82 protein-coding genes, 2 pseudogenes and 4 riboswitches are annotated in these 82,012 nt (G+C 50.5%); of the genes and pseudogenes, 45 read left to right on the forward strand and 39 right to left on the reverse strand.

Annotation, left to right across the window (positions count from 1 at the left end):
- Positions 1-271: 271 nt before the first annotated feature.
- The 16 genes from BM299_RS10970 (at position 272) to BM299_RS19980 (ending at position 14,931) form a co-directional block, all read left to right on the forward strand.
- Entirely contained in the window at positions 272-868 is a 597-nt protein-coding gene (locus BM299_RS10970) for an SPASM domain-containing protein (RefSeq protein WP_114340123.1), read from the forward strand.
- Positions 869-1,025: 157 nt separating this feature from the next.
- Positions 1,026-1,304, forward strand: coding sequence for a hypothetical protein (locus tag BM299_RS10975; protein ID WP_245779736.1), 279 nt, complete (start codon positions 1,026-1,028; stop codon positions 1,302-1,304).
- Entirely contained in the window at positions 1,273-1,962 is a 690-nt protein-coding gene (locus tag BM299_RS10980) for a hypothetical protein (RefSeq protein WP_092483959.1), read from the forward strand. Before BM299_RS10975 ends, BM299_RS10980 begins: the two co-directional genes overlap by 32 nt.
- A 61-nt stretch (positions 1,963-2,023) precedes the next feature.
- Positions 2,024-3,400, forward strand: coding sequence for an FAD-binding oxidoreductase (locus BM299_RS10985; protein WP_092483962.1), 1,377 nt, complete (start codon positions 2,024-2,026; stop codon positions 3,398-3,400).
- A 2-nt stretch (positions 3,401-3,402) separates the two neighbouring features.
- The gene (locus BM299_RS10990) at positions 3,403-4,650 is read left to right on the forward strand and encodes a (Fe-S)-binding protein (RefSeq protein WP_092483965.1); all 1,248 of its coding nucleotides are present in this window, start codon (positions 3,403-3,405) and stop codon (positions 4,648-4,650) included.
- Between the two features lie 346 nt (positions 4,651-4,996).
- A complete protein-coding gene (locus tag BM299_RS10995; RefSeq protein ID WP_092483968.1) occupies positions 4,997-5,989 on the forward strand; it encodes a dipeptidase in 993 nt (330 codons plus the stop codon).
- 45 nt (positions 5,990-6,034) lie between these two features.
- The gene (locus BM299_RS11000) at positions 6,035-7,612 is read left to right on the forward strand and encodes an ABC transporter substrate-binding protein (protein ID WP_092483970.1); all 1,578 of its coding nucleotides are present in this window, start codon (positions 6,035-6,037) and stop codon (positions 7,610-7,612) included.
- 18 nt (positions 7,613-7,630) lie between these two features.
- Complete coding sequence (locus BM299_RS11005; RefSeq protein ID WP_092483973.1) at positions 7,631-8,635, forward strand: ABC transporter permease; 1,005 nt, start codon at positions 7,631-7,633, stop codon at positions 8,633-8,635.
- 19 nt (positions 8,636-8,654) lie between these two features.
- The gene (locus BM299_RS11010) at positions 8,655-9,530 is read left to right on the forward strand and encodes an ABC transporter permease (RefSeq protein WP_092484167.1); all 876 of its coding nucleotides are present in this window, start codon (positions 8,655-8,657) and stop codon (positions 9,528-9,530) included.
- Between the two features lie 12 nt (positions 9,531-9,542).
- Positions 9,543-10,502 carry an ABC transporter ATP-binding protein gene (locus BM299_RS11015; protein WP_092483976.1) on the forward strand — a complete coding sequence of 320 codons (960 nt, stop codon included), beginning with the start codon at positions 9,543-9,545 and terminating at the stop codon, positions 10,500-10,502.
- Positions 10,502-11,266, forward strand: a complete 765-nt coding sequence (locus tag BM299_RS11020) for an ATP-binding cassette domain-containing protein (RefSeq protein WP_092483979.1) — start codon at positions 10,502-10,504, stop codon at positions 11,264-11,266. The genes BM299_RS11015 and BM299_RS11020 overlap by 1 nt, the downstream gene beginning before the upstream one ends.
- A 91-nt stretch (positions 11,267-11,357) precedes the next feature.
- Positions 11,358-11,897: a helix-turn-helix domain-containing protein gene (locus tag BM299_RS11025; RefSeq protein ID WP_092483982.1), complete on the forward strand. Its 540-nt coding sequence runs from the start codon at positions 11,358-11,360 to the stop codon at positions 11,895-11,897.
- Positions 11,898-12,083: 186 nt separating this feature from the next.
- The gene (alr, locus tag BM299_RS11030) at positions 12,084-13,226 is read left to right on the forward strand and encodes an alanine racemase (protein ID WP_092483985.1); all 1,143 of its coding nucleotides are present in this window, start codon (positions 12,084-12,086) and stop codon (positions 13,224-13,226) included.
- 139 nt (positions 13,227-13,365) lie between these two features.
- The gene (gene ald / locus BM299_RS11035) at positions 13,366-14,499 is read left to right on the forward strand and encodes an alanine dehydrogenase (RefSeq protein ID WP_092483988.1); all 1,134 of its coding nucleotides are present in this window, start codon (positions 13,366-13,368) and stop codon (positions 14,497-14,499) included.
- Between the two features lie 65 nt (positions 14,500-14,564).
- Positions 14,565-14,717, forward strand: a complete 153-nt coding sequence (locus tag BM299_RS19830; RefSeq protein WP_281246370.1) for a hypothetical protein — start codon at positions 14,565-14,567, stop codon at positions 14,715-14,717.
- A 100-nt stretch (positions 14,718-14,817) separates the two neighbouring features.
- A complete protein-coding gene (locus BM299_RS19980) occupies positions 14,818-14,931 on the forward strand; it encodes an alanine racemase (RefSeq protein ID WP_092483991.1) in 114 nt (37 codons plus the stop codon).
- A gap of 225 nt (positions 14,932-15,156) precedes the next feature.
- Here BM299_RS19980 and BM299_RS11045 read toward each other — a convergent pair whose 3' ends face one another.
- From BM299_RS11045 to BM299_RS11055, 3 genes are all read right to left on the reverse strand, one after another.
- Entirely contained in the window at positions 15,157-15,831 is a 675-nt protein-coding gene (locus BM299_RS11045; protein ID WP_092483994.1) for a hypothetical protein, read from the reverse strand.
- 669 nt (positions 15,832-16,500) lie between these two features.
- Entirely contained in the window at positions 16,501-17,055 is a 555-nt protein-coding gene (locus BM299_RS11050; protein WP_245779738.1) for a Uma2 family endonuclease, read from the reverse strand.
- Positions 17,056-17,122: 67 nt separating this feature from the next.
- Complete coding sequence (locus BM299_RS11055) at positions 17,123-17,566, reverse strand: hypothetical protein (protein ID WP_092484000.1); 444 nt, start codon at positions 17,564-17,566, stop codon at positions 17,123-17,125.
- On the opposite strand from BM299_RS11055, the pseudogene BM299_RS11060 reads away from it, so the two are divergent.
- Positions 17,553-17,762, forward strand: a pseudogene (locus BM299_RS11060) (hypothetical protein); the annotation flags it as partial. The gene BM299_RS11055 and the pseudogene BM299_RS11060 overlap by 14 nt on opposite strands.
- On the opposite strand, the gene BM299_RS11065 reads toward BM299_RS11060, so the two are convergent.
- The 11 genes from BM299_RS11065 to malQ all read right to left on the reverse strand — a co-directional run bounded on the left by BM299_RS11065 (position 17,742) and on the right by malQ (position 33,425).
- Positions 17,742-18,305: a CBO0543 family protein gene (locus BM299_RS11065; protein ID WP_092484003.1), complete on the reverse strand. Its 564-nt coding sequence runs from the start codon at positions 18,303-18,305 to the stop codon at positions 17,742-17,744. The pseudogene BM299_RS11060 and the gene BM299_RS11065 overlap by 21 nt on opposite strands.
- A 2-nt stretch (positions 18,306-18,307) precedes the next feature.
- Positions 18,308-19,267 (reverse strand): EamA family transporter RarD, encoded by a 960-nt coding sequence (gene rarD, locus BM299_RS11070; RefSeq protein ID WP_114340125.1) that lies wholly within the window; start codon positions 19,265-19,267, stop codon positions 18,308-18,310.
- A 123-nt stretch (positions 19,268-19,390) separates the two neighbouring features.
- A complete protein-coding gene (locus BM299_RS11075; protein WP_092484009.1) occupies positions 19,391-20,425 on the reverse strand; it encodes an ABC transporter ATP-binding protein in 1,035 nt (344 codons plus the stop codon).
- Between the two features lie 15 nt (positions 20,426-20,440).
- Positions 20,441-21,256: an ABC transporter permease gene (locus tag BM299_RS11080; protein WP_245779739.1), complete on the reverse strand. Its 816-nt coding sequence runs from the start codon at positions 21,254-21,256 to the stop codon at positions 20,441-20,443.
- Between the two features lie 26 nt (positions 21,257-21,282).
- Complete coding sequence (gene modA, locus BM299_RS11085) at positions 21,283-22,080, reverse strand: molybdate ABC transporter substrate-binding protein (RefSeq protein ID WP_092484012.1); 798 nt, start codon at positions 22,078-22,080, stop codon at positions 21,283-21,285.
- A gap of 21 nt (positions 22,081-22,101) precedes the next feature.
- Positions 22,102-22,869, reverse strand: coding sequence for a Rossmann-like domain-containing protein (locus BM299_RS11090; RefSeq protein ID WP_092484015.1), 768 nt, complete (start codon positions 22,867-22,869; stop codon positions 22,102-22,104).
- Positions 22,870-22,970: 101 nt separating this feature from the next.
- Positions 22,971-23,089: riboswitch (molybdenum cofactor riboswitch) on the reverse strand.
- A gap of 51 nt (positions 23,090-23,140) precedes the next feature.
- Positions 23,141-23,270, reverse strand: a riboswitch (molybdenum cofactor riboswitch).
- A gap of 190 nt (positions 23,271-23,460) precedes the next feature.
- Positions 23,461-23,883: a hypothetical protein gene (locus BM299_RS11095; RefSeq protein ID WP_092484018.1), complete on the reverse strand. Its 423-nt coding sequence runs from the start codon at positions 23,881-23,883 to the stop codon at positions 23,461-23,463.
- A gap of 63 nt (positions 23,884-23,946) precedes the next feature.
- Positions 23,947-24,069: riboswitch (molybdenum cofactor riboswitch) on the reverse strand.
- Positions 24,070-24,154: 85 nt separating this feature from the next.
- Positions 24,155-27,028, reverse strand: a complete 2,874-nt coding sequence (gene treY, locus BM299_RS11100) for a malto-oligosyltrehalose synthase (RefSeq protein WP_092484021.1) — start codon at positions 27,026-27,028, stop codon at positions 24,155-24,157.
- A gap of 2 nt (positions 27,029-27,030) precedes the next feature.
- Entirely contained in the window at positions 27,031-29,466 is a 2,436-nt protein-coding gene (locus BM299_RS11105) for a DUF3536 domain-containing protein (protein ID WP_092484024.1), read from the reverse strand.
- Between the two features lie 3 nt (positions 29,467-29,469).
- Positions 29,470-31,317: a malto-oligosyltrehalose trehalohydrolase gene (gene treZ, locus BM299_RS11110; RefSeq protein ID WP_092484027.1), complete on the reverse strand. Its 1,848-nt coding sequence runs from the start codon at positions 31,315-31,317 to the stop codon at positions 29,470-29,472.
- Between the two features lie 62 nt (positions 31,318-31,379).
- On the reverse strand, positions 31,380-33,425 hold the full coding sequence (malQ, locus tag BM299_RS11115; protein WP_092484030.1) for a 4-alpha-glucanotransferase: 2,046 nt from the start codon (positions 33,423-33,425) through the stop codon (positions 31,380-31,382).
- A gap of 279 nt (positions 33,426-33,704) precedes the next feature.
- Here malQ and BM299_RS11120 point away from each other — a divergent pair, with 279 nt between their 5' ends.
- The 8 genes from BM299_RS11120 to BM299_RS11150 all read left to right on the forward strand — a co-directional run bounded on the left by BM299_RS11120 (position 33,705) and on the right by BM299_RS11150 (position 41,912).
- Complete coding sequence (locus tag BM299_RS11120) at positions 33,705-34,946, forward strand: glycosyltransferase (protein ID WP_092484033.1); 1,242 nt, start codon at positions 33,705-33,707, stop codon at positions 34,944-34,946.
- A gap of 71 nt (positions 34,947-35,017) precedes the next feature.
- Positions 35,018-35,206, forward strand: a riboswitch (cobalamin riboswitch).
- Positions 35,207-35,571: 365 nt separating this feature from the next.
- Positions 35,572-36,021, forward strand: coding sequence for a metal-dependent transcriptional regulator (locus BM299_RS11125; RefSeq protein ID WP_092484036.1), 450 nt, complete (start codon positions 35,572-35,574; stop codon positions 36,019-36,021).
- Positions 36,022-36,229: 208 nt separating this feature from the next.
- On the forward strand, positions 36,230-36,484 hold the full coding sequence (locus tag BM299_RS11130; protein WP_092484039.1) for a FeoA family protein: 255 nt from the start codon (positions 36,230-36,232) through the stop codon (positions 36,482-36,484).
- 50 nt (positions 36,485-36,534) lie between these two features.
- A complete protein-coding gene (locus tag BM299_RS19345) occupies positions 36,535-37,314 on the forward strand; it encodes a FeoB small GTPase domain-containing protein (protein WP_165608278.1) in 780 nt (259 codons plus the stop codon).
- Positions 37,311-38,708, forward strand: coding sequence for a nucleoside recognition domain-containing protein (locus BM299_RS19350; protein ID WP_165608279.1), 1,398 nt, complete (start codon positions 37,311-37,313; stop codon positions 38,706-38,708). Before BM299_RS19345 ends, BM299_RS19350 begins: the two co-directional genes overlap by 4 nt.
- Positions 38,709-38,899: 191 nt before the next feature.
- Positions 38,900-39,349: a MerR family transcriptional regulator gene (locus BM299_RS11140; protein ID WP_092484042.1), complete on the forward strand. Its 450-nt coding sequence runs from the start codon at positions 38,900-38,902 to the stop codon at positions 39,347-39,349.
- Positions 39,350-39,429: 80 nt separating this feature from the next.
- Positions 39,430-40,275, forward strand: coding sequence for a zinc metalloprotease HtpX (locus BM299_RS11145; RefSeq protein ID WP_092484045.1), 846 nt, complete (start codon positions 39,430-39,432; stop codon positions 40,273-40,275).
- Positions 40,276-40,493: 218 nt separating this feature from the next.
- A complete protein-coding gene (locus BM299_RS11150) occupies positions 40,494-41,912 on the forward strand; it encodes a vWA domain-containing protein (RefSeq protein ID WP_092484048.1) in 1,419 nt (472 codons plus the stop codon).
- Positions 41,913-41,928: 16 nt separating this feature from the next.
- On the opposite strand, the pseudogene BM299_RS20470 reads toward BM299_RS11150, so the two are convergent.
- A pseudogene (locus BM299_RS20470) lies at positions 41,929-42,291 on the reverse strand (Hsp20/alpha crystallin family protein); the annotation flags it as partial.
- Between the two features lie 148 nt (positions 42,292-42,439).
- Here BM299_RS20470 and BM299_RS11160 point away from each other — a divergent pair.
- From BM299_RS11160 to BM299_RS11175, 4 genes are all read left to right on the forward strand, one after another.
- A complete protein-coding gene (locus tag BM299_RS11160) occupies positions 42,440-42,697 on the forward strand; it encodes a hypothetical protein (RefSeq protein WP_092484054.1) in 258 nt (85 codons plus the stop codon).
- Positions 42,698-42,889: 192 nt separating this feature from the next.
- Positions 42,890-43,147 (forward strand): hypothetical protein, encoded by a 258-nt coding sequence (locus tag BM299_RS11165; protein WP_092484057.1) that lies wholly within the window; start codon positions 42,890-42,892, stop codon positions 43,145-43,147.
- 29 nt (positions 43,148-43,176) lie between these two features.
- Entirely contained in the window at positions 43,177-43,398 is a 222-nt protein-coding gene (locus tag BM299_RS11170) for a hypothetical protein (RefSeq protein ID WP_092484059.1), read from the forward strand.
- A gap of 81 nt (positions 43,399-43,479) precedes the next feature.
- Positions 43,480-44,919 (forward strand): glycosyltransferase, encoded by a 1,440-nt coding sequence (locus BM299_RS11175; RefSeq protein WP_092484062.1) that lies wholly within the window; start codon positions 43,480-43,482, stop codon positions 44,917-44,919.
- 103 nt (positions 44,920-45,022) lie between these two features.
- Here the strand turns inward: BM299_RS11175 and BM299_RS20225 are convergent, their stop codons facing one another.
- Positions 45,023-45,559 (reverse strand): CatB-related O-acetyltransferase, encoded by a 537-nt coding sequence (locus BM299_RS20225; RefSeq protein WP_092484065.1) that lies wholly within the window; start codon positions 45,557-45,559, stop codon positions 45,023-45,025.
- Positions 45,560-45,727: 168 nt separating this feature from the next.
- Between BM299_RS20225 and BM299_RS11185 the strand changes: the two genes are divergently transcribed.
- Entirely contained in the window at positions 45,728-46,198 is a 471-nt protein-coding gene (locus tag BM299_RS11185) for a hypothetical protein (protein ID WP_092484068.1), read from the forward strand.
- 140 nt (positions 46,199-46,338) lie between these two features.
- Here BM299_RS11185 and BM299_RS19355 read toward each other — a convergent pair whose 3' ends face one another.
- The 12 genes from BM299_RS19355 to BM299_RS11240 form a co-directional block, all read right to left on the reverse strand.
- Positions 46,339-46,497, reverse strand: coding sequence for a hypothetical protein (locus tag BM299_RS19355; RefSeq protein WP_165608280.1), 159 nt, complete (start codon positions 46,495-46,497; stop codon positions 46,339-46,341).
- Positions 46,498-46,532: 35 nt separating this feature from the next.
- Complete coding sequence (locus BM299_RS11190) at positions 46,533-46,982, reverse strand: dTDP-4-dehydrorhamnose 3,5-epimerase family protein (protein WP_092484071.1); 450 nt, start codon at positions 46,980-46,982, stop codon at positions 46,533-46,535.
- Positions 46,975-48,549: a lipopolysaccharide biosynthesis protein RfbH gene (rfbH, locus tag BM299_RS11195; RefSeq protein WP_092484074.1), complete on the reverse strand. Its 1,575-nt coding sequence runs from the start codon at positions 48,547-48,549 to the stop codon at positions 46,975-46,977. The genes BM299_RS11190 and rfbH overlap by 8 nt, the downstream gene beginning before the upstream one ends.
- 14 nt (positions 48,550-48,563) lie before the next feature.
- Positions 48,564-49,472, reverse strand: a complete 909-nt coding sequence (locus tag BM299_RS11200; protein WP_245779743.1) for an SDR family oxidoreductase — start codon at positions 49,470-49,472, stop codon at positions 48,564-48,566.
- Positions 49,473-49,600: 128 nt separating this feature from the next.
- A complete protein-coding gene (locus tag BM299_RS11205; protein ID WP_092484080.1) occupies positions 49,601-50,377 on the reverse strand; it encodes a sugar phosphate nucleotidyltransferase in 777 nt (258 codons plus the stop codon).
- 20 nt (positions 50,378-50,397) lie between these two features.
- Positions 50,398-51,441, reverse strand: a complete 1,044-nt coding sequence (locus BM299_RS11210) for a glycosyltransferase family 4 protein (RefSeq protein WP_165608281.1) — start codon at positions 51,439-51,441, stop codon at positions 50,398-50,400.
- A 26-nt stretch (positions 51,442-51,467) separates the two neighbouring features.
- Positions 51,468-52,451 carry a hypothetical protein gene (locus BM299_RS11215; RefSeq protein WP_245779740.1) on the reverse strand — a complete coding sequence of 328 codons (984 nt, stop codon included), beginning with the start codon at positions 52,449-52,451 and terminating at the stop codon, positions 51,468-51,470.
- Between the two features lie 123 nt (positions 52,452-52,574).
- Entirely contained in the window at positions 52,575-53,882 is a 1,308-nt protein-coding gene (locus BM299_RS11220) for a protoporphyrinogen/coproporphyrinogen oxidase (RefSeq protein ID WP_165608282.1), read from the reverse strand.
- 25 nt (positions 53,883-53,907) lie between these two features.
- Complete coding sequence (locus BM299_RS11225) at positions 53,908-54,924, reverse strand: hypothetical protein (protein ID WP_092484089.1); 1,017 nt, start codon at positions 54,922-54,924, stop codon at positions 53,908-53,910.
- Between the two features lie 68 nt (positions 54,925-54,992).
- Entirely contained in the window at positions 54,993-55,979 is a 987-nt protein-coding gene (locus BM299_RS11230) for a hypothetical protein (RefSeq protein WP_245779741.1), read from the reverse strand.
- Positions 55,980-55,990: 11 nt separating this feature from the next.
- The gene (locus BM299_RS11235; protein ID WP_092484092.1) at positions 55,991-56,959 is read right to left on the reverse strand and encodes a GDP-mannose 4,6-dehydratase; all 969 of its coding nucleotides are present in this window, start codon (positions 56,957-56,959) and stop codon (positions 55,991-55,993) included.
- A 23-nt stretch (positions 56,960-56,982) separates the two neighbouring features.
- A complete protein-coding gene (locus BM299_RS11240; protein WP_092484095.1) occupies positions 56,983-58,107 on the reverse strand; it encodes a hypothetical protein in 1,125 nt (374 codons plus the stop codon).
- A 198-nt stretch (positions 58,108-58,305) separates the two neighbouring features.
- On the opposite strand from BM299_RS11240, the gene BM299_RS11245 reads away from it, so the two are divergent.
- Together BM299_RS11245 and BM299_RS11250 are read left to right on the forward strand one after the other, a co-directional pair.
- Complete coding sequence (locus tag BM299_RS11245) at positions 58,306-58,596, forward strand: hypothetical protein (protein WP_092484097.1); 291 nt, start codon at positions 58,306-58,308, stop codon at positions 58,594-58,596.
- A 145-nt stretch (positions 58,597-58,741) separates the two neighbouring features.
- Positions 58,742-59,095 carry a hypothetical protein gene (locus tag BM299_RS11250; RefSeq protein WP_092484100.1) on the forward strand — a complete coding sequence of 118 codons (354 nt, stop codon included), beginning with the start codon at positions 58,742-58,744 and terminating at the stop codon, positions 59,093-59,095.
- A gap of 701 nt (positions 59,096-59,796) precedes the next feature.
- Here BM299_RS11250 and BM299_RS11255 read toward each other — a convergent pair.
- From BM299_RS11255 to BM299_RS11265, 3 genes are all read right to left on the reverse strand, one after another.
- Positions 59,797-60,618, reverse strand: coding sequence for a hypothetical protein (locus BM299_RS11255; RefSeq protein ID WP_092484103.1), 822 nt, complete (start codon positions 60,616-60,618; stop codon positions 59,797-59,799).
- A 452-nt stretch (positions 60,619-61,070) separates the two neighbouring features.
- Entirely contained in the window at positions 61,071-61,628 is a 558-nt protein-coding gene (gene cotE / locus BM299_RS11260) for an outer spore coat protein CotE (protein WP_165608283.1), read from the reverse strand.
- Between the two features lie 155 nt (positions 61,629-61,783).
- On the reverse strand, positions 61,784-62,707 hold the full coding sequence (locus BM299_RS11265) for a hypothetical protein (RefSeq protein ID WP_092484109.1): 924 nt from the start codon (positions 62,705-62,707) through the stop codon (positions 61,784-61,786).
- Between the two features lie 313 nt (positions 62,708-63,020).
- On the opposite strand from BM299_RS11265, the gene BM299_RS19360 reads away from it, so the two are divergent.
- Positions 63,021-63,197 carry a hypothetical protein gene (locus BM299_RS19360; protein WP_165608284.1) on the forward strand — a complete coding sequence of 59 codons (177 nt, stop codon included), beginning with the start codon at positions 63,021-63,023 and terminating at the stop codon, positions 63,195-63,197.
- 97 nt (positions 63,198-63,294) lie between these two features.
- A complete protein-coding gene (locus tag BM299_RS11270; protein WP_092484112.1) occupies positions 63,295-63,513 on the forward strand; it encodes a hypothetical protein in 219 nt (72 codons plus the stop codon).
- Between the two features lie 235 nt (positions 63,514-63,748).
- Here the strand turns inward: BM299_RS11270 and cotE (BM299_RS11275) are convergent, their stop codons facing one another.
- Both cotE (BM299_RS11275) and BM299_RS19365 read right to left on the reverse strand, forming a co-directional pair.
- Positions 63,749-64,276, reverse strand: coding sequence for an outer spore coat protein CotE (cotE, locus tag BM299_RS11275; RefSeq protein WP_092484115.1), 528 nt, complete (start codon positions 64,274-64,276; stop codon positions 63,749-63,751).
- 173 nt (positions 64,277-64,449) lie between these two features.
- The gene (locus tag BM299_RS19365) at positions 64,450-64,623 is read right to left on the reverse strand and encodes a hypothetical protein (RefSeq protein ID WP_165608285.1); all 174 of its coding nucleotides are present in this window, start codon (positions 64,621-64,623) and stop codon (positions 64,450-64,452) included.
- Between the two features lie 216 nt (positions 64,624-64,839).
- Between BM299_RS19365 and BM299_RS11285 the strand changes: the two genes are divergently transcribed.
- The 3 genes from BM299_RS11285 (at position 64,840) to BM299_RS20230 (ending at position 67,161) form a co-directional block, all read left to right on the forward strand.
- The gene (locus tag BM299_RS11285) at positions 64,840-65,514 is read left to right on the forward strand and encodes a response regulator transcription factor (RefSeq protein WP_092484121.1); all 675 of its coding nucleotides are present in this window, start codon (positions 64,840-64,842) and stop codon (positions 65,512-65,514) included.
- The gene (locus tag BM299_RS11290) at positions 65,507-66,895 is read left to right on the forward strand and encodes a sensor histidine kinase (RefSeq protein ID WP_092484124.1); all 1,389 of its coding nucleotides are present in this window, start codon (positions 65,507-65,509) and stop codon (positions 66,893-66,895) included. The genes BM299_RS11285 and BM299_RS11290 overlap by 8 nt, the downstream gene beginning before the upstream one ends.
- Positions 66,896-67,035: 140 nt before the next feature.
- Positions 67,036-67,161, forward strand: a complete 126-nt coding sequence (locus tag BM299_RS20230) for a hypothetical protein (protein WP_281246368.1) — start codon at positions 67,036-67,038, stop codon at positions 67,159-67,161.
- 162 nt (positions 67,162-67,323) lie between these two features.
- On the opposite strand, the gene BM299_RS11295 is transcribed toward BM299_RS20230, so the two are convergent.
- Positions 67,324-68,517 carry a mechanosensitive ion channel family protein gene (locus BM299_RS11295; RefSeq protein WP_092484127.1) on the reverse strand — a complete coding sequence of 398 codons (1,194 nt, stop codon included), beginning with the start codon at positions 68,515-68,517 and terminating at the stop codon, positions 67,324-67,326.
- Between the two features lie 255 nt (positions 68,518-68,772).
- Between BM299_RS11295 and BM299_RS11300 the strand changes: the two genes are divergently transcribed.
- The 4 genes from BM299_RS11300 to BM299_RS11315 are packed head-to-tail and all read left to right on the forward strand — an operon-like array spanning position 68,773 to position 73,367.
- Entirely contained in the window at positions 68,773-70,848 is a 2,076-nt protein-coding gene (locus BM299_RS11300; RefSeq protein ID WP_245779742.1) for a spore germination protein, read from the forward strand.
- Positions 70,845-71,951 (forward strand): GerAB/ArcD/ProY family transporter, encoded by a 1,107-nt coding sequence (locus tag BM299_RS11305; RefSeq protein ID WP_092484130.1) that lies wholly within the window; start codon positions 70,845-70,847, stop codon positions 71,949-71,951. The genes BM299_RS11300 and BM299_RS11305 overlap by 4 nt, the downstream gene beginning before the upstream one ends.
- On the forward strand, positions 71,935-73,173 hold the full coding sequence (locus tag BM299_RS11310) for a Ger(x)C family spore germination protein (protein ID WP_092484133.1): 1,239 nt from the start codon (positions 71,935-71,937) through the stop codon (positions 73,171-73,173). The genes BM299_RS11305 and BM299_RS11310 overlap by 17 nt, the downstream gene beginning before the upstream one ends.
- An 11-nt stretch (positions 73,174-73,184) precedes the next feature.
- Positions 73,185-73,367 carry a hypothetical protein gene (locus tag BM299_RS11315; RefSeq protein WP_092484136.1) on the forward strand — a complete coding sequence of 61 codons (183 nt, stop codon included), beginning with the start codon at positions 73,185-73,187 and terminating at the stop codon, positions 73,365-73,367.
- A 15-nt stretch (positions 73,368-73,382) separates the two neighbouring features.
- Here BM299_RS11315 and BM299_RS11320 read toward each other — a convergent pair whose 3' ends face one another.
- Positions 73,383-73,820: a CBO0543 family protein gene (locus BM299_RS11320; RefSeq protein WP_281246369.1), complete on the reverse strand. Its 438-nt coding sequence runs from the start codon at positions 73,818-73,820 to the stop codon at positions 73,383-73,385.
- Between BM299_RS11320 and BM299_RS11325 the strand changes: the two genes are divergently transcribed.
- Positions 73,787-74,098 (forward strand): hypothetical protein, encoded by a 312-nt coding sequence (locus tag BM299_RS11325; RefSeq protein WP_092484141.1) that lies wholly within the window; start codon positions 73,787-73,789, stop codon positions 74,096-74,098. The genes BM299_RS11320 and BM299_RS11325 overlap by 34 nt on opposite strands.
- Before the next feature lie 96 nt (positions 74,099-74,194).
- Here BM299_RS11325 and BM299_RS11330 read toward each other — a convergent pair whose 3' ends face one another.
- The 4 genes from BM299_RS11330 to BM299_RS11345 form a co-directional block, all read right to left on the reverse strand.
- Complete coding sequence (locus BM299_RS11330; RefSeq protein ID WP_092484144.1) at positions 74,195-74,428, reverse strand: DUF1657 domain-containing protein; 234 nt, start codon at positions 74,426-74,428, stop codon at positions 74,195-74,197.
- Positions 74,429-74,698: 270 nt separating this feature from the next.
- Entirely contained in the window at positions 74,699-75,841 is a 1,143-nt protein-coding gene (locus tag BM299_RS11335) for an acyl-CoA dehydrogenase (protein WP_092484147.1), read from the reverse strand.
- 310 nt (positions 75,842-76,151) lie between these two features.
- Positions 76,152-77,333 carry an acetyl-CoA C-acetyltransferase gene (locus tag BM299_RS11340; RefSeq protein WP_092484149.1) on the reverse strand — a complete coding sequence of 394 codons (1,182 nt, stop codon included), beginning with the start codon at positions 77,331-77,333 and terminating at the stop codon, positions 76,152-76,154.
- 313 nt (positions 77,334-77,646) lie between these two features.
- Positions 77,647-77,859: a biotin/lipoyl-containing protein gene (locus tag BM299_RS11345; RefSeq protein WP_092484152.1), complete on the reverse strand. Its 213-nt coding sequence runs from the start codon at positions 77,857-77,859 to the stop codon at positions 77,647-77,649.
- Between the two features lie 444 nt (positions 77,860-78,303).
- Here BM299_RS11345 and tig point away from each other — a divergent pair, with 444 nt between their 5' ends.
- The 3 genes from tig (at position 78,304) to clpX (ending at position 81,574) form a co-directional block, all read left to right on the forward strand.
- Positions 78,304-79,641 carry a trigger factor gene (tig, locus tag BM299_RS11350; protein WP_092484155.1) on the forward strand — a complete coding sequence of 446 codons (1,338 nt, stop codon included), beginning with the start codon at positions 78,304-78,306 and terminating at the stop codon, positions 79,639-79,641.
- A 75-nt stretch (positions 79,642-79,716) separates the two neighbouring features.
- A complete protein-coding gene (gene clpP / locus BM299_RS11355; RefSeq protein ID WP_092484158.1) occupies positions 79,717-80,310 on the forward strand; it encodes an ATP-dependent Clp endopeptidase proteolytic subunit ClpP in 594 nt (197 codons plus the stop codon).
- A gap of 13 nt (positions 80,311-80,323) precedes the next feature.
- Positions 80,324-81,574, forward strand: a complete 1,251-nt coding sequence (gene clpX / locus BM299_RS11360) for an ATP-dependent Clp protease ATP-binding subunit ClpX (RefSeq protein WP_092484161.1) — start codon at positions 80,324-80,326, stop codon at positions 81,572-81,574.
- The last annotated feature ends 438 nt before the right edge of the window (positions 81,575-82,012 follow it).

Below are 82,012 nucleotides of genomic sequence, written 5' to 3' on the forward strand. Positions count from 1 at the left end.
CTATTTTACCAGATTGAGGGGTGTTTTTGTTGTTAGATTTCAGATTTACCAAGGGTTTGAGGGCATTTTTCTAGTGCGAAAGTTGAATTATTAATATTTTATATAAAATCTGATATTGATTAATATCTGGGTAACCTACTGACAACGAGCTTTAAACTTGGTGTCCTTAAAATAGGTAACAGGCCCAGTATGTCAAGAATTGGCATACTGGGCTTTTGTTTTTTATTAAAACATTCCGAAGCATTAAATAAATAAAAAGGAGGGGTAATAAGTGCAAGCAGCGGTGAAAGTGCTTACACCACAAGAAGAGAGAATAATCAAGGGACAACTTACCGAGGAATTGACCACGGAAGAGGGGAGAAACCAAAGAAAAAGGGTAAACAAATTGCTGGCCAACTTCAGGTCCAGGCCTCCTCGCGTAAATATTGAGAGAGCCCTTCTGTTCACCGAATCCTTTAAAGAAACGGAAAGTATGCCGATGGTGCTCAGATGGGCCAAGGCTATGGAAAATATACTTAATAAAATTAAATTCGTCGAGGACAAGGCAATGGTCGTCAACCACATGGGTTTTGTTTCGCCCTGTTATGCACTGATGCATTCGTACAACTGCTATATATATGGCCGTATTAAGGAAATGTATCCTTTTTACCTGGGTAATGTAACTGAAAAAAAACTGGACCAAATATGGACAGAACCTATTTACATTAACTTTCGGCTGGCCGTTAATAATTTCCATTTTCCATCCTGTACCGATTGCAAGTTCCTGGACGGCTGCTCTTATGTGGATAACAATGACGGTGATTGCTGGGGCAACAGCCCGTCCTGCGCCGAGTGTCTCTGGTCCAGACAGTTGGTTCTCTGCCCGTAAAAGTTATTTAAAAGCTAACAGATATTTAATAAAAAAGCTGTTGACATGAAAGGTGATAGATAATTATTATATAAGCAAGTTATTATGTGTTATTTTTTTGACACAATATATAAATTCATTTTTATATGAATATTATTTGAGAGGGGGGGCTATGAGGTTGGCTAAATGCTGTGACCCCAGCGCACCGAGAGTATATAATATTAAATTGGATACCGGCACGGTGGGCATACTGGGGTTGGACCTTATTATGGCCGAGGTGAGCTTGATGGAGCTGCTTTCTGAAGAGAAAGCTAAGAACGAACTGCTGCAAAGGGCCGCTGCCGGCAATTATATACCCGGTTCAGCCAGAGAAAAGTATGCCGAGGCTTTGTACAGGGAATATATACACAAATTAAAGGAAAAAGATGGACCAGGTTGTCAATTTATTAAAGGGTAAGGCAGAAACAGCCTTCTCCAATGTAATACAATACCTGAACCGGCAGTACACCGATTATTGCGGCAAAGCGGGGCTGGTATTCAAGCCCCTGGAATGGGAGCCCAGGGTTATAACTTACGAGGAACTTTACAACGAGGTAAGGGAACGCCTGGGCGGCCAGTTGGACGTGCGCATCAAGTCACTGGTGGATGACTTGCTGTCCCGTGGGACCGATACCAGGGTCGTGTGCCTGCGGGTGGTGGAAGAGGTAAGAAAACTCAGCCTGGATACCCGGCCCGTGGTGGTGCTCTTTTTCGCGCCGCCCTATTGTCCGCATAACACGGTAAAGGGCGAAACCGCCGCGGAAAGGGAGCTGCTGGAAATAATCAGGGAAGTAGCCGGTGTGGTTACGTCCGCAACGGGAGAAACGCCGGAGAATATGCATGTTGTCGCCGGGTTGTTGGGCGCAAAATACGGTCGCAGCTTAAGCTTTGACGACCTGGTTGGGATGGCGGAACAGTTAATAGCGGACGAAACGGAGTTTAACAGGCGGGCGGGAATACCGTCAACCGCCAACGACCTGCCTGATTTTTTCCGGCACGAGAAAATCGGGCCGGGCAACTTGTGTTTCGACGTTCCCCGGGAAAGGTTGGAGAGATTGTTCAACAAGGAATTTTAGGTGTTGGCCGAGTATTTTACATTAAGATGTGAATATTTAGCGACGGATGGAGAAAACCGGCATGGATAAAGATACGGTAAAAAAAATAAAAAGCGTTGTCGGATCTGAGTATGTCCTGGAATCCCCCGAGGAGAGAATATGCTACTCCTATGACGGTACCGCCCGGCGCGGCATCCCGGCATTGGTTGTTTTGCCCGGTAACGCCCGGGAGGTTGCCGAGATTGTCAGGCTGGCCAATGAAAAGGGTTTTCCCATCTTTCCCCGGGGGGCGGGAACAGGCCTCAGCGGAGGTTCGGTGCCTGCGGAGCAGGGTTTGGCGATGGTGCTTTCCCGGATGAACAGGATCCTGGAGATAAGCCGGGATGACCTGCTGGCCGTGGTGGAACCGGGGGTTGTCACCGGCCGCCTGCACCGGGCGGTGGAAAAGGAAGGCCTGTTTTACCCGCCGGACCCTTCCAGCCTGCAGACATGTACCATCGGGGGAAACGTGGCCGAAAACGCCGGCGGTCCCAGGGCGTTCAAATACGGTGTCACCAGGGACTACGTGCTGGGGTTGGAAGTGGTTACCCCCACCGGCGAGATTATTAATACCGGGGGCAGGACGGTGAAAAACGTCACCGGGTACGACCTTACCGGGTTGTTGACCGGCAGCGAGGGTACCCTGGGCATCATCACCAGGATAACTCTTCGCCTGGTGCCGAAGCCCCGGGCCGTACAAACGGCGTTGGCCGTGTATAACAGGGTGGAGGATGCGGCCAGCACCGTTACTGCCATGATCCGGCGCGGCATTATCCCGGCAACGTTGGAACTGATGGACCGGATCACCATCCGGTGCGTGGAAAATTACCTCAGGCTGGGCCTGCCGATGGACGCCGGCGCCATATTGCTTATCGAGGTGGACGGCTTGCCGGCACAGGTGGCGGAAGAGATGAAACTGGTCGAGGACGCATGCCGGCAAAACAGCTGCCGGGCACTGCAGACAGCCACCGATGCCGCCGAGCGGGAGCGGTTGTGGAAGGCCAGGAGGGCCGTATCCACGGCCATTGTGCAGATTAAGCCCACCAAGATTTCTGAAGACGCCACCGTGCCCAGGAGCAAAATCCCCGAGATGGTGGAAAGGCTGAAATCAATCGGCGAGAAGTACGGCCTGCACCTACCCGTGTTCGGCCACGCCGGGGACGGCAATCTGCACCCCAACATCCTGGTGGACAAAAGGGATCCGGTTGAAATGGAGAAGGCTGAAAAGGCGGTGCAGGAAATTTTCCGGGCGGCGCTGGACCTGGGCGGCACCCTGTCCGGTGAACACGGGGTCGGTTTGCTTAAGAAACCTTATCTGGAGTGGGAAGCCGGGGCCGGGGGCATTGAGTACATGAAGGCTATTAAAAAAGCTGTGGACCCAAGAAACGTGCTAAACCCGGGTAAAATCTTTCAGGTGTGATTATGAAACTGAATGAAACACAGGAACAAATGATAAATCGATGCAGCCGTTGCGGCTCCTGCCAGGCCCACTGCCCGCTTTACCTGGCCACGGGGGTTGAGCCGCTGGTGGCCAGGGGCAAGGTAGAACTGTTGGAGCATCTTATCGAGGGTCGTTTGGAATGGAATGACAAGCTGGCCGAGGTCTTTTCCACCTGCCTGCTCTGCGGCAACTGCGGCGACAATTGTCCCAACCAGGTGCGGGTGGACCACCTTGTCCGCGAGGCCCGCCGGGATCTTGTCGCGGCCAGGGGATTGCCCGTGATAAAGCGGACGGTGTTCCAGCAATTGCTGAAAAATGACGGCCGGCTTAGCGCAGCGGCAAGGTTGGTCTGTTTTTACCAGCGGTCCGGCATACAGAGGCTGGTTAGAGCCGGCAAGGTACTGAATCTGTTGCCCGGCGGCCTGACGGTAAAGGAATCCCTGCTGCCCCGCCTCGCTGCCGGGGAGTTTCGCAAGCTGGTACCCCGGGTTAACCGGGGGAAAAAAAGCACGCTCAGGGTGGCTTACTTTACAGGGTGTATGACCAATTACGTTTTTCACCGGACCGGCCGCAGCGTCTTAAACTTACTGACCGGCAACGGGGTGGAAGTGACCATCCCGGAGCAGGGATGCTGCGGTTTGCCCGCCCTGGCCGCCGGCGATTACGATACCGCGGGGGAACTGGCCCGGCGCAACATCGCCGGCTTTACGCAGAGTGAACCGGACTACATTGTTGTTGACTGCGCCAGCTGCCTGGGGACATTGCTTGAGTACCCAAGGCTTTTCGACGATGGCGGTACATTCGCCCGGGCGGAAGAAAAGGTTATGGATATCTCGCGGTTCCTGGTGGAGGTACTGGATATTAAACTGCCCCCGGCGACCAAGGATGCGGGTATCGTTACCTACCACGACCCCTGCCACCTGAAAAGGACACCCGGCGGCAAGGAGTACCCACGCGCGCTGTTAAAGATGGTGTCCGGACCTCGGTTTGTGGAACTGCCGGCGGATGCCGGGCGATGCTGCGGATCGGCGGGTTCATTCAACCTTGAGCACTATCGCCTTTCCCGGGAGGTTGTGAAGCCCAAAATTAGGGCGCTGGAAGTAATGCAGCCTGATATTATCGCCACAGGATGCCCAGCTTGCATGCTGCACCTGGAGCACGCTATAAAAGATGCATCGCTCCCCGCCAGGGTTGTACACACGGTGGAGTTATTGAATATTTTAACGTAAAGTCTTGCCTTTTTCCTTGGAATGTATTAAAATGCAATATAAATACAAGTAAATATTATCCCAACGGCGGGAAAATATGCTGGGCGCAGGGGCCTTTTGAACAGTAGACGTCAAAAGGCTTTTTTTATTTCCATGTATTTTAATATATTAAGTAAATTATTATTTCTTTACAATATAATGCATAACGATGATATCCAAGAAAAAAGTGTCCGGCATGGGATACCTTTTGAAGTGTTAATACTCTTTTCAGAAAGGTTTTTTTATTAATCGGTGATTCAATATATTAAATTATCTATTAGATTTTTAAAAATATAGAATTTCTTAAGTCTGGATAAAGAGGTATGTTATGCAAGTAATAGATATTCATTCCGACATTATTACTCATATCGTCTCTTTTAGAGAAAAAGGTGAGAATCAAGTTCTGGATAGATATCATTATAAGCGATTAAAGGCTGCAGGAATTACCTGCTTAATCATGGTTTTATGGGTTGAAGGAGAAAAACAAAACAGTGCATTTGAAAGATTTATTCAGTTGTTAGGTGCATTTCAGGCAGATCTTCAAGAGAGCAGCCGGTTCCGTTTGATAAAAGATATAAACGATTTAACAGACCGGCAGGACGGGAAGATATCCATCATTTTAGGATTGGAAGGGTTGCGATTTATGGAACAATGGCCGGTAGCCGGCCTGGACGAGGAAGAACGTATTAATCAAATAATTGCTTTTTTAAACTCTTTATATATTAGACATGCCATTCTGTGTTGGAATGAAATTAACAAGATTTCTTCCGGTACAGGAGCAAAACAGGCTTCGCCTTTAGGACTAAGTTCCTTTGGTAAAAAAGTAATAAAAAGGCTGGAAAAAGAAAAATACATTATTGATTTATCACATCTCGATCAGACTTCTTTTTGGGATGTTATACAAGAAACATCGAAACCCGTCATCTGTAGTCATTCTAATGCCAGGGCACTTTGTGACCATCCAAGAAATCTTACTGATGAACAGATAAAAATAATAGGAGCACGTGGTGGATTAATAGGTATAAATGCCATTCCGGAATTTGTTGACCCGGCTAACCCCAGTTTAGAAAGGTTTATAGATCATATAGATTACATAGCAAATCTTATCGGCATTGAGCATGTTGCTTTCGGATTTGATTTTGTTGATTATTTGGAAACGTTTAAGCATGATCTGGAGGACAGAAAAACAGTTGGACTTGAGTCAGCTATTTGTGTTCCCAAGTTGCTAAAACATCTTCAAAAAAGGGGGTATTTAAAGGAAGAGATAGAGACAATGGCAAGCGGAAATTTTCTAAGATTGGTAAAACAAATATGGTCATAAGCATTCCTGGTTAGTAAACAATTCATTGAGATAGGAGGTAGATTTATGTACAAAAAGTTTATATTTCTAATATTCTCCATGTTTTTGGTTTTAAGCCTTGTTGCTTGTGGTAACAATAATTCTGCAACAGAAAAAGCCGGGGAAATGCAGTTGAAAAATGACTCGGAAACATTAATTGTCGCCATAAGTGCAGATATGGGAACGTTAGATCCCGGGGTTTCCATGGATAACTTGGCATGGAAAATTACGTACCCAACCTATGAAAGATTGGTAGAGTACGATGGTTCTTCCACAAAAGTGATACCCGGGTTGGCTAAAGAGTGGGAAGTTAGTGAAGATGGTTTGACCTGGACATTTTACCTGGAAGAAGGTCATAAATTTGCTGATGGATCAGAAGTGAACGCTGATGCAGTAAAATTTACCTTTGATCGCATATCAGCCCTTGAAAAGGGGCCATCCGAAACTTACGGAGTAATCGAAGAAGTTAAGGTAATAGATCCCTATACAGTAAAATTTACCTTAAAGAATCCTTTTCCTCCCTTTATTTCAACATTGGCAGCCAACTATGGAGGAATTGTAAATCCCAAGGTTATGGAAAAAGAAGAAAACGGTGATAAGGCTCAAAACTATTTATCCAGCCATACAGCGGGCAGCGGACCTTATCAATTGGCGGAGTGGAAGAAAGGGCAATATATTAAACTAACCGTAAACCCACATGTAACAGTGCAACCTTCTTTCAAAAATATATACTTTAAGTTAGTTGCAGATGTTTCAGGAGCAAGATTGCAACTGGAGAAAGGTGAAATTGATATTGCAGAGGGTATTCCGGTAGATCAAATAGTTGAGCTAAAAGGAAAAGAAAACATTACCATTATTCAGGAGCCAAGCTTATTTGTGGATTATATTTATGTTAATTCCACCAAAGGTAATGCTGCCCTTAAAAATCCAAAGGTACGCCAAGCATTAAGTTATGCTGTTGATTATTCGGCGATGACCGATCAGGTTATGCAAGGATTTGCCACCCAGATGAAAGGACCGGTACCTAAAGGATTATGGGGACACGATGAATCCCTGCATCAATATAACTACGATCCGGCCAAAGCCAAGAGTCTGTTGCAAGAAGCAGGAGTAAACAATTTGGAATTAACCCTTCTTTATGCTGACAGATTTCCAAACTGGGAGCAGGAAGCGATAATTGCCCAGGCAAATTTAGCTGAAGTTGGCGTGGATGTAAAATTAAACAAGGTTGCTTATGCAACGATGAGAGAAATGTTGGATAAGGGTGAATTTGATTTGGCCATGGGGGTCTGGAGTCCGGACTTCGGCGATCCGTACATGTTTATGAACTATTGGTTTGATTCTGAAAACCATGGTCTTGCTGGTAACCGGGCTTTTTATGTAAATAGTGAAGTGGATCGGTTGATTCGTCAGGCAGCGAGCATCAATGACCAGGCAGAGCGTGAAAAGCTTTATAAAGAAGCACAGAAAATAGTGGTAGAGGAAGCGCCATATATTTACCTTTACCAGAAAGACTTCATTTTACCAATGAGTAGTAAAATAAAAGGGTTTGTATACAACCCGATGTTAGAAGGGATTTATAACTTGGCAGAAATGTCCAAGTAAAAAAAGGATGGTATAACATTGAAGCGGATTATTGTTAAAAGACTTTCCCTATTGGTTTTGGTTCTGTTTGGGGTCACGCTGATTACGTTCGTGATGTCTCACGTTATTCCCGGTGATCCGGCCAGGATGATGGTGGGACAAAGGGCCTCCGAAGAGACCCTGCAGAAAGTACGGGAAGACTTGGGCCTGGACCAGCCGGTCTGGGCCCAGTACCTCCTTTACATAAGGGGGCTTTTATCCGGAGATTTGGGAACGTCAATTCGAACACAGCAACCCGTCATTTCTGATTTGGCTGCATTTTTTCCTGCAACGTTGGAACTGGCTTTATATGCCTTTATAATTGCTCTTCTTATAGGAATTCCTTTAGGGGTTATCAGCGCAGTGAAACAAAATACCATCTTGGATCATATAGGAAGAGTGTTTTCCATCGGAGGGGTTTCGATTCCTGTATTTTGGAGTGGAATTGTTGCCATTATCATCTTTTATGCTCAGCTGGGCTGGCTACCTGCGTCCGGTCGCCTGTCCATCGGGTTAGAAATAAACAGAACAATTACAGGTCTTTATACAATAGATAGTTTGCTTACGGGAAATTGGAAAATCTTTAAAGATAGTCTATGGCATCTCATTTTACCGGCAATTACTTTATCTTATGTACAACTGGCTACGATTACAAGACAAGTGCGGGCCAGCATGCTTGAGGTGCTGAATCAGGAATATATCCGGACAGCCCGGGCCAACGGGATTGAGGAATGGTATCTCATTATTTTTTATGGGTTGCGGAATGCTCTGAAACCAACGGTAACTGTTGTAGGTCTGTCATTTGGATCACTTTTGGGTGGGGCTGTTGTAACGGAAACTATATTTGCATGGCCCGGAATGGGGAAATACGTGGTAGATTCCATTGCTTTTCTTGACTTCCCATCTATTATGGGATTTACGCTAATTATTGCAATTGGATATGTCATAATTAATCTGATCGTAGACCTTCTTTACATGGTATTGGATCCACAGGTTAGGGAATAGGGGGGGACAAATAATGGAGATGCAAGTTGAAAAACCAGTTTTTGAACCTGTTTCCGTCCAAAGAAAATCATTGTTATGGTATAAACTTCAGAAAAACCCCATGACGCTGGTGGGAATTTTACTGGTTACAGCCCTTACCGTTATTGCGATTTTTGCTCCTTGTATAGCCCCCAGTGACCCTGTAAAAATAAATATTTTGGACCGGTTGGAAGCCCCGTCTGTTAAACATCCGTTTGGTACTGATGAAGTAGGACGCGATATTTTAACGAGGGTTATTTATGGAGCAAGATTATCTCTGGGAGTGGGAATTACTGCAGTCGTTATTGCAGGGCTCATTGGTTCCTCCATCGGTGCTGTTTCCGGCTATTGGGGTGGTACAGTGGATCAGATTATTATGAGAATTATGGATATCATTTTGTCTTTCCCAACCCTGGTACTTGCTATGACTTTAGCGGCAACTCTTGGACCAAACCTGATTAACGCAATGCTGGCAATCGCTGTGGTAAAAATTCCCGTTTACGTGCGGCTGGCCCGCAGTGAAGCATTGTCCGTTCGAGAACGGTTGTACGTTAAAGCGGCGAAAACGTTTGGTTTGCCTGATTGGTATATTATTATCAGGCATATTATTCCGAATACTATTACGCCGGTAATTATTCAGACTACCCTTGACTTGGGGGATGTAATCTTGCTTGTAGCTACTTTGGGTTTCTTAGGTCTCGGGGCACAACCACCGCAACCAGAGTGGGGTACGATGATAAGCACAGGTTTTAAGCATATGATCGATCAATGGTGGTATCCTACTTTCCCGGGCTTGGCGATTTTTTTGGCCGTTGTAGGGTTTAATCTTCTCGGAGACGGGTTAAGAGATATTCTGGATCCAAAATCGGCAAGATAGGGGTAGGGGAACATGTTACTGGATATTAAGCAATTATCGGTATCTTTTCAAACTTTTCAAGGATCAGTTCACGTATTGGACCGGGTGTCCCTATCGGTCGACAGGGGAGAAATTTTGGCCATAGTAGGAGAGTCGGGGTCCGGAAAATCAGTAACCGCGTTATCAATATTAGGGCTTCTGGATAAGAATGCAAAAATTGAACAGGGTAACATTGTGTTTGATGGTACGGATTTAACAAAGCTATCAACCAAAGAGATTCAAAAATATAGGGGCAAACGAATAGGTATGGTCTTTCAGGAACCTATGACAGCTTTACATCCAACCATGAGAATTGGGGATCAGTTGACTAACGTCATCAAGCGTCACCACAAGTTAACGAAAAAAGAATCTCATCCAATTATGTTGGAGATGTTAAAGGATGTACATTTTGAAGAACCGGAACTCATTGCCCAAAAATACCCACATGAATTATCAGGGGGAATGAGGCAAAGAATTGTTATTGCTTTGGCCATGTCGGCCCCTCCTGAATTATTAATTGCAGATGAGCCGACCACTGCTCTTGATGTAACCATTCAGGCAGAAATATTAACTTTAATGAAGGAGTTAACACAAAAATACAATATAGCGGTTATTTTAATTACTCACGACCTTGGGGTTGTTAGAGAAGTAAGCGATAATGTATGTGTAATGTATGCGGGTAAAATTTTAGAAAAAGGTACAACGAAAGAAATATTGGATAACCCAAAACATCCATACACGAACTTGTTATTGCGCGCATTACCTGATCAGGTTAATCCGGGAGAAAGACTACAAGAGATAGAAGGGGAAGTACCTGATTTAAAACAACACCTGCCCGGATGTATTTTTAGTTCGCGCTGTCCGCTCAGTAAAGATGAGTGCTTTATAAAAGCACCACCCCAACTGTCATTGTCTGAAACACAAATGGTTCACTGCTGGGAGGTGAGCCGTTAGTGGAGACTTTATTGCAAATTCAAAATATCAGTAAAGTATTTGGTAATTTTCAGGCTGTGAATAATGTTTCTTTTAAATTAAAAAAAGGAGAAACTTTTGGACTTGTGGGAGAGTCGGGGTCCGGGAAAACAACGATTGCTAATATGATTATTGGTATTCATGCTCCGGCGGATGGGAAAATTAAGTTTCAAAACCAATCATTATGGGAAAGGGGTAAATACAACCGTAAAGAGCATGGCAAAATGCAAATTGTGTTTCAGGATCCCCAATCCTCTCTTGACCCAAGAATGACAGTCAGAAAAATTATAACTGAGCCTCTGTTTATCCTGCCATCAAGTATAAAGAAGTATAAAAGCAAGGAAGAAAATCTGGTGAATTTGATGAAAAGGGTAGGTTTGCAGGAAGAACATTTAGATCGTAATCCCCATGAATTTTCCGGGGGCCAGAGGCAAAGGATCGCAATTGCCAGAGCTTTGATTACCGACCCGGAATTTATATTGTTAGATGAGCCTACTTCTGCCCTTGATGTTTCGGTACAAGCTCAAGTATTGAACCTGTTAAAAGACCTGCAACAAGAGAAGGGATTAACATATCTTTTTATATCCCATAACATGTCTGTTATCCGATATATGTGTAATCGGGTGGGAGTTTTATATAAAGGCAATATAGTAGAAATTGGAACAACAAAAGATATATTTGAATCTCCCAAACATCCATATACAAAAAAATTACTCTCTTCGATTCCGGGGATGCAAAAAAATTAGCAGACTATCGTTGTAAAGTTAAAAAACCATATCTTAAACCATCAGGTGATGATCATCAGACGGCCTGTCATTATCTGGGGGTAATGTGTCAATGAGGTTAAAGGGTGAAAAATTAAGAGAGTTGCGAAAAAGAATGGGATTAACCATTCAAAATTTTGCCAATTTATCGGGGGTAAGCGCCAGTTTAATATCTCAGATTGAAAGGGGGCTTGTCGATCCGACTTTAGGAACTTTCTGGAAGTTGTGTCAGGGTCTTAATGTACCGATCCACACCTTTTTTGAATCAGAATACTCTAAAGTAGTAGTGCGTTCCAATGAGCGAAAGATTATTCAGTTACCAAATTCTAAAATAAAGTATCAACTACTTTCACCAAACCTTCAAGGTGACATTGAGTTTCTTTTAGTGGAAATAGAGCCGGGTGAAAAAGTGGACAATGATTTAATCTCTCATGAAGGTGAAGAGTGTGGATTTGTTATTGCTGGGGAATTGTGTGTTCATTTAGCTGGTGAAACCTATCATCTAAAAGAAGGAGATAGTATTTGCTTTAAAAGCTCGATTCCCCATCGATTTGAAAACTGTGGTTCTATGTTATCACGTTCCATATGGGCCATCACCCCCCCTACGTTTTAAAACATGGCTGCATTAATAAAGATCAAAAAAAATATCAAACTAACTAAATAACACCGTGCGGTGACTGAGGCGCATGGCCTTCTTTATACCTCCGCTGGAACAGGCATTACAAAATACTTAATATAGAATATTTTAACCGGTATTCATATCATACAACTGCAGTATAGTTATGAAGGAGGTTTAATTATGGCGAATAATACCCCGGTATGGTCGGAAATTAACCTTGCTGCAATAGCGCACAATATCAGGCAACTAAAGAATATCACCAGGCCGGATGCCGAATTGATGGCGGTGGTAAAAGCCAACGCTTACGGGCACGGCGCCGGGCAAGTGGCTCGGGTGGCGATGGAAAACGGGGCCACCCGCCTGGGCGTAGCCCGGGTGAGCGAGGGAGAGGCACTGCGCCGGGCGGGTATTGACGCCCCGTTGCTAATTCTGGGTTACACCGTACCGGAGGATTACCCATCCCTGCTGGCCAACGACCTGGCTCAAACGGTTTACAGCCTTGCGGCAGCCCGGGAACTTTCCGCAACAGCTGCCCGGGCCGGTAAAAAGGCTGTGGTACATATCAAGGTGGATACCGGCATGGGTCGCCTCGGTTTTTGTATAGATAAGGAGGCAGTAAAGGAGGCCGTACGGGAGATTACCGCAATAGCCAAATTGCCCCACCTTGAGGTGGAAGGTATCTATACCCACTTTGCCGCTGCGGACAGCCGGGATAAGAGTTATACTATAAAGCAGTGGCGGAAATTCAATGAACTTCTCGAGGCCCTTTCGCGGGAAGGCCTGGCATTTTTATACAGGCACGCCGCCAACAGTGCAGCCCTGATTGACCTGCCCGAAACCCACCTGGATCTGGTTCGGGCCGGAATCGCCATCTACGGGGTGTACCCATCGAACGAGGTACTGACGGAACGCGTATCCCTGAAACCAGCTATGGCAGTAAAAGCCAGAGTGGCGCATGTCAAACGAGTGCCGGCCGGTACTGGGATCAGCTACGGGGTTACCCATATAACGCCCAAGGATACATTGGTGGCCACCATCCCGGCGGGTTACGCCGACGGTTACAGCCGGTTGCTTTCCTCTCGGGGAGAGGTGCTGCTGCGCGGCAGACGGGCGCCGGTGATTGGAAGGGTCTGTATGGATCAGTTTATGGTAGATGTGGGGCATCTCTCCGACGTTGAACCGGGGGAAGAGGTGGTTCTAATGGGTCGGCAGGGCGATGATATGGTAAGCGCTGACGAAATTGCAGGTAAAATCGGTACCATTGCCTACGAGGTGCTCTGCATGGTTAGCGCCCGGGTGCCCCGCTATTATGTATCGGGGTAATAAATTGTTATTGTAGCCTATTTTAAAAATTAACCCGGTTATCTTCAAGGTTACCAGGGAATATTTCAGCAAACATTAGTTTGGCACCGGAACAGACTTAACTCATAAAATAGACCCTAATTTTAAGGAGGTTTTTTCAATGATTATCGGGGTGCCCAAGGAGATTAAGAATAATGAAAACCGTGTAGCTATTACGCCTGCCGGTGTTGAAGCCATGGTAAGGACCGGGCATAATGTGGTGATTGAAACAAATGCCGGTGTGGGCAGCGGTATTTCTGATGAACAATACGTGGCGGCCGGAGCGCAAATATTGCCGGGGCCAAAGGAAGTATTCGATGCTGCGGACATGATTATGAAGGTTAAAGAGCCACTCCCACCTGAATATGAATTGTTTAAGGAATGTCAGTTATTATTTACCTATTTGCACCTGGCCCCCGAACCGGAGCTGACACGGGCCCTTTTAAACAAAAAAGTCATTGGTATTGCCTACGAGACTATCCAGCTGGAAGACGGTTCTTTGCCCCTTCTGACCCCGATGAGTGAAGTGGCCGGCAGGATGTCCATTCAAATTGCCGCTCAAGTCCTGGAAAAACCGCACGGTGGGAAAGGTATTCTCATGGGTGGGGTGCCCGGTGTACTGCCGGCCAAGGTAACCATTGTGGGTGGCGGTGTAGTGGGTACCAACGCCGCTAAGATCGCTGTCGGCATGGGTGCAGAGGTAACAATTCTGGATAATAATCCTAATCGTCTGCGTTATCTCAATGATATCTTCGGAGCCCGCTTAAAGACCCTCATGTCCAACAGTTATAACGTTAAAGACGCCGTTTCTCAAGCTGACGTGGTCATCGGTGCCGTATTGATACCGGGAGCAAAAGCCCCCAAGATAGTCACCGAGGAAATGGTAAAGGCCATGAGCCCCGGTTCGGTTATCGTAGACGTAGCCATTGACCAGGGTGGTTGCGTAGAAACGGTAAACCGGGTTACAACCCACGCCGAACCTACTTTTGTTAAGCATGGTGTGGTGCATTATAGTGTGGCCAACATGCCCGGTGCCGTGGCCAGGACTTCTACCTTTGCCCTGACCAACGTAACCCTGCCCTATGCCATTGCCCTGGCTAATAAAGGTTATATGACGGCTATTCGGGAGGACAAGGCCCTGGCCCGTGGAGTTAACGTAATAGACGGCAAAGTTACCTATAAAGCTGTCGCTGAAGCCCTAAACCTGGAATATACTCCGCTGGAGAAAATTACAGGTAATCCTTTTTTACATTAAACCGGAAAACACCTATTATCAAAAGCCTCTCATGATGAGGGGTTTTTTCATTTTGTTCGGTAATAATCTGTAAGCGGTTCACCGACGAAGCCTACCGGGTTGCCGGTGCCGCAATGGTTTCCAGAGAGGATGCATTTGCCGGTGCTGAAATGATTATCAAAGTAAAAGAACCTTTACTCATATCATACAACTGCAGTATAGTTTTGAAGGAGGTTTAATTATGGCGAATAATATCCCGGTATGGTCGGAAATTAACCTTGCTGCAATAGCGCACAATATCAGGCAACTAAAGATATCACCAGGCCGGATGCCGAATTGATGGCGGTGGTAAAAGCCAACGCTTACGGGCACGGCGCCGGGCAAGTGGCTCGGGTGGCGATGGAAAACGGGGCCCCCGCTATTATGTATCGGGGTAATATATTTATAAGCTAATCATTTTTGCTTTTTCGCATATATCTGTGACTGCCGTAATGCTGATTAATTGGCATAACCCTTTTCGCTGTTTGTCACGGTTTCCTTGATCAGAAACATTTAAGTACCCGGCGACATGTAGATGCCGGGTACTTAAATATAGTCGTTTAAACGGAGGTAAATATCCACCACTTCGTTAATTCTCATCCGCACCAGACCGCTTGATGACGGAGCTGCACAAATAATTTAGCCCAGGTAGGACTCAACTTGCGCTTCGAGCGACTGCATTTCCTCTTCAGTGAGTTCCCGTCCCAGAAAGGCCTGCAATGCTTTGATTGAAGCCCCCAGCGCAATCCTGCGCACATCGGTTTCCTCTTTTTTTGGCTCATTTACAGTCCGGCGTGTTTCGTACCTGGATGAAGGCAGGCCGGCAGGTGAGGGGCTTGAACTCTCTATGTCAGTATGTATCAGGTCAAAAGGGACATCCGGTAAGGCCGAATCATCTTCGATTTGTGCAGCACGTTCACCCCGGGCGGGCCACTGATCACCGCCGGAGTAAACTGCGGGCTCTGTCTCTGTGACAGGCGCCGGTTCATCCGCAACATGGACGGGCTCATGATTAGCTTTATCCAGGGCTTGTTTTTTCAGCCGCTTTTCCCTGGCTTTTTCTTTTTTCCTCAAGTAGCCGGAGAAAGCGCCCGCTATCTCCTCCTCCAACTGCAGCATCTCGAGCTTATGCTGTTCAACAAACACCAGGTTGCGCGATACTTTACCCTCGGCCATTTCAATTAACTCCATCTGGTTGGCCATCAGGGCTTGCAGCGAAGGGGATACCTTAATGGGCACCCTGGCCAGGTCCCTGTCTACCTCGTGCCCGGACGGAGTGATGATTTTTTCCGGTTTACTCTTTTTCTTAACCAATTGAAACACTCCCCATTTATTTGTAAAATCACATATCACAATGTGAACACAAACTTGTCCAGATTTTACCCGGTATAAATAACTAATTTTTTGGCACAGCTAATGACGGAGGTGAAAAACTACTGAAAGAAAACAAGCACGGTTTGAATAGCATAGATATACCCCTGTACCGGAACGTTGAACCGGGATTTATCCCCTTTTATGAAGTGGCCGCCGACCTGGTGGAAATGAAGAATATAAAGCCTGACCGGAAAAACGACTGACCGGCTTTTACGGGAACTGAACCATGTCCGCCCGGTAGGGGGTAATGCAGCGCCTGAAGAGGCGTCAAACCGGACTTAAATCCTTAATTAACTTGCATAATACTTTATCACAACGTGATGAAAATCCTGCTTGAAAAACTGAGGTGAACCAACCATGACACATAAAAAGATAACGATGCACTTCGCACCCAAAACCAGATGGATAAGTTAAAGTGGGAGAATATCACTTTTGCCTCAATTAGGAAAACAATCAATGACCCAATATTCGAAGCAAGATTGAACACTTTAGATGAGGCTTTTACTAGATCGAGGCCGACAAATAAATAAAAGGCTATTACCCGGCGACGGTAATGCGGGTAGCCGATACCAACAACTCAAAATTCCCGGAACGATCCGGGAATTGTTTTTAAAAAACTTCATTTAGATTTACTGACAAACCGGTTAAAAGGGGTGAAACCAGCCGCCGGCGCTCGGAGCGGGCATACAGGAGGGGGAGTTTTTCTTCACCTTCTTCCAGGGAGTACACTTCCACAACCTGTGCCCCCGTATTAACCAGCCACAGTTCCTTAACCCCGTGCCGAGTGTAAAGCTTCTTTTTAATGGTTCGATCCCTTTCCGCCGTAGAGGGAGAGAGGATTTCCACCACCAGGTCCGGAGCGCCCTGGATATTGATGTCAGTAACGATGTGAGAACGCTCCCTGGAAATGAACATGATATCAGGCTGTACCACATCCTGGGGAGATAATACCACATCCAGCGGGGCATAGAGAACTTCCCCGCAATCTTTTTCTATTACAAACTGGCGCAAAATGGCCTCCAGGTTGGCGGCCACTCTTTGGTGAATGACACTGGGCGACGGAACCATGAAGAACTCCCCCCCGATCAGCTCGTAACGCCGGTCTTCCGGCATCAGGCAGTAGTCCTCGTAAGTGAATTTAATATGCGGGTTGACCACGGTCATTTTAATTCACCCCTGACGATATTATACCGTCTTTTTTTTCCAAGTGTCAAATAGGCAGTCCAAAAATTTATAGTCTTTCACCGCAACCCGTGCAACTGGAGCAGCCGGAGCAACCAACCTGTAGAACCGTTTTAAGACCCGGCCTGAACAGGTATTTTTCCCCGTTCTTCCCGGTCAATTCAATTTCGTCGGTGGAAGTCATCAGAGATATCAAGGTTCCTGCTGCGGAAAAGCAAAGGGAATTGGCATCCCCGTTTAAACCTGGGGCCTGGCAATTATAAGCATATAACGTACCCAACGGAGTTTGCACCGGAGTGGGCCGGGCCGGTTCCAGGGTCTTGAACTGTCCCCCGGGGTAAAAAGAAAGCCCGGTACGCACCTCTATGGGACCCAGGGGAGAATCTCTTTTTTTCAGTCGGGCGTAATCAAGGCTGATATCCTGTTTAAGAATATTTAGAATATAGGCAGCCCAAGGCTTGTTGCATGCAGTGGGGCTTAAGGCGGTGGCCATCCTGCTCACCCTCCTGCACCTGGGCATCAAGGGCATCCGTTTGGGCCCGAGCCTGCCGGCCTTTATAACTCCAAACGTGCTGGATGTTCTGGTGAAAAACTTCGATATCAAACCCATTACCACCCCGGACTGGGCATCGTCGCCCTGGTGGTGGCACCGGATTAGTTCGGTAACATCAATACACTTCATTAATTGAGGCTTGTCTTTTTAAAATCTGCATAAGCCATTTCAAAAGGACCGCCATGGCAAAATATATTGGAAAAGAATAATAATAATTCCACTCCAATAACTGATAATAGCCCAACCACTTTAACAGCGGCTCCGAAGCAAAGGCAAATAGGCCGGATATAAAAATATTAGAAAAAATAAATAATCTCCAGGAGCTGAAATACTGATAAACAAGCATATATACTACCGGTATTACTGAAATGTCATATGCGATAAATACATCCAGCAGTGGGACGAACTGATAATGATATTCCCACAAATCGAACTCCACACCTATTGCGTCAAACAACGTTGATAACGTCATAACCATAAGTCCGTAGGTGATAATTTCAAATATTCTGCGGCGATCCACAACTTTCCACCAGGCTAACCATGGTATAACAACCAGGGCTACCAAAATCCACCATTGCCAGGTGAATAGTATGTCGTTCAACCAGGTTTCTCTAAGAGCTACATCGGCATTTTTTTGTAGTTCATGTTCTTTTACAAAAGAAGAGGGGAGTTGTTTCATAATTATGCCGTTTTTTTATCCTCCAAAGTTATTTTTTTGAAGAGCATGGATTCAAGCCTGATAAAAGATTTAGTTTTGGCCAGTGAAAATATAATTAACGCAGTCCAGATAAAAACAAAGGATGAAAGATGAACGCCGGTAAACGGTTCATGATAGATAAAAACGCCTAAAATCAGCATCAGAGTCGGGGCAATATACTGTAAAAATCCAATCACCGATAACGGAAGACGCTTTGCGCCGCCGGCAAACAAGAGCAGCGGAACTGCTGTGATAACACCGGCCCCTATTAAAAGCGACGAGGTTATTGGAGAATCTAAACCAAAGGCTCCATTCCCGTTATTATGTACATATCTTAAAAATATTAATGCAAACGGGGAAATGAACAGGGTTTCCAGTGTAAGTCCGGTTATGGCCCCGGCGTTGACCACTTTTTTAATTAGGCCATATAAACCAAAGCTTATGGCTAATATTAATGCCACCCAGGGAACAGATCCAAAACGCAATGTCATGTTTAACACACCGATCGTGGCCAGGAAAAAGGATACTATTTGCCAGAGTGAGAGTTTTTCTTTTAATACAATAATTCCCAGCAGCACACTTATCAGCGGATTAATGTAATACCCCAGGCTTGATTCAATAACATGATTATTATTTACCGCCCAGATGTAAGTAAACCAGTTTACACTGACCAGCGCGGCAGCCATCATAATACCCAGGAGCTTTTTCGGTTGAACAATGATTTCAAATAGCTCACTGATAAACGCCCTTAGCTTTGCTGTTACAAGTAAAACAAATACCATAAAGAAAAAAGACCATACAATGCGGTGCGCCAGGATTTCCTGGGACGGAACATTGTGGACAAACTTCCAGTAGACCGGTAAAATCCCCCAAAGCACGTATGCGCCTACGGCAGATACAATTCCTGTAACCTGTTCATTTGTTTGTTCAAGCTTCATAGCCATTGCCCCGATCGTGAAAATTAACGAACAAAATAATTGTAGGCCCAATCATTATAAAATGCAATAGCAGCAGGGCGGTATAAAACAATGGAGAAACCCGGCTCTGTATGTGCGCCGGGTTTTCAATTAAATCACGTGTGTGGAAGAACTGTTAAAACCGGCCCATAAATTGTCACCTACAGTGATTGCCGTTTCTTTGACAAACCGGGTGGTGGCAAAACATACCAGAGGGATCCCGATGTCAATGGTTATTTTGGATAGCGCGCCCTGGTTGCTGATATTTAATACTTTCCCGTTAAACTGGTAGTGATAGCACAAATCAAAAGGTTCCTTGGATAAGGCAATATCTTCGGGGGGGACAGCCACCTTTACTTTTCCTTGCTTGCCGGTATTTACAAATATGTCTACGTCCGGGGCTAAAGAAACCTTGTCGTCGTTTACTTGCCCTTCAAAAATATTTTCTATTCCCACAAAGCTGGCTACGAAATCGTTCTGTGGTTTGTAAAAAATTTCCTGCGGCGTTCCCACCTGAATAATTTGACCCTGGTGCATGACTCCAATTTTATCTGCCAGGTACATTGCTTCATTAAAGTCATGGGTTACGTGCAAGGTGGTTGTTTTCAGGGTTTGATGAATTTTTTTCAGTTCCTCCTGGAAATTTTCCTTGGAACGGGGGTCCAGGGCGCTCAAAGGTTCGTCCAGTAAAAGTATTTCCGGAGAAATGATCAAAGCTCTGGCCAGCGCCGTTCTCTGCTGCTCGCCTCCGCTTAGGGTGGAAGGGTGCCGGTTCAGCAAGTGACCGATACCTAGCATGGCAACCAATTCATCTAATTTACTTTTGATTATCTTTTTCGGGAGTTTGCGTATTTGGGCGCCAAAAATGATATTTTCTTTTACCGTTAGATGTGGAAAAAGCGCGTAGTCCTGATAAACAAAGCCTACTTTTCGTTGTTCCGGGGCAAGGGTCGCCAGGTTGCGTTCTTTAAACCGGATGGTGCCCTTATCCGGTCGATACATTCCCGCGATCGTTTCCAGAATTACTGTTTTCCCGGTACCGGTGGGGCCGAGTATGATAAAATATTCTCCTTCCTGTACTTCCAGGTTGATATCTAACAGCTGAAATTCTCCCAATTTTACGGTGACATGTTCCAATCTGAGCAACTTTCAATATCCCCCTTAACTACCCAACCGTGAGTGCTCCAGCTGGTTTCCCCCCAAATATTGAAATATAAATAGAGAAATTACTGAGATCAGTATGAGGATTGTTGCCGCCGCCATGGCCAGTTCGAGATCACCGGTGGACATGTTTAAAAACAATGAAACAGGGAGGGTTTCCGTTTTTAAACGGGTGGCGCCCGCCAGCATAAGGGCTGCGCCGAATTCCCCCAGCGCCCTGGCCCACGTGATCACCACCCCGGCTAAAATACCGTTCTTGGCCAGGGGGAGTGTAACCTGGCAAATGGCTTGGATTCGGTTGCAACCCAGGGTTCGGGCGACAAATTCAATGCGCGGATCGATATTTTCAATTACCGCCTTGAGTACCCGCAGCATATAAGGCACATTGACAAAAAATTGAGCCAGGATAATCCCTTGAACGGTAAACACAAAATTTAGACCGGCATTGATCAAAAAACGTCCGAAATCGGAGTTCCCGAACAGAATCAGCAATGCCACGCCGGATACTATTGGCGGCAAAGCCATGGGGACTTCCAATATTGTATTGACCAGTTTTTTGCCCGGAAATGGCAAACGAACCATACCGTAGGCGACAGGGACGGAAAAAACTATGCACATTAAAGTAGAGATTATCGAGGTGTAAAAGCTCAGCTTTATGGCAAACCGGATCTCTTCAATCAACAGACTCGTTAAAAGATTCGGCAATCCCCTGGTCAATACCATGGAAATAGCCAGGATGATAAATCCGGTCAGTATTGCAATACATAAAGCGATAAAGGCGTTAAATAATATATTGATACTATTTTTGTTTTTCACTATAGTTACACGCCCTTTTCAACTGACTATTCCACCGGCTTAAAACCATGTTTCTGAAAAATCTCTTTTCCTGCAGCGGAAGCCGTAAAATCAACGAATTGCCTGGCCAACTCCATTTGTTGAGAGTTTTTAATTACGCAAACAGGGATAGTTTTAATCATATTTTTTTCTTTGGGAATTTCAATAACCTCTATTTCTTCAGCCGCCAGGGCATTGTCTTCCCAGATTATGGACGCGTCTGCCTGTTTCATGCTCAGGTAAACCACCAGTTCATTAACGGTCGCGGCTTTTGCTACCGTGTTACGGGCCACGGATTCTTTCAGATTGTTTTCTTCCAGCAGTTTTTGAGCCAGTTTGCCGATGGCCGCAGATTTTTCATCAGCTAAAACCACCCGGACATCTTTTTTGCCCAGGTCTGCCAGACTTTTTATATTGGCGGGGTTACCCCGGGGCACGCCGATTACGGGTATATGATAGGCCACATCTTTTTTTTCATCAACCAAACCTTTTTCTTTAGCTAAATCGTAGTAATATAAAGACCCGGGCACATACACATCTCCCTTGCCGCTGAGCTCAATTTGGCTAAGGTTTTGCGCCGATCCTGCATAGGAATAATGTACTTTGACGCCGAATTTTTCTGTGAATAGTTTACCAATTTCGTCCATGGGCTTGCGCAGGCCGGCGCCGCTGTACACCTGCAGGGATCTAGTTTCCGTTTTGACTGCTTTATTGTCATCCTGGCTTGATGTGCTGCTGCCGCAGCCGGTCAGGGCAATAATCATCATCACTGCAATAATAAATATTGAGAGCCGTTTAACCAGCATGGAAATAATACTCCTTTCTAATTAATGTCCGCAGTGGCAGTATTTCTGGCAGCCTGTAAAATACGCTATTCCAGCAACGGTCACCCCGTAAAAAACCACGGGCTTTTCTTTAAGGATGGATTTGTAAGTATTGTTTACCAGGGTGCTGCCGGTAGCAAAAACGATATTACTCCAATTTAGCACTTCCTCCGTGTTATCGACGTGCTCGACCAGCACGCCGTACTTGTACCGGCCGACGTTTTCGGGGTCTAAATCGGTGACCCTGATGGGAAAATGCCGGGCCAGGTTATCTACCATGGCGGGCTGCAAGCCGATGAAAGCGATGCGGGGGCAGGTGGATATCTTTTCAACGTATTTCACCAGGTTACGTGCGCATTCTTCGGGTTCTTCGTTTTTGCAGTGAACGGTGCGGTCAATCCACTTCAAGTGCTTCAACACGGCGTTGATAGTGGCAATAAATATGGCGCGCTCAAAATTGTCGGACAGGCCAAGTTCCAGCACTTCCCGGACAGTGCCGCTGAACTTGCCCGGCATGTCGGTAAAGGCCTGGCCCACACCGTCCAGGAAACGGGCTTCGATCATTACTTCCCGGCCTTTTACCAGGGGAAAATCCTGCCGTTCGGGATTGCCGATGGATTCTTCGGGCGACAGGGTGCGCGCTGATACAATATGTACCTCCCGCTCCAGAAGTCCGTATTCTTCCGATATTTGTCGCAGTTTTTCCTGTAATCTGTCGTAGGTCAGTTCATCAAGCCGGATACTACGGAAATGCTTGTCATTACCGTTCATCAAATTAATACCTCCTTTGTAAATTAATTATTTTTTAAAGTAAAATAAAAAAAACCGGAGAACAAGACTCCGGTTGGTAAAGCACATCAAAAACTGCCCTGCATAAGCAAAAGTAGGCTCCTTTCCAACCGGGAGGCGCACCGGTTTCCCCGTACACCCTGTCGTTCACGGACCATATCTCTAAAGACTTAGGCCCCATGAATCGGAGCATGAAATTAAATTGTAATTTGAAAAAGCCGGCTCTGCGCAAAAAAAAGCAGTAACCGGCCATAAATCAACCGTACCACCTCCTTTCCGCATCGGGAGGCACAGGCGTTTCCCCCTGCACCCTACCGGTCCAAAAACCATAGCCAATATATCTTGAGCGCCTTAGGTTAAAGGACTCGGAGGAAATATTATTATTTGTCGGCAATTTTTTATATAATTCGCCATTAAGTCTTAAGTTCCTGCACATCAACCCCTTTCGATTTTCATTTGCCGTATTTGTTAGGTCCGCATGCAAATGAAATTGAAGACGCGTACAAATTACAAAGGATAGCGGTTTGCTTGGCAGGTCCTGAAGCATTCAAAACATTCTGGAATATAAGGGGCTCACATTTTGTGACATAACGAAGTACGGGTGACATGCTTAACCCTGGTTCTGCCGTGCTTGAGTTTCATATTTCCATACTTGTCACTGATGATGGCATAACCACTTGCCAATACTTTGGGGTCGTTTTTGATTTCGCCCAATATGGCGTTGATTATTTTTTGCCTTACTTTCCGCTCATTTGTTTTGGCCGGGTAAAAAAAAGAAACGGCTGCATATCCGTAAGCATTTCTTTGTTCAACCCTGACCAGCAGTCCGGCATCAGTTAATCTGTCGTAAACCAAGTAAGGATCAAATAGTCTACAATCCAACCCGCCAAATTTTTCACATATATCGTTGAGTATTATTTCCCTTTCGTTATGTATGCCGGTAACCACTCCCGGCCTGAACAAAACAACAAAATTACCCAACTGGCTTTTTTTCACGTCTGCCCCTCCTTGAAAGCAAAAAGCCCTTCATTGCGAAAAAGCAATGAAGGGCATAGTTAACAATGCCTGCCATTCTCTTCTTTCCGCAATGGGAGGCGCACCAGTTTCCCGGTACACCCTACCGGTCCGGCCGCCATGACGTAACCGCCTGCAGGCCTGCCGGACTCGAAGAGTTAGTTTTTCTATAATATACTTTATAAAGAGTACTTTCCGCAATAGTGTTGAACAAATTTACCAGTAAACGGCGAGCCTGTTCATTTGCCGCGGTCTATGCCGGTTCCCCCGCCAGCAGGGCGACGGGGAAGCTTTTAAATACATAGATAAGCGGTATCTTGCCGTCACCGGTGCTAACCGTTTCACCGGTAAGCACATTCCTCCAGGCGCGCGGGGCTTCGTCCGGCAGCGCCAGGGCTTGGTCCCCCCACAGCTCCACCGGTAAAAGGAGCCGTTCCTTGGGCGGTTCATTCAGCAGCGTATCGTCCATTTCCGGCCAATGGCTTTGCAAATGCAGCCGCGCCGGCATGCGGGGCACCGCTACCAGCGCCCAGGTATGGCCGTGCCGCCTGGCAAAGGCGCACACGTGCTCGTATTGCAGGCTGCCGGTCTGCATGGGCAGGTATTCACCGGAAGCGAACAACCGGTGGTGCTCCCGGCGGTAATGCAGTGCCATATAGGTAAGGAACTGCTTTAGCCGTCCGTCTTTCCAGGATTTAAGCAAATCATCCACCAGACCGGGCAGGTCGCCGGCTTCCCGCCGCTGCAGTTCGGCCAGCTGTGCGGCCAGGCTCTTATAATCCACCGGGCGCCGGTTGTCCGGGTCCACCAGGCTGAAATTCCAGCTTTCCATGCCCTGGTAAATGTCGGGTACCCCCGGGGAGGTGATTTTCAGCAGCACCTGTGCCAGCGAACTGATGGCCCCGTAATAGGCGATAATATCCCGGAAGCGTTTGAAATCTTGCAGGAACTCGTTGTTTTGCCCGGGTTCCAGTATGGACAATGCAAAGTTTACCAGAGCATCTTCGTAACCGGTATCCGGTTCAAGCCACCTGGTGTACACCTTGGCCTCCCGGGAGGCTTTAATCAGGAATTCCTTCAGGCGTTCTTTGAAAGAAGACTCTTCATCTTCCGCCAGGGGCCAGGCCCCGACCAGGGTCTGGTAGATGAGCAGTTCCACGTTGTCGTCGGGTACGGGCTGGTCGTCCACCACCTGCTTTTTGTCCCGGTTCCAGCGGCGCCATTTCTCCAGGTGGTTCACCCAGATGGCGGGTATTTCCGACAGTAAGTTGATGCGCGCCCGCACGTCTTCGCTGCGCTTGGTGTCGTGGGTGGATGTAGCGTTCAGGGTGTGGGGCCGGCGCTCCTGCCTGGCCCGGTTGCGCCGGTGAAACTCGTCCACGGCTATCCCCGTGCTGTGGGGCTCGCCGCCCACTTCGTTCAGGGAAATCAACCGGTTGTAAACGTACATGGCGGTGTCTTCCAGCCCCTTGGCCATGATTGGGCCGGTGAACTGCTGCCAGCGCATTACAAAGTCCAGCCAATTGCGCCGCCGGTCTTCCGGCAGCCAGTCCCCGAAATCCAGCAGCAGCACCCGGCGCAGGAAGCCGGCGGCCGGACCGATGGCGCGGTGCCGCTTGACTGCCTCGGCTACGGCCTGTTCAACATAAGCCCGGTCCCGGTCGCTGACTGTGTAGTCGCGGGTGTAGGTCCGGTAAACCGGGAAGCAGGCGGTCACTTCCACCAGCGCCTGTTCCAGTTGGTTGGGGGTGAGGTCGCGGCCGTGCCGGTCCTGTTTGGCCAGTTCCACCAGCTGCCGCGCCAGACTGCGCATCTCGCCGCCGAACAGTTCCGCCATCACCCGGCGCTTCCGGGCGTACTCCACTTTGGTAAAATTGGGCTCGGACCCGCGCAGGCGGGCGTAAACCCGGTCCAGGACAGCGATGCCGGGACTGTTGACGAACAGCTCGTTCAACGTGCGTAAAAAGTCGTAACCGGTGGTGCCGTAAACCGGCCACTCCGTGGGGAGTTCTTCGTCGCCGCTGAGTATTTTCTCCACTACTACATAAAAGCCGGGGTTACCCCCCGCGCCGTTCAGTTGTTCCTGCAACCGGCGCAGGTAGGTCAGGGGGTCGTGCAACCCGTCCACGTGGTCAATGCGCATCCCGGTGACCTGCCCGGCCCGGGCCAATTTCAGCACCAGGGAGTGGGTGGCCGTAAACACTTCTTCATCTTCCATACGCAGCGATACCATGTCGGTGATGTTGAAAAACCGCCGGTAATTAATTTCCTGGTTGGCCACCCGCCAGAAGGCGATACGGTAAGCCTGCCGGGCCAGCAGCCGGTCCAGCAGGTTAAAACTTTGCGGATCTCCCCGGACCCCGTTAAAAATACGCAGATTTTCATTTATGAACGCTTTAATCTCCGGGTAATTGTTATACAGGTCCCGGAGCCTGTCCTTAGCCTCGCGGAAAGCGGCCGCAAAGTCGTTATCCGTGCGGGGGGGGAGGTGCTCCAGCAGATCCAGCAACTGCGCCAGCTGTACCCGGCCCGGGTGGTCAGGACCGAGGTTGGCCGCCAGTTCCTCCGCCCGGTGCTGCAGGATTTCACCATATGTACCGGGGTGGAGCGGGAATTGCTTGTCATTGTATCTGAGCTGGAAGCCGTCAGCAGTGAGAATAAGGGCCAACTCTCCCTTTTCCAGCGCTTCGCCGTAAAAGGAGCTCAGCACGGGCAGCAGCACCTTGCCGGCCAGCCCGGGTTTGCCGGACCGCCAGTTTATATCAAAAAACGATGCGTAGGGCGAATCGGGGCCGAACTGGAGGACGTCCAGCCACCACGGGTTTTCGGTGCCGGCGGCCATGTGGTTGGGCACGATATCCAGTACCAGTCCCATGTCATGCCGCCGCAGGGCTCGGGCCAGGCCGGTGAACATATCCTCGCCGCCCAGCGCGGGGTTCAACTGGGTGGGATCGGTTACGTCGTAACCATGCTCGCTTTCCTGCCTGGCTTTAAGCAGGGGAGAGGCATAAATATCGGTAATGCCCAGGGCATGTAAATAAGGCACCAGGTCCCGGGCGTCGGCAAACCCGAACCGGTGGTTGAACTGAAGCCGGTAGGTGGCTGCGGGAATGCGTTGAGCCGGCATTTTTAGTTCCCCCTTTGCACGCGTAGTTTTTCACCCAGGGAATCAAAGCGGTCGACCCACGCCCGGGCACCCCCGTCTCCCTGCCGCACCTTTTCCCGCAGGCCCGGGTAAACGGCCTGGGCCAGCCGGTAATAGATGTTCTGGGCTTTCCACAGGTCCACTCTGAAAGGCAGCGAGCGGACCAGGTCAATCAATGTGTCAAACTTTTCCAGAATGCTCAGTTCGGTGGGATTGTTAAGGAACCGGACCGCCACCCGCTCCAGGGTTCTTTCCAGGACATACTTAAGGACCGCCTCGTCTAGGTTTACGGCGAAGGTTTTGGCCTCTTGCAGGTAAATTTTAATCTGCTCTATGTCCAGCGCATCGTTCATAAAAGACTGGCGCAACCTGGTATTCAGGTAAAAATCGGCGGCGCATTGCAGGGCGTGGGGCATGGGCATGCCCAGGTCCTTTAAAAACCGCATCAATGAAGCGTTGTGTTCATAAATGGTGCGGTAATCGGCTTCCAGTTGGGCCATGGTGGAATCGAGAATAATGCTTAGTATTTTGCGCTGCTGGTCCCGAAATAGATGTTTGAGCGAGTAAATGACACCCTCTTTGAAGTACAGGTCCAGCAGGCGGATCAGGTCCGGGAGGTCGGCCCGGTTGAAGGCTTCGGATACCCCCTGCACCATTTGCTGGTAAGCCGTCTCGTCGCTGAAGTAGCGGACGCCGCCGCTCACGTTGTGGTGGCCGAAATAAACCACCCCGTAGCTTACGTGCGCCGATTCCCGGGTGATTTGCGAAACGACCTGCGCCTGGCCCACCGCCATTTTCATTTCCCCCGCCATCAGCACCTGTTTGTCCAGCCTTTCCACCGTGTAACAGTAGACTTGGGACTTTTTTCCGAAATGATTGAACAGGGAACTGATGGCATAGTGGGCTCCCACCTTGGGCAAATCCACCATGGCCGGGGTGACAAATCCTTCATAAATATAGGCGCCGTCCCGGTATTTGGGCACATTGCTTTTGGCATGTGCGAGGATATCCAGGAAAGCGGGTTCCAACCGCTTACCAAACAGCTCCTGCCCCAGCTGGATCACCCGCCCGGCGTACTGGAGCACCTGGACGGTTTCAATGCCCGAAATGTCATCAAAAAACCACCCGCAGCTGGTGTACATCAGCATGGCGTGCCGCTGCATTTCCAGCAGTTTCAGGACGGTAACCCGGTCCGCGGGCTCCAGCCGGCGGATGGCATGACTTGCCAGGAACCGGTCCACATTATCCGGGGAACGGTTGAGTATTACGTTAATATATTCGTTTCGCGCCGCCCAGGGGTCTTTGAGGTATTTGCCCGCGTGTTTTTCGTATAACGGGTCCAGGGTATCCCGTAACAGGTCCAGGGACTGCCGCAGCGGGGCCCGCCAGGCCTGGTTCCAATCCGGGTGCATGCCCGTGTGGCAGCCGCAGTCGCCCCGCCACCGGTCTACCCCGTGGGCGCAGCTCCAGGCGGTGTTTTCATGAATTTCCACCTCGTGTGTGGGCGGGTGCATGGCCAGGTACTCGCTGTAATTGGTGAGCCGGGCCAGTTTATGGGATTCAATGTAATCGATGGCGTAAGCCAGCGCCATTTCTCCGTGACGGTGATGGTGGCCGTAAGTTTCGCCGTCGGTGGCGATGTGCACCAACTGCGGCCGGTCGCGGGTGTCGGAAAAGCCCTCCATTAACCGGTGGGCAAATCTTTCCCCGTTGGCAAGCAGGTGCTCAAAGGCCACTGCCTGGGAAATGGGACCGTCGTAAAAAAAGATGCAGATTGTCCGGCCCGAACGGGGCAGGCGCAATTGATAAGCCATGGTGGGGTCGATGCCCCGGGGGCCTGTTTCCTCCCAGTCGCCGCCGCCTATTTTGCGCACCCGCCGGGCCTGGTACTGGGTGAGGATGGTGAAGCGGATGCCCTGCTCGGCCATAATCTCCAGGCTTTCCAGGTCCACGGCGGTTTCCGGCAGCCACATGCCCTCCGGCTTGCGCCCGAAGCGGTGCTCAAAATCCTTGATGCCCCAGAACACCTGGGTGTATTTGTCCCGGCTGCCGGCCAGGGGCATGATCATGTGATTATAGGCCTGGGCCAGGGCCGAACCGTGGCCGGAAAACCTCTGCCGGCTTTCCCGGTCGGCTGCCAGCACGGCCCGGTACACCTCCGGGTCGTTGTCCGCCATCCAATCCAGCAGGGTGGGGCCGAAATTAAAACTTATCTTGGTGTAATTGTTGACTATTTTTTTAATATACCCTTTATCGTTCAGGATGCGCGCGGCGGTATTGGGCGCGTAGCACTCCGCACTGATGCGTTCGTTCCAATCGTGGTAGGGGTGGGCTGAATCCTGCAGCTCAATATCTTCCAGCCACGGGTTTTCCCGGGGCGGCTGGTAAAAATGGCCGTGTATGCATAGATAACGTTCCACCGGTTATTCCTCCTTTTCTCGCCGGAACAAAACGCAGGTCCGGGGGGGTAAAGTAATTTGCACTTCACCTGCGGATTTAATCGAGGCGGGGGCGATGCCGCCGCCGCCCAGCCAGCGTTCTTCCGCAGTATCCAGCAGTTTGTGCCAGCGACCCGCCGGTACGGGCAGGGTAACGCCGGTGTCCTTTTCACTGAAGGAAAAGGCTATGCATACCTCGTCGTCGCCGCTTCGGCGGCGAATGAACAGCACCCGCCCGCCCCCGCAAGGGATCGCTTCCAGGTCATCTTTGCTCAAATTGGCCAGAGCCAGTACCTCCCGGCGCAACCGGATCAATTGCCGGTAAAGCCGGTAGAGGACGCGGTGGTGCCCCTGCCGGCGCAGGTCGTGGTTCAGGCGGGAACGCCGGAAGGTGGCTTCGTCCTGCGGGTCGGGCACCTCTTCTTCCCAGTCAAAGGCGGCAAACTCTTCCCGCCGCCCCTTGCGTACCGCTTCGGCCAGCTCCGGGTCGGTATGGCTGGTGAAATACTGAAAAGGCGCTGTTTCTCCATATTCCTCGCCCATAAACAGCATCGGTATGAAGGGGGAGAGGAATACCGCGCAGGCCGCCAGCTTCAGCCCGGCAAAGGATGTCAGGGTGCTCAGTCGCTCGCCGAAGGCGCGGTTGCCCACCTGATCGTGATTTTGGGCGAATACTACAAACCGGTTGCCGGGGCAGAGCACGGGCGAATTGCCGTGCCGGCGCCGCCGGTGGCGGGAATATTGACCCGTGTAAACGTAGCCCGCGCGGAAAGCCCGGGCCAGGTGTTCCAGGCGGCCGAAGTCTTTATAATAACCGCGCTGCTCACCCGTCAGCAGGGTATGCAGGGAGTGGTGAAAGTCGTCGGCCCATTGGGCGTCCATGCCGTAGCCGCCCATTACCGGCGGGAGGATCACCCGGGCGTCATTCAGGTCGCTTTCGGCGATCACATGCACCCGGCGTCCCAGCAGTTCGCCCTGCCGGTGCACCGCCGCCGCCAGTTCCTGCAGAAATGGTTGGGCCGAGAAATCTTTAATGGCGTGGACGGCGTCCAGCCGGAACCCGTCCATGTGAAATTCCGTCAGCCAGTAGAGGGTGTTTTCGATGAAAAAACGCCGCACCTCGTCGCTGGCCGGGCCGTCAAAATTGAGCAGCGCCCCCCAGGGGCCTTTATACCGGTCGGTGAAATACGGGGCGAAATCCGGCAGGTAGTTGCCTTCGGGCCCCAGGTGGTTGTAGACCACGTCCAGAATTACCGCCAGCCCTTTTTGGTGGCAGGCGTCCACCAACTGTTGCAGCCCCCGGGGGCCGCCGTAGGAGTTCTGTACTGCGTAGGGGTAAACTCCGTCGTAGCCCCAGTTGCGGCTGCCCGGGAACTGGGCCACCGGCATAATCTCGATGGCGGTGACGCCCAATTCGCGCAGTTCATCCAGGTGGGGGATGACGGCTGCAAAAGTCCCTTCGGGGGTGAAGGTGCCCACGTGCAGTTCGTACAGGATCAAATCGTCCTGAGCCGTGCTGCACCAGCAAGCGTCCGTCCAGTTGAAGTCGTGGTTATAAACCACCTGGGAAGGGCCGTGCACTCCTTCGGGCTGATAGCGCGAGGCGGGGTCCGGGCGCTTTTTCTCGCCGTCCAGCACGTAAAAATAACGGCTGCCCGGTTCCACGCCTTCCACCACGCCGTGGTGATAACCCCGCTTTCCCCGGGCCAGCGTCTGTTGCAGCTCCCGTGGAGCCACAATATGTACATCCACCCGGTCGGCCAGGGGGGCCCAGACCATAAACCGGCAGCGCCCCTCACCCAGATATGCAGCGCCCAGACTTACCTCGTTCATGACATACCTCCTTAAGGGGGTCAGACTTTAACTTATTTAAACTAACTGTATTATTCAAATATTTAAATATGTCTCAGTTTATCCACTGACCGGAGCGTATGCAGTACCTCCGGCATCCGGCTGAAAACCTCAAAATCCACTGCCGCTTTGCGCCGCCAGTTGTGTTCGTTTTTCGTACCGGGCATATTCTGCGGTTTTTCCTCCAGCCACAAATCCTCCAGGTTGATCATTACAATACGCGCCCGGCCGGCGGCCAGCTGTTTCAGGCAGCCCCGGAGAACGGTTCCCGTGTTGCCCGCCGGGGCTTTCAGCCGGCCTTTTTTGTGCAGGGCTGACAGTATGCCGGTGCGCCGGGCGGTGTCTTCATTTTGCCATTGTGCCTTGAAGGGGGGCATGTCGTGCGTGTTCAGGGCGGCCAGGGACCTGGCCGGAACGGGGTTGAATCCCCGGCGGGGGACTCGTTTCAGCTCGAAGGGCAGTATATACATCCGGTATATTTTATGCCGGGCCATGGCCGTCCGGACTTCGCCCGGCACAGTGCCCAGGTCCTCGCCCACCAGCAGTGTTTTATGCCGGTGGGACTCCAGGGTTAAAATGGCGTAAAACTCTTCGGCATGATACCGCACGTAAACCCCTTCGCGGGCCGTCAAACCCTTGGGAATCCAGAACAGCCGGTGCAGGCCCATTACGTGGTCCAGTCGCAGGATCCCGGCGTGCCGGAGGTGGTGCCGCAGATACGCGATAAAGTACCGGTAATGCTGTTCCCGTATGCGCTCCGGATGCATGGGGGCGAACTCCCAGTCCTGCCCCGCGGTGTTTAACGGGTCCGGCGGCGCGCCGGAACTGGCATCCATGGCAAAGGCGGCGCGCTCGCGCCATACGTCGTACCCGGCGCTGTGCACCCCCAGCGGCAGGTCCAGGTACAGACCGGCGCCACGTTTTCGGGCCAGCGTTGCCAGGGCCTGAAACTGTTCGGCGGCCAGCCATTGAGCGTACAGGTGGTAGCGCGCGGCCCCGGGGTCGTAGTCCCCTTCCCGGAGTTCGCCGTCCCGCATCCGGTCCGGCCATTCTTGCCAGCCGGCGCGCCGCTGCTCAACCACCGCCCGGAAGCGGGCGTAATCCGGGGCCGCCGGGTTTTCCGCCGCCCAGCGCTCCAGTTCGGTCCGGCGTCCGGGGGCAGCCTCGTAGCAGCAGCGGGCCAGCATTTCCAGTATGCGGCGTTTTACAGCCATCCCCCGGCGGTAATCCACCACGGGCGCGCCCCGCAGGGCTGCGATCTCCGCCTGAAACGCCGGGGAGTTCAACAATTCCCGCGCCTCCGGGCACTGCTGCAGTTCCGGGATGTGGTCCACGGCCAGGTAGAATTCGTTCCAGAATAACCGGCTGGCGGGCGCGTAGGGGCTGGGGTCGAAGGGTTCATCCAAAAAGGCGGCCAGCAGCGGCAGGGTGCCTACCATATCGCCCCCCAGCCCTTGCACCCAACGAAGCAGCAGTTCCAGGTCGGCTATATCGCCGGCCGCCCAACTGCGCCCGGAACGCAGGGCGTAAAGCGGCAGGAAGACCCCCCAGTTCCGGCCGGTTGCCTCCGCCGGGGGCAGGTAAGCCTGTTGCGGCGCGACGATGAGCAGTGTATGATATACAGCGCCCTGTATAGTCAACATGCAGCGGTGGTAGCCCCGGGGCAGGCCGGCGGGCAGGTCAAGCTGTTTGGCCACGTAATCCACGCCCTCCACCGCCGCTGCGCGCACCGCGGGCAGGCGGTCCGGGCACCGGGTCCACTGCCGCGTTTCTCCGTCCTCCAGTTCCAGACGGCAGTCAACCGGAGTTTGCGCCTGGTTTGCGGGCACCCGCAGTTCCACATGAGCGGGCCGACCTTCCCGCACTACGGTCACCGGTTCGCAGCAGCGCCGCCATAATTCCTGCCGGCGTTCCCGCAGTGCGCCGGGCACGTCGTCCATGTTTTCCACCGGCGCCCCCAGGGCCCGGAGCGCGGCCAGCAGCTGGTGCGGCGCGGCCTCCCGGCGCTTTCCCGCGGCATCCCGGTAGCTGGTTTGTATGCCGTACAGCCCGGCCAGCCGGTGCAGCAGCCGGACTTGCGTTTCATGCATGATAAAACCCCCCGGAATAAATTCCCGCAGCCTCCCGGCGCGTGAATGCGCAAGCGCAGCGGTGACCGCAAAAAAAACAAAAGTCGTATGTCAGATTACTGGATATTGTGCGCAATTTTATCGTCTTTAAACAAAACCATCTATAATAGTATTATACTGTCGTCAGGATCCAAACCTGTAAAAAAAAACAATAACCCGTTAATTTTTGCGGCGCTTTTTGCATAAGCTATACATGTTCATTCAATCAGGACGGGCAATGGATTCGAAAGGAGAAACGTTATGTCAGGGGAATACATGATAACCGGCGTAGCCGATTACGAGCCGTACGTCGGTGCGCAAACCATTGAGCGCCTCATAAAAAAGGCCAAAGCGCTGCAGGATCTGCACGTGGTGCATGTAAATTCCACTTATTACGGGGGCGGCGTGGCGGAACTTTTATCTTCGATGACCCTTTTACTTAACAATCTCGGTATTAAAACGGGCTGGCGCATCATCTTCGGTCCCCCGGACTTTTTTCGCATTACCAAGGGTATGCATAACGCCATCCAGGGAGGAGACATCAACTTATCGGACTACGGTAAAAAATTATATGAGATTATAGTATATGAAAATTCAATTCGCATGAGATTGGACCATGACATAGTTGTGATACACGACCCCCAACCTCTGCCGCTGATCAATCACTACCGAAAAAAAGGTCCTTGGATTTGGCGCTGCCATGTGGACCTGTCGAACCCGAACCGGGAACTCTGGGACTACCTGAAAACCTTTATCGAAAAATATGACGCCGTGATTGTCAGCATCAAGGAATACGCCCAGCAGCTAAAAACGCCGCAGTTGTTTTTTATGCCGGCCATTGACCCTTTCGCCACCAAAAACCGGGACCTGGGTGAAGAAATACTTAACGAAAGGCTTAAGCGGTACGATATACCCACCGACCTGCCACTGGTGGTGCAAATATCCCGTTTTGACCGCTGGAAGGACCCGGAGGGAGTAATCAAGGCGTTTAATATAGCCCGCAGGGAAGTGGACTGCACCCTGGTGCTGCTGGGTAATGTGGCCACGGACGACCCGGAAGGCCAGGAGGTTTTTGAATCGATGTTGGAGTACCAGGATGAGCGCATCATTATCCGGTCCGTTGAGGATGCGGCCCTGGTAAACGCCCTTCAGCGGCGCGCCGCGGTGGTGCTGCAAAAATCCATCCGCGAGGGTTTCGGTCTGACGGTCACCGAGGCCATGTGGAAGGGAACGCCGGTGATCGGCGGTAAAGTAGGCGGCATACCCTCGCAAATTCAGGACGGCGTGAACGGTTTTTTGGTAACATCTATTGAGGAAGCGGCGGATCGTATTGTCCGGCTGCTCAAAGATGAGGATTTGCGGCAGCGGATGGGCAGGGAGGCGCGGGAGACGGTGCGCAAAAACTTTTTGCTGATCCGGTTGGTGGAACAGTACCTGGATTTGTTTAGCTCCTTTGAACCTTCTTACCGCTTGAAGAACGGGGTAGGTTACCGGCAGGGATAGAAAAAGCGTGTATTTCGTTTTTTAAAACGATGGGCTGGACATTTTGTTCATTAAATGTTAGTATATTCTTAAATTAAATAAGCTGTTCAGGTTCCCCCGCCTTGCGGGGGGGGGTGAAAAGGGAACCGGGTGCAAATCCCGGGCGGTCCGGCCACTGTGAGTGGGGAGCGGTTCCCGAAATGCCACTGTCTGCGGACGGGAAGGCGGGAAACACGCTGTGAACCACAAGTCAGGAGACCTGCCTGGACGAAAGCATGCAGCCTTCCGCGCAAAGGCCAGGTGCTGTTTGAGGGATAGCGATAGACCCCGTGCCGCAATAAAGCGGCACCATCAGGGAATAAACGCGGGCGGGGACCTCCGGCCTTTTGAAAAAACTATTCCATTAGTCAAAAAGCCCGGCTTTTCAAGAAAAGCCGGGCTTTAAATTTTAAAACCCAATACTCCTTTCACGTTTTGACCGCCCGTCGTCCTTTGGGGTGCCGGGCGGTTTTTTTTACGGTTCTAACCCGTGGCTCGCGAGTAATTTTACAAACTGGCAAAAATATAGCATGTAAATATTATGTTATAAATATTATTTACAAAAAGAGGTGCTGGCAAAGGCCGCTAAAAGGGGGGTAAACCGGGGGTGTTGTCACCGAGCCTGGAAGATTACCTGGAAGAAATTTACCGTTTTTCGTTGCATAACGATGTGGTGCGGGTCAGTGATATAGCGGCTTGCCTGGATGTAACCATGCCTTCAGTTAATAGCGCCATCCGTAAACTGAGCAATGAAAACTACTTGATTTATAAAAGATACAAAGAACTGGTGTTGACGAACAAGGGGCGCCGGGTGGGTAAATTCCTGGTGGAAAGAAACAGTATACTGCAAAAATTTTTGCAGGTAATTAATTCCGCATGCGACGTTAAAGCGGAAGCCGAGGCCATGGAACACTACTTGTCCCTGCCCACCATCAGGTCCATAGAGAGCCTGTTGGATTTTATGGAAAGCAATCGGGATTGTTACAAAAAATTTTTAGAGCACTGCCGGCACCGGCAGGAAAAGGGGCTGGGACTGGTGAACGGGTACAAGGATTAAAGTGAGGGTGCGCTGGTTGATACCGCATCCTCACTTTTATTTTACCGGTATGAATTATAGACAAGCCCGGCGTCAACGCCGGCAGAGGGCTTGTTGCTGAATATTACCAGACGCATGCTGTAACACATGCCGCCGGAGTGTCATATTATTTATTGATTGTTAGTTGCATTTAACATTTTTATCAGTTTGGTTAAGAGGAGGAGCATCTATGGCTGGTAAAACGACTTTAAATAACTTGCCCAGCGGTTCCTTTGCCCTGGTAACCGAAGTTTTGGCCGAGGGTTTGATCCGCCGGAGGCTGCTGGACCTGGGCCTGGTGCCCGGCACCAGGGTGGAGGTTGTGCGCCGCAGTCCGGCGGGCGATCCCACAGCCTTCAATATTCGCGGCGCAATAATTGCCCTGCGTAAGGAAGTGGCCGGCCAAGTTCTGGTCAGTCCCCTGGGGGATGAAGCCGCCGGATAGGAGCCCCGGTCATCCGGGACAATATATTCATTGCAGAGGAGGGTTCAGGGGTGGGCCTGACATATCAGTCAACCGGGAAACTGGCAACCCGGGAGATCTTCAACGTGCCAGCATCTATCAGGCAGCCGGTGGTTGCCCTGGCAGGTAACCCCAATACCGGAAAAAGCACGGTTTTCAACGCTTTGACGGGCCTGCGCCAGCATACGGGCAACTGGCCCGGCAAAACGGTGTTGCAGGCCAAGGGGAGCTATATCCATGACGGCCGCAAGTATACCCTGGTGGACTTGCCGGGGACCTATTCGCTGCTGGCCAATTCCGTGGAAGAGGAAGTGGCCAGGGACTTTATTTGTTTTGCCAGGCCGGATGCCACGGTGACGGTGGTGGATGCCACGTGCCTGGAACGAAATTTAAATCTGGTGCTGCAAGTTATGGAAATTACTGATAAGGTGATTGTCTGTGTTAACCTGATCGACGAAGCACGGCGCAAGAATATCCGGATAGATTCGGACAAATTAAGTGAAAGGCTGGGGGTGCCGGTGGTGACCACGGCGGCGCGCAGCGGTGAAGGGCTGTCGCGTCTGCTGGATGTTATCAGTGACGTGGTGTTTGGCCGGGTGCAGCCAAAACCCAGGCTTGTGCGATATACGCCGGAGGTGGAAGAAGCCATAGCCCGGTTGGAACCCGGGATCAGGGCCCTGGTGGGCGGGGAGATCAACGCCCGCTGGGTGGCCTTGCGCCTGCTGGACGGAGACATCAAGCTGGGGCATTCTCTGGAAATATTTTGTAATAGACGCGAGCCGGTCCGGGCAGCGCGGGAGGTCTTGGTATGAGTACCCGGACCATTTTGGGGGACCTGATGGAAGAGGCCAAGAACATTGTAGGTCCGCGTCAGGATCAGGTGCGGGACAGCGTGGTGAAAAGTATTTTCCAGGCCGCCGAAAATATTGCCGGTGAGGTGGTTAGTTGTTCTTCGCCGGGCCGGGCCAACTGGGATCGGAAAATTGACAATATCATCACCTCGCCCGTCTGGGGATTTCCTTCAATGTTCGGATTGCTGGCGGTGGTTTTCTGGGTGACCTTGTCCGGCGCCAATGTACCGTCAGCTATCCTGGCCGAAGGGCTGTTTTGGATTGAGGACCGGCTGACGGACTTGTTTGCGGCCTTGCACGCCCCCGCCTGGCTGCACGGTTTTTTAGTTCTGGGGGTATACCGGAGCCTGGCCTGGGTGGTGTCGGTAATGCTTCCTCCCATGGCCATTTTCTTCCCCCTGTTTACTTTGTTGGAAGATTCGGGCTATCTACCCCGGGTGGCCTTTAACCTGGACCGTTTTTTCAAAAAAGCCGGCGCCCACGGCAAGCAGGCCCTGACCATGAGCATGGGTTTCGGGTGTAACGCCGCGGGGGTCGTGGCCTGCCGCATTATCGAGTCGCCCCGGGAGCGGCTGATCGCTACGCTGACCAACAATTTTGTGCCCTGCAACGGCAGGTTTCCCACCTTGATCGCTCTGGCCACCATCTTTGTGGGTGGTTCCGTGGCGGTGTTTCCGGGCAGCGCGATGGCCACCCTGGCTGTGGCCGGGTTGGTGGTGTTCGGCATTGCCGTAACTTTGCTGGTATCCTGGGTGCTGTCCCGCACCCTGCTGCGGGGTGAGCCTTCGTCATTCACCCTGGAAATGCCGCCTTACAGAAAGCCGCAGGTAGGCCGGGTTATCGTGCGCTCGGTGCTTGACCGGACCATGTTTGTGCTGGCCCGGGCGGCGGTGGTTGCCGCCCCGGCCGGCGGTTTCATCTGGCTGCTGGCCAACGCCCGCATTGGCGGTACCAGTGCTCTGGCCATCATAGCCGGCTGGTTGGACCCCCTGGCCGGGTGTATGGGGCTGGATGGCTTTATCCTACTGGCCTTTATCCTGGGCCTGCCGGCCAATGAGATTGTCTTGCCCATTCTGATCATGGGTTATGTCTGTGGCGGAGCCATGACTGAACTGAACAGCCTGGCCGACCTGCGCCAACTGCTGGTGGACCGGCACGGTTGGACCTGGCTGACGGCCCTGTGCACCATGCTTTTTTCCCTCTGCCACTGGCCCTGCGGCACAACTCTGTTGACCATTTATAAGGAGCAGCGGAACTGGCGCTGGACGGTTGCCGCCGCCCTGATACCGACCGCAGTGGGTGTTGTGGTATGCATGGTCGTGAATAACCTGGTACGAACACTGGATTGGGTTTAAAACTACTCAATATTTAATAAAAATTTCGTTGAAGCCCGGTATAACATGAAAAAAAGGGGACTGGCTCCTTTTTCGTATTTTGAAAAAGGTGCCTATCCCCTTTGTGTTTTATTTTATTTCTAGCATAACGTTTTACTGTACAGTTTGCAGGTTTCCGGTTATAATAGAGGTGAGGTGGTAGCATTGGGGAGTTGAGGAAGTACAAAATAGGTCAAATAGCCAAAAAAGCGGGGGTGAGCAAAAGAACCATAGATTATTACACCAATCTGGGCTTATTAAAGCCCATCCGGTCGGAAAACAATTACCGGTACTATACCGAAGAATCCCTCGTACGCCTGCATATCATTGAAGGCATGAAGGCGAACCGGTTTACCCTGGAAGAGATCAGGGAACAATTGGAGCGTTTGGATGACCTTGCTCAAACGGAAGCAGCCGGCAGCATTACAGACAACGCAATTAACATTGATGTCTTGCGCAATCAGCTAAAACAGTTGGAAAAACAACTTTTGCAACTACAGCCTGCGGTTGTCGGCCTGGACGCCCAAAAGGCCGCCGCGCTGAGAAACAGAATCATGGTGCAAAGTATGGCATTAGTACAGTCATTAATGCTATATATCAATGAAATAACTTGCAACCTGTAAATTTACCACCGGTGCCAATTTTAGACCTGCTTCTTTGGATATGATACAAAATATATGATAAATGGGGAGGTTGGAGAAAAATGAACACATTAAAAGCCTGGTTATTAATGGGCGTGCTGTCCATCCTGCTGGTGCTGATAGGTAACGCCATGTTTGGCGAATCCGGCGCCATGCTGTTTTTCCTGATTGCCATGGGGATGAACTTTTTCAGCTACTTTTACAGCGATAAAATTGCCATTAAAATGACCCGCTCTTACCCCGTTTCCGAAGCCGAGGCACCGGAACTTTACGCCATTGTCAGGCGGTTGTCCCAGCGGGCCGGCATTCCCATGCCCAAACTTTACGTTACTCCTTCCGAACAGCCCAACGCCTTTGCCACCGGGCGCAGCCCGGCCCATTCGGCAGTGGCCGTTACCGAGGGGATCATGCGCATTTTGAACCGTTCCGAGGTGGAAGGCGTGCTGGCGCACGAACTGGCGCACATTAAAAACCGGGACGTCCTGGTGGGTACCATTGCAGCCGCTTTGGCCGGCGCCATCACCATGATGGCCAACGCTTTCCAGTGGGCGGCCATATTCGGTATGGGCGGCAATGATGAAGATGAAGGGGGTGCCGGCCTGGTGGGCGGTCTGGTGATGGCCTTTCTGGCGCCCATCGCGGCCATGATCGTGCAAATGGCCATCTCTCGCTCCCGGGAATACGGCGCGGACGCTACCGGTGCCCGGATTGCCGGCTCGCCGGACGGTCTGGCCAACGCATTGCTTAAGCTGGAGTCAGCGGCCCACCGCATTCCCATGCAGACCAACCCGGCCACCTCACACCTGTTCATCGTGAACCCGCTGTCGGGAGCCTCCGTGGCCAGGCTGTTCAGCACCCACCCGCCCATCCAGGAACGGGTGGAGCGGCTGAGAAGTATGCGGGTGTAAAGCTTATAAAAGCAGGTAGTTTGCTTTAGGCAAACTACCTGCTTTTTGGTGTCAGCTATAGCCGCCCCACCCAGTTTCCTGTTATGATATATTCCATGGAAGGGAATGGTTTTCCTTCTTCCGGTGTGATCAATATCACGCTATGCCATGTCGGGTTTTATGGCGGGTTGGAGTGGGCGTAATATAATATAGTGAAAAAGATGAACAGGTGAGTCTATATGTGTAATCAATCTTTGTTGTTTACCGGCCGGCAGGTACAGCCGGCGGAATTTTTTGCGCAACTGGCCCGTTTTGTGGCCGTGCTGCGCAGCCTGGGTCTGAAGACCGGCACTTCGGAACTGGCCGACGCCGCCCGGGCGCTGGCCGCGGTGGACGTGCTGGACCGGGAGCAGTTTCGCCTGGCCCTGCGGGCTACCCTGGTTAAAACGCAGCGGGAAGCCCGGGTATTTGACCTGGCCTTTGACAGGTTTTTTGTGCCGTACGAGGTAAAGGAACAACTTCGCCGGCAGGAGGCCCGGGAAGTGGAGCAGCGGGAGCAGCTAATGGAAGACTCGGCGGCCGAGATCAGGGAGGGAGTTTCCCGCAGCGGCGGGGAATGGGCCGGCGGGGCCACGGAACAGTTAAATCTGACCGACGAGCAACTGGAGACTTATTCCCGCCTGCCGGAGGAGGAAAGAAACAGGATTCGCAATTTATTGGAACATTACCGGGGTAACCCGGTGAACGACCCGTCCAGCCTGATTGCCCAGGTGGTGCAGGCATCTTTGGATTACTGGCGGTACCACCTGAACCGGCAGCAGGAGGATACGGGGATTATCCGGCAGGAAGAAGAAGTGACTTATTACGGCGACGAGGCGGTGGATGAGGTGGTGCGCGCGGTATCCCGGGACTTGACCGGTGAGCCCGAGGAATCTTTGCTGGAGAGGGATATGCGCGCCATCGGCGAACAGGATATGCCCCGGGTTACCGTACTGATGCGCAAAATGGCCCGCCGGCTGGCCACCGGTTTATCCCGGCGCTATCGCGGCAGCCGCAAGAAGCGGGCCATCGACATTCGGCGCACCGTGCGGGGCAGCGTGCAGTTCGGCGGCACGCCCGTTTACCTGCGCTACCGCAGCAAACGGGTGCAAAAGCCGCGGCTGGTGCTGATATGCGACGTTTCCGCTTCCATGGCGCTGTACGCCCGGTTGATAATCCAGTTTGTGTACGGCCTGACAGATGTGGTGCGGGACATTGAAACCTTTATCTTCGCTGAAGACCTGGAGCGCATCACGCCCCAATTGCGCAGGCGACTGGGGTTTGCCGGCACCATGGCCGCCGTCATGACCGAGAGCGAGCAATGGGGCAAGACCACCAATCTGGCGGAGGCGCTGCGGACATTTACAGCGGGTTACGCTAACTTGCTAACCAGGCAAACCTTTGTGATTATCGTCAGCGACACCAGGACCCAGCACCCTGAAGATACCGCGCGCCAGCTGGAAGAAATGAAAAGGAACGTCAGGGACGTGCTCTGGCTGAATACGCTGCCCCGCAGTTTGTGGCGGGAAGTCCGCACGGTGGATTTATTCCGCAAAAAGGTGCGCCTTTTGGAAAGCAACACCCTGGCTCAGCTGGAGCGGGCCATGCATGCTTTGTAATTTGTTTTATGTCATTAATGTCAACAGGGCCCGGCAGTTTTATTTCCCGCCGGAATTTGCCCGTGTTTATTTCCGAATTGACCAGGTTGTAGTCGGGTAAAATATCACCCGGTCTGGATATGACCCCCTGGACATGCAATTTCATCCCTGTTGCTTTTACATCAATTTCGCCGGGGTGGGTAATGCTCGGCATATCGATAACTATTATGTATTTATCAAAACCCTCGTAAATATCCGCTGGCAGCCTAATGCCCTTGCCCTGGTTCGGTTCAAAAAGATCAATCAGAAAATTTTCGTCAAGCAGTTTTTGTTCAAAGGCTTTATCGATCAGCTCATCATCCATGGGAACCATTTTTTTTAAAAAATCGCGTATATTCATAATAATTTCACCGGATCCCCAATAAAAAACTTTATAATAATCTATTCCACAGCGGGGTTTTTGGTTAATGTTTTGATTTTAATTAGTATAGAAAATCTAATGATCAGTTTACGGCATAGACTAATACTAAAAAGAAAGGGGATGAACCATGGCTGTAAGTGTAATTACCGGGGGTATTCAGGTAAACTCCATTCGCAACAATTCCAAATTGAATCAGGGTAAGAACGTATCCAACGGTTGGAGTATTACCACCAAAACAAATTTGTGTGTCGGGGAAGTAGGCGGCAACCTGAATTTAATCCCTTCAGGAGTTAATATTCTCAAGGATTGTGATTTGCTTGACGGTCCAACCAACAATACTATCGGTCCCTCTCCCACCGGTGGTTCCGTTGTTGAGGTTATTTAACAATATCTTTATTCGATGCACCCCGCCGTTACCATTGGTAGTTGTGGGGTGTATTTTTTCGTCCATTAATTGCACGTCCTTTACCTGTTAATTAGTATAGGTTTGCGTAAAAGTTATATTTCTCACTAAAAATCACTAATTGGGCAGGCCGGGCATATTATACATAAATCAAGGGGAAGGGGATAAAACCTTATGACCGGGATGTCATTACAAATTAACATACATACGATACGCATCGCCGAAGTTAATACCGGCTCAGCAGTGGCCATCGGGAACAATTATTTTATAGGCTGGCAAACGTATAACAAAATGAATAATGGTTTCGACCGGCTTAACGGAGACCGTAATGTCATGGCTGATGCGTCCTTTGAGGTTAATGACCCGGATTGCCAGGACATGATCTGCAACGAAAGGCAGAATGCTCCTTCTTCCCGGGCATTGTTCGATTAGGAGGGTAATTAATAGGAGGGTTATATACTATGGAAATTAAAATTTACCCTGGTAAAATTGACTTGTCACATATCCAGTATAATTCAGGAGTATTTTACGGCGATAACAATATGCAGGATTGGAAAACCAATAACAAATACAATGCCGCAATTGGCCGGGTCAACGGTGACAGGAATCTAATTGCAAGCCGCTTGAATTATTTGCATGATCCCGACATTATTGACCTTCTGATAAGAAAGACGGAATCATAATTTTGGCTTACCGGGGCTGTTGACAGACGGATATACAGTAATTTTCGGCGGGTTACTAATATACAAAAAGGAGTTGCTAATATGTTTAAAAAAATTCACGAAAGCAATTTTCCAGGCATAACCTACCAGCCGTATATCTATTTATTTGCCGCCTTCCTGGGGCACCGCTATGAATGTAAATACATAATTAATATCGGCGGCGGGAATGGCGCGAGTCTTGCCGGTTTTCACCCAAATTTTCAATTTATCGGCATAGGTTCCGGTTTCGATTTTCATTTAAATAAAATGCTTTTCCCCTTTGTTAAATGGCTGGAACACGACCTTGAAAACCCGGGAAGCATAAGTCTGCCCCAAGAGTTATTAAGCAATTCCGTTATTATTTGTACAGATGTTATCCAGCATTTAAATAACCCCCATCATTTACTTGCAACAATTAAAAAATGGATGGATTATGCCCCGGTATGCTTGTTATCCGCCCCTGCAGCAGATTTGGCGCGGGATATAACCAGCAGGGGATCGCTTGCGCATTCATCGCCGGCGCCCAAATGGAATCTTAAGGAATTTGAACAATTTCTATTATCTTTTGGCTTTAATATAACCCATACGGGGCTTGCACTCGACGGTACCAGCCGCGAAAAAAACATCATTCTTTCAATAATTGAAAAAAATAATCTACAATGCAACTGCCCCGATAGTTTTAAGGTAGTAGCCATAATGGCGGCGTATAATGAAGAAGATATTATCTATCATTCAATTAAACGTTTAATTGACCAGGAAATCTATGTGTATGTAATCGAAAACTGGTCAACGGATGCTACTTATGAAATTATCAAGCAATTTGAAGGAAATGACTTTTTCCTGGGAAGCGAAAGATATCCCCCGGGAGGTCGCGAAAGCTATTTCCACCTGAAAGGGTTACTTAAGCGGACGGAAGAACTGGCAAAGAAAATAAACGCAGACTGGTTCATTCACCATGATGTGGACGAAATTAGAGAATCACCGTGGCCGGGCGTGAATCTAAAAGAAGGAATCTACCGGGCCGACCGCATGGGGTTTAACGCCATTGATCATACCGTGATCACATTCTGCCCCGTGGACAATGGCTTTGCACCAGGTTCTGATTTTGAGCGTTACTTCAAGTATTTTGAATTCAGCAAGCATCCCGGTGATTTCATCAGAATAAATGCTTGGAAAAATACCGGTAAACCCGTATTGTTATCTTTCTCAGGCGGGCACGAAATTGCTTTTGCTGGAAGACGGGTATTTCCTTACAAGTTCCTGATGAAGCATTACCCCATACGATCTCAGAGCCACGGCGAGAAAAAGGTTTTTGCCGACAGAAAGCCCCGGTGGCATCCCGAAGAGAGGGCTGCCGGCTGGCATACGCATTATGATAACATTGCCCCGGAATCTTCATTTCTTCGGAGGCGGGAGGAGCTGAGATATTTTAACCGGGCGGCTTTTCACAAGGAGTTCTTGTTGGATCGCCTGTCCGGCATAGGAATATTCGGGCTTTTTTAACCGGGAATAATAATTTCAGACACAGTCCGGGTGCAATTTAAGCGCACAAAAAAAACTCGTCGCTTTGGCTTTATTGTAGACCAGGCGGCGAGTTATTTTATTCTTATAATCTGCCTTCCTTTTCCATTTTTTTAAATGCTTTATCAATAAATGTATCAACACCCGCAAAAAAGTACTCTTCATACTCCTTTATTTCTTGGTCACTCCAGTCCCACCATCTTATTCTAAGCAAAGCCTTGATTTGTTCTTCCGAAAACCTGTACTTGATAATTCTGGCCGGGTTTCCGGCAACTATGGCGTACGGGGGGACATCTTTGGTAACCACCGAGCAGGACCCGACAATGGCGCCGTCGCCTATTTTCACCCCCGATAATACCGTGGCGTTATACAATATCAAAACATCGTTGCCAATGATGGTCGGGCCTTTGGAGAAACCGTCCTTATGAACTTCCCCGGTAAAAAAATAAAATGTCTTTAAAGGATAGTTAGCCACATTATTTGAGTAGTGCTCACCGCCACCAAATATTTTAACCCCCAGCGCGAGACCGGAAAAATTCCCGATCTGAATAAGCTCACGGATATCATAGGGCAAAAAATTAACGGGTTGCGCAATCGTATTTCTACCTATAATTATTGGCATTGTCCCACCCCTTTTTTGTTTATCAGTTTTTAACCAGTATATGTTAAATAATTAATCACGTTACACGATCATGGTAAAATCTCATAATTATATAAAATTCTTTACCCGGTAACCAAAAAACACTTGGGAGAATAGGTTATAAGTGTAAAAATAAACCGAGGTGATATAATGGCCAAACAGCTTCTGCTAAACAGGGGGTTTGAAAACGGGCTGTTAAATTTTTACATCCAGGGCACCGTATCGGCATATAGAGATATTGCCTACTGCGGCACAACATCGGCGCTGTTGCTGTCTGATCCAACCTCAATTGCTGAGTTATCGCAAGTAGTTATGTTTTTAACCCCCGGCACTCCGGTAAAGTTTTCATTTCTTACCAGGAAATTTTACAACGAGGATATCCAGGGCGTATCCAACGTAAGGGCTGAAGTAAATTTCTTCAGTGCGCTGGGCATAGCCATACCACCGGGCATAGTCATCGCGATCAGGGGCCGCGATATATCTAAAACAAGATGGAATTACTATGAAGAATATGGTGAAGTGCCTTTAGGTACTGTGGCCGCCCAGATGGTAATCCGCCTGGAACTGCCTACAAGCGGGACCAGCGGCTTGCTGGTTGACAACCTGTCACTGGTTGCCTAAGCGGTTGCACCACCCGCATTCCCCGGCGGGTCAATGCCTAAAACCGGAGGCTGCAAAGAATAACAAAAAACCTTAATTTACATATATTGCCATAAAATAAACGAAAGGAGGGCTTTCCAATGTTTTTGTTCCCGCCATTTTTATTTTTCCGGGTTGGCATTTCCCTTTTTTCCCTCATTTTCCCCTTCCTCTGGGTGTTTTTGCCCATAATTTAAATGAAACGGAACGGGGTAGGAGCTACTTTCTGCCCCGTTTTCATGTTCCAAAACAATTAAAAAAAGTCCCGAAATTAACGGCAATAAGAACCCCCTGCGGGTACAGGGGGCTCTTAATTTTACCGGTGTTTCAGCTCCCAGTTATAGGGGATATGGTTATCCAGGGGGTCCAGGCGCTCGATTTCCTCCGGGTCGTGGGGAATGGTGGCGCAATTGGCCACGATGGCCTTTTGGGTGCCCACGCCCTTGAACCCGTTCCACACCATGGGCGGAATTTTAACCAGACAGTAGTTATCCTCGCCAATGAATATTTCCTGGATTTCCCCGCGGGTAGGAGAATTTACCCGCTCGTCATACAGCACCAGCTTGATCATTCCTGCAACCACGGCGTAATTAAGGGTCATCCGCCGGTGGATATGCCACCCCTTGATCACGCCGGGGTAAACCACAGAAAAGTAGATTTCCCCGAACCGTTCAAATTCCGGGTCGGTCTCTTTCAACATGTGCATGATTTTGCCCCGCTCATCGGGAATTTGCCTGAGCGGTTTAATCACAACCCCGTCAATCACCGGCTTCAACCCCTTTAATGAAATTGTCCAAGGTATCGAGGATGTACTCGATTTCCCGTTCACCAAGCCCCGGGTACAGGCCGATCCAGAATGCATTGTTCATAATTATGTCGGTGTTTTTCAAATCCCCCGCCACCCGGTGCTCCACCCCCCGGAAGGCGGGCTGCCGGGTCATGTTCCCGGCAAACAGCAGCCTGGTTCTGATACGGCGTTCTTCCAGGTAATTGATTAACTGTTGCCTGGTGAAGGGCGCACCCGGCCGCAGGGTAAGCAAAAAGCCGAACCAGCTGGGGTCCGCATGTTTCGTCGCCCGCGGGAGGATAAACCGGTCGCTGTGCTTTTGTAAGCCTTCGGATAGCAACTGGAAGTTCCGCCCGCGGGCCTGAATAAAACCGGGCAACTTGGCCAGCTGGGCCAGCCCCACGGCGGCCTGCAGATCCGTAAGCTTGAGGTTGTAGCCCAGGTGCGAATAGGTATATTTATGATCATAACCACGGGGCAGGTCCCCCAGTTGCTGCTGGAACCGCCGCTTGCAGGTATTGTCATGGCCCGGCGGGCACCAGCAGTCCCTGCCCCAATCGCGGAGAGATTCCACGATGCGCTTTAACAACGGGTCGCTGGTAATGACCGCCCCTCCCTCTCCCGTGGTAATGTGGTGGGCGGGGTAAAAGCTGACGGTGGCCAGGTCACCGAAGGTGCCGGTATATTTACCCCTGTATTTTGAACCCAGGGCGTCGCAGTTGTCCTCAATCAACCAGAGATTATATTTGCGGGCGATTTCCGTCACGGCATCCAGGTTAAACGGATTGCCCAGGGTATGGGCCAGGAAAATGGCCCTGGTCCTGGCGCCGACGGCGGCCTCCAACTGCCCGGTGTTGACATTGTATGTTTCCAGGTCCACATCCACAAAAACAGGCACCAGGCGGTTTTGCACAATGGGCGTAACGGTGGTGGGAAAACCGGCGGCCACGGTGATTACTTCATCGCCGGGTTTGAGCCGGCGCTCGCCCAGTTTAGGCGAAGTAAGGGCGGAAACGGCCAGCAGGTTGGCCGAAGACCCGGAATTGGTCAACAGGCAGTAACGCGCCCCGAGATAACCGGCCAGTTTTTGCTCGAGACTCGACGCGTACCTGCCGGCGGTCAGCCAAAAATCCAGCGCGGCGTCGATTAAATTAACCATTTCCTTCTCGTCATAGACCTTGCCGGAGCAAGATATCCAGGTTTGGCTCGGCTTAAAAGGCGCCGGCCGGTGGAACAGGTTGTAATATTGCCCGGCCCGGCGGGCGAAATCGCCCCGCCAGAGCTTTTCCAGGCAGGATGCTGTAATTGTTCCCACCGTGCCCTGGATCTCACCGGCGCCAACTTTAAACCGGCAGTCCAAATCAACCCCCAAAGGCAGATCCAGTCTTTGGTCCACAGCGGCGATATCCGCCGCCTCCAGGACGTAAGCCGCTCCCCGGGGTGCAGGCGTTGTCACCGGCCAGACATGACATGTTTTACTTTCACAGACGGCCACCAGGGCGACACCATCTTTTATTTTTACAATATCCCCCGCTTGATAAGGCATGTTTTTCCTCCTCGCTATTGTTGCAGTGCCCTTTTCATTTCCCGCAACCCCTCCCGCACGCCGGTCAAAGGAGTTGTCACCCGGGCCCGTACCTTGTCAACTTTAAGCCCCGCGGCCAGGGGTCGAGGGGCTTTTTGACCCAACTCCGCCGTGGTAACGGGCACAATCAGGTTTTGATCAAGATCGAAAATTTGAGCCGCCTCCAGGGCAAATTGATAGCGATCTAGCAAATCAGGGCCGGCCACGTGGTAGATACCCTCTTCCCCCAGCTCAACCAGCTCTTTAACCACCCGGCATAAATTGGGGGCATAAGTGGGAGTGCCCACCTGGTCCCGGGGAACTTTCACCACCGCGCCCTGTTTAACGCGCCTGATTAAGCCCAATACAAAATTCTTCCCCTGCTGTTCGGGACCGTAGACCACCGTGGTGCGAATAATGAGCCAGGGGCTGCGGGATTGCTGAACCCGCCGTTCCACGGCATATTTGGCCCTGCCGTACACGGATATGGGGTTGGGTGGTTCATCTTCACCATAAGGGCCCGCCGCCCCGTCAAAAACATAGTCCGTGCTGAAATACACGATTTTGGCCCCGACCCCGGCGGCGGCCTCTAAAACATAACCAACCCCTTCGACGTTCACTTGATAACAGAGCCCCGGGTTTTCTTCGCATGCTTCCACGTTGGGCATGGCTGCGGGAATAAACACCACACCGGGAACCAGTTCCTCCATTAATTGACGGACCTGGTTCCGCTCCGTCATGTCCAGTTTGATCAAACCTTTTTGCGGGCAGGAAAAAAATGTGCCGGTAACCTGGTGATCACCTTTCAATGCTTCGTACAAACAACTGCCGATCAATCCGGAAGTACCGATAATTAACATGGAGCCAGGCACCGCAACATTTCGACATAATTCAATACCAGGCATCAATTAATGCACCTTCCTGTCAGTGCCAGGCACCGCAACATCTCGCTACTTTTCAACATAATTTTACGAAGTTTGTCGGTGCCTGCACTGCGTTTTTTTTCCGACGGCAGACGACGGACGACCGGCGACTAATACACCTTCCACGGGGAATTGCCGCTGTACCACATTTTATTCAGTTCCTGGTAATCTTTATAAGTGTCCATGCACTTCCAAAAACCTTCGTGCACGTATACGGCAAGTTCCCGCATGCTGACCAACTGTTCAAAGACTTCCTTTTCCAGGATGCAATTTTCATCCATGTAGTCAAAAATTTTCCTGCTGAAGACACAAAAGCCACCGTTAATAAAATTGTCGAGCAAAGGTTTTTCCTTGAATTCAGTGATAACGCCTTTCGGGTCAACGGCAATTTCCCCGTACTTGGAACGCGGCCTGATACCCGTGATCACCCCAATCTTATCCTTGCGCAGGAAAAACTTTTCCAGTTCATGGAGATTTACGTTGGAAAGGCCGTCGCCGTAGGTTAAGAAGAAATAATCCCCGTCTATATACTTTTCAATTTTTTTGACCCGGCCGCCCGTATTGGTTTCCTGGCCGGTGTCGGCAAAAGTAATGTCCCAGTCTTCAACCTCGACCATATCCTGCATGAACGATTTAATGCCGTACTTTAAATTCAGCTGCAGGTCCCAGCGGTAAAACTTATAATTAATAAAGTAATCCTTGATCAGTTCGCCTTTATAACCCAGGCACAGGATAAAGTCGCTATACCCGTAATGGGCGTAATGTTTCATGATATGCCACAGGATTGGAAAATTGCCCACTTTAACAAGCGGCTTGGGCTTGTTTTCAGTCTCTTCCCGCAGGCGCGTACCTTTTCCGCCGCAAAGAATAACCACTTTAGGCTTCACCAGTGCTGCCCCTTTCGGAATTAAAGATTTAAGACCTCTTGATAATTTGGAAACACTTGATCCGGGTGAAAACCGGCAACTCTCGCGGATTGACGTTCCAAAACCAGCTCTCTCGCTTGCCCGCCGGTTGCCAGCCGGTCAACCAGCCGGGCTGTTTCCCGAATATCCTTGTCGCGGATCAACCGCCCGGCCTCCCCCAGGACCTCCGCCGCGACCCCGAAATGATACGCGATGACGGGCACCTTGAGATACATGGCTTCGATTAGCGACGTACAGGTGCCGTTGTATTCGCTCATGCTTAAAAAGACATGAGACACTTGATAGTACGCCAGTAGCTGCGCAAAGGAAACCCGCCCGGTAATAAAGACATTCTTAATTTGCAACTCATTTACCAGCGCCAGCAGCTTGCGATAGTAGCCCGGGTTCCCCCGGTATTCGCCCACCAGGAACAACCGTGATTTTTGATTAACTCGCTTGTGATAGTAATTAAATACGCTGATAATGTCTTCTTGCTTGTTGTTGGGGCTGATCCGACCGGTGAACAGCAAGTTGACGTGATCATCGCGATACAGCTTTAACAGGTGCGGGTCGGGCTCCCGGTCGTAATCCCCGAGGTTGATCAGCGGCGGCAGTACCAGCGTGCGTTCAAAACCCAGTTCGTGCAATTCTCGCTCGTGGTATTTGTAGTTGGTAATGACCAGGTCCATATCATTTTTTAAAAATTTTAACTCCTCCCGGCCCCTCAACTGATGTGTCCTGGACGGGTAGTCGCTGAAATATTCCGGTGGGACGATGCCGTGGTAAACCATTATTTTTTGCCGCGCTTTAAGCCCCGCCATAAATTGTGCCGCCTCGGAATCCATGAACATATGGTAGATAATTTGATTCCCCGGTTCCTGAAACTCATTAAAATCCAATGATCTTCCGCTAATTTCCTGCTCCCCGGTCGGGGTATAAATATTGGAAACAACGTCCGTATTTTTCAACCTCTCCTGCAGATATAAGACGGTATGGCTGATCGCATCCCCGTATTTCAATAACGGGGTGATTTGATCTATTTGCATATCCAGCCTCCAGGTCATTTTTTATATTATAAAAGATTTAAAAGTCTCTTTTTCGACTCCTCGTAATCAAACAGGTGCAACCGGGATTCTGCGTACTCCATTACTTCATCGTAAAAAGCCCGCTCCAACAGCAATTTCCTGGCCAGTTGCGCCGCCTGTTCTATATCGTGATACGGCACGCATAAACGCGGAAATAAAATCTTTTGCGTATATAAATTCTGCGGCGCGATACAAGGCATTCGCACTGCGGCGCAGTCAATGGGGAATCTCCCCCAGGTCAGGCGAAAATCCATATGCACACCCAAACTGGACTTATTTAACTCGACAATGTAATGATCCCAGGAAACGGAGTGGTAACACCTTATGGAGGGAAGCGGAATATGTTTGCCGAACAGTTCAACGTATTTTTTTTCCTTGGGATCCTGCAAATCTACCGCACCCGGCAGGCCTGTTTTCGACAGGGTTGCTAAATTGGCCAACCCGTTGCGGGACCAGTAGGAACCCATAAAACTCCCGAGATGGATTTCCTCCTCTTTTTGCACCGGGGGGCAAAGCTTTTCCCGCACTCTTTTTAAAGGAAACGGAAGGCCGATAAAACCAACCGGTTTGCGGGTTATAGCTTGAAAGAAGGGAACAGTTTCCGCGTTGGGAACCGCCACCGCATCCGCCATGTTCAGCAGTTTTACCAGCCTGACCTGCGCGTCCCGCGGGGTAAAAGAAGTGAAATGTTCCAGCTCGGGCTCGGGATAAACGATTAATTTGGCCTTGGAACGCTGCTTGATTTTTATGGCCGGCTCAATTAAACCGTCCCGGACCAGAACCATCACCACGTCAAAGTTATTGAAAAATTCATAACCCACCCCGTACCTTCCCTGTTCAAAACCGGTGCCGCTGTAATGGATTCCCTCCATGACAGTGGCCCAAATGTGCAGGTTGTTGATTTCCAGGGTGCTCACCATTCCGTCCACGTAAGGATTGAAAGGATAGCACGTGACAATGCAAAACTTCAACAGGGTTCACCTCGCAAATTTTCCGCAACCGCTTGCCGGTATCAGTCGCCGGTTTTAAGGTGCCAGTATTGCGCCGGTTGGATTTTATTCTTGCTGTAAAAACAGCGCAACTGGATAGTAGCGTCATCCGGTAACCTTAGCAAGCGTTTCCGCGGCCCGCTTGCCGCTCAACAGCGATTGGTCGCTCCACAAATAAGCCCACTCCCCGTACCTACCGATGCAATGGACATCTTTTCCCCGCAGGTATTCCAGAACTAAGCCCCGGTTTTTTTGATAATCCCGGTTGAACAGCACATTGGCGTATTTAATGTTCATACAATCGGCCAGAATGATCCGGTCATGCTGCTGGAGAATACCCGTTTCCACCAGGCTTTCAATGGTTTTTTCCAGAATGCCGGATATGGACAGCTTTAGGGGCTTATAGGGAGAATGGTAAATCTCCGCCTGGATTCCGGTACAGCCCGGGGGAGCGTTGGCCGCGGACAAACTGCTGGTAAAATGCACCCGGGCCGGGAGCAGCCGCTCATCGTAAATGTAAAACCAGTGACAGTCGCCGGCCAGGTCCCCCCTGCCGATACCCAGATTTACCAGCACCACGCTGGTATGGGCGAGCCTGGCGGCAGCCTCCCGCACTTCCCGGGGGCAATCCTTGATGCAGCGGGCAAGCTCGGGCAGCGGTATTGACGAAACCAGCCTGTCGTAGTAACGTTCAAAACCGTTTTTAAAAACCAGCCGCTTATGACTCAAATCAACTTCGACAACTTCAAACCCGTGATAAACTTCGGCCTCCGTCGCCAGGGACCGTAAAAAAGATTGGTAGCCGCCCTGGTCGGGGTACCGGAAACTTTTAATGTAGTAGACGTTGCGAAACCGGCCGGATAAGGCGCCCCGCAGCACTTCATCCAGGCCGGGCCGGTAAATGCGCCGTCCAATCCAATCGGTGGTCAAAAGTTCTGGTTCTACGGTCCAATATTTTCGGGTATAAGCACCGTAAAAGTGCCTGGTTAAAGCCCGGCCAAACCGGGCCACCAGCCAATCATGGTAATTTTGCCCGCCTTCTCCGGCCGGCTGCCCGCCGGCTTGCTCCGCCCGGATGAAATCCAAAAGGCACTGCACCACCAGTTCCGCGGGCAGCCCTTTCAAATTGGACTCCACAGGATGCCTCACCCAGTGGGATTGAAAATAATTCAATACCAGCGGGGCAAACTCACCGTACCTGCCGGCGACACTTTCGGCAAACAGTCGCCGGACATGGTCATCCCGGGTGAAAGAAATATGAATACCCTCGTCAAAAGTAAACCCTTCCACCGTATGGGAACGGCAGCGCCCGCCCCAGGTTTGTTTTTTTTCGTAAATGTCCGTTGCATGGTTGAAATGGTAAGAAAAGCTCAAGCCCGCTATGCCGGCGCCCAGCGTGACTACCCCGCGCATCCCGTCCCCCTCCTTTTCCCTCCGGTTAGCCCAGTAAATTAAGCAATCTTTGCTTCGTTGCCGCTTCGGCAAAAAAGGACAGCCTGGACTCGGCATAGTCCATTACTTCTTCGTAAAAACTGCGGCTTTTCAACAGCCTTTTGGCCAGTCCGGCCGCTCCCTCAACGTCCTGGTATGGCACGCATAAATCAGGGAAAAGGATTTGCTGGGCGTAAAAACCCGGCGTGGAAATGCAGGGCATTCTGACCGCGGCGCAGTCAATGGGGAATCTTCCCCAGGTTTGACGAAAGTCCAGGTGAATCCCCAACATGGAATAATTGACCTGGGAGATATATTCCTCCCATAGCCTGACCCGGTTATCCGAACTGAACGGATTGTAACTGGTCACCCTGAAGTGAATAGGAGGAATGGGCATGAATTTTCTCATGATCCTGAGATAATAAAGTTCCTCCGGATCCTGCATATCCGCGGCCCCGGGCACCCCGATTTCCGTGAGAGCCGCCAAATTAACCAGCCCGTTGCGGCTGACCAATTTCCCCAGCGCGCTGCCCAGGTCGATGATTATCTTTTTGTCCACCGGCGGGCATAACTCTTCCCGCACTCTTTTTAAAGGGAAGGGCAGGCCCACCACGCCAACCGGTTTTGGGGTCAATCTTTTGATCACGGGGATATGATTTTCGTGATGAACCGCCACCGCGTCGGCCATATTCAGCAACCGGACAAACCTTACCTGTAGTTCCCGGTCCAAAAATGTTGTAAAATGCTCCAGTTCCGCATCAAAAAACACCACCACCCGGGCCGTGGACCGCTCCTTGATTTTTATGCCCACTTCAATGAGTTCTGAGCGCAGCGCCACCATAACCAGGTCGAACTCGCTGAAAAAATCGTAGGGCAGTCCGTAATATCCCAGGTCAAAAGAGACGCCGTTATAGTGGGTTCCCCCCATGATGGTGGCCCACTGGGAGATCTGGTTCACTTCATGGGTAAAGATTTCCCCGTCCAATTCACTGGGGGGAAGCAAACTGATCAGGCAAAACTTCAAAACGGTTCACCTCAATTAGCTGTCCTGAAAATAGTCGTCGGTCGTCGGTGGTCAGTAGTCGGCGAATATCAGCCCAGCAAATTCAATAATCTTTCCATGGTCCTCTCAGGGGTGAAGAATTCCAACCGCGATTCGGCGTAGGCAACCGTTTCTTCGTAGAAACCGGGCTCCGAAACCAGCCTGTGCACCAAATTTCTGGCTCCGTCGATATCGTAGTAGGGCACGCACAAACCGGGAAACAGTATTTTTTGCGTAAGCAGGGTGGGAGGAGCCACACAGGGCATGCGGACGCCGGCACAATCCACCGGAAATCTGCCCCAGGTGTTTCTGTAATCTAGGTGGAGGCCCAGCAGCGACTTGTTGGCTTCGGTAATATAATCCTGCCAGCCGAAGGCTTCGCGAAAGCGAATGGGCGGGATGGGCAGGTAAGCCCTCATTGACGCCACATATTCTTTTTCCACCGGGTGCCAGGCATCCACCGTGCCGGGCAAGCCGATTTCGGCAAGCGCCACCACGTTGACCAGCCCGTTCCTGTTCCGCTGCCAGTGAGCGCCCATGATGCTCCCCAGCTCAATTTCCTCCCGTTTTTGCACCGGCGGGCATATCTTGCGCACCCGCTCCAACGGAAACGGTAGGCCCACCAGGTCCACCGGTTTGGTAGTCAATAACTTTACGAAAGGAATGCTTTCATTATGAAGCACAGCCACGGCATCGGCGATATTTAACAGCTCCACCATTTTGGCCTGCTTGTCGCGCGGCATGCCGCTGGTGAAGGCCTCCATCTCCGCGCCTAAAAATACCACCACCCTGGTGGTTGACAGCTTTTTGATCTTAAGGCCTATTTCAACTAATTCTTCCCTCAGGGCAACCATTACCAGGTCGTATGCACTGAAATGATCATAATCCAGGTTGTAATAGCCCATGTCAAAGGCGGGGCCGCAATAGCAGGTTCCCCCCATAACCGTAGCCCAGTATTCCATATGGTTAATTTCCAACCTGTATTTTTTGCCGTGCATTTCCCACGGGGGCTCATGACTTACAAAACAAAATTTCAACGCCGTTCACCTCAAGTAAGCTGCCGGGCATACCAGTCTATGGTTTCCAGCAGGGCTTGATCCAACGAATACCTGGGTTTCCAACCAAGAACATGCCTGGCCTTTTCCGTGCTCAGATATTGATGCTTAATTTCATTGCCGGCTTCGTTTTTAACAACCGGCTCAAGATTGGAATTCATTAATGAAAGGATCTTCCTGACCAGTTCAATGACCGTGATTTGCAATTCAGTGCTGAAATTGAACGCTTCGCCGTGGATGGGCAATTCATCCATTTTTTGGGCTAAAAACATGTACGCTTCAGCGCCGTCCTTAACATAAAAATAATCCCTGATGAAAGTTCCATCGCTGCGGATCACCGGCGCGTCCCCCCGCAATGCCGAGCGGATGGTGCCGGGTACCAGCCGGTTAAAATTTAAATCGCCGGGCCCGTAAAAATTCCCGCACCTGGTAATGCACACCGGCAAACCGTAGGTGTGGTAATAGGCATGGGCGATTAAATCGGAACAGCTTTTGGACACGTCATAGGGGTGCTTTCCCTGGAGGGGTGTTTCCTCGCTATAGGGCAGGTTTTCCTGGTCGCCGTAAGCTTTATCGCTTGAAGCCACAATAATCCTTTTCACTCCTGTGTTCCGGCGACATGCCTCCAGGATGTTCCAGGTGCCTCTGATATTGGATTCAAAAGTGGATAACGGGTTTTTATTGGCGATGCCCACTATGGTTTGGGCCGCCAGGTGAAACACCGTATCGATCTCGTATTCGTTGATCGCCCTTTCCAGGAGGTGGTAATCCTCGACGTTACCGCGCACAACCACCATCTTGCGCTGCAATTCCGCATTAAAAAAAATCCTGGACCTGGGCACGTAATCCCGCACCAAACCAACGACATTGGCGCCGCACTCAACCAGCTGTTCGCTTAAATGGCTGCCCAGCAAGCCGGTGCAGCCGGTGATAAAAACATTCTTATCCTTCCAATAACTCATCTACATCTCACCTTTTTACTTGATCAAGCGCCCTGGCAGGGATGGAATTGCATAATCGCTCCGGCGTCAACGTCGATGATTAGGGAACTGATTGCCTGGTTGCCGTGGTTATCCGTAAAAATAACCAGCGCGGCATGCATTCCCCTGTCTACAAATTCAGGCGTACCCGTAATCCTGGCTGCTGCCTCCCGGGAAGGCAATGGCGTTATTATTTCCAGGGAGGCCCATTGCGGCAGGTTGACGCATTTCACATCGACAATTTCATCGTCTTCATCATCGGCGGCAATATCCACGCTGAAGGGTACGGCCACCTTGGCCGTTAAAGTCCCGTCAGGGCCATAGAACCGCGGCGGCTCACCGCTATGCTCAATGATGCGGATCAGCGCATCCACGCCGACCCGGGTTTTTCCATCCTCAACCACAATTTGATAAGACCATAGCTGCCCCGGTTCCGTACCGGCGGTATCCCAGGTTACCACAAAGGTTTCGGCATCCACGGTCAATGGATTGGGCGCATGGGGCGGCCCCGGTTGCACAAATCCGCCGGCAAACCCGCTGGCCTCAACACCGGTGGCCAAACGGCAGGTTAGATCATCTCCGTCGGGGTCCACTGCTGCAATGGGGAAAGAAAAAATGGCATTACACGGCGCATTGACAGTAACCGGGGCGATGGCCACCGGCGAGCTGTTAAGCGTCAAAAAATCTACTAGAGTGACTAACCTATAACTCCCTTCCGGGTTGTTGACGTGCTCCGGCCCGCCGATTCGATAACAGCTCTGTACGCCGGCCTGCCAGGGCTCGCCGGTATACGGGTCAACGGCTTCGCTGTAAGTATGCAGAATGGTTGGATTTTGGGTTGACGGGTCCAGCGCCCGGCACAGAATCCAGTTTTCCTGTTCATTATCGTCAACTACCAAAAATCGCAGCATCCCGGTAAATACCCCGTCGCCAAAGGCCAGGCTGCTGCCGCCGACGGTGTCAAGTATTTTATCACCCCGCACCGGATATCCGTCCGCTCCGCTGCCGTTAAAAAAATCACGCCTGAACGCCATGATCAGTTTAAACTCGGCAGTATTCGACGCCACATCCGGCCGGGGGGACCATGACAGGTGGCCAAAAAGATAGTGGGGGTATTTATCTACTTTCAAATACCTCTTCACCTCCCAAAATCTTCATCATAATGTTGCTTTTTACTGAATTTTAGTAACATCATATTCCTTTTCCCCCTGCGTTGACACTGTTTGGAATACAAAAAAACAGCTGACGGCACATGTAAACAAAATTGAATTAACAAGGATTTCCCGCCAGCGTATTTGATAACAACCCGGGGGTTTGGGACCCCCGGGTTGTTATCAATCCTCTTAGGTTGGAGCAAGCCAAGTGAAGGGTGGAATCAACACAGTGCTAACCCTAAAGCAAAAGGAAAGGTAAAAGAGAGAAATACCCAAAGGAAAGGGAAAATGATGGGTAATGCAGGTAAACCAAATGCCAACATGGTTAAAAATGGTATACCAAAAAGGGGACAGGCTTCGGTAAAAGGGGGCCAGGTAAAGAAGGGGACAGGCACCTTTTTCAAAAAACGCAAAAGGAGCCAGTCCCCTTTTGCGGTGTCTGTCCCTCTTTTACTTTTTTTGTAGAACATCCAACTATTTTTTCATAATATGACATAACAGAGTCCACTTGACGACCTGGACCCCAACATTCCATGGGGCGGGGGTTATCAATGCCCAAAAGGCCGCGAGCGCAGCCGCGGCCATACTACAACGCGAGTAGGTGAAACAAATGCCCTGGACCTGCCGGTTGGTGGAACTAAAAGAACTTGAAAAACACGGGATCAAACCCAATCCGGGCGATATGTGGTTCGCGCCCTGGATAAACGGTCACAGCGAGTTATCCCCCGAATACAAGCAAAAATTTAAGGGAAAACGGCCTCCCATATGTGTCCAGTTGCCAAACGGCCACATATGGTGCGTTGATACGAAATTTGCCGGGCAAGAACATGGTTGGACGGTTTTCGGTACCCCACCGTGGATTACCGTGTACCCGTCCGTATCCATTCCCGGCCCCAACGGCTACCACGGCTGGCTGGTAAACGGGGTGCTCACCGACGACCTGGAAGGGCGGACATACCTGTAGTGGGGGTCGGTCGTCAGTGGTCGGTGGTCGGTGCCAGGTGTTGCTTTGTTGCGATATAGTAATATTGCTCGCACCTTATTGGTTTCATCACCAGCCGGGGCATTTGAAAGCATGTTTAATGAGGTGAATCATTTTTTACCTCTTCCAAACGCTAGATGCCGGGAACGAATGGGACCACGTCGACTACGCAGAGGTCCTCTGCGCAGGCGTCATAGGGAAGCGCCTCTATAAAACAGATTGCAGCCCCCGCAGGCGGCCGTTCCGCAAGCGTCTATTAAGCAGCCGTCTCCTCAGTTGATGCTGTAGCAGCTGTTGCACTGCCGTCTGGTTATAAAGTTAAATCTGGACGCCATCAGCTTTTACTCTACAGTTTTTTATAATACATTATGACGGCATACATAATCCTCCTAAAATAGTGTGGTATTTTATTCAATAAAAAGCCAAAATGTTGCATGCAAAATTGAGAAATTTCTATAAAGGTGCCACCACGGGGATATGGAAACGGTTTACAGGCCCATTGAAGATATGTCACCCCATCTTGATCGGACAAAATTGCAGGAGATTATGCTCATTGGTTTGGTGGATGAAATGGATGTGCCGGTTAGATTGTAGTGTTTGCTAAATCGCCGGTTAAGTCAAAGAACCCCCTTGTAGATAAAAACAATAACCCGCTCCTTCCTGGGAAAAAGCGGGTTATTTTGTTATTCTTTTTTTTCAGTATCGGGAGTGTTACCATCATCTGATCGGCTGGAATCCTGGTTTTCTTGCCCCGGCGCACCCGTGGTGTGCAATGCCATGTTTGAGAAGGGCCAGCCGGGGAACGGTATCCCCGAGGTTGGTGGCGGTGTAAACGGTAAATTGGGAAACGGCAGGTTAGCAAAAGGCCATTCCGGAACCGCCGGGTTTTGCTGCTGCCCTGGGGTTACCGGGGTTGGCGATGGTGTAAACGGTAAACCAGGAAACGGCGGGTTTACAAAAGGTGAACCTGAAACTGCTGGGTTTTCCTGTTGCTCAGGGGATGCCGGGGCCGGCGGCGGTGCAGGCATGGCTACTTCGGCAACCAGCGCCAGGTCGTCAATCAGTAAACCGCTACTCCCGCTTGCAGGGGGTTCCAGGCGAATGATCACCTGCGCCGCTATAGAAAATAAAGGTACCTCAGCGTACCCCTCATAATAATTCCATGCCTTCTTACTAATGTCACGGCCCCTGATAGCTATGACTATACCGGGTGGAATAACAGTGCCCAGTGGGCTGATAAAATTAACTTCAGCTCGAATATTCGATACGTTTTCTACATCCTGGCTGATGAATCTCTTGGCGCAGAATGAAAACTTGACCGGAGATAAGGGAGGGATAAAGTAAACTACTTGTGATATTTCCGCAATTTCGGTTGGAGTAGCGATTAGTTGCGCTGATTTTTCGCCACTGTAGGCAATATCATTGTTCGTTGAAACTGAACCTTGCGTGATGTAGCAGTCAAATTCATTTTCAAATCCCCTATTTAGTAAAAGCTGTTTAGCCATAAAATGAAACCACCTCGCTTTTTATTTATTTTTTAACATATTCAAACTAGATTTTTTTGGTTACAAATGTTTTAAAGAGGAATATAGAAAGTGGGTAGAACGAAATCCTACCCACTTTCCATTTTTAATCCCTAAATTATAGTATGGGCAAAAACACCCAAATGAAGGGGAAAATTAGGGGGAAGATAGGAATGCCAATCCGGAAAAACAAAGGTGGGAAAAATGGCATTGGGTAAACCTCCTTTTCTACATTTTATGGTAATATATGCAGATTGAGGACGGTTTGCTACTTGATTTAAGATTAAAGGATATCCTCAACCAGAAATGCATTGCAGAATAATCACGATACTGATATCAGCCATCTTAAATATTTCATTGGTTGAAAGAAATAAAAAGGCACGTCAATGACGTGCTTTATCGAACACTTTTAAGCCGCAACCCGGCCGGTATTATTATTCCTCATCCTCATCATGATCATCGCAATCACTATAATACTCCGGCGTATGCACCTGTATAAAGAGTTTGGTTTCGCCGATTACTTCGGCGGAAATGTCCATTTCTATGTCCAATTTGATCCGGTTATCTTCAATGATTGCCGAATCTATCACCACGGGGCTTTTGTCTACGGTTATTTTGACATCCAGCGAGCCTGTATTTTGGCAATCGTAATTGTCGAAAGGTAAATTTTCAGCAAATTTTACCGTCCGTCTCAGAACGTCAGTTTCCTTTTCGTTGTTAAACGCATACCAGATGTGTATTTCAAAAATTCCCCCGGCAACGATGGTAATTGCATTATTACTTGCATCTTTCACCTCCGGTTCGTTTAACCTTAGTTCAGTTACGGAACACCCTAAGATTTGGTTGGGGACTACGCCTTGGGGCGGATCAATAAATTCAATGCATTTTAACGATTTTTGTGCCTTACCACATACGGCTTTGGTGATAATCTCTCGAAAGGTTTCCCTTGGGGAACCGAATATGCTTTTATTCGCTTCGGCCGCTTCATTCACTTTTATCCCTCCCGTAAAACTTAATTGGATGCTGTGCCCGTTTGTACTCCACTTTTGCACTGTCAAAATATAATATGTTAAGGTTGGGATAAGTGTGCGATAAAAATCCTAAAAATACTGTGTGGTTGTTTATGCGTGCAAATAAGCCAAAATTATTAGTTTGTTTTGGCTTTGGGTATACAAACTTTTAGCGGAATAACTTTGTAAGGGTTGCTTTTTATTTCAATTCCTTTTTTTATGCTTTCTAATTGAAAAATTCTCTTTTTATTCTCTTCCCCTTCGTCAGAGACAGTATCGTTGTTATCTGAGTTTTGCTCAGAAATATTCTCAGAATTTTCTTCATGTTTATCCTTGGAATTGCCCCCGGAATTATCTTGGGAGTTAATCACTGCTTCCTGTAACTCATCCTGGTCACCGGCGCTCTTTTCACTGGCAATCGGTACGTTTTCTTTGCTGTTTTCCCCCTCCGCCAAATCAACTGTATCTGCTTTTTGATATATTTTATCGGTTTGCCGGGGAGTGGGTTCCGGTGTTTCTTTAGATAAACCACTGTTTTTGTCTTGGGACAGTATTTCTTCTTTTTCCTCCGGCTCTGGGTCAGCACTAAAATGAGTTTTTCTTGTCCTGCGAAAAGCGGGATGGCCCCACAAAAATGGCCACCCTCTCCTGGGATATGGGCGCCTTTTCCTTATTACATTACATTGTTCTTCGCTACCTGCTTCTTTTGATATATTTGCTTCACCAGCAGTTTTTGACTTGTCAGCCGGCTGGTCGGGAACCTCAGCTTTTAAACCGGATGAGTTATCAGTTTGTTGGGTGCTGTTTTGATCATGACTCTCTTGAAAAGTAAAATTTTTAAGCCAATGTTCAACGGACTCTTCTGTATAAAAGTTTTTAAGACCGAATTTCGCTAAGTCTTTAGCAGTAAAGGGCCTTGTGTTAAGTTTAGCAATATCACCGGCATTAAAAATGCGAAGACCAAGTTTGGCAATATCATTGGCGTTAACTTTTCTTATTCCCAGTTTTTTTAACAGCTGGGGATCCATAGCTTTTAGGTCATTCACGCTCTTAATTTCCATAGGTAACACCCCCCTTTTTTAGGAAAGTCGGGTTAAAAATTTTATGTATTTAAAATATGTTGGATAATTATTTTTTGTGCAGGGCAGTTTTTTACAATTTATGTAACACTATGTAAATAATTGTCATAAAATAATGTAGTAACTATGCAAATAGTTTGTGTTTGAATGGGAGGTGCATTTAAAATCTCTTAATAAAATCCATGGTTTGTAGTATTTGTAAGTAATTGACAAATAAAATGTATTTTGTGTTATGTGGCAAACTAAAACTTCAAATCATAGTATATTTTAACATTAATGCAAGGAGGTTTAATTTATGGAAACTGTTTTCAGGATTAAGCAAATCACTAGTTCACCGGCGACGGTCGCCTGGAACGTAGGAGACGGGTTAATTATTTCCGGCCCGGCTTTAGTCACTGATGCCAGAAGCGACGCAGTCCAACTCGCAGGCATACTTTGGATTCCATATAATTCAATAGCCGCTTTTATTTAAAGTTTTGGCTGTAGAATGGAAGAAAAATTTTTCTCCATATTATTTTTAAACAGATTTTAACGGCTATACAGTTATGCAATAAGGGGGGAATGAAGCTTTGGCAGATGAAAAAATTTTAAGCAGCAGCCAGGTTGCCGATTTATTCCAGCAGCCAGGAACCAATCCGGGTCTCGGAAAGGCTCCCAATTTGACGGATTTTATTAAGCAAACGGGTCTTAAAACGTCAAGCCTTAACGATTTTCTAAAAACACTTGAAGGGCAGATCAGTATCCAAACAGAAAGATCTGCTGCTGAAACATTAAAGAACACAATTTAACATCTGAGGTCTTTGATAAAATTTACTAGTTTTATCAATTAACATTTCTATGCAAAGCCCCTGGTAATTGCCCGGGGCTTTGCTGGCACTATAGGAAAAATATAAATGGGTCATACATCGGCCATGAATAATGAATAAAATTGCATGAGTCTGTGGCTCACAACCGGGAATGAAAAATGCATCGCTGTTAAACTATAGAGGGCCTTGCTTAGAAGCAAGGCCTTTATAACAGCAATTAATGTCTTTCCTCGTGTGGCTGATAGATACGCACCCGAACCCTGGTTTCACTTATTATTTCTGCCAACACTCCCAGTTCAAGGTTGATTTTGATTTTATTATCCTTGGTAATAATAGCTTTCAGGCATTCAGGGTGTTTTATTATTTCTACCCTGGCGTCAATCGGCTTAGTTTCATCACCGGCAAAATCCGTGATAGGGATAATTTCTTTTAGCGGTACGGTTTCTTTTACAACGTCGGTGGATTTGCCTTCATCATAAGCATACCAGATGTGTGTTTCGAAAGTCCCGCCAATATTGATACCGGATTCTTGGTTTTCCATTGCCTTGCGCAGGCCGGTTTTTCCGGTGAGTTGGAATTTGGTTACTGTAAATCCCAATATCTGTGATGGTTGTTGACCTTCCGGGGGTTTGATTACTTTGCTGACTTGAAAATATTTTTTTATATTACCACAAACCGCTTTAGTGATTATTTCCCTGAATTGTCCGGAATCCGGCTTTAATTTAGACCATTCCGTTTGGAGCATAATGTCACCTCCTTAAGGTAATAAATGAACACTTTATCCTTTGATTAAATTATGTTTCGATTATATAAGGTGTGCCTGGTGAGAAATGAATTTAAGTAAAAACAACCGCTGAGAAAAAAAGCGGTTGTTTTTTACGCAAAATATAAAGCTTATACAATAGATCATACTATGCTTTAAATATTGGCCGGCTGCCAGCAGCCATTGACAAGTTGCTCAATATTAACCGGTTTTCCCAGCCGCAGGTAAGTTTGAACGTAAACTTCCGCCAACCACCTGGAATGGAGGTGGTATTGTCGGAGATTGCCTTCACCGCCGATAGTCAAACGAAAAGCCAAAGTTTGTTGCATGATAGCCACCTCCGATAATCTCATATTATGCACATTATACAGCATATTATTTAATTGAGCAATAGATAATTTCTTGTGGGGTTTAATTTTTTTATCCGATGCGTGGTTGGAAAAACCTTTGAGATTTAAGCTGATTTGCAGTACAATATAGGTATAGAACACCAGTTTTGCGACCTGGGTAAAAAACTTCAAGCATACTGGCAGGGGGATGCGGTTTTGAAAAAAATTTTTGTGGTAGATGATGATCCCGATATCGCTGAAATAATAAAAAAATACCTGGAACGCGAGGGATTTACCGTGCGGGTGTTCAGCGGGGCGCAGGGCTTGCTGGACGCGCTGGCCCGCGAACTGCCGGACATGTTTATTCTGGATATTATGATGCCGGGCATGGACGGCCTGGAACTTTGCCGGGAAATTCGCCGCCGGGGCGATGTGCCGATAATTTTTGTTTCCGCCCGGGGTGAGGAAGTGGATCGCATTCTCGGGCTGGAACTGGGCGGGGATGATTACCTGACCAAACCTTTCAGTCCCCGGGAACTGGTAGCCCGGGTACGCACCGTTTTGCGCCGGGCGCCCGTTCCCGTGTCCTCCGGCGAAGAGGTGCGGGCGGGTGACCTGAACATTTATCCGGACCGGCGGGAGGCTGTCGCCGGGGGCGGGACGCTGGATCTGACCGTCAAGGAGTTTGATTTGTTATACCTGCTGGCCAGGCATGCCGGGCAGGCCTTGAGCCGGGAGCAAATACTGGACCGGGTGTGGGGGTATGATTACGTGGGCGATACCCGGGCCGTGGATGACGTGGTCAAGCGGCTGCGGCGCAAAATGAAGGAGAGGGGGGCCCAAACCCGGGTGGTCACGGTATGGGGCTACGGGTATAAAATTAATGTTTAGAAGAAAAAGCATCGCTCTGCGCATCGCCCTGGGTTACCTGGCAGTGATCATGCTTACCGGCTTGTTGATGGGGTCGTCATTTTGGCTGCTGCTCAACCGGCATTTGGAGCAGACGGCCCGGGAAAACCTGCTCCGGGATGCCCGCAGCGTGGCGGACATGTTGATTGACCGGCCGGAGTCTGGCTACTGGCAGCGCGGCATGATGCACCAATACATGACTTATCACATGTTAGGGCGGGTTATCCAGGGCGAATATTTGTTGGTCAACCGGCGGGGAGTGGTGGTGGAAAGCAGTATTTCCACGGTACCCGCCGGCAGCGTACTGGACCCCGCAGTGGCGGAGCAAATGACCGACGCCGGCATCTACGAGGGTCGGGTTACCCTGGGGAATGAACGTTACGTGGCGGCGGCCCGTTACTTGAGCGGCATGAACGGCCGCGGCGCGGCGGTGGTACTGCTTACCCGGGTGGAGGGTCTGGAGGAAATCCGGCGGGAACTTTTAACCCTTTTTTTAATCAGCCTGGGCGCAGCGTCGTTGGCGGCCCTGGTAATTACCGTGCTGCTGGCCCGGCGTATCTCCCGTCCGCTGGCGTTGCTCCGTGAAAAAGCCCACCGGGTGGCCGAGCGCAATTTCGGCTGGCGGGTACCGGTGGATACCGGCGATGAAATCGGGGAACTGGGACAGGCTGTTAACGCTATGGATGAAAAGCTGGCGGCTTACGACCGGGCGCAAAAGCAATTTTTCCAAAATGCTTCACACGAGTTAAAAAGCCCCTTAATGTCCATCCAGGGTTACGCAGAAGGGGTTCGGGACGGTATTTTTCATGGCCCGGAGGCGGGCCGGGCCCTGGATGTTATCGTGCGGGAGACCGGGCGGCTGAAAAACCTGGTGGAAGAACTGGTTTACCTGGGTAAACTGGAGAGCGCTTTCGGGGTATATAAATTTGAAGAAATTGAGCTTTTGGAAGTGCTGGAGCAGGCGGTGGAATCGCAGCGGGTGGTGGCCCTGGAAAGGGGTATTGACCTGGAGATAACCCGGTGTCCCGAGGCTCACCTGCGCGCGGACGGGGAAAAAATGGTCCGCGTGTTTATTAACCTGATTTCCAACGCCCTGCGATATGCTTCCAGCCGGGTCGAAGTGGACGCCGAGGCCGCCGGCGGGGGCAATGTTCGGGTGACGGTGCGGGATGACGGGCCGGGATTCACCGGAGAAGACCTGCGGCACCTGTGGGACCGGTTTTACAAGGGACCGCGGGGGGGCAGCGGTCTGGGTCTGCCCATTGCCCGGGCCATTGTGCAAGAGCACGGGGGCGATATTTGCGCACGGAACGCGGCGGTGGGCGGTGCGGAATTAGAAGTTCTGCTGCCGCTCGGGGACTGATTCGGGTGTTTGGACCTATTTAATGATTATTTAACAGAAATTTGTTTGAATTTTTACACCCTTATTATATAATTAGCATATGCTATGTTCTGTAGCATAAACTAACAAGGTGATTATCCAACAACCAAGGAGGAATGTCTGTGACGAAAGAATTGATAGACCAGATTTTGCGGGATATCGGACTGGAGAAAATTGAACCCGAGCATAACGACATTAAAAGGGAGGCCGCGCCAAAAGCCAAGAAGGCAAAAAAAAATAAGGAGTGATTACCGTGTACGCCGGAGATAAATGACCGGGGGCTGGTTTAAATAAAAAACCTGCCCCCGGTTTAGTTTTTGTTAGGAAATATACGTATAAGGGACTGGTACCGATTCGTTGTGTGAATCGGTGCCAGTCCCCTTTTTATTCTTTTCAATTTTGGTAAATTTCTACCCCCGCTCGCCCTCGCCGGGTAAGTGATGTGCGCTGCCGACATCCTTGTGTCCCTCATCGTCCCGCTGGTACAGCACCCGGCGGGGGTAGGGGATTTCGATACCCGCCCGGTCCAGGGCGTACTTGAAGCGGCGGCGCAGTTCGCGCTCCACGGCCCAGTGTTCGCCGGGTACGGTGGGGGCGATGGCGCGGATATTCACCGAAGAGTCGGCCAGTTCGGTAACGCCCTGTACCTGGGGAGTGTCCAGGATGGTTTCAATTTCCCGGAAGGCGATTTCGCACTCCTGCTGCAGGACCGCGATGGCCCGGTCGATGTCCTCCTCGTAGGCGATGCCCACCGTCACCAGGGCCAGCATCGGCCCCCGGTTGTAGTTGGTCACCCGGGTGACTTCCCCGTTGGGTATGACGTGCAACTGCCCCGTCCATTGGCGAATTTTGCAGGTGCGCAGGCCCACTTCCTCCACCGTGCCGACCACGCCGGCTGTTTCCACGAAATCACCCACGCTGAACTGGTCTTCAAACAGTATGAAAAAGCCGCTGATCACGTCTTTCACCAGGTTTTGGGCGCCGAAACCCACCGCCAGGCCCAGGATGCCGGCGCTGGCCAGGATGGCACTGGTGTTGACGTTGAAAATTTGCAATATCATCAGGCCGGTCACAAAAAATACGACATAAGTAAGCACGCTGCGGAGCAGCACTTCCAGGGTTTGCGCGCGGCGTTTTTCTATGAAATTATCCTTGATTTCCCTTTGTGCAAAAATTTGTTTGATCGCCAGCCGGCCGAAGTTGACGGCCAGCTTGGCACCCACCAGTATGCCTATAGTTTTCAGCAATTTAATGCCCAGGGACTTTAAATCATCGGGTGAAATAATTCTAACATTAAATATTTCCAAAATTATGACGGCTGCCATAAAATAGCCGCCGTACAGCAGCAATGTTTTCAGCAAAGCCCGCACGGAATTAATAAAACTGTCCGAAAGGATGCTTTGCCCCGTGGCGGTTTCGTCATTCAGCTGGCGTTCCTTTTCATTGCCTGGAGAAGGTTTGTTTTGTTTTACCAGCCGGTCCAGCGCAAAAGATAAAATTTTAACGGCTATGAAGGTGACCGCCAGCACCGCCGCGGCAAGCGCCAGGTCGGTCAATAATGACTGGATGTTTATGCCGGCCAGCCAATTCTCAAATGTTTTCATAATTGTAAAATGATCGTCACCTCGCAGAAAATGAATATTTTAACTGCTAGTTATTATAACATAAAAATTATGCGCTGAAGAGCCGGGCAGAACAGGCACATAAACCAGCAACTGCCAGGGTATAACTAATTTTGCGTGTTAAATCTATCTTAAGCTGCCGGGTTACTTAATAACGGTTGGCAAACCAAATAACACAATATCCAGGTAATATAGTTAGTTTAAAGAAGTTAAAGTTTGACCCCGGGAGGGTGGAGGATGTCCTGGCTGAGAAAGCTGGCCAAGTATTTGCTGTATCAAAAGCCCGAAGAGCCATCCACTACGTTTATGGCGGGGATAGAAGACCGGCCGGTGAAAGATGTTCGGCAGCCCGGCGCAAAAGGGGCAAAAGGGGCCGGTGATAAGTCCGCCGGGTGGAGAGAGGATGCACCGGGGGCCGAACCCGGAACCCGGGAAGGGAAAAAACGGGGCCGGACCGCCAGGGCAAGGAAAGCGCGGGGAGGCAAAAAAACCGGGGAAACACCTGCGCCCGATGCCGTCGAGTCCGGGCATCCGGATACCGGAGATAACGGGAGCGAAGCTACGGGGCAACGAGGTATGCAAAACGGAGACGATGTTGCGAAGCAGCCGGTTGCCGGAGGGAAAAACGGGAACAATGCCGCCGGGCAGGCGGTGGCCGGTGAAAAAAACGAAGCCGATTCCGCCGTGCGGGAAAAGTACGCCGGCCAGGTGGCGGAAAACCAGGCCATAGAGGAAATGCTCCGGGCAAAAACCAAACTGGCCTACGATTTGGAAGAAAACCGGCGGGTGCTGACCGCGATTTTTCGCGTGCCCCGGAACAAGGACGCCGTGTTGCGCACCCTGACCATCGGTACGGACCCGCCATTCAGAGCTTTGCTGGTGTTCATAGACGGGGTGGTTAATTCCCAGGTGCAAAACCTGGCCATATTACAGCCCCTGATGCTGTTTTCGGACCTCAAGGCACAGGCGGAAAAACAGAACGGGCAAAACGGATCGGCCGGCCGATATAAAGATTTTTTCGACCGGGTTAAGGAAGCGCTGGTGCCCAATAACCAGGTGGCGGTGGCGGATAACTATCAAAAAGTGGTCAACGATGTGCTGGGTGGTAACAGCGCGCTGTTCATCGACGGCTTTAACCAGGCTTTATTGTTGGAGACCAAGGGCTGGCATTTCCGCAGCATATCCCCTCCCCAGGTGGAGGCCGTCATCCGCGGTCCCCAGGAGGCGTTTACCGAGCAGATCAGGATCAATACCTCCCTGGTCAGGAAAATAATCCAGCGCCCCGCGCTGGTGACCGAGTTCATTAAGATCGGCGACGTTTCGCCCATGCAATGCGCCATCATGTACATGGCCGACCTGGCCAACCCCGACCTGGTGGGGGAGGTGAAAAGGCGGCTGGAATCGGTGCGCGGCGATTATTTGCAGGAAACCGGTTTACTGGAGCAGATGATAGAGGATTCACCCCTGCACTTGATGCCGCAGGTGTTGACTACCGAGCGCCCGGACCGGGTGGCCGCCGGTATCATGGAAGGTAAGGTGGCTGTTTTGGTGAACGGCAACCCCTTCGTCATGGTGGTGCCCTGTACCTTTTTCGACCTGATGCAGTCCCCGGAGGATGCCTATATCAGGTGGCCCCTGGGGACTTTTATCAGGATTATACGTTATGTGGGGCTGTTTCTGGCACTACTGCTGCCCGCCCACTATGTGGCCATCACGGCTTTTCACCAGGAGTTCATTCCCACAGACCTACTGCTGGCCATGACTGGGGCGCGTGAAAAGGTACCGTTTCCTTCCATCGTGGAAATACTAATCATGGAGGCCTCTTTTGAGTTGATCCGGGAGGCCGGGATCAGGATACCGGGCACCGTGGGCACCACTTTGGGCATTGTGGGCGCCTTGATCCTGGGCCAGGCGGCGGTGGCCGCCAACATCGTCAGTCCCATACTGATTATTGTGGTGGCCGTGACCGCCATAGGTTCCTTTGCTATTCCCAATTATTCATTTTCCCTGTCCGTCAGGGTGCTTAGGTTTGTTTACATTTTTTTGGCATCTCTTTCGGGACTTTTGGGCATCCTGGTGGGCTTTTTCATTCACGTGGGGTTCATGGTCAGCTTGCGGTCTTTCGGCGTGCCTTTCATGGTGCCGGCAGCCCCGGTCACGGGCACAAGCGCCAACTATTTTGTTCGGGGGCCGGTGTGGCAGCAGGAGACCAGGCCCGATTATGTCGATCCGTTGCAGCGGCGATACCAGCCCGAGGTCAGCCGCGGCTGGCTGCGCCCCGGCGGCAGGAAAGGGGTAAAAGGTCGTAAATGATGCGGCAGCAAACCGTGATCGGGGTGTCCGAAGCCGTAACCATACTGTTTATTTTTATTTCGGCCAAGACTTTTCTTAGTTACGGCCGGCAGTTCTTTCATGAAAGTTACAACGCGGCCTGGATGGTTCCTCTGGTACAAACGTTTGTCGGACTGGCGGGGGTGCTGTTGCTGGTAACTCTGCTGCAGAAGTTTCCCGGCCGCAACCTGGTGGAGATCGGAGAGGAACTTGCCGGGCCGTATATCAACGGGCTGTTTGCGCTGTTTTACCTGACCGTGTTTATACTTGGGGCGGCGCTGACCCTGCGGGGGGTCAGCGAGCGGGTGGAGGCGGGTTACCTGCCCAACACCCCCATCAGCATGGTGGTCCTTTTCTTTGCGGTGGGGGCCGTGGTGGTAGGTTACCTGGGCCCGGAGGCGGTATCCCGCACCGCCCGGTTTCTGCTGGGGGTCCTCCTGGTTACCACCATGGTACTGATCGCCCTGACCGTGCCCCTGTGGCGTTTTCATACCCTTTACCCGCTGTGGGGTTCCGGTCCCCTGGAGATTTTGAAGTCCGGGCTGACCTCTTCCGGGGATTTTGTGCAGATTCTACTGTTGGGGATCATATATCCCTTTTTGCCCGGCGGAAAAATAAAACAGGTAGGGGTCTGGGGGGTGGCTATTGCGGGTTTTTTTATGTTTACTTACATTTGGACCTCTCTGCTGGTTTTTACTTACCCCGCGGTCAGTGAACTGGCGCTGCCCAGTTTTGAAATCTCCCGCATGGTCAACATTGGCCGGTTCGGCCAGCGAGTGGAAGTTTTGTTTATGCCCGTATCCATATTCGCCAATTTAATATTTTTGTCCGTATCCCTTTACGCTGCCGCCTCCGTATTGTGCAGCCTGTGCAAATTGCGCGATTACCGGCCCTTTGTGCCGGCCATGGCGGTGCTGGTGCAGACGGTGGCGTTTATTCCCCAGAACGTGCCGCAGCTAATTTACTGGAACGAGGCGTACCTGAGCAAGTACAGCCTGGGCGCGCTGGCCGGTATACTGCTGGTACTGCTGCTGATCACGCGATTCAAGGGTAAGGGAGGCGTTATAGATGAAAAAAGCACTTAGCGCCATCCTGCTGGCCGTTTTACTGCTATCCCCGGCGGGCTGCTATGATTATTCCGAACCCGACGAAAAGGCCTGGGTGATGGCCTTGGGGCTGGACAAGGGGCGGCAGAATGTACTTACTGTCACGGCGGTTATCGCGGTGCCCAAGAACATCGCGGGGGGCGGTGGGGGGCAGCCGGCGTCGGGCGGGGGCGGCCAGGGCGGTTTTATTACCGTCTCCCTGGAGACCGAGACCCTGCTTAGCGCCCTGGAACTTTTAAACGCTGTGATGGACCGCAAGGCCGACTTGTCGCATAACAAGTGGTTTGTTTTCTCCCGGGAACTGGCCGAGGAAGGCATCGGTAAGTATTTCGCCCCCATCGCCCGGTTTTACCAGTTCCGCCGCACCTCGTCGGTTATTGTCTGCCAGGGGCGGGCCGAGGAATTTCTGGCCAAGGGCCAGCCCAAGCTGGAAGACAACGTGGGCAAGTATTATGAACTCATGCATCGGGGCTGGCGGTACACCGAATTTATTCCCTTTGACAATTTTCACCATTTTTACATTAAATCAAGTTCCCCGGGTATCGAACCCGTGGCCGTTCTGGCGGCCCTGGAGCGCAAGAGCCCCGTTTATGAAACCGATGCGCCCAAAACCATGGGGCGGTACCAGGCCGGGCGAATCCCCCGGGAAGGCGGCGGCAACATCGAGATTATGGGGGGAGCGGTTTTTCGTGCGGGGAAAATGTTGGGTACATTAAACGGTGACCAGGTGGGGGTGCAGAAAATGTTCAACGGCACCTTCAACCGTACCATTGTGGACCTACCCGACCCCGAACACCCGGACCAATATATTATTTTGGAGGTGGAACCCCGGCAAGCGCCCGAGGTGAGGGTGCAAATATCGGACGGTTATCCTCGGATTACGGCGTCTTTAAAGCTGGAAGGAGATATCATCAGTATCCAGAGCGGGGTAAACTACACACGGCCGGAGCGACTCCCCGATCTGGAACGGGCCGTGGAGGAGGCCCTGCTGGAAAATGTCAATAATACCGTGGCCAAAAGCCAGGAACTGGGTGCTGATTTTCTGGGGTTCGGGCTGCACGCCAAGAAGCTTTTCCGCACCTGGCCCGAGTGGGAGGCGTATAAATGGGAGGAGAAATACCCCCTGGCCGAGGTTACGGTTAACGTTGATTACCGGATCCGGCGCAGCGGTTTGCTGCACGAAATGGAGCCGCTGCAGTAGGTGGTGAGTTAATGCTGAATTTTTTAATCGTACTGGCGGTGGGGCTGGTTTCCCTGCACGTGGCCAGCTACGGTTGGTATGCGTGGCGTGAGGAAAAAAAACTGCGCGGCGCGGCGGGGGCGTTTATCACCGCCGGCGTTACCTTTCTGGCACCGGTTATGCTGTTGTGGTATTATGCGTATTTCGCGAACTAAAAGCGCCCGCGGGCTTTATGCGGTACGCCCGAAACGCCGGCAGCCCCAGCGGAAAAAAACCAGGAAAACGCGGGACAGTATGAAAACGCCCGTTAAGCTGGTCAGGGTGAAAAACCAGCTCCAGCTTATGTATTCTATGAGGTCTGTATATAACTCAATGAGATATTCCAATGCTGTTATGCCGGCGCTGAACAGAAGAGCGTAGTAGAAAGCGGGCCACAGGCCACGCCTGAGGGTGACCTGATTGTACAGCACGCACAGGGTGGGGAGAACCAAAATCTCAAACAGAAGGTTGGTGTCAAAGAGATAACCTAACAGGCGGACGGGGTAAATAATCATTCCCTTTTCCACCACAATGGAGCCAAGGATCAAGTTCAGGTTGGACTTGAAGAAAAAAAGCGCCGTACCGGGCCGACGGCATGAGTTTAGTGGACGGCATAGCCATTGGCGCATCCATTGGGATGCTTTTCGGTGTGATTTACGGCTCGGTGGTGTTTATCGGACCCATTGCCTTGGGACTTTTGGGCCTGGCGGCCGGGGGCGGGGTGGGCTACCTGCTGGACCGGGTGATACAGAGGCAAAGGTTGCGGCGTAAAAGTGCCCCATCCGGCGAAATTATCGTGGTGGCGCGCTGTCGCAACGTGGCGGAAGCGGAGTTGGCCGAAAATATCATGCGAAAAGCACAGGCCGGCGCCCTGGGCCGGGGGGTTGATTTGGCCAAACTGAAATGACCGGAATGTGCGAGACACTATCTTGACCGGAGGGCATGAAAAACACAGGGTTGTCGTCCCTTGGACAGCAACCCTGTGTTTTAAGTATACTACCTGTTACTTTTGCTTGTTTTGATTATTTTGATTGTAAACCTGATACTGGGGTTCCTGTTGTTCGATGTAATTTACCCGGCCTTCAAAACCGTTTTTAATTTGCTCGATCTGGTTGGCGTAATCGGTGAACATTTGCTTCGCCTGCTGGTCATCAGTTTCCAGGGCATAGGTTTTTAAATCGGCATGGACGGAGCGCAAACTGTTCAGCGTCGTATGCATTTTAGTGCCTACTGTCATGGCCTCGCCTCCTTTTGAATTTTACAAGGTTATTATGAGCTTTTGTTGCGTGATATATTTATTTCGGTGGCGTACGGTTTTTGACTTGATTAGGTGTGTTTTCCTGTGCATGATGATTCAGGGCTGGATATGGCGAAGCAAAATCCAAATCAAGGAATTTATTGTTTGTATTTCCCTTAGTGTAATTAATTACAATGGGTATTAAATAAAAAAAGCAAAGAGGGTTGCGCCCTCTTTGCTTGGGGGGGTGTTTTTTTATCTGCTATGGTTTTAGTCCTTCAGCAAATGTTTGGCAATCACCAGACGCTGGATCTGGTTGGTGCCCTCGTAAATCTGGGTTATCTTGGCGTCGCGCATATAACGCTCCACCGGGTACTCCCGGCAGTAGCCGTAACCGCCCAGGATTTGCACAGCATTAGTGGTCACTTCCATGGCGGTGTCGGTGGCGTACATTTTGGCCATAGAGGCTTCCTTGCTGTAGGGCAGGCCCATGTCGCGCATGCGGGCGGCCCGGTAGACCAGCAGGCGGGCGCAGTCGATGCGGGTGGCCATGTCCGCCAGCATGAACCGGATGGCCTGGAAGTCGGCGATGGGCTTGCCGAACTGCACCCGTTCTTTGGCGTATTGTTTGGCCACGTCAAAGGCCGCCTGGGCGATGCCCAGCCCCTGGGCGCCGATACCGATGCGCCCGCCGTCCAAAAGGGCCATAGCCACTTTAAAACCTTCGCCCTCCTTACCCAAAAGGTTTTCTCTGGGTACCCGGGCGTTGTCGAAGATAAGCTCGGTGGTCTGGGAGCCGTTCAGGCCCATTTTTTCTTCCTTTTTGCCCACGGAAAAGCCCGGGGTGTCCTTGTCCACCAAAAGGCAGGTGATGCCCTTGTGGCCCTTGCTTTTGTCGGTGGTGACAAAGGTGACGTACACGTCGGCCTCGCCGCCGTTGGTGATGAATATTTTGTTGCCGTTGACGATATAATGATCACCTTCCAGCCGGGCGGTGGTGGAAAGGTTGGCCGGGTCGGACCCGGCGTTGGATTCGGTCAGGGCAAAGGCGCCCAGGAATTCGCCGCCGGCCAGTTTGGGAATATATTTTTGCTTTTGTTCTTCAGTACCGAAGTACAAAATGGGGAAAGTACCCACCGAAGTGTGTACGGCGAGAATTACGCCGGTGGAGGCACAGGCCCGGGAGATTTCTTCAATGGTAATAATATACGATAGAAAATCGCAGCCCGCGCCGCCGTACTCTTCAGGGATGGGCACGCCCATCAGGCCCAGTTCGGCCATTTTTTCGATGTTTTCCCGGGGAAAGCGGTGGGTGCGATCTATTTCCGCCGCCCGGGGGGCCAGTTCGTTCTGGGCTAGTTTGCGCACCATGTCGCGCATCATTTGCTGCTCGTCGGTTAATTGATAAGGCATCTATGGCAGCTCCTTTCGCGTGTAGGTTTTTTCAACCAGCTCGGGGGCGATTGTTCCCCGCTTCGTTCAGAATCTACGCGCCGACGGGACTATGGCTTACTTCGGGCCGGATTTGGCGGTCCTGCATAATGCGCGCGACGGTTAGTTATATTGGGTGAATCATTTAACAGTCGCATTCACCTTAACTGCTGCTAAATTTTTTCCGGCGCGATTCGTCCCGCCAATCCGGCAACCTCAGCTTCGCCAAGTCCCGTTACCGGCGCTCCGATACATCACTCGCGGGGAACAATCGCCCCCGCTTGCTTTGGCGCTACTCCACCCGCACCATGACTGCGTCGCCCTGGGCGGCGCCGCTGCAGATGGCGGCCACGCCGATGCCGCCGCCGCGGCGGCGCAGTTCGTAAATCAGCGTCATCAAGATGCGGGCGCCGCTGGCGCCGATGGGATGGCCAAAGGCGATGGCACCGCCGTTGACGTTTACCTTGTCCGGGTTCCAGCCCGCGATTTTGCCGCTGACCAACGCCACTGCGGCAAAGGCTTCGTTGACTTCCAGCAGGTCCACTTGGTCGATGGTCATCCCCTTTTGTTTGAGCAGTTTGTTTATGGACAACCCCGGTACGGTGGCGATGTACTTGGCCTCCTGGGACACCGAGGCGTGGCCCAAAACGGTAGCCATTGGTTTAATGCCCAGTTCACCGGCTTTTTCATTCGACATAATAACCAGAGCGCCCGCACCGTCGTTCACCCCGGGGGCGTTGCCGGCGGTGACGGTGTTGTTGGGGTCGAATACGGGGGGCAGCTTGCGCAGTGCTTCCATGCTGGTTTCCCGGCGGGGTCCTTCATCGGTGTCCACCACGACGGGGTCACCTTTTTTCCGGGGGATGGTCACCGGTATGATTTCCTCTTTGAGCCGGCCGCCGTCAATGGCGGAGATAGCCAGTTGGTGGCTGCGCAGCGCCCACTCGTCCTGTTCTTCGCGGCTGATGTTGTATTCTACGGCCACTTCACCGCCGTGGATGGCCATGTGCCGGTCATAGAAGGAGCACCACAGCCCGTCATGTACCATCAAATCTGTAAATTGGGTATTGAACATGCGCAGGCCCCACCGCGCGCCCGGTACAAAGTAAGGGGCGTTGCTCATGCTTTCCATGCCGCCGGCCACTATAACGTCCGCGTCGCCGGCCCGGATAATCTGGTCGCCCATGGTGACAGCCCGCAGGCCCGAGGCACATACTTTATTGATGGTTTCCGACGGCGTTTCCCAGGGCAGGCCGGCTTCCCGGGCGGCCTGGCGGGAGGGAATCTGCCCGCAGCCGCCCTGCAGCACCTGGCCGAAAATGACGTTGTCCACTGTTGCACCGTCGATGCCGGCTCGCCGAACGGCTTCGGCAATGGCAATGCCGCCCAGTTGGGTTGCCTTGAGGTTTTTTAGCGCGCCGCCAAGTTTGCCGAACGGGGTCCTGGCCGCGCTGACGATTACCGATTGACGCATGTTTTTTATACTCCTTTCAAAAAATCAAAAATTTGATTATGATAAAATTATTCGAATTGGTTACAAAAATTAAAAATTAACAGAAGCAAAGCCTGTGCCAGGTTGCAAATATTTCGTCATCTTTTGAAATACTTAAAGGGAAAGGACTTGAACTGGGGTTGCGGGGACTTTGCTGGTTTTCGACTGTAAAGGGGCATGATAATTATGTATGTATTGTGGACAGTGAAAGGCGGGGGTGTAAATAAATGTGAGAAAAAAATAAAAAGCCTTACCGCAAACGGGCAAGGCGTTGACAGCGTGGTATGTAACTGCCTTATTCAAGAACCATGACTACTGTATCGGTATTGACGACGTCGCCGGGCGCGACTTTAATTTCTTTAACTGTGCCGTCGGCGGGAGCGAAAATTTTAACCATCATCTTCATGGCCTCAATGGTGGCTACCGCGTCGTTGGCTTTTACCTGATCGCCCTCTTTTACGTCAACGGATACCAGTTTTCCTACCATCGGTGATACTACGTTGGTCATTAAGAATTACCTCCCCCTGATTTTCTTTTTCGAACACACATTTTAAGATTAGCCTATGTCCGGTATTTTAAGCTAATCCGCTGAAAAACATACATTGACCGGGCCGGGCACGGTGTATGCCGGCCGGTCCAAGTATGTCCCGGCAAGGAAATTATTACATATTTTAATTGCAACGTCAATTTAATTTTTGAAAAACAACACCTGCCAGGTGGAAATTTTGTCTTGCCGTTTGACGTGATCAATGTTAGAATACACCTTTATACGGTAGATTTTAATTTGCCGGCGGAGCAATAAATGCCGAAATAATTAAATAGAGGAAATGTTTAACCCGCCATAGAATAATAAATGGGTAAATCTTATTGTAATTACTTTTGATTTGGATAAAATAATACTGTGTATGGAAAACATTACATAAATAATGACAACTTAAAAGGGGGAGCATTCATGAAAGCGACCGCGGAAAGATTAGAAAACAATACCGTAGTTCTCGACGTAGAGGTTGACGCCGAACAGTTGGACAAGGCGATGGATCAGGCTTATCGTAAGCTGGTCAAGAAAGTCAGCGTGCCGGGATTTCGCAAGGGCAAAACCCCGCGGATGGTTTTTGAAAATTTTGTCGGCAAGGAAACCCTTTATAATGAAGCCATTGAGCTGGTCGTGCCGGAGGCATATATGCAGGCGGTGAGCGAAACCGGCGTGGAGCCGGTTTCTCAGCCTCAGTTGGAACTGGAGCAATTGGAAGAGGGCAAACCCGTCAAATTCAAGGCTACCGTACGGGTCAAGCCCGACGTAAACCTGGGCCGGTACCTGGGCCTTCAGGTAACCAAACCCAAAGTGGAAGTCACCGAGCAGGATGTGGAGAACGAGCTGAAAAAGCTGCAGGAGAGACATGCTCAATTAATTAATCTGGAAGAGGGTGCCGTGGAGAACGGTGACATCGCCATTATTGATTTTGTGGGTAAAAAAGATGGTGTGGAATTTGAAGGCGGCAAGGGAACAGATTACCATCTGGAAATCGGGTCCAACACCTTTGTGCCCGGTTTTGAGGACCAACTCATCGGTGTCACTGTGGGTGAAACCAGGGATATTGCTGTGACTTTCCCGGATGATTATCCCAATGATGACCTGAAAGGGCAGGATGCCGTATTTACGGTGACCGTAAAGGGCATCAAACGTAAACAACAGGCTGCCCTGGACGATGAGTTTGCCAAGGATGTCAGCGAATTTGACACCCTGGAGGAATTTAAGGCTGACTTGTTGAATAAATTAAAGGAAGCCGCGGAGCAGAGGGCCAAGCAGCAAGTTATGAACCAGGCCGTGCAAAAGGCCGTGGAAAACGCCGAAGTGGACATTCCCGAGGAGATGGTGGACACCCGGGTGGCGGAAATGGTGGAAAATATGGAAAGACGCCTGATGGCGCAGGGTCTGAACATGGAAAATTACCTCAAGTATACCGATTCCACGCTGGACGACTTGAAAAACAACCTGCGCGATGACGCCAGGCGGGGCGTAAAAACAACTCTGGTGCTGGAGGCCGTCGCCAATAAGGAAAACATTGAGGTCAGCGATGAGGACCTGGAAAAGGAAATTGCCTCTATGGCTGAAAATTACCAGCAGGATCCCGCCGTTTTGCGTAAAATACTTGAAGGACAGAACCAGATTGAATATATTAGAGATAGCTTAAAACAGCAAAAGGCCATTGAATTTATTGCGCAAGCGGCCGAACAGGTGGAAGAAGACGCCGGGCAGGAAGAAGACACAAACCCGCCGGCTGCAGAATAAGTTAAATAGACGGGGGTTATTTTTTGTGATATGGTCGTAAATAATATCGTATAATTGTTAGGAGGAGATTAGCAAGTGTCTTATCTGGTACCCATTGTTGTTGAGCAGACCAACCGGGGCGAAAGATCCTATGACATATACTCCAGGCTGTTAAAGGACAGGATTGTCTTTATCGGCGGCCCCATAGACGACGGCGTGGCCAATTTGGTTATTGCGCAGTTGTTGTTCCTGGAAGCGGAAGACCCGGAAAAGGATATCAACCTGTACATTAATTCACCCGGCGGGGTGGTAACGGCCGGGATGGCCATATATGATACGATGCAGTATGTCAAGCCGGACGTATCAACCATTTGCCTTGGGCAGGCAGCCAGTATGGGGTCTTTCCTTCTGGCGGCCGGGGCGCCCGGCAAGCGTTATGCTCTGCCGTATGCCCGGATTATGATTCACCAGCCATTGGGCGGTGTGCAGGGCCAAGCCACGGATATTGACATCCATGCCAAGGAAATCCTGCGCATGAAAGATACTTTGAATGATTTGCTCTCCAAGCATACCGGCCAGCCCAAGGAGAGAATTGCCCGTGACACGGAACGCGACTTCTTCATGTCGGCTCAGGAGGCAAAAGAGTACGGCCTTATAGACAAGGTGTTTATGAGAGCCAAGCAAAGCTAAAAGAGGTGGAATTATGTTTAATGAAAAAGGTCAGCTGAAATGCTCCTTTTGCGGCAAGCTCCAGGATCAGGTGAAAAAACTTGTGGCCGGGCCGGGTGTATACATTTGTGACGAGTGCATTGAACTATGCAACGAAATCATCGAAGAAGAACTCAGCGAAGACATCAGCCTTGACCTTGGCGATATTCCAAAACCCATGGAAATCAAGGATATTTTGGATCAGTATGTCATAGGACAGGAAAGCGCCAAGAAATCTCTGGCCGTGGCTGTTTATAATCACTACAAAAGAATTAACCTGGGCAGTAAAATCGACGATGTGGAATTGCAAAAGAGCAATATTGTCATGCTGGGCCCGACCGGCAGCGGGAAAACCCTGCTGGCCCAGACGCTGGCCAGATTGCTGAACGTGCCTTTTGCCATTGCCGACGCCACTTCGCTTACAGAGGCCGGTTATGTGGGCGAGGATGTGGAAAACATTTTACTGAAACTGATACAGGCAGCCGATTACGATGTAGAAAAGGCCGAAAAGGGCATAGTATACATTGACGAGATTGACAAAATCGCCCGTAAGTCCGAAAACCCCTCCATTACCCGGGATGTATCCGGGGAAGGCGTGCAGCAGGCGCTTTTGAAAATCCTGGAGGGCACTGTGGCCAGCGTGCCGCCCCAGGGTGGGCGCAAGCATCCGCACCAGGAATTCATCCAGTTGGATACCACCAATATCTTGTTCATTTGCGGTGGCGCCTTTGACGGGATCGAAAAGATTATCCAAAACCGCATCGGCAAGAAGGTGATGGGTTTCGGCGCGGAGATCAAGCCCAAGCAGGAAATGCGCATCGGTGACATATTAGCGCAGATTTTACCTGAAGACCTGCTGCGTTACGGTTTGATTCCCGAATTTGTGGGCCGTCTGCCCATCATTGTTACATTGGACGCGCTGGACGAAGACGCGCTGGTACGTATTCTCACCGAACCGCGCAACGCGCTGGTCAAACAATATGAAAAACTCCTTGACCTGGACGGCGTAAATCTGGAATTCCAGCACGACGCCCTCAAGACCATTGCCCAGGAGGCGCTGCGGCGAAAAACCGGCGCCCGGGGCCTACGCTCCATCCTGGAGGACATCATGCTGGAAATCATGTACGATATTCCGTCCCGGGACGATATCGCCAAGTGCATCATTACCAGGGATACTATATTAAAAAAGGAAAAGCCCGTGGTTATTTCCATGGAGCGGAAAAAGAAAAAAGAGGAATCAGCATAAAAAAGCCACCCGACAGGGTGGCTTTTTGGTGGTTGGTGGTTGTTAAAAAAGAGGGCTGGGCAAAAAGGGGACTGGCTCTTTTTTCGCATTTTGAAAAAAGTGCCTATCCTGAAAAGGCATATTGGGTGCGGGCGGGTTGTTCCCCGCAAGTGATGTATCGGAGCGTCGGTAACGGGACTTGGTGAAGCTGAGGCTGCCGAATTGGCGGGACGAATCGCGCAACAAACCACTGGCATAGCTTGAAAAGAGAAAGCTATTGTTAATAAATGACCCAGTATAACTACCCGTTCTGCGCATTATGCAGGACCGCCAAATTCGGCCCGAAGCGAACCTTAGTCCCGTCGACGCGGAGATTTTGAACGCAGCGGGGAACAACCCGACCTGCACGCTTTTCATCCTCTGTTGGTGCCGCGATAGCGGCATGAAAGTCTGTCCCCT

The sequence above is a fragment of the Desulfoscipio geothermicus DSM 3669 genome, from assembly GCF_900115975.1.
Classification (GTDB): domain Bacteria; phylum Bacillota; class Desulfotomaculia; order Desulfotomaculales; family Desulfallaceae; genus Desulfoscipio; species Desulfoscipio geothermicus.

Excerpts from the sequence above, each read along its gene's own strand:
- BM299_RS10980 (WP_092483959.1), top strand. The coding sequence starts at position 1,273 with ATGGACCAGGTTGTCAATTTATTAAAGGGTAAGGCAGAAACAGCCTTC.
- BM299_RS10985 (WP_092483962.1), top strand. The coding sequence starts at position 2,024 with ATGGATAAAGATACGGTAAAAAAAATAAAAAGCGTTGTCGGATCTGAG.
- BM299_RS10990 (WP_092483965.1), top strand. The coding sequence starts at position 3,403 with ATGAAACTGAATGAAACACAGGAACAAATGATAAATCGATGCAGCCGT.
- BM299_RS10995 (WP_092483968.1), top strand. The coding sequence starts at position 4,997 with ATGCAAGTAATAGATATTCATTCCGACATTATTACTCATATCGTCTCT.
- BM299_RS11000 (WP_092483970.1), top strand. The coding sequence starts at position 6,035 with ATGTACAAAAAGTTTATATTTCTAATATTCTCCATGTTTTTGGTTTTA.
- BM299_RS11010 (WP_092484167.1), top strand. The coding sequence starts at position 8,655 with ATGCAAGTTGAAAAACCAGTTTTTGAACCTGTTTCCGTCCAAAGAAAA.
- BM299_RS11015 (WP_092483976.1), top strand. The coding sequence starts at position 9,543 with ATGTTACTGGATATTAAGCAATTATCGGTATCTTTTCAAACTTTTCAA.
- BM299_RS11025 (WP_092483982.1), top strand. The coding sequence starts at position 11,358 with ATGAGGTTAAAGGGTGAAAAATTAAGAGAGTTGCGAAAAAGAATGGGA.
- alr (WP_092483985.1), top strand. The coding sequence starts at position 12,084 with ATGGCGAATAATACCCCGGTATGGTCGGAAATTAACCTTGCTGCAATA.
- ald (WP_092483988.1), top strand. The coding sequence starts at position 13,366 with ATGATTATCGGGGTGCCCAAGGAGATTAAGAATAATGAAAACCGTGTA.
- BM299_RS19980 (WP_092483991.1), top strand. The coding sequence starts at position 14,818 with ATGGCGGTGGTAAAAGCCAACGCTTACGGGCACGGCGCCGGGCAAGTG.
- BM299_RS11050 (WP_245779738.1), bottom strand. The coding sequence starts at position 17,055 with ATGACCGTGGTCAACCCGCATATTAAATTCACTTACGAGGACTACTGC.
- BM299_RS11055 (WP_092484000.1), bottom strand. The coding sequence starts at position 17,566 with ATGGCCACCGCCTTAAGCCCCACTGCATGCAACAAGCCTTGGGCTGCC.
- BM299_RS11065 (WP_092484003.1), bottom strand. The coding sequence starts at position 18,305 with ATGAAACAACTCCCCTCTTCTTTTGTAAAAGAACATGAACTACAAAAA.
- rarD (WP_114340125.1), bottom strand. The coding sequence starts at position 19,267 with ATGGCTATGAAGCTTGAACAAACAAATGAACAGGTTACAGGAATTGTA.
- modA (WP_092484012.1), bottom strand. The coding sequence starts at position 22,080 with ATGCTGGTTAAACGGCTCTCAATATTTATTATTGCAGTGATGATGATT.
- BM299_RS11090 (WP_092484015.1), bottom strand. The coding sequence starts at position 22,869 with ATGAACGGTAATGACAAGCATTTCCGTAGTATCCGGCTTGATGAACTG.
- treY (WP_092484021.1), bottom strand. The coding sequence starts at position 27,028 with ATGCCGGCTCAACGCATTCCCGCAGCCACCTACCGGCTTCAGTTCAAC.
- treZ (WP_092484027.1), bottom strand. The coding sequence starts at position 31,317 with ATGAACGAGGTAAGTCTGGGCGCTGCATATCTGGGTGAGGGGCGCTGC.
- malQ (WP_092484030.1), bottom strand. The coding sequence starts at position 33,425 with ATGCATGAAACGCAAGTCCGGCTGCTGCACCGGCTGGCCGGGCTGTAC.
- BM299_RS11120 (WP_092484033.1), top strand. The coding sequence starts at position 33,705 with ATGTCAGGGGAATACATGATAACCGGCGTAGCCGATTACGAGCCGTAC.
- BM299_RS11130 (WP_092484039.1), top strand. The coding sequence starts at position 36,230 with ATGGCTGGTAAAACGACTTTAAATAACTTGCCCAGCGGTTCCTTTGCC.
- BM299_RS19350 (WP_165608279.1), top strand. The coding sequence starts at position 37,311 with ATGAGTACCCGGACCATTTTGGGGGACCTGATGGAAGAGGCCAAGAAC.
- BM299_RS11145 (WP_092484045.1), top strand. The coding sequence starts at position 39,430 with ATGAACACATTAAAAGCCTGGTTATTAATGGGCGTGCTGTCCATCCTG.
- BM299_RS11150 (WP_092484048.1), top strand. The coding sequence starts at position 40,494 with ATGTGTAATCAATCTTTGTTGTTTACCGGCCGGCAGGTACAGCCGGCG.
- BM299_RS11160 (WP_092484054.1), top strand. The coding sequence starts at position 42,440 with ATGGCTGTAAGTGTAATTACCGGGGGTATTCAGGTAAACTCCATTCGC.
- BM299_RS11165 (WP_092484057.1), top strand. The coding sequence starts at position 42,890 with ATGACCGGGATGTCATTACAAATTAACATACATACGATACGCATCGCC.
- BM299_RS11170 (WP_092484059.1), top strand. The coding sequence starts at position 43,177 with ATGGAAATTAAAATTTACCCTGGTAAAATTGACTTGTCACATATCCAG.
- BM299_RS11175 (WP_092484062.1), top strand. The coding sequence starts at position 43,480 with ATGTTTAAAAAAATTCACGAAAGCAATTTTCCAGGCATAACCTACCAG.
- BM299_RS20225 (WP_092484065.1), bottom strand. The coding sequence starts at position 45,559 with ATGCCAATAATTATAGGTAGAAATACGATTGCGCAACCCGTTAATTTT.
- BM299_RS11185 (WP_092484068.1), top strand. The coding sequence starts at position 45,728 with ATGGCCAAACAGCTTCTGCTAAACAGGGGGTTTGAAAACGGGCTGTTA.
- rfbH (WP_092484074.1), bottom strand. The coding sequence starts at position 48,549 with ATGCCTTATCAAGCGGGGGATATTGTAAAAATAAAAGATGGTGTCGCC.
- BM299_RS11200 (WP_245779743.1), bottom strand. The coding sequence starts at position 49,472 with ATGCCTGGTATTGAATTATGTCGAAATGTTGCGGTGCCTGGCTCCATG.
- BM299_RS11210 (WP_165608281.1), bottom strand. The coding sequence starts at position 51,441 with ATGCAAATAGATCAAATCACCCCGTTATTGAAATACGGGGATGCGATC.
- BM299_RS11220 (WP_165608282.1), bottom strand. The coding sequence starts at position 53,882 with ATGCGCGGGGTAGTCACGCTGGGCGCCGGCATAGCGGGCTTGAGCTTT.
- BM299_RS11235 (WP_092484092.1), bottom strand. The coding sequence starts at position 56,959 with ATGAGTTATTGGAAGGATAAGAATGTTTTTATCACCGGCTGCACCGGC.
- BM299_RS11250 (WP_092484100.1), top strand. The coding sequence starts at position 58,742 with ATGCCCTGGACCTGCCGGTTGGTGGAACTAAAAGAACTTGAAAAACAC.
- BM299_RS11255 (WP_092484103.1), bottom strand. The coding sequence starts at position 60,618 with ATGGCTAAACAGCTTTTACTAAATAGGGGATTTGAAAATGAATTTGAC.
- BM299_RS11265 (WP_092484109.1), bottom strand. The coding sequence starts at position 62,707 with ATGGAAATTAAGAGCGTGAATGACCTAAAAGCTATGGATCCCCAGCTG.
- BM299_RS19360 (WP_165608284.1), top strand. The coding sequence starts at position 63,021 with ATGGAAACTGTTTTCAGGATTAAGCAAATCACTAGTTCACCGGCGACG.
- cotE (WP_092484115.1), bottom strand. The coding sequence starts at position 64,276 with ATGCTCCAAACGGAATGGTCTAAATTAAAGCCGGATTCCGGACAATTC.
- BM299_RS19365 (WP_165608285.1), bottom strand. The coding sequence starts at position 64,623 with ATGCAACAAACTTTGGCTTTTCGTTTGACTATCGGCGGTGAAGGCAAT.
- BM299_RS11290 (WP_092484124.1), top strand. The coding sequence starts at position 65,507 with ATGTTTAGAAGAAAAAGCATCGCTCTGCGCATCGCCCTGGGTTACCTG.
- BM299_RS11295 (WP_092484127.1), bottom strand. The coding sequence starts at position 68,517 with ATGAAAACATTTGAGAATTGGCTGGCCGGCATAAACATCCAGTCATTA.
- BM299_RS11300 (WP_245779742.1), top strand. The coding sequence starts at position 68,773 with ATGTCCTGGCTGAGAAAGCTGGCCAAGTATTTGCTGTATCAAAAGCCC.
- BM299_RS11305 (WP_092484130.1), top strand. The coding sequence starts at position 70,845 with ATGATGCGGCAGCAAACCGTGATCGGGGTGTCCGAAGCCGTAACCATA.
- BM299_RS11310 (WP_092484133.1), top strand. The coding sequence starts at position 71,935 with ATGAAAAAAGCACTTAGCGCCATCCTGCTGGCCGTTTTACTGCTATCC.
- BM299_RS11315 (WP_092484136.1), top strand. The coding sequence starts at position 73,185 with ATGCTGAATTTTTTAATCGTACTGGCGGTGGGGCTGGTTTCCCTGCAC.
- BM299_RS11325 (WP_092484141.1), top strand. The coding sequence starts at position 73,787 with ATGAGTTTAGTGGACGGCATAGCCATTGGCGCATCCATTGGGATGCTT.
- BM299_RS11320 (WP_281246369.1), bottom strand. The coding sequence starts at position 73,820 with ATGCGCCAATGGCTATGCCGTCCACTAAACTCATGCCGTCGGCCCGGT.
- BM299_RS11330 (WP_092484144.1), bottom strand. The coding sequence starts at position 74,428 with ATGACAGTAGGCACTAAAATGCATACGACGCTGAACAGTTTGCGCTCC.
- BM299_RS11335 (WP_092484147.1), bottom strand. The coding sequence starts at position 75,841 with ATGCCTTATCAATTAACCGACGAGCAGCAAATGATGCGCGACATGGTG.
- BM299_RS11340 (WP_092484149.1), bottom strand. The coding sequence starts at position 77,333 with ATGCGTCAATCGGTAATCGTCAGCGCGGCCAGGACCCCGTTCGGCAAA.
- BM299_RS11345 (WP_092484152.1), bottom strand. The coding sequence starts at position 77,859 with ATGACCAACGTAGTATCACCGATGGTAGGAAAACTGGTATCCGTTGAC.
- tig (WP_092484155.1), top strand. The coding sequence starts at position 78,304 with ATGAAAGCGACCGCGGAAAGATTAGAAAACAATACCGTAGTTCTCGAC.
- clpX (WP_092484161.1), top strand. The coding sequence starts at position 80,324 with ATGTTTAATGAAAAAGGTCAGCTGAAATGCTCCTTTTGCGGCAAGCTC.